The sequence below is a fragment of the Streptomyces mabaensis genome, assembly GCF_053763515.1.
Window position 1 is genome coordinate 1 of record NZ_JBSOPZ010000018.1, and the last position, 115,343, is coordinate 115,343.

Sequence of the window (115,343 nt, forward strand, 5' to 3'; positions counted from 1 at the left end):
CTTTCAGCGCCGATGGTACTGCAGGGGGGACCCTGTGGGAGAGTAGGACGCCGCCGAACAATCATTGTGGGAAAGCCTCGCACCGTCATGGTGCGGGGCTTTTCTCCGTTCCGGAGCGGTTGAAAAGAGAAGGGGGGCAGTTGCCGTGCGGCACTGCCTCCCTTCTCTTTTCAGAGGCGGCCGGCCGCCTTCAGGGCCAGATACGCGTCCGCCAGCGCCGGCGCGATGTCGTCCGGGGTGGCGTCCACGACCGTGACGCCGTGGCGGATGAGTTGCTGGGCCGTGCGGCCGCGCTGTTCCTGCGTTCGGGCGCCGGCTGCTGCTTCGTACACCGCGTCCACCGTTCCCCGCGCCTTGGTCATCTCCTCGATGTGCGGGTCACCCACCGAGGCCAGCAGCAGCGAATGCCGCTGCGACAGCTGAGGCAGGAGCGGCAGCAGGCCCTCCTCGATCGGCGCGGCGTCGAGGCTGGTCAGCAAGACCACCAGCGATCGGCGTGGGGCGCTGGTCAGGATTGTGGAGACCAGGCCGCGGGCGTCCGTTTCGACGAGTTCCGGTTCCAGCGGGGCCATGGCGTTGACCAGGGCCGGCAGGACGTCGCCGGCCGAGCGGCCCTGGACCAGGGCGCGGGTGCGGCGGTCGTACGCGAGGAGGTCGACGCGGTCTCCCGCGCGGGAGGCGAGGGCCGCCAGGAGGAGCGCCGCATCCATGGCCGCGTCCAGGCGCGGCGCGTCACCCACCCGTCCGGCCGAGGTCCGGCCGGTGTCGAGGCAGATGAGGATGTGGCGGTCGCGTTCCGGGCGCCAGGTGCGGACCGCGACCGTCGTCTGCCGGGCGGTCGCGCGCCAGTCGATGGAGCGGGTGTCGTCCCCGGGGACGTAGTCGCGCAGGCTGTCGAACTCAGTGCCCTCGCCGCGGGTGAGCACGCTCGTACGCCCGTCGAGCTCCCGCAGCCGGGCGAGCTTCGAGGGCAGGTGCTTGCGGCTGGTGAAGGGCGGCAGGACGCGGACCGCCCAGGGGACCTGGTGGCTGCCCTGGCGGGCCAGCAGGCCGAGGGGGCCGTACGAGCGGACGGTGACGCGCTCGGCCCGCCGGTCGCCGCGCCGGGTGGGCCGGAGCCGGGTGGTCAGGCGGCGGCGTTCGCCGGGCGGGACCGTCAGCCGGTGCCGCGACGCCTCGGTCTCGGTGCCGGGTGTCCAGCTGCTCGGCGGCCAGGCGTCGCGGAGCTGGGCGCGCAGCGTGCGGCGCGAGGTGTTGGTGACGGTGAGGTGGACGTCCGCGGGCTCGCCCAGGCGGACCGAGGTGTCCCCGGAGCGCGCCAGCTTCAGGCCGCGTACCGGCGCCGCGAGCGCGAAGTCGCAGGCGCAGGCGAGGGCCAGTGGGGCGTTGACCGCGAGGATGCCCGTCCAGCTCGGTTCGAGGAAGCCGACCGGGAGTGTGCCGAGGGCCGCCAGCAGTGCGGCGCGTCCGGTGAGGGCCATCAGCGCGGTACGGGGACGTGGGCGAGGATCGCGGTGATGACGGAGTCCGCGGTGACGCCCTCCATCTCGGCCTCGGGGCGGAGCTGGATGCGGTGGCGGAGCGTGGGCAGGGCGAGTGCCTTGACGTCGTCGGGGGTGACGTAGTCGCGGCCGGTCAGCCAGGCCCAGGCGCGGGCGGTGGAGAGCAGGGCGGTCGCACCGCGCGGGGAGACGCCCAGGGTGAGCGAGGGGGACTCGCGGGTGGCGCGGCAGATGTCGACGAGGTAACCGGTGATCTCGGGAGACACGGCGGTCTTGGCCACCGCGGCACGGGCGGCTTCGAGGTCGGCGGGGCCGGCGACCGGGCGTACTCCCGCCGCCTGGAGGTCGCGGGGGTTGAAGCCCTCGGCGTGCCGGTTCAGGACGTTGATCTCGTCCTCGCGGGAGGGGAGGGGGACCGTCAGTTTGAGGAGGAAGCGGTCGAGCTGGGCTTCGGGGAGCGGGTACGTGCCCTCGTACTCGACGGGGTTCTGGGTGGCCGCGACCAGGAAGGGGTCGGGGAGCAGGCGGGGTGTGCCGTCCACGGTGACCTGGCGCTCCTCCATCGCTTCGAGGAGGGAGGACTGCGTCTTCGGCGGCGTCCGGTTGATCTCGTCCGCGAGGAGGAGGTTGGTGAACACCGGGCCGGGCTGGAAGGAGAACTCCGCGCTGCGGGCGTCGTAGACGAGGGAGCCGGTGACGTCGCTCGGCATGAGGTCGGGGGTGAACTGCACGCGCTTGGTGTCGAGTTCCAGCGAGGCGGCGAGGGCTCGTACGAGCAGGGTCTTCGCCACACCGGGGACGCCTTCCAGGAGGACGTGTCCGCGACACAGGAGCGCGACGACGAGACCGGTGACGGCGGGGTCCTGGCCGACCACGGCCTTCCCGATCTCGGTGCGCAGAGCCTCCAGGGAGGAGCGGGCACTGCCCGCGTTGTCCGCAAGGTCACTGGTCGGGGCGCTCATGAAGTGCGTACCTCTCTTTCGAGGGCGTCGAGTTGGTCGGCGAGGGCGATGAGTGCGGTGTCGTCGGCGGGCGTGGGGCCGAACAGAAGGCCGTGGATGTCCCGGGTGCCGTCGGCGAGCTGCGCGGAGACGGCGGGGAGGAGTGTTTCGGGGGCGTGGGCCCGGGTGGGCGGTACGCCGAGGAGGAGTGCGAGGCGGTTGCGTGTGGCCGAGCGCAGGGCGTCTGCGGCGCGGTCGCGGGCGTTGGCCTTGCGGTAGAGCCGGGCGCGGCCTTCGGCGGACTCGGAGGCGCGGATGGCGACGGGGAGCCGCTCGGTGACCAGGGGGCCGAGCCGGCGGGCGCGCCACAGCGCGGCGAGGAGGGCGGCGAAGGTGAGCTGGAGCAGGCCCCAGAGCCAGCCGGAGGGGATCAGGTCGGTGAAGCCGCGGTCGCCGGCCCCGTCCTCGCCGCCGGGTTCGGTGGCCGAGGGGTCGGCGAGCGAGGGGATGTACCAGACGAGTTCGGCGCGGGATCCGAGGAGTTGGAGGGCGAGTGAGGCGTTGCCCTCGTCGTCGAGCCGGTCGTTGAGGAGGATGTCCAGCGAGCCGAGGACGACGGTGTCGCCGCCGTTCGCGGCCGGGAGCCGGAGCAGGGTGGGGCGGCCGTCGCTGGGGTAGCAGGTGTCCGCGGCGGGGTTGTCGGCCGCGTAGCGCAGGCCACCGGTTTCGGCCTTGCCGGCGCGGGTGGCGGCGGGCAGGTCGCAGGCGGGTGCGAGCACGGACTTGGTGGCGGGGGCGTCCTCGGCTCGTACGCCGGGTGCGAGGGCGCCGAGCGAGGGCTCGCCGGGTTCGACCAGGACGGTGCGGCCGCCGGAGGTTTCGGTGGCGCTGCGCAGCGCCTCCTGCTGGGGCGGGGTGAGCAGGTCGGGGACGGCCACGAGGAGTGTCGTGCCGGGGCCGGCTGCGGCGGCGGCCTCGTCGGTGGTGGTGACGACGCGGGTGGAGACGCCCCGGTCGGCGAGGAGTTCGGCGACGGCGCGGCTGCCGTAGCGGTCGGCGGACCGGGGGTCGAGGGCGCCGTGCTTGTTCCCGGAGACCAGGGCGGCGAGGACGATTCCGGCGAGGATCAGGACGGCCAGCCCGATGAGCAGGCCGCGGGAGCGGGTCCACACCTGGCGGGGGGTGCGGGACACCGACGTGGAGGTCGTTTTCGGGGCGGTGCCCGTCGTGGGGGCGGTGCCCGGGCTGGATGGTGCCTGGGTCATGCGACGGCTCCCCGGTCCGCTCCACTGAGTACGGGCTTGGTTCGCTCCAGGGCGAGGTCGAGGTCGCGCAGGCGGATGTACGCCCCCTCGTCCGCGGTCCGGCCGCCGTAGGTGACGTCGTCGAAGGCCCGGGCGGCGGCACGCAGACCGTCGGCGTGGCCGGGCAGCGGGCCAGCCGCTTCGGCGGCCGCCTCGTCGGCGGTGCGTCCGGGGCGGGGTTCGAGCAGGGTGCGTTCTTCCAGGGAACGGACGACGGCGCGCATGCGTTCCTGGACGGCCTCGGTCCACCGGTGGGCGGCGGCGTGCGCTTCGGCCGCCGTACGGTGCTCCGCCGCGCTGCGCGGCCGGTCGTCGAACAGCCCGCTGCCCGTGGCGGCCGTGCGCTGCGGGGTGCCCAGCCGCCACCACAGGGCGGTGACGAGGAGGACGGCGACCAGCACGATCACGACCAGGCCGAGCGTGCCGCCGGGGGTCGCCCCGGAGGCGGCGCTGAACAGCTCGTCGACCCACTCCAGGAAACGGGTGAGGGCGCGCTGGAAGAGCCCCGGATCGTTCTCGTGGTACATCGGCTTGGACAGTTCCCGCTCAGCCGCCTCGCGGGCGGGGATGCGCGGAATCGTCACCGGCGGTTCCTCTTCGCCGGGCAACAGTGCGGCCATGGCCCTCGTGACGCCCCCCGTCGCGCTCACCCCCGCATCAGCTCCCCGTGGGCGTGCTGGGCGGGGAAGCGGTGCCGTATCCGGGGAGGCCCGCGGCGCGGGCGAGTTCGATGTCGAGGGCCTCGCGGCGGATGCGCTGGTCCATGTAGAGCAGGGCGGTGACGCCGGCGCTGATCGGGAACGTGATGGTGAGGCCGACCACCGAGCCGATGCCGCTGATGATCAGGAACGTCCAGGTGAGCGTGCCGGTGCCGTCGGCGAAGGACTCCATTCCGCCGCCGCCGAAGACGAGTCCGAGGATGAAGAACGGGACCATGACGATCGCGGCCACGATGCCGGTCAGGATGCCGGCGAGCAGCCAGATGCCGAAGGTGCGCCACCAGGATCCGCGGACGAGCTTCGCGGAGCGCCTCAGGGAGGCGAACACGCCCTGCTTCTCCAGCATCAGCGCGGGGGAGGCGAGGAGGTAGCGGACCCACAGCCACACAGCGACCGGGACCGCGACAAGCAGGCCCAGCACGCCCAGCTCCCAGGAGCCGGCGAGGACGCCGGGCAGCACGCCGACGGCGAAGACGGCCAGGATCATCAGCACAAGCAGTACGGTCAGGCCGGCCAGACGCAGCAGCCGGGGCCGGGCCTCGCGCCAGGCCTCGCCGATGGTGGAGGTCCTGCCGAGCACGGCGCGGCTGATGACCATGGTGAGCATCGCGGTGGCGATCACCGTCCCGACCAGGGCGATCAGCTGGGCGATGACGTCACTGGCCGCGCTGTTGCCAAGGTCGTTGATCATTTGCTCGGCGTCGGACGAGCTGCCGGTGCCGGCGGCGTTCAGCTCCTCCAGTGCGAAGCCCTGGACGAGGACGACCGCGAGCTGGGTGATCAGCGCGACACCGAGGGAGATGCCGAGCACGGTGCGCCAGTGGGCGCGCATCAGGGAGACGGCTCCGTCGAGGATCTCGCCGACGCCGAGCGGGCGCAGGGGGATGATGCCCGGCTTGGCCGCGGGTGGCGGGCCGCCCCAGCCACCGCCCGGGTACTGGCTGCCCCAGCCGCTGTGGCCGGCCGGGTAGGGGCCGCCCTGGCCTGGGGCCGGCTGCTGCGGCGCGGGGCTCGTGCCGGGGGTACCGGGCGCGGACCACTGCCCGGCGGGGGGCTGCTGCTTCGACCACTTCGAGGGCGGGCCGGTCTGGTCGGCGGGCTCGCCCGGTCCGTGCGCGCCGGGCTCCTGGCCGTCCGAGGGGGCGGATCCGGGCGAGGCCCAGCCCGGAGAGTCATTCATCGTCGCTCCTTCACGGTGCCCGTCCGCGAGTGCGGCGGCAGTGGCAGCCATCGTGCCATGTGGCGCCCCGGCGTGGACCGGCCCCTGTATCTCCATCTCCTTGGCACCTTCAATTGTCGGTGCTTCTGCGTGCAGACTGGGCGAATGGCTGATCAGTACGCGCAATCCCCGGTGGGTGAAGCACCGTCCGCGCTTCCGGTACTGCGTTGGGAGGAGCCGCCGGAGGGACCGGTGCTGGTGCTCCTCGACCAGACGCGGCTGCCGGCCGAGGAAGTGGAGCTGGTGTGTACGGATGTGCCGGCGCTGGTCCAGGCGATCCGGTCGCTTGCCGTGCGCGGGGCGCCCCTGCTGGGGGTCGCCGGGGCGTACGGGGTGGCGCTCGCCGCGGCGCGCGGTTACGACGTGGAGGAGGCGGCCGGACTGCTGGCGCAGGCGTGCGGCACCGCGGCGAACCTCGCGAGCGGGGTGACGCGGGCGGCGGACGCGTACCGGTCGGCGGTCAAGGGCGGGGCGGGGCCGGAGCAGGCGGCGGGCAGCGCGCTCGCGGCGGCCCGGTCGCTGCACCGGGAGGACGCCGAGGACAGTGCGCGGATGGCCGGGCACGGGCTGGCGCTGCTGGACGAGCTGCTGCCGGGCGGCGGGCACCGGATACTGACGCACAGCAACACCGGGGCGCTGGTGTCGGGCGGTGAGGGCACGGCGTTCGCGGTGGCGCTCGCGGCGCACCGGGGCGGCCGGCTGCGGCGGCTGTGGGTGGACGAGACCCGCCCGACGCTGCAGGGGGCGCGCCTGACGGCGTACGAGGCGGCGCGGCACGAGATGGCGTACACCTTGCTCACCGACAGTGCGGCGGGCTCCCTGTTCGCCGCGGGGGAGGTGGACGCGGTACTGATAGGGGCGGACCGGATCGCGGCGGACGGTTCGGTCGCGAACGACGTCGGCAGCTATCCGCTCGCTGTGCTGGCGGGCTATCACCATGTGCCGTTCATCGTCGTGGCTCCCACCACGACGGTGGACCTGGACACCGGGGACGGGTCGTCCATCGAGGTCGAGCAGCGGCCGGGGCACGAAGTGACGGAGTTCACCGCTCCGCATGTGCCGGCGGCTGGGACGGAGGCAGGAAGCGGGGTGCCGGTGGCACCCCTGGGAACGCAGGTGTACAACCCTGCCTTTGATGTGACGCCTCCGGAACTGGTGACGGCGATCGTCACCGAGGAGGGTGTGCTTTCTCCTGTGACGGGTGCGGGGCTCGCCGAGCTGTGTGCCAGGTCACGTCAGGTAACGATTAGATAATGGGATGATGTCGAATATGAAGGGACGTGTCCTTGTCGTCGACGACGACACCGCGCTGGCCGAGATGCTCGGCATTGTGCTGCGGGGAGAAGGTTTCGAGCCGTCGTTCGTAGCGGATGGCGACAAGGCCCTGGCCGCATTCCGGGAGGCGAAACCCGACCTGGTGCTGCTGGATCTGATGCTGCCCGGACGGGACGGCATCGAGGTCTGCCGGCTGATCCGGGCGGAGTCCGGTGTGCCGATCGTGATGCTCACGGCCAAGAGCGACACCGTCGATGTGGTGGTCGGGCTGGAGTCCGGTGCCGACGACTACATCGTCAAGCCGTTCAAGCCGAAGGAGCTGGTCGCCCGTATCCGGGCGAGGCTGAGGAGGTCGGAGGAGCCGGCGCCCGAGCAGCTGGCGATCGGGGATCTGGTCATCGACGTGGCCGGTCACTCGGTGAAGCGGGACGGGCAGTCGATCGCGCTGACCCCCCTGGAGTTCGATCTGCTGGTCGCGCTCGCCCGTAAGCCGTGGCAGGTCTTCACCCGTGAGGTGCTGCTCGAACAGGTGTGGGGGTACCGGCACGCCGCGGACACGCGGCTGGTCAATGTGCACGTCCAGAGGCTGCGCTCGAAGGTCGAGAAGGATCCGGAGCGGCCCGAGATCGTGGTGACGGTGCGTGGTGTGGGTTACAAGGCAGGGCCGAGCTGATATGCCCTCCGGCAGTGCTGCTCCGATGCCCGGGGAGCCGGGAGTGAACGGGGGGCGGCCTGTCGGCCGGGCGGGCACCAGTGTGTGGTACCGGCGGGTGCTGCGGGGACGCCGGCTGCTTCGTGACAGCGCGACCGGCGGCCCTGTGCTGCGCCTTTTCGCGCGCTGGGTGCGCCGGCCGCTGCTGCCGGCCGCACGGCTGTGGCGGCGGAACATCCAGCTCCGGGTGGTCGCGGGCACGCTGCTGATGTCGCTCGGGGTGGTGCTGCTACTCGGGTTCGTCGTGATCGGGCAGGTCAGCAACGGCCTGCTGGACGCGAAGGAGGAGGCGGCGCAGAGCCAGGCCGCCGGCGGCTTCGCGGCCGCCCAGGAGAAGGCGAACACGCCGGGGCCCGGTGACGACCAGGAGGGCGGCGCCGGGGACGCCAAGGCGGCCCGCAGCGCCACCTGGATGTCCAACCTGGTGGTCGAGCTCGCCAGTGGTGGCCAGACCGCCTTCAGCGTCGTGGCCCTCGGCTCGGAGTCGGAGGACAGGACCTCGGGCGTCCAGGGCCTGCGTGCCTCCGGCAATGTGGACCCGGTCGCCAGCGTGCCCGAGGAGCTGCGGAGTGCCGTCGACCGCGGAACGGGCCCGTACCAGACCTTCACGAAGATCCAGTACGTCGTGCCGTCCGAGCCGGAGCCGGCGCTGATCGTCGGCAAGCGGCTCAGCGACAGCAACGGGCAGTCGTACCAGCTGTACTACCTCTTCCCGCTGACGCAGGAGGAGGAGTCGCTCACCCTGGTCAAGGGCACCCTCGCCACCGCGGGCCTCTTCGTCGTCGTGCTGCTCGGAGCCATCGCGTGGCTCGTGGTGCGGCAGGTCGTCACGCCCGTACGGATGGCCGCGGGGATCGCCGAGCGGCTGTCCGCCGGCCGCCTCCAGGAGCGGATGAAGGTCACCGGCGAGGACGACATCGCCCGGCTCGGCGAGGCCTTCAACAAGATGGCGCAGAACCTCCAGCACAAGATCCAGCAGCTGGAGGACCTGTCCCGGATGCAGCGCCGCTTCGTCTCGGACGTCTCGCACGAGCTGCGCACCCCGCTGACGACCGTACGGATGGCCGCCGACGTCATCCATGACGCCCGCGAGGACTTCGACCCCGTCACCGCGCGCTCGGCCGAGCTGCTGGGCGGCCAGCTGGACCGGTTCGAGTCGCTGCTGTCCGACCTGCTGGAGATCAGCCGGTTCGACGCGGGCGCCGCGGCCCTGGAGGCCGAACCGATCGACCTGCGCGAAGTCGTACGCCGCGTGATCGACGGCGCCGAGCCGCTCGCCGAGCACAAGGGCAGCCGGATCCGGGTGACCGGGGACAGGCAGCCGGTGATAGCCGAGGCCGACGCCCGGCGCGTGGAGCGGGTCCTGCGCAACCTGGTCGTCAACGCAGTGGAGCACGGCGAGGGCCGGGACGTGGTGGTGCGGCTGGCCGCGGCCGGCGGCGCCGTCGCGGTCGCGGTGCGCGACTACGGCGTGGGACTCAAGCCCGGCGAGGCGACCCGGGTGTTCAACCGCTTCTGGCGGGCCGATCCGGCGCGCGCCCGTACCACCGGTGGTACCGGCCTGGGCCTGTCGATCGCCGTCGAGGACGCGCGGCTGCACGGCGGCTGGCTCCAGGCCTGGGGCGAGCCGGGCGGCGGCTCGCAGTTCCGGCTGACCCTGCCGCGTACGGCGGACGAGCCGCTGCGGGGCTCACCCATCCCCCTGGAGCCCGAGGACTCGCGGCGCGGACGCGAGCGGGCCGAGGCCGAGGCGGCGGCTGCGGCGGCCCGCGCCGCCGGGCAGGCCGCCGGGGTGGCCGGGACGCGGCCGGGGCACGGCAGGCTCGGCACCGTACCGGTGCAGCCAGCCGGTGAGCGGCCGGCCGCACCGGTACGGGTGCCCATTCCGCCGCGTACCACGACACCCTCCGCGGACCCGACGGCCCTGCCGGGCAGCGGTGCCCGGGTGGTGGCCCGGGCCCCGGGCGAGCGGCGGGACGCCGATGCGGCCCCGGGCGCTCAGACGCACGTACCCGACGGGGAGGACATCGCTCGTGGACGCTGACCGGAGCCGGCTCTTCCGGAGGCGACCCTGGTGGACGCCCGCCCTGCTCGGCTGTGCCGGCCTGCTGCTGGCCGGCTGCGCCTCCATGCCGGACAGCGGGGAGGTGCGGCCCGTACAGGCCTCCCAAGGGGCCGATTCGCAGGTGCGGGTCTTCGGGGTGCCGCCCCGGGACGGCGCGCAGCCGGCGCAGATCGTCGACGGCTTCATGGAGGCCATGGCCAGTGACGACCCGCAGCTCGCCACCGCGCGCAAGTACCTGACGAAGCGGGCGTCGAGCGCGTGGAAGCCGGGCTCCGGCGTCACCGTGCTCGCCACCGCACCGGGCAGGCAGCCCGAGCGCAGCGTCGACAAGGAGGCCGTCGGGGCCCGCTTCAAGCTGACCGGCCGGAAGGTCGCCGGGGTGGACGAGCGGCGCGCGTACCAGCCACAGGCGCGGGAGAGCGTCTACGAGGAGCACCTGCAGCTCGTGAAGGACGGCAAGGAGTGGCGGATCGACGCGCTGCCCGACGGCCTGGTCCTGGCCGAGTCCGACTTCCAGCGCATCTTCCAGCCCGTCAACAAGTACTACTTCGCCGCCGGCCGACTCGTCGCCGATCCCGTGTATGTGCGTCAGCGTCAGGACCCCGAGTCGCGTATGGACCCGATGACGCAGACGGTCAAGGCGCTCCTCGACGGACCGACCAAGTGGCTGGCCCCGGTGGTCAGTTCCAGCTTCCCGACGGGCGCGGGACTGAAGGAGGACACGACGACCCTGACGTACGACGGTCAGAACGTGCTGCGGGTGCCGCTGAACGACAAGGCCTCGAACGTCGCCCAGACCCAGTGCACGAGGATGGGGACGCAACTGCTGTTCACGGTGGCTGATCTGACGTCCTCGCGGGTGAATCAGGTGGAGCTGCTGCGCTCCGACGGTTCGCCGATGTGCGACGTCAACAAGGCGCTCGCGGAGGTGACGGCACATCAGGGCTCGCGGCGCGCCGATCACCAGTACTTCGTCGACAGCCGGCACCGGCTGGTGCGGACGCAGGTGAGCCGCGACACCGAGGGGAAGCCCGATCCCGCCGAGCCGGTGGCGGGCCCGCTGACAAGCGCGGGACTTGAGGTGAGCACGGTCGCCGTGGCCCACGACGAGAAGCGTGCGGCGGCGGTCTCGATGGACCGGCGCTCGCTGTACGTCGCCTCGCTCACCACCGACGGGCCGCTGGGCAAGCCGGTGCTGGCCGGCGCCGCCAAGCAGCTGTCCGCGCCGAGCTGGGACGGGCGCGGCGATCTGTGGGTGGCGGACCTGGACCCGGCGAGGCCGACGCTGTGGCGGCTGCCGGGCGGGACGGGCAAGCCGCAGGCGGTCGACGTGGCCGGGCTCGCGGGCGGCCGGGTCGAGGCGGTCCGGGTGTCGGCGGACGGGGTGCGGATCGCGCTCCTGGTGTCGTCGAAGGACGGTCGCAGGACGCTGCAGACCGGCCGGATCGAGCGGCCGCCCGGCCAGGAGGCGGCGGCCGGGGCGGTGGCGGCGGCCGAGGCGGTGGCGGTGCGTGAGCTGCGGCCGGCGGCTCCCCGGATGGCCGAGGTGACCGCCATGTCCTGGGCGAGCCGGGGCCGGCTGCTGGTGGTCGGCCGCGAGTCCGGCGGACTGCTCCAGGTGCGTTACCTGTACGCCGACGGCTCGGCCACGCCTGCCGGGAACCTGCCCGGTGCCACGGGGGTGACGGCGATCGCCGCCTCGGAGGACGAGCAGCTGCCGGTCGTGGCGCACTCCCAGGAGGACGGAATCGTCTGGCTGCCGCCGGGGGCTCAGTGGAAGACCGTGGTGGAGGACGGGTCGGCGCCGGTCTATCCGGGGTAGCCGCGTGCAGTTGTCCACAGGGGTGGCTGGGCGGACCGCCCCGCGGCAGAGTGGATGCCATGCGGGGGTGGTGGCGCGAGATCGCGGGCCTGCTGCTGCCGGCCGACTGCGGCGGCTGCGGCCTGCCTCGTACGGTGCTGTGCGAGGACTGCCGGGGCGCGCTGTGCGACACACCGCCGCGACGGGTACGGCCGGTCCCCGAGCCGGTCGGCCTGCCCGCGGTGCACGCGGCGGCGCCGTACGAGGACGCGGTGCGGGCCGTGCTGCTCGCGCACAAGGAGCGCGGCGCCCTCGGGCTCGCCGGGGCCCTGGGAAAGGCCCTGGCCGGGGCGGTGCGGGCCGGGCTGCCGCCGTCAGGGGCCGGCGCGCTGGTCCTCGTACCGGTGCCGTCCTCGCGCAGGGCGCTCCGGGCGCGCGGGCATGATCCGGCCCGCCGGATCGCTCTCGCCGCCTCGGCCGAACTGCGGCGGACCGGAACCTCGGCGCGGGTGGCCGCGGTGCTGCGGCAGCGCCGGGCGGTGGCCGACCAGGCGGGGCTGAGCGCCCGGCAGCGGCTGGCGAATCTCGCCGGGGCCCTGGATATGCCGGAAGGGGCCGGGAGGCTGCTGGAGGGCGGCCGGGTGGTGCTGGTGGACGATCTGATGACGACGGGTGCCTCGCTGGCCGAGGCCGCACGGGTGATCGGGGCGAGGGGGGAGACGGGGGAGACCGGGGCGATCGGTACGGGATCTCCGCGGTTCGCACAGATGAGCGCGGCCGTGGTCGCGGCCCCTTCGCTCTCTTTCGGAATGAGCGTGGAAACTGACGGGAACCGACAAGGATCTTGAATCGTTCCCCGAGGTGAGAGGGAAAATTCGCCTGAATGGACGTACGGCCCGGTAGCGGGTGCCGACAGGCGTCCGAGCGAGCTATGTTCGGTTGTGAGGAATGGCGAACCCGAAGAACCGATGATCGGATCGCAGTGCTCCGGGTTTTTCGGGAACTCTGAAATCGGTGGGGGTGGAAGTGCTGCCGACGGGGGAGGAGGAGGTGAAAGTCGCCAAGTCCGAGACTCCGGTGAGCACCGGAGTCTGGTGCAAGTGGGAGACGCTCCGCGCTCTGGCGGAGCTATCCGGGAACGGAGTTCTGCGTGGACATCGTCGTCAAGGGCCGCAAGACCGAGGTGCCCGAGCGGTTCCGCAAGCACGTGGCCGAGAAGCTGAAGCTGGACAAGATCCAGAAGCTCGACGGCAAGGTGATCAGCCTCGACGTCGAGGTGTCCAAGGAGCACAACCCGCGGCAGGCAGACCGTTCCGACCGCGTGGAGATCACCCTCCACTCCCGAGGGCCGGTCATCCGGGCCGAGGCGTCGGCAGGCGATGCGTACGCGGCGCTGGACCTGGCCACCGGCAAGCTCGAGGCGCGGCTCCGCAAGCAGCACGACAAGCGCCACACCCGTCGTGGCAACGGCCGGATCTCCGCGGCTGAGGTCGCCGACCACGTGCCGAACGCGGCACACCTCAACGGAAGCGGCGCACTCGCCCCCGAAGAGGAGCAGGCGGGCATCCCCACGACGAGGATCGGCTCGCTGGAGGTTCAGGGCGAAGGCCCCCTGGTGGTCCGGGAGAAGACCCATGTGGCCGCCCCGATGTCGCTGGACCAGGCTCTCTACGAGATGGAGCTGGTCGGACACGACTTCTATCTTTTCGTCGACTCCGAGACCAAGGAACCGAGTGTCGTCTACCGGCGGCACGCATACGACTACGGCGTCATCCACCTGACGACCGACCCGCTCGCCGCGGAAGCACCCGGCGGCGCGGGTGGTGCGCTCGGCGGCTGACCGGCGGCTGACCGGCGATTGAACGGTCGCGGCAACCGCGACGTACAGCATGGTGGTGGTGCCCCTGGAGCGCCTGTGCGCCCCCAGGGGCACCACCATGCGACCACTGGAGCACCGCGGAGACGGCCCGGCATGGAATCATGACCTGGCAAGCCAACCGGCGCGCTGTTTCCTTCGGTTGGCGGAGCACAAAGAACCAGGGCCATGGCCTTCAGGGGGAGGAACGATGGCGGACGGCTTCGGGCCGGTGCAGGACCAGGGCGATGCGGTCGGTGCCGGCATCGGACCAGGCGGCGGCCTGAGCGGCGGCCCGGCGGCCGGGCCGGCCGGCGGTGACGCCCGCGACGAGCCGATCCGGGTCCTCGTCGTGGACGACCACGCCCTCTTCCGCCGCGGACTGGAGATCGTCCTCGCGCAGGAGGAGGACATCCAGGTCGTCGGTGAGGCCGGGGACGGCGCGGAGGCCGTGGACAAGGCGGCGGACCTGCTGCCCGACATCGTGCTGATGGATGTACGGATGCCCAAGCGCGGCGGCATCGAGGCCTGCACCTCCATCAAGGAGGTGGCCCCCAGCGCGAAGATCATCATGCTGACGATCAGCGACGAGGAGGCCGACCTCTACGACGCGATCAAGGCGGGTGCCACGGGCTATCTGCTGAAGGAGATCTCCACCGACGAGGTGTCCACCGCGATCCGGGCCGTCGCCGACGGGCAGTCGCAGATCAGCCCTTCGATGGCCTCCAAGCTGCTCACCGAGTTCAAGTCGATGATCCAGCGCACCGACGAGCGCCGGCTCCTGCCCGCTCCCCGGCTGACCGAGCGGGAACTCGAAGTGCTCAAACTCGTCGCGACCGGAATGAACAACCGGGACATCGCCAAGGAGTTGTTCATCTCCGAGAACACCGTCAAGAACCATGTGCGCAACATCCTGGAGAAGCTCCAGCTGCATTCCAGGATGGAAGCCGTGGTCTACGCGATGCGGGAGAAGATCCTCGAGATCAGGTGACGGCCTCGGCGAGCGCCTCCATGAGCGGTTCGCGCAGGCCGGCCGCCTCCACCCGCTCCAGACGGACGTCGGTGCAGCCAACCCAACCCGCCGCCTCGGCCAGGGCTTCGGCCATCGGCCGAACGGCCTTGCTGCTCGCCAGTGAGACCTGCCGAGCCACCAGTGTTGTCCCCTCACGCCCCGGGTCCACCCGCCCCAGCAGCTGCCCGCCCGCGAGCAGCGGCATCGCGAAGTAGCCGTGGACCCGCTTGGGCTTGGGCACGTACGCCTCCAGCCGGTGGGTGAAGCCGAAGATCCGCTCCGTGCGGGCGCGGTCCCAGATGAGTGAGTCGAACGGCGACAGCAGCGTCGTACGGTGCCGGCCGCGCGGCGCGGACGCGAGGGCCTCCGGGGCGGCCCAGGCCGGTTTGCCCCAGCCCTCGACCTCCACCGGCACCAGACCCGAGTCCGCGACCACCGCGTCCACCTGCTCGCCCTTCAGGCGGTGGTAGTCCGCGAGATCCGCGCGGGTACCGACGCCCAGCGACTGCCCGGCCAGCCGGACCAGGCGGCGCAGGCATTCCGTGTCGTCCAGGTCGTCGTGCAGCAGGGCGTCCGGGACGGCGCGCTCGGCCAGGTCGTACACCCGCTTCCAGCCGCGCCGCTCGGTGCAGACCACGTCGCCGGTGTCGAGGAGCCACTCCACCGCGATCTTCGTATCGGACCAGTCCCACCAGGGGCCGCCGTTCTTCGCGCCGCCCAACTCCGTGGAGGTGAGCGGGCCGTCGGCCTTCAGCCGGTCGAGCACCGCCGCGCAGGAGCGGTCGGCATCCGCCATCACGTGCCAGCGATGGCCGCGGGCCCGGCGGGCCCGCCGGCGGAAGGCGAAGTGCGGCCATTCCTCGACGGGGAGGATGCAGGCCGCGTGCGACCAGTACTCGAAAGCATGGTTGTCCGTCCAGTAGGCGGACTCGACCGCGGAGCGGCCCACCGCGCCCAGCCGCGCGTACGGAACGAGCTCGTGCGAGCGCGCCAGCACCGAGATCGTGTCCAGCTGCACGGCGCCGAGGTGGCGGAGTATGCCGCGCACCCCGGCCCGCCGGTCCGGTGCGCCGAGGAACCCCTGCGCGCGCAGCGCGATCCGGCGGGCGTCGGCGGCGGACAGGACAAGGGCGGGCGCAGGCAGACTCGTCATGGGCCGAACCCTAGAGCCCGCCACTGACAACGCCCCCTGAAGTGCGGGGATTCAGCCGCCGGTCCGGGCGGCGGGCAGGTACGGATGCTGCGTCGGCAGCCCGAGGTCGGACGGGAGCAGGGCTCCCACCCAGCTGTCACGCCGGACGCCGTCGCTGAGCATTCCGGAGCGCTGCACGCCCTCGATGAGGTAGCCGGCCTTCTCCGCGACGGCGCGCGAGGAGGCGTTGCCGACCTCGGCCCGCCACTCCAGCCGCTCCGCCCCCAGGTCGGTGAAGGCCCAGCGGGCGACCTCCCGGGCGGCCTCCGTCATATAGCCCCGGCCCCGGTACTCCTTCGCCGTCCAGTAGCCGATCTCCCACGTGCCGGGGGTCGGCTGCAGCGTCACCGAGACGGACGCGGCGAGCTCGCCCGAGTCCCGGACCAGTACCGCCCACGTACAGGCGGATCCGTCCCGCCAGCCGTCCGGGACCAGCTGCCCGGTGAAGCCCTCGGCGTGTTCCCGCGCGTACGGGGAGGGAACCAGTGTCCAGCGCTGGATGTCGGGATCCTGACACGCCAGGAAGACGGCCTCGGTGTCGGCGGGCTCGAACGGGCGCAGCAGCAGGCGCTCCGTGGTAAGGGTCACGGTCTCCATCACCTGATTCTGGGCGGCTGAGGGGGAGCGGCGCCACGAAGTTTCGGGTGCGTCCCGGGCACCTCCCGCGGCGCATCGTCGTTCTCATAGTGCGGACCTCCCGGCCCGGGCGGGTCCTCGCTTACGATGGCCGTTGCGGTGGGGCCTACCTGCCGTGCCCGCACCGTGTTGAACAAAACTCGACCGTGCCAGGCCCGACCGGCAAGGAGACCAGCCTCAGTGTCCGTCTTCAACAAGCTCATGCGTGCAGGCGAAGGCAAGATCCTGCGCAAACTGCACCGCATCGCGGACCAGGTCAACTCCATCGAAGAGGACTTCGTCAACCTCTCCGACGCCGAGTTGCGGGCCCTCACCGCGGAGTACAAGGAGCGGTACGCCGACGGTGAGAGCCTGGACGACCTGCTTCCCGAGGCGTTCGCGACCGTCCGAGAGGCCGCCAAGCGCGTCCTCGGACAGCGCCACTACGACGTACAGATGATGGGCGGCGCGGCGCTGCACCTCGGCTATGTCGCCGAGATGAAGACCGGCGAGGGCAAGACCCTGGTCGGTACGCTGCCCGCCTACCTCAACGCGCTGTCCGGCAAGGGCGTGCACCTGATCACGGTGAACGACTACCTGGCCGAGCGCGACTCCGAGATGATGGGCCGGGTGCACAAGTTCCTCGGTCTCGAGGTCGGCTGCATCCTCGCCAACATGACGCCCGCGCAGCGCCGCGAGCAGTACGCCTGTGACATCACGTACGGCACGAACAACGAGTTCGGCTTCGACTACCTGCGCGACAACATGGCGTGGTCGAAGGACGAGCTGGTCCAGCGCGGCCACAACTTCGCGATCGTCGACGAGGTCGACTCGATCCTGGTCGACGAGGCCCGCACCCCGCTGATCATCTCCGGCCCGGCCGACCAGGCCACGAAGTGGTACGGCGACTTCGCCAAGCTCGTCACCCGCCTGAAGAAGGGCGAGGCGGGCAACCAGCTCAAGGGCATCGAGGAGACCGGCGACTACGAGGTCGACGAGAAGAAGCGCACCGTCGCCATCCACGAGGCCGGTGTCGCCAAGGTCGAGGACTGGCTGGGCATCGACAACCTCTACGAGTCGGTGAACACCCCGCTCGTCGGTTACCTGAACAACGCCATCAAGGCCAAGGAACTGTTCAAGAACGACAAGGACTACGTCGTCATCGACGGCGAGGTCATGATCGTCGACGAGCACACCGGCCGTATCCTCGCCGGCCGCCGCTACAACGAGGGCATGCACCAGGCGATCGAGGCGAAGGAAGGGGTGGACATCAAGGACGAGAACCAGACGCTCGCCACGATCACCCTGCAGAACTTCTTCCGCCTCTACGGCAAGCTGTCGGGCATGACCGGTACGGCCATGACCGAGGCCGCCGAGTTCCACCAGATCTACAAGCTGGGCGTCGTGCCGATCCCGACGAACCGGCCGATGGTCCGGATGGACCAGGGCGACCTGATCTACCGCACCGAGGTCGCGAAGTTCGCCGCGGTCGTCGAGGACATCGCCGAGAAGCACGAGAAGGGCCAGCCGATCCTGGTTGGCACCACCTCGGTCGAGAAGTCCGAGTACCTCTCGCAGCAGCTTGCCAAGCGCGGTATCCCGCACGAGGTCCTCAACGCCAAGCAGCACGACCGGGAGGCGACGATCGTCGCCCAGGCGGGCCGCCGCGGCGCGGTCACGGTCGCCACGAACATGGCCGGCCGTGGTACGGACATCAAGCTGGGCGGCAACCCGGACGACCTCGCCGAGGCGGAGCTGCGCCAGCGCGGGATCGACCCGGAGGAGCACATCGAGGAGTGGGCGCACGCGCTGCCCTCGGCGCTGGCGAAGGCCGAGGAGGCCGTGAAGGCCGAGTTCGAGGAGGTCAAGGAACTCGGCGGGCTGTACGTGCTGGGCACGGAGCGGCACGAGTCGCGCCGTATCGACAACCAGCTGCGTGGCCGTTCCGGCCGTCAGGGCGACCCGGGCGAGTCCCGCTTCTACCTGTCGCTCGGCGACGACCTGATGCGTCTGTTCAAGGCCCAGATGGTCGAGCGTGTGATGTCGATGGCGAACGTGCCCGACGACGTGCCGATCGAGAACAAGATGGTGACCCGGGCGATCGCGTCCGCGCAGTCGCAGGTCGAGCAGCAGAACTTCGAGACGCGCAAGAACGTCCTGAAGTACGACGAGGTGCTCAACCGGCAGCGTGAGGTCATCTACGGCGAGCGCCGGCGCGTCCTGGAGGGTGAGGACCTGCAGGAGCAGGTGCGGCACTTCATGGACGACACCATCGACGCGTACATCCAGGCGGAGACCGTCGAGGGCTTCGCGGAGGAGTGGGACCTCGACCGGCTGTGGGGCGCGTTCAAGCAGCTCTACCCGGTGAAGGTGACCGTCGAGGAGCTCGAGGACGCGGCGGGCGACCGGGCCGGTATCACGGCCGAGTTCATCGCGGAGTCCGTCAAGGACGACATCACCGAGCAGTACGACGCGCGGGAGAAGCAGCTCGGCTCCGAGATCATGCGTGAGCTGGAGCGGCGCGTGGTGCTGTCGGTCCTGGACCGCAAGTGGCGCGAGCACCTGTACGAGATGGACTACCTCCAGGAGGGCATCGGCCTGCGGGCGATGGCCCAGAAGGACCCGCTGGTCGAGTACCAGCGGGAGGGCTTCGACATGTTCAACGCCATGATGGAGGGCATCAAGGAGGAGTCCGTCGGCTACCTGTTCAACCTGGAGGTCCAGGTCGAGCAGCAGGTCGAGGAGGTGCCGGTGCAGGACGCGGCGGTCCCCTCCCCGTCGCTGGCCAAGCAGGACGCGGTGCCGGCGGGCGCGTCGCGCCCGGAGATCCGGGCCAAGGGCCTGGACGCCCCGCAGCGGCCGGACCGGCTGCACTTCTCCGCGCCGAAGGTGGACGGTGACGGCGGGATCGTCGAGGGCGAGTTCGAGAACGGCGGCCCGGCCCGCTCGGAGACGGACGGCATGACGCGGGCGGAGCGCCGCAAGGCGCAGAAGGGCGGCGGCCGCCGCCGCAAGAAGTAGCCCGCACAACCCGACGGCCGGGGCCGGACACCACCTGGTGTCCGGCCCCGGCCGTCGGCTGTGCGGCGGCGCGGGGTTGCTGGGCCGTGTGGCCCAGAGCGGCTGGGCGTCGCGTTGCCTCGCCCAGCCGGAGCCGTGCCCATCCCGGGCCGGTTGCGCGCCACCCACCGGCCTGCGGCCGCTGCGCCGGGGCCGGGCTCCCGAGAGTCGATGGCGTGCCACCCACCAGCCGGTGGCCGCTGGGCCGGGGCCGTGCCCATCCCGGGTCGATTGCGCGCCACCCACCGGCCTGCGGCCGCTGAGCCGGGGCCGGGCTCATCCCGGAGTGACCGCGTCCCGTAACCGCCCACCGGCCTGCGGCCGGCAGCGGCCGGGGCCAACCGATCAGCAGTCCCGGGGCCCCGCTCCGGGGGCCGCCCCCTCAACAAGCAGGAGCGGTGGAGGGGCGGGGGTCAGGGGTGGCCGTAGGTCATCGCGCAGCGACGCGACCGCAGGGAGCGCCCTTGACGCTCGGCCCGGAGCCGCCATCATCACCGGCCGGGCGGCCCCCACCCGAACAGCTTGCTCCTGGGCCAGGATGCCCCTGGCCGCTTCGCCCGGCCGTGTCGGCCGTGTCACTGCGGCTGGCAGCAGAGACGACCCCGTGGGGCGTGGCGTGGGCCCGCCCGGCCGCCCGGCCGCCGGCTCCGGCCGGGCGCCGGGTCATGTGGGGACGCGTTCGCCGCCCAGTTCTACCGCCGCGCAGCGCCAGCGGTGGTCTGCGCCCTGTTCCAGGCGGAAGGCCATCGCCGTGACCCGTTCGCCCGCGCCGATCCGCGCGAACGCCTCGATCACGCCCGGCCCCGGGTGGAACTCCCCGCAGTGCCGTACCACCGGCATCACCCGCTCCGTGGGGCGCAAGGGCGCGCCCGGGGCGAGCTGGACCAGCTGTTCGTACGCCTCGCCGATGGTGTGCCCCAGCATCCAGTGCACCGGACGCTGCCCGCTGAGTACCGCGAGCAGGCGGTCCGCGAACCAGTAGTGCGGTTTCTGCTGCCGGCGTGCGCGGGCCATCGCCGCTGCGGTGCCGGGACGGCGCTGGTCGTGCCGTCCGGCGGGCCGGGTCCTGTCCATACCGATCGCCCCCGAGGTGCCGGGCCCGGTCGAGTACCGGGCGGTAACTTCGTTGGTGATCTTCTACGGGTCGGGGGGACCGGCTGCAACGCGCGTCCGCCGCCGCGAGCAAGGGCGGCCAACATCACCTATCAGGGTGATGAGCGCCCGTCCGGCGGCCGGTGACCACGGTTCCCGTGACGCCCGGGTGGACGCCCGGTGCGTACCGGACCAGCACCCCGAAGGGGGACCGCCGCACGTATCCTGAGTCCGTCTCCCGACTACGGAAAGCGGCCGTCATGCGCGTGTACGTCCCCCTGACCCTCCCCGGTCTCGCAGAGGCGCACAAGGCCGGCGAGCTCGGGCCAGGCCCGCTGACCGCCTATGCGGTGACGCCCGCGCTGCGCGAGTGGTACGTCTCCGACGACATCGAGGAGCTCGAGTACGCGGCGCTGAGCCGGGCCGCCGCCGCCTCGCTCCGGCTGCTGGCCGGCGACCGGTCGGCCGCGCGCCGCCGGGTCGTCGTCGCCGTCGACGTCCCGGACCAGCAGGCCGTACCCGACCCGGACCGGGGTCTGGACGCCTCCGCGCTGGGGGAGGTGCGGATCGCGTCGGCCGTACCGCTGGCGAAGGCCGCGGCCGTACACGTGGACGCGGACGACGCCGAGGCCGATGTGTCCGCCGCGGCGGAGGCGCTGGGCGCGGCGGACATGGGCGACGACGACGCGCAGTTCACGGTGGACGGCGCGGAGGACCACGAGCTGCTCTGGTACGGCGTGCAGGAGATCCCGAACCTCATCGACTGAGCGGCGAGCGGCGGAGCGGCTGCGCGGCTGAGAGGTTGAGCGGTCTCGCTGTCAGTGCTGCCGGGTACCGTCTTCGCATGGGGATGCACGGCAAGAACGGGACGCACATCGTCTGGGACTGGAACGGCACGCTCTTCCACGACACGGACGCGGTCATCGACGCGACGAACGCCTCGTTCGCGGAGATAGGCCTTCCCCCGATCACGCTCGAGCGCTACCGCGAGCTGTACTGCGTACCGGTTCCGCGCTTCTACGAGCGGCTGATGGGCCGGCTCCCCACCGATGCCGAGTGGCTGGTCATGGACGAGGCCTTCCACCGGCACTACTGGGCCTTCGCGCAGACGTCCGGGCTGGCTCAGGGGGCCAAGGAGCTGCTCGCGCAGTGGCAGTCGGCGGGGCTCACGCAGTCCCTGTGCTCGCTCGCCCCGCACGAGAACCTGATACCGATCGTGCGCACCCACGGCATCGAGGAGCGCTTCATCCGCGTGGACGGCCGGATCGGCCCCTCGCACACCGGCAAGGCCGAGCACATGGTCCGCCACCTCGCCGCGCTGGAGGGCGTGGCTCCGCACCGGATGGTCGTGATCGGCGACGCCGTGGACGACGCGGTGGCCGCGGCGCATGTGGGCGCGGGCGCGGTCCTGTACACCGGCGGCTCGCACAGCCGGATAAGCCTGGCGGCGGCCGGCGTACCGGTGGTGGACACCCTGGCCGAGGCGGTGGAGGCAGCGGCAGAACTGGGCGGCCAGTAGGCCGCGGCCGGCCCGTCGCGGTCGCCGGACGCCGGGCCGGGTGAGGCGCGCTCCCGGCCGGCCGGGGTCGCGGAGGGCAGGTCGGCCCAGGCGGTGGCGGCGGCGCAGTACCGTGCGCAACAGGCGGTCGCGGCGGCGCAGGACCGCGCGCCCCGGCCGACCGGGCCCGAAGGCCCGCGCGGTCGGGGGCCCGAAGGGCAGCGTGGCCGGGCCCCCGAGGGCAGGCAGGCCCGCCGGGCCACCCCAGGGGGCGGGTGGGGCGGCCCGGCGTTCCCCCTGGCGGGCCGCCCCCGCGCCCGGAACGGGCGCACGGTGCGTCAGGTCAGCGGTGCCTTGCTGCGCAGTACTGTCAGGAACTCCCGCATCCAGGCCGAGTGGTCCGGCCACGCGCGGGACGACACGAGCGTGCCGTCGACGACCGCCTCGGCGTCCTGGAAGGTGGCGCCGGCCGTCTGCATGTCCAGCTCCAGCGCCGGATAGGCCGTCACCCGGCGGCCGCTCAGGCCGCCAATGGCCGCCGTCAGCAGCGGGCCGTGGCAGATCTGCGCGATCGGTTTGTCGGCATCGAAGAAGGACTTGAGGATCTTGCGCAGCTCCGGGTCGTTGCGCAGGTACTCGGGGGCCCGGCCGCCGGGGATCACCAGCGCCGCGTAGTCTCCGGCGTCGACCTCCGAGAAGGCCAGGTCGGCGGGCCAGGTGTAGCCCGGCTTCTCGGTGTACGTGTCGAAGCCCGGCTCGAAGTCGTGCACCACGAACCGGAGCTTCTTGCGCGCGGGCGCCGCGATGTGCACCTCGTACCCCTCCTCGCGCAGCCGCTGGTACGGGTAGAGGACTTCCAGTGACTCCGCCGCGTCACCGGTCACGATGAGGATCTTCGTTGGCATGACTGTGCTCCTCGTCAGTGGACTGCCGCCAACGTGCCGTGGCGGCACGAGTTTGCCAAGAGGGCATGCGTCGCTGTCCAGAACGTCAAACTTCACCCCCTTCTTTTGTACACATACGGCTCATGACGGGCCCGGGGGGCGGGGCGATAGCCTGGACCCGTGATCAGCGCGATACGCCTCGGGGGCAGTGAAGCCCCCTGGGGGAACCTCCCAGCGGTAGCTGGGGGACTGCGCCCGGCGCACCACCGTGCCCGGGCCTTCGCTGATCCCTGTTACCGGGGCCGGTCGGCAGCGACATTGGCCGATTCCGCCCCGGTCATCTCTCATCGCGACATAGCGTCGACTCCGACCGGACACCCCGCGTCGCGGCGGTACGTCATTTTTTCCTTCACCTACGTCACGCAACGGCGCGCGACAGGAGCCAGAGGACATGCAGACCAAGCTGGACGAAGCCAAGGCCGAGCTGCTCGCCCGGGCGGCCCGGGTAGCTGAGCACAGCGGGGAGGGCCCCGACCAGGATGCTCTCCTCGCCTACCTCCAGCGCTACTACCTGCACACCGCCCCCGAGGACCTTTCCGACCGCGACCCGGTCGACGTGTTCGGCGCGGCGCTCTCGCACTACCGACTGGCCGAGAACCGTCCACAGGGAACCGCCAACGTCCGGGTGCACACCCCGACCGTCGAGGAGAACGGCTGGACCTGCAGCCACTCCGTCGTCGAGGTCGTCACCGACGACATGCCCTTCCTGGTCGACTCCGTCACCAATGAGCTCTCCCGCCAGGGCCGCGGCATCCATGTCGTGATCCACCCGCAGGTCGTCGTCCGCCGCGACCTCACCGGCAAGCTCATCGAGGTCCTCGGCTCCGACTGTGACGCGCACGGCACGGACAGCGCCCGTCCGCACGACGCCCTCGTCGAGTCCTGGATCCATGTCGAGATCGACCGCGAGACCGACCGCGCCGACCTCAAGCAGATCACCTCCGACCTGCTGCGCGTCCTGTCCGACGTGCGCGAGGCCGTCGAGGACTGGGAGAAGATGCGCGACGCCGCGGTGCGTATCTCCGACGAGCTGCCCGCCGAGCCGACCGCCGGCGATCTGCGCGACCAGGAGGTCGACGAGGCGCGCGAGCTGCTGCGCTGGCTCGCCGACGACCACTTCACCTTCCTCGGCTACCGCGAGTACGAGCTCACCACCGACGACTCGCTCGCCGCCGTCCCCGGCACCGGCCTCGGCATCCTGCGCTCCGACCCGCACCACAGCTCCGACGACGGCCACCCCGTCTCGCCGTCGTTCAACCGGCTGCCCGCCGACGCCCGCGCCAAGGCCCGCGAGCACAAGCTCCTCATCCTCACCAAGGCGAACAGCCGCTCCACGGTGCACCGCCCCAGCTACCTCGACTACGTGGGCGTGAAGAAGTTCGACGACCAGGGCAACGTCGTCGGCGAGCGGCGCTTCCTCGGCCTGTTCTCCTCCGCCGCGTACACCGAGTCCGTCCGCCGCGTGCCCGTCATCCGCCGCAAGGTCGCCGAGGTGCTGGACGGCGCCGGCTTCTCGCCGCACAGCCACGACGGCCGCGACCTGCTGCAGATCCTTGAGACGTACCCGCGCGACGAGCTCTTCCAGACGCCGGTCGACCAGCTCCGCTCGATCGTCACCAGCGTGCTCTACCTCCAGGAACGCCGCCGGCTGCGGCTGTACCTGCGCCAGGACGAGTACCGCCGCTACTACTCGGCTCTCGTCTACCTGCCGCGCGACCGCTTCACCACCGGTGTCCGGCTGCGCCTGATCGACATCCTCAAGGAGGAGCTCGGCGGCACCAGCGTCGACTTCACCGCCTGGAACACCGAGTCGATCCTCTCCCGGCTCCACTTCGTCGTCCGCGTCCCGCCGGGCACCGAACTGGCCGGACTCACCGACGCCGATGCCGAGCGCATCGAGGCCCGGCTCGTCGAGGCCGCCCGCTCCTGGGCCGACGGCTTCGCCGAGGCGCTCAACGCCGAAACCGGCGAGGAGCGCGCCGCCGAGCTGCTGCGGAAGTACGGATCCGCCTTCGCCGAGGGCTACAAGGCCGACCACTCGCCGCGCGCCGCCGTCGCCGACCTCCTGCAGCTGGAGAAGCTGTCGACGAGCGGGAAGGACTTCGCGCTCTCCCTGTACGAGCCGGTGGGCGCGGCCCCCGGTGAGCGCCGCTTCAAGATCTACCGCGCGGGCGACCTGGTCTCCCTCTCCGCGGTCCTGCCGGTCCTCAACCGGCTCGGTGTCGAGGTCGTCGACGAGCGGCCGTACGAGGTGCGCTGCGCGGACCGTACGCACGCCTGGATCTACGACTTCGGTCTGAGGATGCCCATCCCCGCGGCCAACGGCGACTACCTCGCCGACGACGCGCGCGAGCGGTTCCAGGAGGCCTTCGCCGCCGTCTGGACCGGCGCGGCCGAGAACGACAACTTCAACAGCCTGGTGCTGCGGGCCGGTCTCAACTGGCGGCAGGCCGTGGTGCTGCGCGCCTACGCCAAGTACCTGCGGCAGGCCGGTTCGACCTTCAGCCAGGACTACATGGAGGACACCCTCCGCAACAACGTCCACACCACCCGGCTGCTGGTCTCCCTCTTCGAGGCCCGGATGTCGCCGGACCGGCAGCGGGCGGGCACCGAGCTGACCGACGCGCTGCTGGAGGAGATGGACCTGGCGCTTGACCAGGTCGCCTCGCTCGACGAGGACCGCATCCTGCGCGCCTTCCTCACCCTCATCAAGGCCACCCTGCGCACGAACTTCTTCCAGGAGGCGGCGGGCGGCAAGCAGCACGAGTACGTCTCGATGAAGTTCGACCCGCAGGCCATCCCTGACCTGCCGGCACCCCGGCCGGCGTTCGAGATCTGGGTGTACTCGCCGCGCGTCGAGGGCGTCCACCTGCGCTTCGGCAAGGTCGCCCGCGGCGGTCTGCGCTGGTCCGACCGCCGGGAGGACTTCCGTACCGAGGTCCTCGGCCTGGTCAAGGCGCAGATGGTGAAGAACACCGTCATCGTGCCGGTCGGTGCCAAGGGCGGCTTCGTCGCCAAGAACCTGCCGGACCCGGCCGTGGACCGCGACGCCTGGCTGGCCGAGGGCATCGCCGCGTACCGCACCTTCATCTCCGCGCTGCTCGACATCACCGACAACCTGGTGGCCGGCGAGGTCGTGCCGCCCGCGGACGTCGTCCGGCACGACGAGGACGACACCTACCTCGTCGTCGCCGCGGACAAGGGCACCGCGACGTTCTCCGACATCGCCAACGAGGTCGCGCAGTCCTACAACTTCTGGCTCGGTGATGCCTTCGCGTCCGGCGGCTCGGCCGGATACGACCACAAGGGCATGGGTATCACCGCCCGCGGTGCCTGGGAGTCCGTCAAGCGGCACTTCCGCGAGCTCGGGCACGACACCCAGACCCAGGACTTCACGGCGGTCGGCGTCGGTGACATGTCCGGCGACGTCTTCGGCAACGGCATGCTGCTCAGCGAGCACATCCGCCTCGTCGCGGCCTTCGACCACCGGCACATCTTCATCGATCCGACCCCCGACTCGGCGGTCTCCTACGCCGAGCGCCGCCGGCTGTTCGAGCTGCCGCGCTCGTCCTGGGCCGACTACGACAAGGACCTGCTCTCCGCGGGCGGTGGCATCCACCCGCGTACGGCCAAGTCCATCCCGGTCAACTCGCACATGCGCGAGGCCCTCGGCATCGAGGACGGCGTCACCAAGCTGACCCCCGCCGAACTGATGAAGGCGATCCTCAAGTCGCCGGTGGACCTGCTGTGGAACGGCGGCATCGGTACGTACGTCAAGTCCGCCGCCGAATCGCAGGCCGACGTCGGCGACAAGGCCAACGACGCGATCCGCGTCAACGGCGAGGACGTACGGGCCAAGGTCGTCGGCGAGGGCGGCAACCTGGGTCTGACCCAGCTCGGCCGGATCGAGTTCGCCACCAAGGGCGGCCCCGACGGCACGGGCGGCAAGGTCAACACCGACGCCATCGACAACAGCGCGGGCGTGGACACCTCCGACCACGAGGTGAACATCAAGATCCTGCTCAACGCGGTCGTCGCGGACGGCGACATGACCGTCAAGCAGCGCAACAGGCTGCTCGCCGAGATGACCGACGAGGTCGGACAGCTGGTGCTGCGCAACAACTACGCGCAGAACACCGCGCTGGCCAACGCCGTCGCCCAGTCGCCCAGCCTGCTCCACGCCCACCAGCGCTTCATGCGCAGGCTGGGCCGCGACGGGCACCTCGACCGGGCGCTGGAGTTCCTGCCGAGCGACCGGCAGATCCGCGAACTGCTGAACAACAACCGCGGAATGAGCGAGCCCGAGCTGGCTGTCCTCCTCGCGTACACGAAGATCACGACCGCCGACGCGCTCATCGCCACCGAGCTGCCCGACGACCCGTACCTGCGCCGGCTGCTGCACGCGTACTTCCCGCAGGCGCTGCGCGAGAGGTTCCCCGAGCAGGTCGAGTCGCACGCCCTGCGCCGCGAGATCATCACCACGGTGCTGGTCAACGACACGGTGAACACGGGTGGTTCGACGTTCCTGCACCGGCTCCGTGAGGAGACCGGGGCCTCGCTCGAGGAGATCGTGCGGGCGCAGCTCGCGGCGCGCGAGATCTTCGACCTGGCCAAGATCTGGGACGAGGTCGAGGCGCTGGACAACAAGGTCGCCGCCCGTATCCAGACCCGGATCCGGCTGCACTCGCGGCGCCTGGTCGAGCGTGGCACCCGCTGGCTGCTCAACAACCGTCCGCAGCCGCTGGAGGTCGCCGAGACCATCGGCTTCTTCAGCGAGGGGGTGGCGCAGGTCTGGTCCGAGCTGCCCAAGCTGCTGCGGGGCCCGGACCTGGAGTGGTACCAGCGGATCCTGGACGAGTTGACCGATGCGGGCGTCCCCGGTGAACTGGCCGGACGGGTGGCCGGATTCTCCTCCGCCTTCCCGGCGCTGGACATCGTCGCGATCGCGGACCGCACCGGCAAGGACCCGATGGATGTCGCCGAGGTGTACTACGACCTCGCCGACCGGCTGCACATCACCAAGCTGATGGACCGGATCATCGAGCTGCCGCGGGCCGACCGCTGGCAGTCCATGGCCCGCGCCTCCATCCGCGAGGACCTGTTCGCGGCGCACGCCGGACTGACGGCCGAGGTGCTGTCGGTGGGCAACGGGAGCTCCACCCCCGAGCAGCGCTTCACGGCCTGGGAGGCGAAGAACGCGGCGATCCTCGGCCGGGCCCGCACGACGCTGGAGGAGATCCAGGGGTCGGACTTCTTCGACCTGGCGAACCTGTCGGTGGCGATGCGGACGATGCGGACGCTGCTGCGTACGCACAGCTGACGCACGGCTGCACAGCTGACGCGTAACGGCTGAAAGGGGCGCCCCGGACCTGGTCCGGGGCGCCCCTTCCTCCTCCGCGTCACTTCTGGCTGGTGAACTTCTCGTACGCGTCGCAGACGTCCTTGACCGGTCCGTCCATCCTCAGCGTGCCGGCCTCCAGCCAGATCGCCCGGTCGCACGTCTCCCGGATCGTTCCGAGGCTGTGGCTGACCAGGAAGACCGTGCCGGCCTCCCGGCGGAGTTCGGCGATGCGCTGCTGGCTGCGCCGGCGGAACTTGGCGTCGCCGGTCGCCAGCGCCTCGTCGATCATCAGGACGTCGTGGCTCTTGGCGGCGGCGATGGAGAAGCGCAGCCGGGCCCCCATGCCGGAGGAGTACGTACGCATGGGGAGCGAGATGAAGTCGCCCTTCTCGTTGATCCCGGAGAAGTCCACGATGTCCGCGTAGCGCTCCCGGATCTCCTGGCGCGTCATGCCCATGGCCAGGCCGCCGAGCATCACATTGCGCTCGCCGGTCAGGTCGCTCATCAGGGCGGCGTTCACGCCGAGCAGCGACGGCTGGCCCTGCGTGTAGACCTTGCCGCTCGCGGCGGGCAGCAGTCCGGCGATGGCCTTGAGCAGCGTCGACTTGCCCGATCCGTTGGAGCCGATCAGGCCGATGGCCTCGCCCTTGTAGGCGGTGAAGGTCACGCCCTTGACGGCGTGCACCTCCCGTGTTCCGGGAGCCTCCTTGCGGGAGAGGATCCTGCGCAGGGCTGCGACGGCACTGCCCTTGCCCGAGCCACCGCTGTTGACCTTGTAGACGACGTGGACGTCGTCGGCGATCACGGTCGGAACTCTGGTGTCACTGTCAGCTGTGTCAGCCACGGCCGTATTCCTCCTCTGCCTTCCAGAAGTAGATGAAGCCGCCGGATCCCGCAAGGACGGCCCAGCCGATAGCGAGCAACCACACATGGGGCGGCAGCTGGGAGGCGGTGAAGCTGTCGATGAGCGCGAAGCGCATCAGGTCGATGTAGACGGCGGCCGGATTGCACTCGAGCGCCAGCACCGCGAAGTCGGGCAGGTCGGCGCGGCCGCGTACGTGGTCGAGGCTCCACATCACACCGGACGCGTACATCCAGGTGCGCAGGAAGAACGGCGTGAGCTGGCTGATGTCCGGCATCCGGTGGGCCAGCCGGGCCACGATCAGTGCGCACCCGGTGTTGAAGGCCGCCTGGAGGAGCAGGGCGGGCACGGCCAGCAGCCAGGCCGGGCGCGGGTACTGCCCGAAGCAGACCAGCAGCACGGCGAGCGCGGCCAGGGAGAACAGCAGCTGCTGGAGCTGCTGGAGGGCGGCGGCGATCGGCAAGGAGGCGCGCGGGAAGTGCAGGGCGCGTACGAGGCCGATGCTGCCGGTGATCGCGCGGGTCCCGGCGGTGATCGTGGTGCTGGTGAAGTTCCAGATGAAGACGCCGGTGATCAGGAACGGCACGAAGTCGGGGACGCGGCGGCCGGTGCCGAGCAGGACGCCGAAGATGAAGTAGTAGACCGCCGCGTTCAGCAGCGGAGTCATGACCTGCCAGACCTGGCCGAGCTTCGCGGTGCTGTACTGCGCGGTCAGCCGGGCGGTGGCGAGCGTGCCGATGAAGTGGCGGCGCGCCCACAGCCGGCGGCTGTACTCCGCCACCGACGGGCGCTCGCCGCACACCGACAGGCCGTGCGCGGCGGCCAGCTCGGCGGGACTCGGCCCGGCGGGGCTCGGCCGCGGGGCGGGCATCCGCGCCGGGGCCGGGGCCGGGAGCTCGGTCGTCCGACTCACGCGCGCTCGCTTTCGCCAGAGGGGCATTCGCCAGTGGGGCATTCGCCAGAGGGACAAGGGGGGCCGCGAGCGAGGGGACGGACCCGTATCGTCGCTACGAGGGAGCGTAAGCCGCAGTACGTCGGGACGCAACCGTCTCGTCCTGTCGCTATGCTGGGTGCATGACCGACCCGGGAACCCCACGCCGCGCCCCCGCCGGAGCCGCAGTGCTCCGGGAGGACGTGACCGAAGCGATCCGAGCCGCCGTCTTCGAGGAGCTCGCCGCCGTCGGCTTCGCCCGTATGTCGATCGAGGGCATCGCCCGCCGCGCCGGCGTCGGCAAGACCGCCGTCTACCGCCGCTGGCGCTCCAAGCTGCACCTCGTCCTCGACCTGGTCTCCGCCTTCGCCGCGCAGGGCCTCCCGGTACCCGCCACCGGTTCGCTGTACGGCGACGTCCGGGCGCTGCTCGAAGTGATGTCCCATGTGCTGCGGCATCCCGTGGCCTCGCAGGTCATCCCCGATCTGCTGGTGGAATCGGTGCGCAATCCCGAGCTCGCCGACGCGATCCGCAGCGCGCTGGTGGACGGCCAGCAGGGCATCGCCGGCCAGATCGTGCGCGATGCCGTCGCCCGGGGCGAGCTGCCCGCGGGTACCGACCCGGAACGGGCGCTCGACCTCGTCATCGGGCCGCTGTACTGGCGGCTGGTCGTGGTCCGCAGTGAGCTGCCGCCGGGCTACCTGGACGAGCTGGCGGCGGCGGTCGTCGCGGGGCTGACCCCGTCGGGGCCGGGGGCCGCGTAGCGCCGGCCGTGAACCCGCCGGGCCGCCCCGGCGACCCGGCGGGTTCACGGCCGGTTGGCCCTGGATACGCGGAGGGTACGCGGAAACGCCGCCCGGGCCGTCGATGATCGGGCCATGCGGTCCACTCGTACTGCTGTACTGGTCCCGTTCGTGGTGATGCTCGCCCTCGGCCTGTGGGGTCTGGACCGCGGCACCATGTGGCGCGACGAGAGCGCCACCTTCCAGGTGGCCCGGCGCTCGCTCCCCGAGATCGCCGACCTCGTCACCTCGGTGGACGCCGTGCACGGCCTCTACTACGCACTGATGCACCTCGTCCTCGCCCCTTTCCCGGGCCTCGGCGAGGTCGCCCTCCGGCTGCCGTCCGTGCTGGGCGCCGCCAGTACCGCCGCGCTCGTCGCTGCCACCGGCGCCCGGCTCGCGCGGCCGCGGGTGGGGCTGTGGGCCGGGCTGGCGTACGCGGGCACGCCGTTCGCCGGCCAGTACGCCCAGGAGGGGCGCTCGTACGCGCTGGTCGCCTGCGCGGCGGCGCTCGCCACCCTGCTCCTGTCGTACGCCGCCGAGCGGGGCGGCGGCCGGCTGTGGTCCTGGTACGCGGCGGTCGCCGCCTGCGCAGCGCTGCTGCACATGTTCGCGCTGCTGCTGCTGGCGGCCCATGCGGCGACCCTGCTGCTGGCGCGGGTGGAGCGGCGGGTATGGCGGGGGTGGGTGGCGGCCGCGGGAGCGGTGTGCGTGGTGCTGCTGCCGCTGGTGGTGGTCTCGCGCGGTCAGAGCGGTCAGGTCGGCTGGCTGGGCAGGCCGGACGCGGTGGCGGCCGGGCGGCTCGTCGTCGCCTTCACCGGACCCCGGAGCGTGGTGGTCGCCGCCACCCTGGGCTTGATCGCCGTGGCCGTGCTGCGGCCCCTGCCCCGGAAGGCGCCCGGGCGGCTGCCGCTGACGGCGGTCGCGCTGCCGCTGCTCCTGCTCCCGCCGGCGCTGCTGCTGGCCGTGTCCCAGTGGGAGCCGCTCTACTTCGACCGCTACGTGCTGTTCTCCCTGGCCGGGGCCCCGCTCCTGGCGGCGGCAGGCGCGGAACGCCTGGCCGGCGCCGTCCCGGCGGGTGCCGGCGCGCTGGGGCGGGGCGGGGCGGCGCTGGCCGGGGTGGCCGTCGTCGCCGGGGCGTTCTGGTGGCAGCTGCCGGATCATCAGCGGATGCGTCTTCCGGTGTCCCGTGCGGACGACTTCGCCGCCGTCGCACGGACCGCCGACCGGGCGATGGACCCCGGCGACGCGGTTCTCTACCTGCCCGGCTTCAGCCGCCGGGTGGCGCTGGGCTATCCCGGCCGGTTCGAGGACGTGCGGGACGTGGCGCTGCGGGAGCCCGCCGCGCCCTCCGGCACGCTCTACGGCACCGAGGTCGGCGGCGCCGAACTGCGCCGGCGGCTCGCCGGCCTGGACCGCGTCTGGGTGCTGACGGCATCCCCGGCCACGCGCCACGACTGGCAGCCGGAGGACCCCGCCGACCGCGCGAAGCTGGCCGTGTTACGCGAGGAGTTCACCCGCCGTGACACCCACCGCTCGGGCAAGGCGCTGCTGGTCCTCTATGTACGCGACGACGTACGTGACGGCAGCGACCAGCCGGCCCGCTAGCGCTCAGCGCCGCTCGCCCGTGTCGCGCGCCGCGCCGAGCCCGGGGTTCTCCTGCCGTACGCAACCGATCCGCGGGTCCCGCTCGGCGAACTCCCGCGCGATGCACGGGCAGTTCTCCACCGCGACGCCCGTCCGCCCGGCGAACCGGGGTCGCCGACGCTGGGCCGAACGGGTGATCCGCCGTTTTCGCTCCCTGTGCCCGGGTGGCTACTGTCGGTCTCCGTGCCCCGTTTCAGTGTCGCCCTGCCCGTGTGCCGCATCCAGGAACTCGCCCAGTCCTGCGGTGACTTCGAGCTCATCGTGGTGGACGACCACGCGCGCGACGCCCGCGTACGGCCGTTGAGCACGCCCGCCCACTCCCTGGACGGCGACGACCTCCTGCTGTCGGGCAACGGCCGCCTCGCGCAGGGGCGTTCGGCGCTGGGTAAGCCCCCCACGGAAGGACCTTCATGCACAAGTCCGCTCACGACCAGATGGCGCTCTGCGTCCGGGAGTACCTGCCGGCCGGCCGGCGCCAGCGGGTGGTCGACCTCGGCTCCCGGATCTCCGACGGGCAGAGCCGCACCCACCGGGAGCTGCTGGCCGGCCACGACATCGAGTACGTCGGCGTCGACGTGCTCGACGGCCCCAACGTGGACGCGGTGATGACCCGGCCGTACCGCATCCCGGTGAAGACCCGCAGCGCCGACTGCGTGATCTCGGGCCAGGCCTTCGAACACATCCCGTTCTTCTGGGCGTCGATGCTGGAGATCGCCCGCATCCTCCGGCCCGGCGGCCTGGCCTTCATCACCGCCCCCTCCCGCGGCCATGTGCACGACGCACAGGACTGCTGGCGCTACTACCCCGACGGCTTCCGGGCGATGGCCGCGTACTCGGGACTGCGGCTGCGCGAGGCGTACACCGACTTCCCGCCGATGAAGGGCATCCGGCACGACTACGCGTCCATCGACGCCAAGAACGCGTACTGGGGCGACAGCGTCGGCGTCTTCCAGAAGCCCGCCCGGACCAGGGCCCGTTCGGCCGCCGCGGCCTTCGCGGTGCGCGAGCTGAACGTCTGGTGGGCCAACCGGGTCGGCGGGGTCGACCGGGTCCCGTTGCCCCGACCGTTGGAAGGCCGGGTACGGCAGGTTGACGAAAAGTGACATACCGAACAACCCGCGCGTACATTCCGTCGGCATGGCATGGCGAAACGCAGTGAACGGCGTACTCCAGCAACTGACCGGACATCAGCTCACGCGCGTCCCGGTGGTCCCCGTCCCCAGGCCGGTGGTGACGCCCCCGCCGGCGGCCCCCAAGCCCCGGCCCAAGAAGGAACTCACCTTCCCCAAGGACTACGACAGCGAGGCCCAGGACATCATCCGGGCCGTCAAGCCGCGGACGATGACCTCGCCCGAGAAGCTCAACGCCCTGATCTACGCGGTGCGTCACATCGTCCGGCACCAGATCCCCGGCGACATCGTGGAGTGCGGGGTCTGGCGCGGCGGCAGCATGCAGGCAGTCGCCAAGACGCTGCTTTCCCTCGGCGAGACCGAGCGGGACCTCCATCTCTTCGACACGTACGAGGGAATGACCCCGCCCACCGAGGAGGACATGCGGCGCGACGGCAAGTCCGCCGCGGAACTGCTCGCCGTCCAGGGCAAGGACCGGCCCATCTGGGCGGTGGCCACGCTGGACGACGTGCGGGAGGGGTTCGCGGACGTCCCGTACCCGGCGGACCGGATCCACTACGTGCGGGGCAAGGTCGAGGACACCGTCCCCGCGCAGGCGCCCGAGCGGATCTCGATCCTGCGCCTGGACACCGACTGGTACGCCTCCACCCGCCACGAGCTCGAACACCTCTACCCGCGCCTGGTCAGCGGCGGTGTGCTGCTCATCGACGACTACGGGTACTGGCAGGGGTCGCGGCAGGCCACCGACGAGTTCCTGGAGAAGACCGGCGAACGGCTGCTGCTCCTGCGCATGGACGAGGGCCGCATCGCCGTGAAGCCCTGACATCCCACGACACCCATCAACCCGGAAGGACTGTGCGCCGCGCATGACGCCCCGCCTCACCGTCGTCGTCCCCATCCACAACGTCGAGGACTACCTCGGCGACTGCCTGCGCTCGCTGGCCGACCAGACCATGCCGGACTTCGAGGTCGTCATGGTCGATGACGGCTCGACGGACGGCAGTGCGCGGATCGCCGCCCGGTTCGCGGCCGAGGACGAGCGGTTCAGGCTGGTCGGGCAGGCCAACGCCGGACTGGGCGCGGCACGCAACACCGGCGTCGGCCACGGCCGGGGCGACTTCCTGGCCTTCGTCGACAGTGACGACGTCGTACCGCCCGACGCGTACGCGCGCATGCTGGCCGCGCTCGACGCGTCGGGCTCCGACTTCGCCACCGGGAACGTCCTCAGGCTGCGCGCGGGCGGGGCACTGGAACAGTCACCGATGTTCCGCAAGGCCATGGCGAAGTCCCGGTCCGGTACCGCGGTGACGCGCGACTGGATCCTGCTCGGCGACCGGATCGCCTGCAACAAGGTGTTCCGCAAGTCGTTCTGGGACGCGCACGGCTTCGCCTTCCCCTCCGGCGTGCTCTACGAGGACATCGCGGTGGTCCTGCCCGCCTACTTCCTGGCCGGCGGCGTCGACGTCCTGGCGGAACCGGTCTACCACTGGCGGGACCGGGACGGCTCGATCACCACCCGGCGCTGCGTCCCCCGCGGAATCCGCGACCGGGTCACCGCGGTCTCCACGGTGAGCCGGTTCCTCGCCGAGCGGGCCGAACTCGGCGCCCCCGTATGGGCCGAGGCCAAGCGGCGTTACGACGCGCACGTACTCTCCGGCGACCTGTGGCTGTTCATCGAGGCCCTGCCCGACGGCGACACCGCCTACCACGACGCCTTCCTCCAGCACGCCAACTCCTTCGCCGGCACGGTGGATCCGCGCGTCTTCGACGGCCTTCCGCTGCACCTGCGGGTGAAATGGCACCTCATCCGGGAGCGCCGCATGCCGGACCTGCTCGCCCTGCTGGCCTTCGAGAAGGAGGACCCGGGGGCGTTCCGGGTGCGCTCGGGGACCCTGGGCGGACGCCTCGCCGAGTACCCGGTGATCGGCGGCCGGCTGCCCCGGGCCGTCGCCGCCCTGAGGCCCGCCGAGCTGCCGGTGGTCTCCCATCTGACCGAGGCCGTCTGGCGGGGCGGGAAGCTCCACCTCAAGGGCTACGCGTACGTACGCAACGTGCCGGCCGGCACCCGCCGCGGACCGGTCCGGCTGGCCTGGCTGCGCGCCGGGCGGCGGCATGTCGTCCCACTGCGGCTGCGCGGCGTCCGGACGCCCGCCGCGACGTACGAGTCCCGGCAGCGGCTGCACGACTACGACTGGGCCGGGTTCGAGACGGTCGTCGACCCGCGCCGGCTCGGCCGCCGGACACCACGCACCACCTGGAAGCTGGAGGTGGCGGTCGCCGGCGCCGGGCGGCTGCGGCGCGGCCCGATGCGGATGCCGGGATCACCGGCCGTGCCTGCGGTGCACTACCTGGACGACAGCACCCGCGTGGTGCCCGTGCTGTCGGGCAACAAGCTGCAGCTCCGGGTCGAACGGGTACGCGCCCTGCTCGCCGGCCACGCCGCGGCGGACGGCGACGGGCCCGGCGCCGTCCGCGTCGAGGGAACCCTGCTCGCCGGTTCCGGCGGTGCTCCCACCGCCCTGCGGATCGAGAACTGGTACACCAAGGCCGCCCACGAGTTCCCGGTCGAGCTGTCCGGGTCCGCCTTCACCGCCGAGGTACCGCTCGACGTGTTCCGGGCCGGCGCGCCAGACCGGCAGGCGTCCGTGCCCTGGGGCGTCCAGCTCGTCCGGGCCGACGGCGGCAGCCTGATGGTCGCGGCCCGCGACACCTGCCGTCCCGGCCGCTACGGCCTCGGCGACGGCCGGGAGCTGTGCGTCACGGCCAACGCCGCCGGCAACCTGGTGCTGTGCGACCAGACGGTGCAGCCGATCGCCGACTCCCTCACCTGGCTGCAGGACGGCCTGCTGGTGCTGGAAGGCTGCTTCCCCGGCGACGGGGCCGTGGAGCTGGTGCTGCGGCACAGCGCCCACCAGGAGGAGACGGCCTTCCCGGTCGCCCACACGGACGGCCGTTTCCGCACCGCCTTCCCGCCCGCCGCCGTCCCGACGACCGCCGCCGCGACAACCGGCGGGACGTCGCCGCTGGCCGAGGGGCGCTGGTATCCGTACTTCCGGACACCGGGGGAGTGCGACCCCGAGCAGTACGTCCCCATCCGGCTGCGCCCGGACCAGCTCCCCGCGCTGCCGCTCGTACGGAGCCTGAACGGGCGGGACTTCACCCTCACCCGGCGCTCCCACGACCGGCTGCTGCTGGAGTCCGGCTCCGCCCTCCCGGCCGACGCCCGCGGCGCCCACCGCCAGCAGCGCCTGCGCGAGCGGTACGCCGGGCTGCGCGCCGGTGGTGCGCCGCTCCGGGACACCGTCCTGTACTGCAGCTTCGACGGCAGGCAGTACTCGGACTCGCCCCGCGCGGTGCACGAGGAACTCGCCGGGCGGGGGCTGCCGCTGGAGCACCTGTGGACCGTACGTGACCAGCAGGTCGGCGTGCCGCCCAGCGCCCGGTCCGTCGCCCTGCACAGCGCGGAGTGGTACGAGGCGCTGGCCCGCTCGCGGTGGATCGTCACCAACACCCAGCTGCCGGAGTGGTTCGAGCGGGCGGCCGGCCAGTTCGTCGTACAGACCTGGCACGGCACCCCGCTCAAGCGCATCGGCCGGGACCTGGCCGGCAGCGCCTGCGCCGACGCCGAGTACATCGCCACGCTGGAGCGGCGGGCCGCCCAGTGGAGCGTCCTCGTCTCCCCGAACCGGTTCTCCACCCCGGTGCTGCGCCGCGCGTTCGGTTACACCGGTGACGTCCTGGAGTGCGGCTATCCCCGCAACGACCTGCTGCACGCCGCCGACCGGGACAAGGTCGCCGCGGCCGTACGGGAGCGCCTGGCGATCCCCGACGGCAAACGGATCGTGCTGTACGCGCCGACCTGGCGGGAGGACCGGCCCCGGCAGGCCGGCCGCTACCGGCCCGACCCCCGGCTGGACTTCCAGCTCGACCTCGCCGCCGTCGAGCGGGCCCTCGGCGACGACCATGTGCTGCTGGTCCGCCGGCACTACCTGGTCGGCGGGTCCGTACCCGGCAGCGGCCGGGGCTTCGTCCGGGACGTGTCCCGCTACCCCGACGCCGCGGACCTCCTGCTGATCAGCGACGTGCTGGTCACCGACTACTCCTCGCTGATGTTCGACTTCGCGCACACCGGCCGCCCGATGCTCTTCCACACGTACGACCTGGCGCACTACCGCGACACCCTGCGCGGCTTCTGCTTCGACTTCGAGGCGCAGGCGCCCGGCCCGCTCCTTGCCGACGCCGCCGCGCTGACCGAGGCGCTGCGCTCACCCGCCGCCGCGACCGCGGAGCACGGCGACGCCTACGCCCGCTTCCGGGAGACGTTCTGCGACTTCGACGCCGGGGACGCGTCCGCCCGGGTGGCCGATCTGATGCTCGGGGGAGGCCGGTCATGACCGACATCGAGATGAGCTGCCTGATCACCGGCGGCCCCGGCGGCCCGGCCGCCCTGCGGGCGTCCGTCGAGTCCGTCCTCGCCCAGACGCTGCGCGCCACCGAGGCGGTCGTCGCCGTCGACGCCACGGACGAGGCGGTACGGATCGAGGCCGCGGCCCTCGCCGCACGCGCCCCCGAACGGGTGCGCACGGTGATCGACGGGCCCCACGCCGGCGGTACCGGCACGGCCGCGCTGCGCAACCTCGCGCTCGACGCGGCGCGCGGCCGGTACGTCCTGGTCCTCGGCGACGGCGAGCGGCTGGAGGAAAACGCCTGCCGCAACCTGTGGGAAGCGGCGCACCGCACCGGGGCCGACCTCGTCGCCGGCCGCTGGTCGCAGCTCCAGTCCGGCTCGGGGAACTCTGGGAACTCTGGGAACTCGGGGAAGGAGAAGGTGCCCGGCCCGCTCGCGGAGCTGTACGCCCGCTCCCGGACGGTGCAGGACATCGTCGACGCCCCCGGACTCGTCGTCAGGGACGCCCTGGTGGCCGGCTTCTGCCTGAGCCGGGAGACCGTGGAGCGGCACGGACTGCGGTACGCCGAGGACCTCGGGTACAGCGAGATCCTCTTCGGCGCCAGAGCCGCCACCACCGCCCGCACCCTCACCCTGGTCCGCAACCTGATCACCCGGGGCCGCACGGCCCCCGGCCCCGGCCACGACCTCGCGGGCCTGGTCGAGGCGCACGGCCGGGTCGGCCAGCTGCTGGACCGGCAGGGACTGACCGCGCTGCGCGACGAGCGCGACCGGGCGTTCGTCACTGACCGCCTGCTGCCCCTCGCGATGACGTTCCCGGGGCTCGCCCGGGACGAGCGCGCCCGGGTCGCCGCCGAAGCCGCCGCGCGCCTCGCCGGCCGGCTCGACCCCTGGAGCTGGTCGGCGCTGCCGGCGTCCGAGCGGGTCTGCGTACAGCTGCTGGTGGCGGGCGACCCGGAGGGCGTACGGGACGCCGCGTACGGCCTCCTCCGGCCCGGGACGGTCGTCTCGCCGCTCACCGCGTCGGCGGCCGGGCAGGTGTTCTGGCGTCCCGGACCCGCCGGCGATCCCGCGTGGCGGGCCGCGTTCGACGTCACCGAACTCGGCTTCCAGCACCTGCCGCTGGCCCGGCTGCGGCTGATGAACCGGCTCATCCGCTGCCGCGCCGAGCGCGGCCGGCTGGTCCTGGAAGGAAGCCTGGTGGCGCCGCTGGGCGCGCTGCCCGCCCTGTCGCCGCTCGCCCTCCGGCTGGACTTCCGGGTGCGCGACGGAAGCGCCCGCAGCTTCCGAGCCCCGGTCGACGAGGTGCGCCACGAGGGCACGGCGCTCTGGTGGCGGGCCACCGTCGATCTCACCCGGGTGCTGCGGGCGCGCGGCTCGGACGATCTCGTGTGGGACACCCGGCTGACGCTCGAGGCCGAGGGCGCGCAGCTCGTCACGGATCTCTTCGCCGAGCCCGAAGTCGTCGACGCGGCCGGGACGTTCCCCGCCCGCCCCCGGCTCGGCAGGCTGTTGGGGGACACCTGGCAGCCGTACGTCACGGCGAAGCACCATCTGGCGCTGCGGCTCCTGGCGAGCGGACGGCCCGCCCGCGCCACACGTGCCCTGCTGCACTACGCGACCCACTTCCGGCCCGCCCGCACGCTCAGGCGCCTGCTGAGGACGGCCCGCGGGAAGTACGAACGCCTGGGCTCCCGGGCCGTCAAGGCCCGCGTCTACCGCGGCCTGTTCTGCCGGCTGCCGGTACGCCGCGGGACCGTCGTCTTCGAGAGCCACATGGGCGGCTGCTACGGCGACAGCCCGCGCGCGATCCACGAGGAGGTCCGCCGCCGCGGGCTGCGCCTGCGCTGCTACTGGTCGTACGCCGGCTCGCGCGCCGGTTTCCCCACCGACGCGCGCCTGGTCCGCCGCTGGTCGTGGCGGTATCTGTGGGCGCTGGCCCGCGCCGAGTTCTGGATCGACAACCAGGGCTTCCCGCCCGCCCTCGGCAAGCGGCCCGGCACGACGTACATCCAGACCTGGCACGGCACGGCGTACAAGCGGATGGGTTTCGACGAGCTGCGCGTACGGACGCAGAACGCCCCGCAGCGCCGCAGGCTGGCGGAGGCCGTCGGCCGCTTCGACCACTTCCTGGTGCGCTCCGAGCACGACGAGCGCACGCTCGTCCCCGGCTTCCGTATCCCCGCGGAGGCGGTGCTGCGCACCGGCTATCCGCGCAATGACGTGCTGCTCGCCGCCAGGGCCCGGGACGAGGTGACGGGCCGCTTCCCGCGGCCGCCGCTGGCCGCCGAACTCGGCATCGAGGACCACCGCAAGGTGGTGCTGTACGCGCCGACCTTCCGCGGCACGCCGGGGCGCGGCAGGCGCCGCGCCCGCCCGCTGCCGCTCGACGTCCGGCGGTTCGCGGAGCGCTTCGGCGACACGCACGTCCTGCTGGTGCGGGCGCACTACCTGGACGCCGCCGAGCTGCCGCCCTGCCCGCCGGGCTCGGTGGTGGACGTCTCGGCGCACCACGACGTGAGCGAACTGCTGTGCCTGGCCGATGTGCTGATCACCGACTATTCCTCGGTGATGTTCGACTACGCGCTGCTCGACCGGCCGATCGTGCTGTTCGCGCCGGACCTCGACGCGTACACGGCGGACCGCGGCGCCTACTTCGACCTGCGGGCCGGAGCCCCCGGCCCGGTCACCGAGACCGAGGACGAACTGCTGAAGGCGGTGGCCGAGCTGAAGAAGACCGACCTCGCCCACCAGGAGGCGCGGCGCCGCTTCGCGGAGCGGTACGGCGACTACGACCGGGGTGACGCCGCACGTACCGTCACGGACCTGCTCGTGACGAGGAGGAAGACCAAGTGACCGCGGAACGCGATGTGTTCATCCTCTCGAACACCACCGACGAACTGGGCGGCGTCACGGTCTGGACGCGCCAGATGGCACGGCTGTTCCAGAGCAACGGCCACCGGGTACACCTCATCGGCATCCACGAGGCCGACCCGCAGCGGGCGCTGCCCGAGGCCCCGGACTGCCCGGTGACCGCCCTCTACCCGGCCCATCCGCCCACCCCGTGGCGCCCCGGCGCCCTGCGCGGGCGCCTCGACCTCACCGCCCGGCGGCGCGAGGCGGCCCGGGTCGCGGCCAAGCGGCAGACGGTGGCCCGGCTGACCGAGCTCTTCCGCACGGCCCGGCCCGGTGCCGTGCTGATCGTCACCCAGGTGTGGGCGATGGAGTGGGTGCGGGAGGCGGACACCCGCGGGATGCCGGTCGTCGGGATGAGCCACGAGTCGTACGCCTACTCGCGCGCCTGCCACCGCTACCGCTGGATCCGGAACAACTACGCGTCGGTGGACCGCTGGCTGGTGCTGACCGAGGAGGACGCCGACACCTGGATCGGCGACGGCATGAACAACGTCGGCGTCATGCCCAACGCCCTGCCCCGGCTGCCCGAGGTGCCCTCCCCACGCGCCGAGAAGGTGGTCGCGAGCATCGGCCGGTTCGCCGACCAGAAGGGCATCGACCTCCTGCTGGACACCTGGGCGCTGGTGGCGCCGCAGCGGCCCGAGTGGCTGCTGCGGCTGTACGGCGCGGGCGAGGACGAGGCCGAGCTGCGTGCGCAGTGCACCCGGCTCGGACTGGACGCCTCGGTGGAGTGGATGGGCCGGACCGACGACGTGCCGGGGGCACTGGCCGGCAGCTCGGTGTTCGTCCAGTCCTCACGCGGCGAGGGGTTCCCGCTGGCGCTGATGGAGGCGATGGCGAGCGGGGTGCCGTGCGCGGCCTTCGACTGCGCGCCCGGCGTACGGGAGATCGTGCGGGACGGCGAGGACGGGCTGCTGGCCCCGGCGGGCGACACCGATGCCCTGGCCGACCGCCTGCTGCGGCTCACCGGAAACCCACGGCTGCGGGACGGCATGGGCGCGCGGGCACGGGTGAACGTCCAGCGCTTCGCCGAGCCGGAGGTACTCGGCCGCTGGGAGGAGCTGTTCGCACTGCTGGAGCGGTGAGACGCGTCGCGCCGGCGCTCGGTGGCAGGGGTCACATCACTCCTTCGGAGGGATCGGACCGGATCACATCCGAACTCTCGCGCCTGCGCGGTACCGTCACCCACCGCATCAATACGGAGTAGCGCTTTCATGGAACACAGCAGCTGGGAGACCGTCGGTCATCTCGTCGCATGGCTCGACGAGAACAGCCCCGTACCCCCGCAGACGGAGAAGCTGATGCGCGTGCTGAAGCTCTCCGAAGAAGTTGGCGAAGTCGCCGAGGCTGTCATGGGCGCAACCGCGTGCAATCCGCGCAAGGGCAACTCCCACACCTGGGAAGACGTGCAGAGCGAGCTGTGCGACGTCGTGCTCACCGCCATGGTCGCTCTGCGTACCCTGACGCCTGACGCGGAAAGGGTGTTCGCCGAACGACTTGATCACGTCGCCGGACGCTCCCTCAAGGGCTAAGCCACCAGCGAATGGCGGAATCGCGTAGGCCTCACCGAAACGGTGCGGCGATGATGTGCAGGTGTTCTACGAGGATCTCAGCGAGTACGACTCCCAGGACGAGGACGCGTTCACGGACAGGGAGTCGGGCGTCTACGCGCTCTGGTACCGCCCGGCGTATACCCGCCTGAACATCGGATGGCTGGAAGCCGGCAATCGATGCTGTTCTCGCCGTCGATCTGGACGTGTGGGCAGCCGCACGATGGCCCGAGGTGCCGTTTCCCTGGGTTCCGGATGACGTGGAACGCATGCTGGAGCCGCCAACTCGCCATGTCGCCACTAGACCCGGTTCGGTTCCAGACGGTCGAACTCTCCGTACCGGGGCTGCTGGTGGAGTGTCGCCGTCGTGGTGAGCGGGGCCGGGTGGCGGTCCGGGAGGGGGACGACCGGCGGCAGGTCGTCCGTCTGGCCCAGGAAGACCCGGCGGACCACCCGCTCCGCCGCGTGCCCGTCGTCGTACGGGCAGAAGCGCGCCCGGAAGGCCGCCCGCAACTGGGCCGAGCGGGAGCCCCGCCAGTGGCCGCTGGTGAAGATGTCGATCAGCTCGTCCTCGGTGCGGGCGACCGCGCCGGGCGGGCAGGCGCGCAGATCGAAGTAGGTGCCGCGGGCCGCTTCGTACGCCTCCCAGTCGTCGGCGTGGATGACGATCGGGCGGTCGAGGTTGGCGTAGTCGAACATCAGCGACGAGTAGTCGGTGACGAGCACGTCCGAGGCGAGACAGAGGGACTCCACCGACGGGTACTCCGAGACGTCGATCAGCCGGGGTGAGCCGCCGCGGCCGCCGTCGGAGAGCGGTGCGCCGTACGCGGGATGGGCGCGGGTGAGGACGACGAAGCGGGGGCCGAGGTCGCGCAGCACCCGTTCGAGGTCCAGGAAGCGGGGGCGGCTGCGCCGGTAGTCGCGGTGCGTCGGGGCGTACAGGACGGCCGTGCTGCCGGGCGGGATGCCCAGCGACTCGCGGAGCCGGACGACGTCGGAGGCGGTGGCCCGCTGGAAGACGTCGTTGCGCGGATGGCCGTACTCCAGCGTCGTGTAGCCGGCGGGGAGGGCCTTCTCCCAGACGAGGGTGGCGTGCCGGTTGGCGGACAGCAGGTAGTCCCAGCAATCGACGCCGCGCAGCAGGCCGGTGAAGTCGGGGACCGGCGCGGCCGCCGGACGGTCCTGGAGGTCGAGACCCACCCGCTTGAGGGGCGTGCCGTGCTGGGTCTGGAGGAGGATCTGGCCCGGCCGCTTGACCAGCGCGCCGCCGTAACCGGTGGGGTCCACGAGGTACTTGGCGCGGGCCAGGGCCGTCCAGTGCGCGGCCGAGCCGGGGCGCAGCCGTCCGGTCGCGGTGGGCACCGTGTGGGCGTACGCGGCGGGGGTGATCCAGGCGGTGCGCAGCTGCGGGGCCAGTTCGCGCACCCGCTCCTCGATCGCGGCCGGGCTGCCGGCGTAGCCGTGGTCCCCGTACGCGCCGGCCGCTCCGAACACCACGTAGTCCTCGCGCAGCGGCAGCCAAAGCTGGCTGCGGTAGTGCAGCCGCAGCAGGGCGGTGCGCAGTCCGCGCAGGGCGGCCCCCGAGCCGCGCAGCGCGCGGACCCCGAGGGTGCGCGCGGCGGCGAGCAGGCGGTACGTACGGTGGCTGCCGAGGCGCACCAGGCCGTGCCGCAGGCGGGCGGCGGAGGTGACGGCCGCGCCGGGGGTCCGGTAGCGGCGGTAGTGCGCGCGGGCCCGGCGGAAGAACTCGGGGCGCGTGCCGCGCGGCAGCCGGCCGCGCGCGGCGAACAGTTTGGTGAAGTGGTCGGTCATCCGGCGGAAGACGACCGGGCGCCAGAGCGCCAGCTCCGGGCGGGCGTCGAGGAAGGCGAAGACCCGGTCGTACTGGTCGAAGACGTCGAAGTGGCGGCGGCTGGTGGTGGACAGGATGCTGCCCGTACGGCGCTGGCGGTAGTGCACGCACACCTGGTCGAGGACGGCGATCGACTCCGCGGTCAGCAGCGCCGGGTAGGTCCAGGGTGTGTCCTCGTAGTAGCCGGCCGGGAAGGTGAGGCCCTCGCGCTCGACGAACTCCCGGCTGTACGCCTTGTTCCAGACGACCATGAGCACGCCCAGCAGGCCGGGGCGGTCGGCGAGCCGGAAGGTGGCCGGCCCGGCCTCGGTCAGCCGGTCCGCGAGCTGGTTGCGGACCACGTCGCCGGCCCAGTACGTACGGGCGTAGTCGTAGACCAGGACGTCCGGGGCGCCCGTCTCCTTGAGGCGGTCGGCGATCGCCCGGAGTGCGCCGGGGACGAGGGTGTCGTCACTGTCGAGGAAGATCAGGTAGTCGCCGGTGGCCCGCTCCAGACCGGCGTTCCGGGCGGGACCGAGGCCGACGTTCCGGGGCAGATGGACGGGCACGACCCGGCGGTCGCGGGCCGCGTACTCGTCGATGATCGAACCGCAGGCGTCCGGTGAGCAGTCGTCCACCGCGATCAGTTCCAGGTCCGCGAAGGACTGGGACAGCACGGAATCCAGGCTCTCCTGGAGGTACGCCTGGACCTTGTACGCGGGCACGATGACGCTGAACCGGGGCAAGGCACATCCATGGGTCGGCTGGGCATATGGCCCAGCAACTGCCGATGGCGTGATCCGGTTACGCCAGACGTGGCATCCGGGGGACGAACACCGGAGAACGGCCCGGTGAATGCACACACCTGCGCGCGGCGGGCCGTCCTCCTGGCCACCTCCCCGTGGCCGCCAGTTATTTGACCGCGCCCGCCATCACGCCGGAGACGAACTGCCTCTGGAACGCGAAGAAGACGACGAGCGGGATCACCATCGAGACGAAGGCGCCGGGCGCCAGCACGTCGATGTTGTTGCCGAACTGCCGGACCTGCTGCTGGAGAGCGACGGTGATGGGCGGGCTGTCGGCGTCGGCGAAGATCAACGCGACCAGCATGTCGTTCCAGACCCAAAGGAACTGGAAGATGCCGAGCGAGGCGATCGCCGGGCCGCCGAGCGGCATGACCACCCGGGTGAACAGCCTGATCTCACCGGCGCCGTCGAGCCGGGCCGCCTCCAGCAGCTCGCGCGGGATCTCCGCGAAGAAGTTACGCAGGAGGAAGATCGCGAAGGGCAGCCCGAAGGCGACGTGGAAGAGCACGACGCCGAGCGTGGTCCCGAAGATGCCGAGCTTGCCGAAGAGTTCGGCGACCGGGACCAGGGCGACCTGGACCGGCACCACCAGCAGTGCGACGACCAGCAGGAACCACCAGTCGCGGCCGGGGAACTCCATCCACGCGAAGGCGTAGCCGGCGAGTGAACCGATCACGACGACGAGGACGGTCGCCGGGACGGTGATCAGCACCGTACTCAGCAGGGAGTTCATGACGACTTCGTTGTCGAACAGGTTGGTGTAGTTCTCCGCGGTGAGCTGGGCGGGGGCGGTGAAGACCTGCCACCAGCCGCTGGCGCTGATGTCGGCCGGGCCGCGGAGGGAGGACAGGAGCAGGCCGATCGTCGGCATCAGCCAGAAGAGGCCGACGAGGATCAGGAACACCCGCATCACGCCACCGCCGGTGCGGGCCGCGATGCGCGTGGCGAGGGACTGCTCGGCCTTCACCGCCTGGGTGCCGCTCGTCGCCGGGGTCTTGGTGGCGCTCATCGCCGGGCCTCCCGTCGCATGCGGCGGATATTGAAGAGCATCACCGGGATCACCAGCAGCAGCAGGAGGACCGCGATGGCGCTGCCGATGCCCAGGTCGGCGTCCGTGCCGAACGACGAGCGGTAGAGCTGGAGGGCCAGCACATTGGCGTCGTCCTGGGAGGAGCCCGGCGCGATGATGTAGACCAGGTCGAAGATCTTGAGCACGTTGATCATCAGCGTGACCAGCACCACCGCCAGCACCGGTGCCAGCAGCGGCACGGTGACCCGGCGGAACACCTGCCACTCGTTCGCGCCGTCCACCCGGGCCGCCTCCAGCAGCTCGCGCGGCACGCTCGCCAGCCCCGCCGCGATGAGCACCATGGCGAAGCCGGCCCACATCCAGACGTACGAGCCGATGACGGCCGGGGTGATCAGGCTGGGGCCCAGCCAGTCGACCCCGTTGTACGGCTCGCGGAAGTTCGAGGCGGGGAACCGCAGTTGGGCTCCGTCGGCCTTCTCGGAGAGCGTGAAGGTGCCGTCGGGTCCGGCGCGGGTGGAGTCCACCACCTTGCCGTCCTTGACCGCCTCGATCCTGATGCCGGGGTAGCCGACCTCCTCGGGGTCGATCCGGTTGGTCTCGCCGCCGCCGCCCCTGGTGAAGTCCTGCCAGGCGGTGCCGGTGACCTTGCCGGCCTCCGCCTTCGCGGGCTTCGCGGGCTCCGCGTTGTCCGGCAGCTGGGCGGGCGGCACGCCGACCAGCGGAAGGACCACCGGCTCGCCCGCCCGTACCGGGGCCCGGGTGATGAACGAGCCGCCGCCGCCCGGCTCCAGGGCCGAGTCCCGGCCGGGCCGCGCCTTGGGGAAGGCGGACGCCTCGGCGAACGTGTCGTGCACGCCGACCCACACGGCGTTGGCGACCCCCCGGTCCGGGTCCTGTTCGTACACCAGCCGGAAGATGATGCCCGCGGCGAGCATGGAGATCGCCATGGGCATGAAGACGATCAGCTTGAACGCCGTGCCCCAGCGGACCCGTTCGGTGAGGACGGCGAAGATCAGACCGAGCGCGGTCGCCACGGCCGGCGCGACCACCACCCAGATGAGGTTGTTCTGCACCGCGGTCAGGATCGTGTCGTCGGTGAAGAGCGCGGTGTAGTTGTCGAAGGCGGCGAAGTTCTCTCCGGACTGGTCGAAGAAGCTCCGGTAGAGCGAGTACCCGATCGGGTAGACGACGAGCGCGCCCAGCAGCACGAGGGCGGGCAGCAGAAAACTCACTGCGACCGTCCTGCGCGTGCCGGTCACGCTCTTGCGCGGTCCTGCGGGGGGCACCGGCTTTGCGGTGCCCCCCGTGGTGACTGACGTCATCGCGTCAGCTCTGGTACGCCTTGGCCGCGTCGGACTCCAGGCGCGCCTGAGTCCCCGCGACATCCTTCGGGTTCTTCAGGAAGTCCTGCAGCGCCTTCCACTCGCCCTTGCCCGGCGTGCCGCCGAAGGACTGCGGCGCCTGGTCGGACATGTCGAAGCGGAAGTCGTCACCGGCGGCGATCAGCGCCTTGGCGATGTCGCGCTGGATGTCGTTCGGGTACACCGCCACGTCCAGCGACTTGTTGGGCGAGATGAACCCGCCCTGCTCCGCCCAGATCTTCGCGGCGTCGGTCGAGGCCAGGAAGGTCAGCAGGGCCTGCGCGCCCTTGGTCTCCTTCAGCGCGACCGCGACGTCACCGCCGGACACCACCGGGGACTCGGCGCCCACCGCCGGGAACGGGAACACCTTGGCGTCCGTACCGATCTTGGCCTCGGTCTGCGCGATGTTGACCGCGACGAAGTCGCCCTCGAAGACCATCGCGCCGTCGGGCTGGTCCCCGCCGGTGAAGGTCTGCGTGACGGACTTCGGGAACTCCGTCTGCAGCGCGCCGTCCTGGCCGCCGACGAGGTACTCCTTCTTGCCGAACAGCTCGCCGAGGGTGGTCAGCGCCGCCTTGACGCTCGGGTCCGTCCACTTGATCTCGTGCTTGGCCAGCTGGTCGTACTTCTCCGGGCCGGCCTGGGAGAGGTAGATGTTCTCGAACCAGTCGGTGAGGGTCCAGCCGTCCGCGCCCGCGACCGACACCGGCGTGACGCCGGAGGCGGAGATCGTCTCGGCCGTCTCCAGGAACTCCTTCCAGGTCTTCGGCTCCTCGGCGCCCGCGTTCTCGAAGGCCTGCGCGTTGTACCAGACCAGCGACTTGTTGGCCGCCTTGAAGTACACGCCGTACTGCTTGCCGTCCACCGCGCCCAGCGACTTCCAGCCGTTGCCGTAGTTCTTGTCCAGCTGTGCCTGCGCCTCGGCGCCGACCGGCTTGGCCCACTTCTTCTGCACCGCCTGCGTGAGCGCGCCGACCTGAGGGAGCATCGCCACGTCCGGCGGCTGGCCGCCCGCGATCTTCGTGCCGAGGAAGTTGACGATCGGGTCCTGCGCGGGGACGAAGGTGACGGAGGCGCCGGTGCGCTTCTCGAACTCCTTCAGCACTTTGGTGAAGTTCGCCTGCTCCGGGCCGGTCCAGACGGCCGCGACCTCGACCTTCTCCCCGTCGAGCTTGGGCAGCTGGACGGTGGCCGCGCCGTTGGTCTGCCCGCTGCCGCCCGGCGGGTCCTTCTCGGACGGGTCGTCGCCGCCTCCGCAGCCGCTGAGCGCGAGTGCGCCTGCGGCGACGACCGCCAGTACGGCCTTCCGTGTGCCTCTGCGTGGGTGAAGAGTTGTGCGCATCACTGCCCCGTCTCTCCCGTTGCGCGTACGAACGTTGCTCGTACGAACCGCCGCATGCGAGTCACGGCCGCGACCGTTCGTGGCTGTCCCGTGCGGACAGGTCTACGCCGGGTGTTCACGGCCCGCAATAGCGCCGCCGATGTCAAGAGGGCGATCGTGATCGCGTTGTGACCCCTTGCCGATCGCAAACGGCCGACCTCACGGGAACGTCAGGGGAAGGTCACGGGGGCCGCGTCCACCAGCCGGGCCGCCCGGTCCAGGGCGCTGGCCAGCAGCGCCAGGTCCGTCGGGCCGTTGCCCAGTTCCCGTACCGGCCGGCGCGTCGGCGGGTCGCCCATCCGCTCCCACTCCAGCGGTACGACGGTCGGCCGCAGCGTCGCCGTACGCGGAATACGCCCCGTCACCCGGCCGCCCTGGAACGGCGTCACCCGCCCGTCCGGATGGTGCAGCTGCCCGCGACCGGCGGCGGCGTCCTCCGTCCCGGCCAGCACCACGCGCAGCGCGGCGCTCCGCGCCACGTCCGTGCCCGCCGTACGGTCGGGCCGCGCCGAGGCCGCGACCAGGTGCACCCCGAGCCGCTCGCCCTCCCGGGCCACCGCTTCCAGTACCCGTACGACGGATCCGGCGGCGGGCCGGCCGGTGCTGCCGAGGGCCGGCGAGACCAGCGCGTCGAAGTCGTCGACGAGCACGACGAGCCGGGGCAGCGGGGTCGGCCCGGCCACGTCCCGGCGCGCGGCGGCCGCGGCGCGCAGCCGCAGGGTGCCGCTCGGCGGCGAGTCCAGTTCGCCGCGCTGCTCGGCCGCGCTCGGTGGGCGCTGCGCGACCATCCGGGCGGCGACCTCGCGCTGCGCGTGCCACTCCGCGAAGCCGAGGGTGCCCAGCAGTTCGGAGCGGCGCTTCAGCTCGGCGCCGAGGGTCTGGGCGAACTCCCGCATCCGTACCGGGTCGGAGGCGACGAGGTGGGCCGAGACGTGCGGCAGTTCGGTACAGGCCCGCAGCCCCTCGCCGCGGTCGCCCCCCGCGCCGTCGACCAGTACGAGCCCGAGCCGGTCGGGCCGCGCGGCGGCGCACAGGGAGGCGGCGACGGAGCGGAGCAGCTCGGTGCGGCCGCTGCCGGGCGGGCCCTCGACGAGCAGGTGCGGGCCCTCCGCGACCAGCTCGGCGCCGACCGCTCCGCGCTGCCCGGTGCCGAGGACGACGTCCGCGTGGCCGCCGACGCCCTGTCCTTCGTCGGTCGCCGCCGCCCAACGGGCCATCAGGGAGGCCGGGGTGGCGCGGGCCAGCCCCAGTTCGTCCAGCAGCCGGGCGGCGGCCGGCAGCGCGGTGGCGGACCGCGTGGGCCGGCCCGGCTCGGCGCCGTCCGCCGCCCGCAGGGGGGCCAGTGCCCGCGCGAACCGCTCCGCCCAGGCCACGGACACCGCGTCCACGGTGGCGACCGCGCCGTGCCCGGCGGGCTGCCCGTTCGCGGTGCGCAGCAGCCGCAGGGCGGTGGCGACATCGCCGCTCAGCAGAGCGACGGCGCCGCATTCGCGGAAGGCGAGGGAGGCCGAACAGGCGGTTTCGTACGTCGCGGCGACCGGTGAGACGGGCGAGGCGGCGGGTGTCTCGGCGAGGCAGAGCAGATGGATCCCGGCGGCGGCCCCTGCCGTGGCCAGCCGCGCGGTGGTCTCGCGCAGCACGGCCGAACCGGGGTCGCCGTCCACGATCACCACGGTGTACGGACCCGTGTACCGCCGCGCGGCGTCGGCGACGGCCGCGGGCTCGGCGGAGGCCCAGCCGGGACCGAGCGGACCGTCGTCCAGGCGGCGGGTCAGCTCGGCGGTGCGGGCGGTGGCCTGCTCCCGGTCGTACGCGAGGAGCAGCCGGCAGTCCTGGCCGTGCGCGGGCCGCAGGTGCGGCAGCCAGCCGAGCCAGGACCACTCGGCGGTGCGCTCTGCCGCGCTCCGGGTGCGGTCGGCGCTGATCAGCACGATCTCCAGATCGTGGGGCGCGTGCAGTGCGGCGAGCTGGGCCAGTACGGACCGGGCCAGCCCGGACAGCCGGGCCCGTGGTCCGGCGAGCCCCAGCGAACCGGCCTCGCGCAGCCCGACGGTGACCGGCACGGCGGGCAGCAGCCCGGCGCCGCCGGGCGCGGGCCGGTCGGCCGTACCGAGCCGGAGGACCAGTGCTTCGGGGTGCCCGGGGCCGCGCTCCCACAGCAGGGGGCCGGGCCCGAGGGCGGTCAGCAACAGGGACGCGGCGTCGGGCCACGCCTCGCCCACGGTCGCACCGGCGGCGACCTGCGGCGCGTGGGGCACGGCCTCGACCGCGGGCCCCTCGTCCCCCCGCCGCCCCCCGAACCGCCGCCCCCGCCCCCACCGCCGTCGGCCGGGCGGGGACGCCGTCTCGCCGGCGCCCGGCCCGCGCGCGTCGCTCTGGCCGTCGGCCTGCCCCCACGTGTCGCCTGCGGCCCCGGTGAACGTCCCGCCGCCGGCGGCGCCGGGCGCTCGGCCGGGGGGTGCCGTCTGGCTGCTGCCCGCGCCGCGTCCCCCGCCTGGGGCGCCCGGGGCCCGCCCGTCGCCGGAGCCGCCTCCACCCCCGGTCGCTGCCTCACCACTGCCGGCGGCCGCCCCCCAGGGGTCGCCTGCGGCCCCGGTGAACGTCCCGCCGCCGGCGGCGGCGCCGGGCGCTCGGCCGGGGGGTGTCGTCCCCCCGACGCCCGTGCCTCGGCGGCCGCTCTGGCCGTCGGCCTGCCCCCACGGGTCGCCGGCCGCGCCCGCCGCGCCCGCCGCGCCCGCCGCGCCCGCCGCGCGCGGTGGGACGCGGAGGTGGCCCTCGCCGTCCGGGGTCGGTCGGTGGGGCGGCGGCGTGCCCGTGTCAGGAGGGGACAGGCGCAGGGCCGACTCGCCCACCCGCAGCAGCGCCCCCGGCGTCAGCCGGACCGGGCGGTCGTGGACCTGCCTGCCGTCCAGGGACGTGCCGTTCGTCGAGCCCAGGTCCGCGACCGACACCCGGCCGTCCTCGGCCACCGTCACCACGCAGTGCAGCCGGGACACGTCCGGGTCGTCCAGCGGCACATCCGCGTCCGCCGACCGGCCGATCCGGATCTGGCCGCCGTGCAGCAGATGGACACCCCCCGCGTCGGGCCCGGCGACCACATGGAGCTGCGCCGATATGGCGTCCGCGGGAGCGTCGTCCTCGGCCGGCGCGTGCAGCGACAGCACCGCGCCGTCGACCAGCGGGGGCTCACCCAGCGTCCGCCGCTGCGCGTCGAGCCGCTCCTGGCCGGCGTACAGCACCACCGCACCCGAGACGTCGGGCCCCATGACCGTGCCGGCCAGCCCGGAGGCGACCGCGGCCAGCGCGGTCCCCGCCGGAGCGGTGACGAGTACGTCACAGACGCGCGGGGGCGCGGTCGCGGTCTGGCCGCTGCGCGGCCCGAGGACGGTCAGCCGGATCTGCATCGCGGTCAGCGGTCCCTTCTGCGCGGCGCGCCCGGCAGGGGAACGGCAGGCAAGCCGCCCGGTGAATCCCCCCACCCCGCACGGACGCGTCGTCCGGTACAGGTCAGCGCGAACCACAGGGCTCCCGACCCCGCAGTCCGTGCTGGGGGCATCCTCGCACCTGCCACTGACAACACGCCCGGCGACCACCAAGAAGTGATCTTGATTGGTCGGCTGTCGACCCAAAAGTGCCTGGTTGGGACTGTCCGCGCCTGCCCGACCGCTCCGGCGGCCGCCGCCGCGGCCCGTCATCGCCGCCGCCGCACGGCAACCATGCGCCCGGTTCGGACGTCTTCCCCACCAACGCGAACCGGCCGGTGCCCAGGGCCTAGAGTGGCCGGAAGGGCCAGTGCGCCCGGCAAGCAAGGACACACGATCAGCAGGGAGCACATGACGTGCGGCCGGTAGGCAGCAAGTACCTGCTCGAGGAGCCACTCGGGCGCGGCGCCACGGGCACCGTCTGGCGGGCCCGCCAGCGGGAGACCGCGGGCGCCGAGGCAGCGGTCGCCGGGCAGCCCGGCGAGACCGTCGCGATCAAGGTCCTCAAGGAGGAGCTGGCGAACGACGCGGACGTCGTGATGCGCTTCCTGCGCGAGCGCTCCGTCCTGCTCCGCCTCACGCACCCGAACATCGTGCGCACCCGCGACCTCGTCGTCGAGGGCGACCTCCTCGCCCTCGTCATGGACCTGGTCGACGGCCCGGACCTGCACCGCTACATCCGGGAGAACGGCCCGTTCACCCCGGTCGCGGCCGCCCTGCTCACCGCCCAGATCGCGGACGCGCTGGCCGCCAGCCACGCCGACGGCGTCGTCCACCGCGACCTCAAGCCCGCCAACGTCCTGCTGGCCGACGCGAACGGCCAGATGCACCCGATGCTCACGGACTTCGGCATCGCGCGCCTCGCCGACTCCCCGGGCCTGACCCGTACGCACGAGTTCGTCGGTACGCCGGCCTACGTCGCGCCGGAGTCCGCCGAGGGCCGCCCGCAGACCTCCGCGGTCGACATCTACGGCGCCGGCATCCTGCTGTACGAGCTGGTCACCGGCCGTCCGCCGTTCGCCGGCGGCACCGCGCTGGAGGTCCTGCACCGCCACCTCAGCGAGGAGCCCCGCCGCCCCACCACCGTCCCGGAGCCTCTGTGGACGGTCATAGAGCGCTGCCTGCGCAAGGAGCCGGGCGAGCGGCCCAGCGCCGAGAACCTCGCTCGCGGCCTGCGCACCGTCGCGGCCGGCATCGGCGTGCACTCCTCCTCCGCGCAGGTCGAGGCCGCTCTCGGGGTCGGCGCCCTGCTCGCCCCGGACCCGGCACCGGCCCCCGTCCCCGGCACCCCGGGCACCCCCGGCGCGGCCGACCCGACGCAGGTACTGCCGGGCGGCGCCGGTGCGTACGACCCGGCCGCCTACGACCCCAACGGCGCCACCAGCGTGATGCGGTCCGGCGGCGCGGGCGGCGGGGCCGGCTTCGCCGACCCGACGGCCGTCATGCCGCCGGTGCCCCCGCGGCCCGACGGCGCACCGCAGCCGTCGCCGGACGACCCACACCCCTGGCAGAGCCAGATGCGGGCGGCCCGCGACCGCAACGAGCAGACGCAGGTCCAGTACCTCGACCCGAGCCAGGACCCGCTGCGCCGCCGCCCGCAGCGCCGGCCCGCGCCGCAGCCCCAACAGCCCCAGCAGCCGCCTCAGCACTACGCCCCGCAGCGTCAGCAGCAGCCGCACCAGCCGCAGCAGCGGTACGCACCGCCGCAGCAGCCCCAGCAGCGGTACGCGCCGCCCCAGCAGCCGGCCCCCCGGGCCCCCCGCCCGCCGCGCGAGCCGCGCCGCAGCGCGAACCCGATGCGGATCCCGGGGCTGGGCTGCCTCAAGGGCTGCCTGTTCACGGTCGTCATCTTCGTCGTGGCGGCCTGGATGATCTGGGAACTCACCCCGCTCCAGGACTGGGTCGCGGACGGCAAGAGCTTCTGGAACCAGGTCTCGGACTGGGTCTCCGACGCATCCGCCTGGATCTCCGAGATCGGTAGCTCGACGGCGCCGGAGCCGCCCGCACCGGAGACGGTTCCGTAGATTTGTCGACTTCTGCGGGTGATTTCCCCCGCAGAAGTGCAAGGTTGGCACCATCCGGGGCCCTGAACACCCCGTCGGCCGCGTAGTTTTGTGCGCGAACGCCAGCCGCTGAGGGAGCAGTCTTGGCACGGAAAATCGGCAGCCGGTACACCGCCCACCAGATTCTCGGGCGGGGCAGCGCCGGCACGGTGTGGCTGGGCGACGGACCCGACGGGCCCGTCGCCATCAAGCTGCTGCGGGAGGACCTCGCGTCCGACCAGGAGCTCGTCGGACGCTTCGTGCAGGAGCGCAGCGCGCTGCTGAGCCTGGACCACCCCCGGGTGGTCGGCGTGCGCGACCTCGTCGTCGACGGCAACGACCTCGCCCTGGTCATGGAGCTCGTACGCGGCACCGACCTGCGCACCCGTCTCGACCGCGAGCGCCGGATGGCCCCCGAGGCGGCGGTCGCCGTCGTCGCGGACGTGGCGGACGCCCTTGCCGCCGCCCACGCGGCCGGGATCGTGCACCGTGACGTGAAGCCCGAGAACATCCTGCTGGACATGCAGGGCCCGATCGGACCGGGCCGGGCGCATCCCGCCCTGCTCACCGACTTCGGCGTCGCCAAGCTGATCGACTCGCCGCGCCGCACCAGGACCGCGACGAAGATCATCGGTACGCCCGACTACCTCGCGCCCGAGATCATCGAGGGCCTCCCGCCGCGCGCCTCTGTCGACATATACGCCCTGGCGACGGTCCTGTACGAGCTGCTCGCCGGGTTCACGCCGTTCGGCGGCGGCCACCCCGGGGCCGTACTGCGCCGCCATGTGACCGAGACCGTCGTACCGCTCCCCGGTATCCCCGACGAGCTGTGGCAGCTCATCGTCCAGTGTCTGGCCAAGGCCCCGGCGTCCCGGCTGCGCGCCTCCGAGCTCTCCGCGCGGCTGCGCGACCAGCTGCCGCTGCTCGCGGGCATGCCCCCGCTGGACGTGGACGAACCGGACGACGACGAAGACGGACGGCAGCCGTACGAAGCGCCGTACGCCGGCGAACCGGCCGGCCACCCCACCGGCCACCCCGCGCTCCCCGGTGAGCCGGGCCGCCGCCGCGGGGCGGTTCCGCTCGTCCCCGGCGCCGCGCCGGACTCGAACCGCGACACCCACACCAGCATGCGCGTCCCGGGCCCGGACGAGCTGGCCGGCGGCGCCCGCGGCACCGCCCGCGTCCCCCGGTCGCCGGCCGAACGCCGCCCCGGCTCGGCCCGGCACAGATCCGCCTCCGACGCGGTACGCCGGCGCCGGCTGAAGCTGGGCGTCGCCGCCGTGGCCCTGGCGGCGGCACTGGGCATCGGCGGCTGGCTCGCCGCCGACGGGGACGCCCCGGATCCCGCCCCCCAGGACACCGAGCGGTCCTCGCCCTCGGCCCCGTAAGGCACCGGGTCCTGTCCGGGCGGTCCGGCCGGGGGGGTCCGCCACCGGGCGTGGGGAAGGTCCGGGCGGCCAGCCGTTACGCTGGACCCGTGGCAGTCGTCGATGTATCCGAAGAGCTGAAGTCCCTCTCCTCGACCATGGGGTCGATCGAGGCCGTCCTGGACCTCGACAGGATGAGGGCAGACGTCGCCGTGCTCGAGGAGCAGGCCGCGGCCCCGTCCCTGTGGGACGACCCGGAGGCGGCACAGAAGATCACGAGCAAGCTTTCGCACCTCCAGGCCGAGCTGCGCAAGACCGAGGCGCTCCGCGGCCGGATCGACGACCTGGGCGTGCTCTTCGAGCTCGCCGAGGCCGAGGACGACGCGGACACGCTCGCCGAGGCCGAGTCCGAGCTCATCGCCGTCCGCAAGGCGCTGGACGAGATGGAGGTCCGTACCCTCCTGTCCGGCGAGTACGCCGAGCGCGAGGCACTGGTAAACATCCGTGCCGAGGCCGGCGGCGTGGACGCCTCCGACTTCGCCGAGCGCCTGCAGCGGATGTACCTGCGCTGGGCCGAGCGGCACGGCTACTCCACCGAGGTCTACGAGACCTCGTACGCGGAAGAAGCCGGCATCAAGTCGACCACCTTCGTGGTCAAGGCGCCGTACGCGTACGGCACGCTCTCGGTCGAGCAGGGCACCCACCGGCTGGTGCGCATCTCGCCGTTCGACAACCAGGGCCGCCGCCAGACGTCGTTCGCGGGCGTCGAGGTGCTGCCGGTCGTCGAGAAGACCGATCACGTCGAGATCGACGAGTCCGAACTGCGCGTCGACGTCTACCGCGCGTCCGGCCCTGGCGGCCAGGGCGTCAACACCACCGACTCCGCGGTGCGGTTGACGCACATCCCGACCGGCATCGTCGTCTCGTGCCAGAACGAGCGCTCGCAGATCCAGAACAAGGCGAGCGCGTTGAACGTCCTTCAGGCGAAGCTGCTCGAGCGGCGCCGCCAGGAGGAGCAGGCCAAGATGGACGCCCTCAAGGACGGCGGCAGCTCCTGGGGCAACCAGATGCGCTCGTACGTCCTGCACCCGTACCAGATGGTCAAGGACCTGCGGACGGAGTTCGAGGTCGGTAATCCGCAGGCGGTGCTCGACGGCGAGATCGACGGTTTCCTGGAGGCCGGAATTCGCTGGCGCAAGCAGCAGGAGAAGTAAATTCCCGCTTTGTCGACAAGGGAACTGCCGTCCAACGGGCGGCAGTTCCCTTTTTCCGTCACAGTTTCACGGCCCAACGGCAGGCAACTGCCCGCAAATTGGGCATTGCGCGCGCAACGACCTTGACGATGATCTGAAAAGTGGGAAGGCTGGCGCGCGGCATGCGTATTACTGGGGCGCGTGTGGCGGGGGCCAGTTGCGAACCCCCGAAGGCCGCGGCCCCGGACGGTGCTCCACTTACGAGACAGCTACTGGGGGTAGCAGGCAGATGACCAAGAAGACGCGGCTGCGCGTGGCGCGGATAGCGGCCGGTGCGGTGATTGCGGCCGGTGCCTCGCTGACCGCAGCCGGCGCCGCTCAGGCGGCCGGCATTGGCGTGAACATCGGTGGCCTGGAAGCGAAGGCCAACGTGGACGAGACGGGTGTGGGCGTCGGCATCGGCGTCGACGACGCCGACACCGTGGCCGGTGGCGGTGACACCCAGGGCCCGGGCGGTGGTGACACGGGCGGTGACGCTGCGGTCGGCGGCGGTGACGCGGCCGTCGGCGGTGGCGACGCTGCTGTCGGTGGCGGTGGCGGTGACGCGGCCGTGGGCGGCGGTGACGCTGCGGTCGGCGGCGGCGATGCGGCCGTGGGCGGCGGTGACGCTGCGGTCGGCGGCGGTGACGCGGCCGTGGGCGGCGGTGACGCTGCGGTTGGTGGCGGTGACGCTGCGGTTGGTGGCGGTGACGCTGCGGTTGGTGGCGGTGACGCGGCCGTCGGCGGTGGCGACGCTGCTGTCGGTGGCGGTGACGCGGCCGTGGGCGGCGGTGACGCTGCGGTCGGCGGTGGCGACCAGGGCGGTAACGGCAACGGCGGCAGCAACGGCAACGGGAACGCCGGCGGTAACGGCAACGGCGGCAGCAACGGCAACGGGAACGCCGGTAGCAACGGCAACGGCGGCAGCGACGCCGGCACCACCGGTGAGGCCTCGACCGGTGGCACCGGTGGGGACGACGGTGGGGCCGGGACCTGCACCGTGGACCTTGACGGGGCCGAGTGCCAGGACAACACCGAAACCGACAACGTCGGCTCCAAGCCGGTCGAGCAGGGTGCGGCCAAGGAGGAGCTCGCCGCGACGGGCGCCAACGAGACCACGTTCCTGCTGGTCGGCGCCGCGACGATGATCGCCGGCGGTATCGGCTTCCGGATGCTGCCCCGCCTGGTCGGCGGCGGCCGCACCGCGGCCTAGCAGCCGCGTACGGGCCGTACACGTCCGTACACGCACGCACCACACGCACAGGAGGGCCCGGGACGCACATCGCGTCCCGGGCCCTCCGGCAGTCACAGGCGCAGGCGCTACGCCGTCTGGTGCGCCAGCAGGGCCATCGCCGCCACCAGCACCACCAGCAGCGCGAGCAGCATGGCCGGGTTCAGTCCGGCGAAGGGGCCCTCCTGCTGGAGGCGGTCCCGGTTCGCCCGGCACACGTGGCAGCGGCCTTCGTTCACAGGCGCCGCGCAGTTGGCGCACACCAGTCGGTCATAGGTCATGCGCTCTCCTCTCCCGCGCGGCGGAGCCGCGATACGCGGCCTTCTTTCCGCACAACGCTCAGGGAAACGCAACCGTTCCCCCTCCCACTGTGCCAGCTCCCGCCGGATTCGGCGCGGCCCCCTGGATTTCGCGGGATAAATCACTCATCCTCGACCGCCGCCTGCACGCTCCAGCCCGCTTCGCGTATGGTCACGCACACCTACTCCCGGCGACCGTGGTGCACCCGTGATCCGATTCGACAACGTCTCCAAGTCCTACCCGAAGCAGAACCGTCCTGCACTGAGGGAGGTCTCCCTCGAGATCGAGCGGGGCGAGTTCGTCTTCCTGGTCGGTTCCTCCGGCTCCGGCAAGTCCACCTTCATGCGGCTGATCCTCCGCGAGGAGCGCGCGACGCACGGCCAGGTGCATGTGCTCGGCAAGGACCTGGCCCGGCTCTCCAACTGGAAGGTGCCGCACATGCGGCGCCAGCTGGGGACCGTCTTCCAGGACTTCCGCCTGCTGCCCAACAAGACCGTCGCGGAGAACGTCGCGTTCGCGCAGGAGGTCATCGGCAAGCCGCGCGGGGAGATCCGCAAGGCCGTACCGCAGGTCCTCGACCTGGTCGGCCTCGGCGGCAAGGAGGACCGGATGCCCGGCGAGCTCTCCGGTGGTGAGCAGCAGCGCGTGGCGATCGCGCGGGCCTTCGTGAACCGGCCCATGCTGCTGATCGCGGACGAGCCGACCGGCAACCTCGACCCGCAGACGTCCGTCGGCATCATGAAGCTGCTGGACCGGATCAACAGGACCGGGACCACCGTCATCATGGCGACGCACGATCAGCAGATCGTGGACCAGATGCGCAAGCGCGTCATCGAACTCGAGATGGGCCGTCTCGTGCGCGACCAGTCGCGCGGCGTCTACGGCTACCAGCACTGAAGCAGCACCGAAAGCAGCACTGAAAGACTGAGAGGACGCCATGCGCGCCCAGTTCGTCCTGTCGGAGATCGGCGTCGGCCTCCGGCGCAATCTCACGATGACCTTCGCCGTCATCATCTCCGTCGCCCTCTCGCTGGCCCTGTTCGGCGGCTCGCTGCTCATGCGCGACCAGGTGAGCTCGATGAAGGGCTACTGGTACGACAAGGTCAACGTCTCCATCTATCTGTGCAACAAGGCCGACGCCGAGGCGCTCGCCAAGTGCGCCAAGGGCGCGGTGACTTCGGAGCAGAAGAAGACGATCAAGGCCGACCTCGAGAAGATGGCCGCCGTGGACACCGTCCACTACGAGTCGGCCGACCAGGCGTACAAGCACTACAAGGAGCAGTTCGGCGACTCCCCGCTGGCCAGTTCGCTCACCCCGGACCAGATGCAGGAGTCGTTCCGGGTCAAGCTCGACAACCCGGAGAAGTACAAGGTCGTCGCCACCGCGTTCGCCGGCCGGGACGGCGTGCAGTCCGTACAGGACCAGCGCGGCACCCTCGACAACCTCTTCGATCTGCTCAGCGGAATGAACCTGGCCGCGCTGTTCGTGATGGGCCTGATGCTGGTCATCGCGCTGATGCTGATCGTCAACACCGTGCGCGTCTCGGCGTTCAGCCGCCGCCGGGAGACCGGCATCATGCGGCTGGTCGGCGCGTCCGGCTTCTACATCCAGATGCCGTTCATCATGGAGGCCGCGTTCGCCGGGCTGATCGGCGGTGTGGTGGCCTGCGTCTTCCTGCTCGTGGGCCGGTACTTCCTGATCGACCACGGCCTGGCGCTCTCCGAGAAGCTGGTTCTGATCGACTTCATCGGCTGGGACGCGGTTCTCGCCAAGCTCCCGCTGGTGCTGGCGATCGCCCTGCTGATGCCCGCGCTTGCCGCTTTCTTCGCGTTGCGCAAGTACCTCAAGGTGTGACAAGCGCCCCGGGCGCCGTACGGGCAACATGCCTTACAGCGCCCGGCCTTGTCCTAGAGTGGTCGCCATGCCGGGCTCTGGAATGCGCCTCCGGCCCCGCGGTATCCGCCGCGGGGCGGCCCTGACATTGGTGTTCACCTGCGCTCTCGCGGCGGGTGCGGCGACCGGTGTCTGGGGCGAAGAGGCCCGTACGGACGCACAGTTGGCGGGTGCCCGCAGTGCCGCTTCCGCCACCGAGCGTGACGATGTCGCGAGGGCGGCGGCCGAGGCGATGGCCGACGGGAAGTCCGCCAAGGACGCGGCCGAGGAGGTCGTCAGCCGCAGCGGCGACCGCTGGGCCATGGTGTACGACGAGGGCGAGTACGCGGAGTTCGAGCGGGCCCTGGACGGTACGTACACGGGCGTGGGCCTGTGGGCCGAGCGCGGCCGCGACGGGCGTATCGAGGTCTCCCGGGTGCAGCCCGGCGGACCCGCGGACCGGGCCGGTGTCCGGGCCGGCGACCACATCCGTACGGTCGACGGCCACCGCACGGCGGGGCGGCCCGTCACCGAGGTCGTCGCACTGCTGCGCGGGGACCGCGAGAGCGCCGTCGCCGGTACCTCGGTCGCCCTCGGCCTGGAGCGCGGCGGCCGCACCTGGACCGAGACCCTGCGCCGGGCCAGGCTCACCACCGAGGCCGTCACCGTCCGGCAGCTGGGGACGGGTGTGACGCTGATCAAGGTCGCGTCCTTCACCAAGGGCTCGGGCGAGCGGGTACGGGACGCCGTCCGCGCGGCCCCGGACGGCGCCGGCGTCCTGCTGGACCTGCGCGGCAACACCGGCGGCCTGGTCAACGAGGCGGTCACCGCCGCGTCCGCGTTCCTGGACGGCGGGCTGGTCGCCACCTATGACGTACGGGGAGCGCAGCGCGCGCTGTACGCGGACCGGGGCGGGGACACCGGCAGACCGCTGGTCGCCCTCGTGGACGGCGGCACGATGAGCGCCGCCGAGATAGTGACCGGCGCGCTGAAGGACCGCGGCCGGGCGGTCACGGTCGGCTCACGCACCTTCGGCAAGGGCTCGGTCCAGATGCCGACCGAGCTGCCGGACGGCTCGGTCGCCGAGCTGACCGTCGGCCACTACCGCACTCCGGCGGGCCACAGCGTCGACGGCCGGGGTATCACACCGGACCTGGCGGTGAGCGAGCGGGCCGAGGAGAAGGCGCGCACGGTATTGGGTGGCCTCGGCACCGGCTCTTAGTGCGAAAATGGCCGCACTATGGCTAAGGAAAAAGGGCGCAAGCTGATCGCGCAGAACAAGAAGGCGCGGCACGACTACACCGTCATCGACACCTACGAGTGCGGGCTGGTCCTGACCGGCACGGAGGTGAAGTCGCTGCGTCAGGGACGGGCGTCCCTGGTGGACGGCTTCGTCCAGATCGACGCACACGAGGCGTGGCTGCACAACGTCCATGTCCCGGAGTACAGCCAGGGCACCTGGACCAACCACAGCGCGCGGCGGAAGCGGAAGCTGCTGATGCACCGCGTCGAGATCGACAAGCTGGAGTCGAAGTCGCAGGAGACGGGACACACGATCGTGCCCCTGGCCCTGTACTTCAAGGACGGCCGGGCCAAGGTGGAGATCGCGCTGGCCAAGGGCAAGAAGGAGTACGACAAGCGTCAGACGCTCCGCGAGAAGCAGGACCGGCGAGAGACGGACCGGGCGATCTCGGCGGTCAGGCGGAAGCAGCGGGCCTGACCGGACCGGGCCGGGCCCGGCGGGCCGGCCGCGCGGGAATAAGCTGGCACCTTGGTGCGCTGTTCACGTACGATGGCATCAGCACCCCGGCGACGGGGTGGGAGTCACCTTGATAAAAAAACATGGGGATGATCGGTTTCGACAGCGGATGTCGAAGCAGGGGAAGCGAGCCGAGGAAGCGGCAATGATCTCGTTAACCATATGTCGCAAACAATAATCGCCAACACCAAGCGCGATTCCTCCGCCTTCGCCCTCGCTGCCTAATTAGCAGCTAAGCGAAGACTCTGCGGAGTGTCAGCCCGGGGCTGTTCCCGACCCGGATCCTGGCATCAGCTAGGGGACTAAACCACTGAGCCCGGTCACGGGGCCCGGTGGGAAATCAAACAGTGACTGAGCCCGTCGGAGACTTGTTCGCGTGATCTCCGGGGCCGAGAAAATCGCAGCGAACTGCGCTCGGAGAAGCCCTGGTTCCGCACCGTTGGACGCGGGTTCGATTCCCGCCATCTCCACAATTCCCATGTGAGGCGAAGGCCCCGCTGTCTCAGGACAGCGGGGCCTTCGTCGTTCCCGCAGCCGTTCCCGCGGCGGTTCGTGCCGCTGTTCCCGCTGCCGTGATCACCAGGGCCAGTGCGGCCGCAGCGAATGGCACCCCGTACCCCGCGGCCGCGCCGAACCGCTCCACCACCCAGCCGCCCGCCGCGGAGCCGGCGGCGATACCGCCGAGCAGGGCCGTCACGGCCAGTGTCATGCCCTCGTTGAGGCGGTCCACCGGTATGCGCCGCTGTACGAGCGTCATGCCGGTGACCATCGTCGGCGCCGTGGCCATCCCGGCCGGCAGCAGCGCCGCGGCGACCGCGAGCAGCGAGCCGGTGAGCGTGGCCGCCAGCAGCGGCAGGCTCATCAGGGCCGCCATCGCGGCGACGCAGACCAGCAGCCGTCGGGCCGGACTGTCCGCCGGGCGCACGGATCCGTACAGCAGCCCGGCCGCGCAGGATCCCGCGGCCTGGAGCGCCAGCACCGCGCCCGCCGCGGCCCGGTGGCTGCGCTCGTCGGCGAAGGCGAGGGTGACGACCTCCATGGACCCGAAGACCGCACCGGTGGCGAGAAACGCCGCCAGCAGCGGCGGCATCCCCGGTACCCGCAGCGGCGAGCGGGCGCGAGCGCGGGGCGCGACCGGTGGCTCGGTGGCGCGCTGGGCGGCGAAGAGCAGTACGCCGGTCAGGAGCAGGACCGCGCCGGTCAGGGTGCCCGCCTCCGGGAAGAGGGCGGTACACAGGAAAGCGGCCAGCACCGGGCCGAGCATGAAGCAGAGCTCGTCGGCGGCCTGTTCGAAGGAGTTGGCGGTGTGCAGGGCGGCGGGATCGTCCCGGTGCAGGTGGGCCCAGCGGGCCCGCGACATCCCACCGGTGTTCGGGGTGGTCGCGGTCGCGGCGTACGCGGCGAAGAGCGTCCAGTCCGGGGCGCCGAAGCGGACGCACAGCAGCAGCGCGAGCGAGCCGAGTGCCGCGACCGCGGTGGCGGGCACCGCGACCCGGGCCTGGCCGTGCCGGTCGACCAGGCGGGCGGTCCAGGGGGCGACCAGCGCGGTCGCGGCGAGTCCGGTCGCGGTGACCGCGCCCGCCAGGGCGTACGAGCCGCGTGACCCAGCGATCATCATGACGGCGCTCACGCTGAACATGCCCATGGGGAGGCGGGCGATCAGATTGCCCGCGGTGAAGGCGCGGGCGCCGGGCGTGGCGAACAGCCGGACGTACGGGTTGCGTACCGGGGCTCGGGAGGTGACGGTCAGTTGCGGGGCGTCGGTCGGATGCGGCATGGGGCAACCCTCGCGGTGCGGATCGGCGCCGGTCCAACACCTGCTCCGGCAGCACTGACGCGCCTGCGTTGTAAATTCGTGCGATGCCCCGAGACATCGAGCCGCGCCTGCTGCGCGCCTTCACCGCCGCCGCCGAGGAGCTGCACTTCACCCGGGCAGCCGCCCGGCTCTACATCGCCCAGCAGGCGCTCAGCCGGGACATCCGGCGGCTGGAGCGGGAGTTGGGCACCGAGCTGTTCGTCCGGACCACCCGGCAGGTCGCCCTCACGGCGGACGGTGAGCGGCTGCTGCCGTACGCACGCCGGGCGCTGGAGGCCCAGGACGACCTGGCGGCGGCCTTCGCGGGGACCGGGGACGCGGCCCGGCCGCTGCTCGTCGACCTCAACACCGAGGGCCTGACCTCCGGCCGGGTCCTGGCCCGCGCCCGTGAACTCGCCCCCGGCTGCGAGCTGATGGCCCGCTTCGAGAGCGGCCTCACCGGCGCCGCCGCCGAGATCCTCGCCGGGCGGCTCGACGTGTCCTTCGGGAGGTTCGCCGGGCTGGAGCCGGCCGTCCGGGCGCGCCTGGACCATCAGCCGGTCCGGTTCGAGCCGCTGGCGGTCCTGCTGCCGTACGGTCATCCGCTGGCGGAACGCCCCACGGTGCCGCTCGACGCGCTCGCGGGGGAGTCGGTGTACGCGGGGGCGGGCAATCCCCGGACCCTGGAGTGGACGGACTTCGCCCGGCGGCTGTTCGCCGGCCGGGGGATCGCGGTCGCGCCGCCGGCGCCGGTGGCCGTCGGCCACGAGGAGTTCCGCCGGGTGATGGCGAAGTCCCGGACCCCGGTGCTGGTGGTGGTGGACTTTCCCGAAATGCCGGGGGCCGTGCTGCGGCCGCTGGTCGATCCCGTACCGCTGTCGCCGGTGTCCCTGGTGTGGCGGAAAGGCCTGCGGCATCCCGGAGTTGATGCGCTTCGCGCGGCGGTCACGGAACTCGCCCGGCGGGAGGGCTGGCTCGCTCCCGTGTCCGGCGGCTGGACGCCCGATGTCGATTTGTCTTTGATGGCGGACAAAAACTGACTCGTGCGGATGAAGGCCCCTCGGGTGCGCTACATTCACTCACCCGGGCGCGGTGATATGGGGGGCGCTCGGACCGGGATGGGGCCCGGTCCGACGACGAGTGCCCGATGGTCGTGCGCGCACCCGAAATTGTTCAGTGGGGATGGGCGTACAGCGGTGGAAAAAAAGCACGAGGATGCCTCTTTGGGGCATGCGCACGATCAGGACGAAATCACCGTTCAACTCGATGGACTCGCCAGGCAGTTGGGGGATCCACCGGTGGACCCGTGGGGCCAGGAGGCCCCCGAGGCGCCGGCAGCGGCGGCCGGGCGCTCCGCAACGGGCGCGGCAGGGCCGGTCTTCGTCGACGAGAGCGGCCGCCGGAGCCGGAAACTGCGCCGCATCGGCTGGGTACTCGGCGCGGCCTGCGCCTGTTACGCCGTACTCCTCGTCGGCACTCTCCTCGGCGGCAACTCCAGCGCACCCTGGCTGGGCATACCCGGCCCCGCCGCGGAGGAGAAGCCCGGCACGGTCAGCGACTCGCCCGCCCCGGAGGCGCTGCCGTCCGCGCCGGACGTCCCCGGCGCCGCGCACCGGCCCGCCCCCGCGGCCTCGCCCGGGGCCGTCGCTCCGAACCCGACCGGCACCGCCGCGGGCCGCCCGCCGGCCGGCGTCGCGCCGCGGCCCGCCGGGCCCACGCCCAGGCCGGGCGTCTCGGTCAGCGGCACCCCGGCCCCGCCGGCCAGCCCGGTACCCACCGGGACCACCGGCGGCACGGACCCCGAGCCGGTGCCCGAGCCGGGGCCCGTTGATCCCGCGCCCGTGGTGACCGAAACGCCGCCGGCCGAACCGACGGACCCGGTGGTTCCGCCCGCGGCCGAGGGCGGTGCCGTATGACCGCCCGGGGCAAGGCGGGCCTCAGGCGCCCCAGGGTGCCCATGCGCTATCTGCTGCCCCTGCTGTTCCTGGTCGCGCTCTTCGCCATGCTCATGCTGCGCGGCTATGTGCACAGCGAGATCCTCGCGGATCACCGGGTGCGCCAGCCGGTCGGCAACGACCAGGTGCCCCGGCACATCCTGGAGGGCGGCCCGGTCATCGACGCGCGCGGGAAGAGCGACCCCAAGGCGCTCGACGTGCCCGACAACAAGCTCGTCCTGACCTTCGACGACGGACCCGACCCGGTGTGGACGCCGAAGGTCCTCGACACGCTCCGCGAGCACGACGCGCACGCCGTCTTCTTCGTCACCGGCACCATGGCCTCCCGCCACCCCGACCTGGTACGGCGGATGGTCGACGAGGGCCACGAGATCGGCCTGCACACCTTCAACCACCCGGACCTCTCCTACCAGTCCCAGGCGCGCATCGACTGGGAGCTGTCGCAGAACCAGCTGGCCCTCGCGGGCGCGGCCGGGATCCGCACCTCCCTGTTCCGCCCGCCGTACTCGTCGTTCTCGTACGTCCTGGACAACGAGAGCTGGCCCGTCACTCAGTACATCGGCAGCCGCGGCTACATCACGGCGTTCAACACCGTCGACAGCGAGGACTGGAAGCGCCCCGGCGTCGAGGCGATCGTCGAGAACGCCACCCCGAAGAAGCCCGGGGAAGGCGCGATCGTGCTGATGCACGACTCCGGCGGCGACCACCGCGCGCAGACCCTGGCGGCCCTCGACCGGCTGCTGCCCCAACTGCAGAAGCAGGGTTACGAGTTCACCGGCCTGACCGGAGCCCTCGGCGCCCCCAGCGCGCACACCCCGGTGACCGGCTTCGAGCTGTGGAAGGGCAAGGCGTTCGTCGGCGCGGTCAGCGTCTCGGAGCACATCACCGACGCGCTGGTCGTCGGCCTCGCCGTCGTCGGTGTCCTGGTCCTGGCCCGCTTCGGCCTGATGCTGCTGCTCTCCGCCCTGCACGCCCGCAAGGTGCGGCGCAAGGACTTCAGCTGGGGGCCCGAGGTCACCCGGCCGGTGACCGTCCTCGTCCCCGCGTACAACGAGAAGGAGTGCATCGCCAACACGGTCACCTCGCTGATGGCCGGCGACCACCCCGTCGAAGTGATCGTCATCGACGACGGTTCGACCGACGGCACCGCGGACATCGTCGAGGCGATGCGGCTGCCCGACGTCCGCGTCGTCCGGCAGGCCAACTCCGGAAAGCCGGCCGCGCTCAACAACGGCATCGCCCACGCCTCCCACGACATCATCGTGATGATGGACGGCGACACGGTCTTCGAGCCCTCGACCGTGCGCGAGCTGGTGCAGCCCTTCGGCGACCCCCGGGTCGGCGCGGTCGCGGGCAACGCCAAGGTGGGCAACCGCGGTCGGCTCATCGGCGGCTGGCAGCACATCGAGTACGTCATGGGCTTCAACCTCGACCGCCGGATGTACGACCTGCTGGGCTGCATGCCCACCATCCCGGGCGCGGTCGGCGCCTTCCGGCGCGAGGCCCTGGACCGGGTCGGCGGGATGAGCGAGGACACCCTCGCCGAGGACACCGACATCACGATGGCCCTGCACCGCGACGGCTGGCGAGTGGTCTACGCGGAGAACGCCCGCGCCTGGACCGAGGCCCCGGAGTCCGTGCAGCAGCTGTGGTCCCAGCGCTACCGCTGGAGCTACGGCACCATGCAGGCCATCTGGAAGCACCGCCGGGCGCTGATCGAAAGCGGTCCCTCGGGCCGCTTCGGCCGGGTCGGCCTGCCCCTGGTCTCGCTGTTCATGGTGCTGGCGCCGCTGCTCGCGCCGCTGATCGATGTCTTCCTGCTGTACGGGCTGGTCTTCGGCCCCACCGGGAAGACCGTCGCCGCCTGGTTCGCCGTCCTCGCCGTCCAGGCGATCTGCGCCGCGTACGCCTTCCGGCTCGACCGGGAGCGCATGACGTACCTGATCTCGCTGCCCCTCCAGCAGATCCTCTACCGGCAGCTCATGTACGTGGTGCTGCTCCAGTCGTGGATCACCGCTCTCACCGGCGGCCGGCTGCGCTGGCAGAAACTCCGCCGTACCGGAGCGGTCGAAGCGCCGGGTACCCTGCCCAGTCCGGAGCCCGCGGTCTCACACACGCGCTGACGGCCTGGTGAGAGCAAGGTTTCTCGGCAGTCATCCGGCGGCACGGGGCTGAAACGAGCCAACCCTACGGTCAGCATCACGGACCCGATATCTGTGGAGGCGTGATGACAGCCCCGACCACCTCTGTGCGCAAGGGGGGCCGCTGGATCGAGCAGTGGGACCCTGAGGACGAGACCTTCTGGGAGGAGAAGGGGAAGCGGATTGCCGGGCGCAACCTGATCTTCTCCGTACTGTCCGAGCACATCGGGTTCTCCATCTGGAGCCTGTGGTCGGTGATGGTCCTGTTCATGGGACCGCAGTACGGGATCGACCCGGCCGGGAAGTTCTTCCTGATCGCCACGGCCACCCTGGTCGGCGCGGTCGTGCGCATCCCTTACACCTTCGCGGTCGCCCGCTTCGGCGGCCGGAACTGGACGGTCTTCAGCGCGCTGATGCTGCTGCTGCCGACGGTGGCCGCGCTGTTCGTGATGAAGCCCGGCACCTCGTACACCACCTTCATGGTGGTCGCCGCGCTCACCGGCGTCGGCGGCGGCAACTTCGCCTCCTCCATGACCAACATCAACTCCTTCTTCCCGCTGCGGAAGAAGGGCTGGGCGCTCGGCCTGAACGCCGGCGGCGGCAACATCGGCGTACCCGTGGTGCAGCTGGTCGGACTGCTGGTCATCGGTACCGCCGGGGCCACCCACCCGCGGATCGTGCTCGCCGCGTACATCCCGCTGATCCTGGTCGCCGCGGCCTGCGCGCTGCTGCGGATGGACAACCTCGCGCCCGTGAAGAACGACACCGGCGCGGCCAAGGAGGCCGTCCGGGACGGCCACACCTGGATCATGGCCTTCCTGTACATCGGGACCTTCGGGTCGTTCATCGGCTACAGCTTCGCCTTCGGCCTGGTGCTCCAGACCCAGTTCGGCCGTACGCCGCTCCAGGCCGCCTCGCTGACCTTCATCGGCCCGCTGCTCGGCTCCCTGATCCGGCCGGTCGGCGGCTCGCTCGCCGACCGCTTCGGCGGGGCGAGGATCACGCTGTGGAACTTCGCCGCGATGGCCGCCGCGACCTCGGTCGTGGTCTACGCCTCGTTCACGAAGTCGCTGACGGTGTTCCTGATCGGCTTCATCGCCCTGTTCATCCTGACCGGCCTGGGCAACGGCTCCACGTACAAGATGATCCCCGGCATCTTCCAGGCCAAGGCGCTCGCCAAGGGGATGACGGGAGAAGCCGCCGCGGCCTACGGGCGCCGGCTGTCCGGCGCCTCCATGGGGCTCATCGGCGCGGTGGGCGCGGTCGGCGGACTCGGGATCAACCTGGTCTTCCGGCAGGCGTTTCTCACCTCGGGCTCCGGCACCGGGGCCTTTGTCACCTTCCTCGCCTTCTACGCGCTGTGCTTCGCGGTGACGTGGGCGGTATACCTTCGCCGGCCGGCCGCCGCTCCCGTACGGACAGAGATCACCGAAGCGAAGCCGCAGCTCAGTTACGCCGAGGTGTAATCCGTAACGTCCGTTAACCACGGCGAAATACCGGCGAACCGAGCCTGTCACGCCCCGTTGGCAGGCTCGGTCCTCCGTACCACGATGTAACACCCCTTGCACAGAGCGGGGCACCAGCCATGAACGAACCACAGCACGGCCCTCTCGCGGGCTTCACGGTCGGAGTCACGGCGGCCCGGCGCGCCGACGAGCTCGGGGCGCTGCTCCAGCGCCGCGGCGCGGCCGTCCTGCACGCCCCGGCCCTGCGGATCGTGCCGGTCGCGGACGACAGCGAACTCCTCGCCGCGACCAAGGAACTGATCGCGAACGCCCCGGACGTGGTGGTCGCGACCACCGCGATCGGCTTCCGCGGCTGGGTGGAGGCCGCCGACGGCTGGGGCATCGGCGAGGACCTGATCGCCCGGCTGCGCGGGGTCGAACTCCTCGCTCGCGGCCCCAAGGTGAAGGGCGCGGTCCGGGCCGCCGGCCTCACCGAGGAGTGGTCGCCCGCCTCCGAGTCCATGGCGGAGGTACTGGACCGGCTGCTGGCCGAGGGTGTCGACGGCCGCCGCGTCGCCATCCAGCTGCACGGCGACCCGCTGCCCGGCTTCGTCGAGGCGCTGCGGGCCGGCGGCGCGGAAGTGGTCGGCGTACCCGTCTACCGTTGGATGCCGCCCGAGGACATCGCCCCGCTGGACCGCCTCCTCGACGCCACCGTCTCGCGCGCCCTGGATGCCGTCAGCTTCACCAGCGCCCCGGCCGCCGCCTCGCTGCTCTCCCGCGCCGAGCACCGCGGGCTGCTCCCCGAGCTGCTGGACGCTCTGCGGCACGACGTACTGGCCGTCTGCGTCGGCCCGGTCACCGCCCTGCCCCTCCAGGACCACGGCATCGACACCGTGCAGCCGGAGCGCTTTCGGCTGGGCCCGCTGGTGCAGCTGCTCTGCCAGGAACTGCCCTCCCGGGCCCGCACCCTGCCCGTCGCCGGCCACCGCGTCGAGATCCGCGGCCACGCGGTCCTGGTCGACGACGTCCTGCGCCCCGTCCCGCCGGCCGGCATGTCCCTGCTGCGCACGCTGGCCCGCCGCCCCGGCTGGGTCGTCGCCCGCGCGGAGCTGCTGCGCGCGCTGCCGGGCGCGGGCCGCGACGAGCACGCGGTGGAGACGGCGATGGCCCGCCTGCGCACGGCCCTGGGCGCGCCGAAGCTGATCCAGACGGTGGTCAAACGCGGCTACCGGCTGGCCCTGGACACGGCGGCGGACACCAAGTACGCCGACGAGTACGCCGACGCCTGAGGTACGCGGCTCCCGGCCGGTAGCAGGGGTTCCGGCCCGGCGTCGGGGAGGGCACTCTTGGGGGCGGGACTCACCCCGTGGAACCCGAGGCGGTGACAGGCGCATGGCGGCCGGCATGGGCGCGTACGAGCTGCGGTTCGACTCCGGGCGGATCTGCCTGGATCTGGTGGCCACCGGAGCCGCTCCGGCGGAGCGGCTCGACGGGCGGGACCGGCTGCGGGCCTGGCTGACCGGCGTCGGTCTGGTGCCGGCGGGCACCCCGCTCACCGCCGTCGACGCGGGCTGGCTGGTGCGGTTCCGGGAGCTGCGCGGCGATGTGGGCGAGCTGGTGCGGGCGGAGATCGAGGGCAGGCCCGCCGAGCAGGCGCTGGGGCGGGTCAACGCGCTGGCGGTCGGGCCGCCGCCCCCGCTGTGCGCGGTACGCGCGGCGAGCGGGGAGCTGGTACGGACCCTCGGCGGCCACCCGGACTGCGGGGCGCTGCTCGCGGCGGTGGCCCGGGACGCGGTCGAGCTGCTGACCGATCCGGTGGCGCGGGCCCGGCTGCGGGAGTGCGAGGGCGACGGCTGCTCGCTCGTGTACCTGGACACCTCCCGGGGGCGCCGGCGGCGCTGGTGCTCCAGCGAGGTGTGCGGGAACCGCGAGCGGGTGGCCCGGCACCGGCGGCGGACGGTCGCCGCGCAGTCGTAGCCACGCAGTCGTAGCCACGCGGCCGAGTCGCCGCGCGGCGCCCGGGTAAAAGATCTTGAAAGAATCTTCCTGCCGCGTTGAGCACAACCGCCCGCCCCTTCCGTAGTGATGGAGGAAGAGTCCGGCTGTCTCGACCTGGAGGTTACTGGTGCGCAAGGATGCGGCCGTGGCCGGTGACCGCCCCCAACGGGCTCGACATCGCATGGAAGTGCCGCGCTCCCAGTCCTCCGTCCCCGACGAGGAGTTGATGCGGGCGCTCTACCGCGAGCACGCGGGTCCCCTTCTCGCGTACGTACTCCGCCTCGTCGCGGGCGATCGTCAGCGCGCCGAGGACGTCGTCCAGGAGACCCTCATCCGGGCCTGGAAGAACGCAGGTCAGCTGAACAACGCCACTGGATCGGTCCGGCCCTGGCTGGTGACCGTCGCCCGGCGTATCGTCATCGACGGTCATCGCAGTAGGCAGGCCCGGCCACAAGAGGTCGAGCCGTCGCCGCTCGAGGTCATGCCCGCGGAGGACGAGATTGACAAGGCGTTGTGGCTGATGACGCTCTCTGATGCGCTCGACGACCTGACACCCGCTCACCGCGAGGTGCTGGTCGAGACGTACTTCAAAGGACGTACGGTCAATGAGGCTGCCGAAATACTCGGCATACCCAGTGGGACGGTGCGGTCCAGGGTGTTCTACGCGCTGCGCTCCATGAAGCTCGCGCTCGAAGAACGAGGAGTGACGGCATGACCGCGCAGGGGTGGTACCCCGGCAACGACCCGTACGACGGCAACGGCTCGCACGATGCGGCCGGTGCCTACGTGCTCGGCATCCTCGACGACGCCGAAGCCAGCGCCTTCGAGGCGCATCTGGCCGTCTGTCAGCTCTGCGCCTCCCACCTGGACGAGTTCGCCGGCATGGAACCCATGCTCGCCATGCTCGCGGAAGCCCCGGGTCCGCCCGCGGTGGTGACCCCGCCCAGCAGCAAGCTGCTCGACAACCTCGTCGACGAGGTCGCCGAGAAGCGCGCCCAGCGCAAGCGGCGCAGCTTCTACCTGGTGGCGGCCGCGGCGGTGCTGGTCATCGGCGGTCCGGCGGTGGCGGTGGTGGCGACGTCCGGGGACGACGGCCGCAACGACGTGGCGGGGGTCCATCCGACCAGCCCGGCCGAGGACGCCTTCTTCAACCACATGGAGGAGAAGGTCGAGGCGACGGACGCGTCGACCAAGGTCAGCGCCACCGTGGGGATGGAGAAGAAGGGCTGGGGCACGCACACGGTCCTGGAGCTCAAGAACGTCAAGGGCCCGCTGAAGTGCTCCCTGGTCGCGGTCTCCAAGACGGGCGAGGAGGAGACGGTCACCTCCTGGGCCGTCCCGAAGTGGGGGTACGGCATCCCGGACAGCACGCACGAGTCCGCCAAGAACCCGCTCTACGTCCACGGCGGCTCGGCGATGGACCGGAACGAGATCGACCACTTCGAGGTCCGGACGTTCGACGGCAAGCGGCTGGTCGAGGTGGACGCCTGACATACGTGCATACCGGGGTCCCCTTCGCGTACGGTTGACGGCTGCCCGCAGCACGTCAGAAGGGGGCCTCGGTGGCCGCGCAGGATGCCGCTGTCGATTCCGTACGAGACCGTGAGATCGGTGTCGAACAGAATCATCTGGACCAGGTGTACCGCCGCCTCGAGGAGAAGATCCACGAGGCGGAATTCTTGATGAACGACGCCGCCAAGCGCGGCCAGGTCGGCACGCCCGGCGCGCTCGCAGAGCGCGACGCGCAGGTCTTCCGTGCCGGTATCCACCTCAACCGGCTCAACAACGAGTTCGAGGACTTCCTCTTCGGACGCATCGACCTCCTGCTCGGCAAGGACGGCGAGAAGGGACCGGACGGCGCCTACACGTCGGTCGATCCGGCCGACGACGCGGTGCGGCCGGACAACACGGCCGACATCGCCGAGACCTTGCACATCGGCCGGATCGGCGTCCTCGACTCCGACTACGCCCCGCTGGTCATCGACTGGCGCGCGCCGGCCGCCGCGCCGTTCTACCGCTCGACGCCGAAGGACCCGGGCCGGGTGGTACGCCGCCGGGTCATCCGCTCCAAGGGCCGCAAGGTCCTCGGGGTCGAGGACGACCTGATGCGGCCGGAGGTCGCCGCCACGCTCGGCGGCGCCGAGCTGCCGGTGATCGGCGACGGCGCGCTGATGGCGGCGCTCGGCCGGGCGCGCAGCCACACCATGCGGGACATCGTCTCCTCCATCCAGGCCGAACAGGACCTGGTCATCCGCGCGCCCGCCGCGTCCGTGACGGAGGTGTCCGGCGGCCCCGGCACCGGCAAGACCGCGGTCGCCCTGCACCGCGCGGCGTACTTGCTCTACCAGGACCGCAGGCGGTACGCGGGCGGCATCCTGGTCGTCTCGCCGACCCCGCTGCTCGTCGCGTACACCGAGGGCGTGCTGCCCTCGCTGGGCGAGGAGGGGCAGGTCGCCATCCGCGCGGTCGGCTCGCTGGTCGAGGGCGCGGAAGCAGCGGAATACGACGATCCGGCGGTGGCCCGCGTCAAGGGCTCGTCCCGGATGCTGAAGGTACTGCGCCACGCGGCCCGGGGGGCGCTGGAGACCTCCCCGTCCGGGAGCAGCGGCGCTTCCGCCGAGGGACAGCTCGCGTTCGGCGAGGAGACGCCGCCCGCCGGTACCCCTACCCGGCTCCGGGTGGTCGCCTTTGGGGGCCGGATCGAGCTGGCGGCCGAGGAGCTGCGGCGCATCCGGCAGTCCGTGCTCGGCGGGACCGCGCCGGTCAACCTGCTGCGGCCGCGGGCCCGGCGGCTGGTGCTCGACGCCCTGTGGGCGAAGTCCAGCGGCCGGGGCAGATACACCGATCCCGAGCTGGTCGCCGAGCTGCGTTCGAGCTTCGACGAGGACGTCTCGACCGAGCCCGAGTTCCTGGCGTTCATGGACGCCTGGTGGCCCGAGCTCACTCCGCGTCAGGTGCTCTCGGCGATGGCCGACGAGCGCCGGCTCGGCCGCTGGGCGCGGCGGGTGCTGGCTCCGCGCGAGACCCGGCTGCTGGCCCGCTCGCTGCGCCGGGTGGGCCCGGACGGGCAGGGTCCGCTGTCCGTACACGACGTGGCGCTGCTCGACGAGCTGCACATGCTGCTCGGCGCGCCGGCCCGGCCGCGCAAGAAGCGTGAGTACGACCCACTCGATCAGCTCACCGGCCTCGAAGAGCTGATGCCGCAGCGCGAGGAGACCCAGTGGGAGCGGGCCGAGCGGCTCGCGGCCGAGCGGACGGAGTACGCGCACGTCATCGTCGACGAGGCGCAGGACCTGACGCCCATGCAGTGGCGGATGGTCGGCCGGCGCGGCCGGCACGCCACCTGGACGATCGTCGGCGACCCGGCCCAGTCCTCCTGGTCGGACCCGGACGAGGCGGCCGAGGCGCGGGACGAGGCGCTGGGCACCCGCCCGCGCCGCCGGTTCACCCTGACGGTGAACTACCGCAACCCGGCCGAGATCGCCGCGCTCGCTGCGAAGGTCCTCGCGCTCGCCATGCCCGGGATGGAGTCCCCGGCGGCGGTCCGCTCGACGGGCGTGGAGCCGCGCTTCGTGGCGGCGGCCGGCGATCTGGCCGGCACCGTCCGGGAGGAGGCGCGGCGGCTGCTGGAGCGCGTGGACGGCACGGTCGGCGTCGTCGTCGCGATGAGCCGGCGCGAACAGGCCGCCCGGTGGCTGGCCGGGCTCGGCGAGCGGGTGGTGGCGCTGGGCAGCCTGGAGGCGAAGGGGCTGGAGTACGACGCGACGATCGTCGTGGCGCCGGCGGAAGTGGCCGACGAGTCGCCCGCGGGCCTGCGGGTGCTGTACGTGGCGCTGACCCGCGCCACGCAGCAGCTCACGGTGGTCTCGGGTGAGCGCGACGACCCGGACGCGTACGGGGTCCCTGACCTGCTCCGCGACTGATCCGGGACTGCTCCGGGGCTGATCCGGGGCTGATCCGGAACCGGCCGGGGAACGAACTGGCCGCACGGGAATCAGTTCCGGGGAAACCTTTGTTAGCCTGGGTACGGCACCGGCTCGATCCAAGCCCCCGGGCCCAACCTTCGTCGCTTAGAGCGACCACTTGCCGCGAGGCGAGCATGGCGGGTCGGTGCCACTTGTACGTATCTACAGAAGAGGCCCGTGCCACCGCATCGGTGGCATGGGCCTCTTCTGTTTGATCACGACTTCTCGTATGGTGGAAACTACTTTCCGAAAACTCAATGACCGCATTACCTGCTACCGGCAGGTAGGTGTCACCATCGGAAGGCGTTGCCGGGCAACAGCCGCGGCCGCGCAGCCACGAAGCTAGGGAAAGCAGAGGAAACCGGCCATGGCAACGGCGCCCAGCGTCTCGTACTCGATGACGGTCCGGCTGGAGGTCCCCGCGAGCGGAACCGCGGTCAGCCAGCTCACCACGGCCGTGGAGTCCTCCGGCGGCTCGGTCACCGGCCTCGATGTGACCGCTTCCGGCCACGAGAAGCTGCGGATCGACGTCACCATCGCCGCCACCTCCACCTCGCACGCCGACGAGATCGTCGAGCAGCTGCGCGGCATCGAGGGCATCGTGCTGGGCAAGGTCTCCGACCGTACGTTCCTGATGCACCTCGGTGGCAAGATCGAGATGGCGTCCAAGCACCCCATCCGCAACCGTGACGACCTCTCGATGATCTACACCCCGGGTGTGGCCCGGGTGTGCATGGCGATCGCCGAGAACCCCGAGGACGCCCGCCGCCTGACCATCAAGCGCAACGCCGTCGCGGTCGTGACGGACGGCTCCGCCGTCCTCGGCCTCGGCAACATCGGCCCCAAGGCGGCCCTCCCGGTCATGGAGGGCAAGGCAGCCCTCTTCAAGCGGTTCGCCGGCATCGACGCGTGGCCGCTGTGCCTGGACACCCAGGACACCGACGAGATCGTCGCGATCGTCAAGGCGATCGCCCCCGGCTTCGCCGGAATCAACCTCGAGGACATCTCCGCGCCGCGCTGCTTCGAGATCGAGGCGAGGCTGCGCGAGGCCCTGGACATTCCCGTCTTCCACGACGACCAGCACGGCACGGCGATCGTCGTGCTCGCCTCGCTGACCAACGCACTTCGCGTGGTGGGCAAGGCAGTTGGCGATGTCCGGGTCGTCATGTCCGGTGCCGGCGCGGCCGGTACGGCCATCCTCAAACTGCTGATCGCCGCAGGTGTGAAGCACGCGGTCGTCGCCGACATCCACGGTGTCGTGCACGCCGGCCGCGAGGACCTGGTCTCGGCCGACGCGGACTCGCCGCTGCGCTGGATCGCCGACAACACCAACCCCGAGGGTGTCACCGGCACTCTGAAGGAAGCCGTCGTCGGCGCCGACGTGTTCATCGGCGTCTCGGCCCCCAATGTGCTCGGCGGGGACGACGTCGCGGCGATGGCGGAGGACGCGATCGTCTTCGCGCTCGCGAACCCGGACCCCGAGGTGGACCCCGCGATCGCCCGCCAGACGGCGGCTGTTGTGGCCACCGGGCGCTCGGACTTCCCGAACCAGATCAACAACGTGCTGGTCTTCCCGGGTGTCTTCCGCGGTCTGCTGGACGCGCAGTCCCGTACGGTCAACACGGAGATGATGCTCGCGGCCGCGGCCGCACTCGCCGACGTCGTCACCGAGGACGAGCTCAACCCGAACTACATCATCCCGTCGGTCTTCAACGAGAAGGTCGCGGGTGCGGTCGCCGGAGCGGTCCGTACGGCCGCCAGGGCCGCCGGGCAGGGCACCAACGGGCTGTGACGGGCCCCACGGTCCCGTCGGGCCCCACGGCCCCCTGACGGCGCGTCGCGGAATGCGGGGCCTCGGCCGCACCTCTAGGGTTGCGGGGATGCCCGCACAGAGGCCTGCGGCCGCTGCCGTCCGCGTCAGCGAGTCGACGGAGCGTCACCACGACGAGGCAGTGGCGCTTTTCGTGTGACTCTGGCGGGTGCCGGATTGGCTTTCCCGCCGCTGGTGGGGGCAGGATGATTGACCGGGCGCGAGGGTCTGACGTCAGACCCGGGTCCGGGGACTGTCCGAGGGCCCTGGCAGCATCGGCTTCGATCTCACGCCTCATAGGCAAGTTGAACACGGGAGTACAACATGAACCGCAGTGAGCTGGTGGCCGCTCTGTCCGAGCGCGCCGAGGTGACCCGCAAGGACGCCGACGCCGTTCTGGCCGCTCTCGCCGAGACGATCGGCGAGGTTGTCGCCAAGGGCGACGAGAAGGTCACCATCCCCGGCTTCCTGACCTTCGAGCGCACCCACCGTGCCGCTCGCACCGCTCGTAACCCGCAGACCGGCGACCCGATCCAGATCCCGGCCGGTTACAGCGTGAAGGTCTCCGCGGGCTCCAAGCTCAAGGAAGCCGCCAAGGGCAAGTAAGACCCGAAGGCAACACGAAGGGCGGCCACCCGGATCGGGTGGCCGCCCTTCGTGTGTACAGACGTCCCTCAGACGAGTGCGCCGCCGGGGAGTTCGACCTTCGCTCCCAGCTCCACCAGCTTCTCCATGCTGTGCTGTCCCGGGGGGTGACCCCCGGACCCCCAGCCGGGGGCGCGCCGGTGTGGCCGGTGGGTGGTTGTGCCGCAGACGACAATGGCCCCCGCCGTGGGGGCCATCGTCAGGGTGGTCGAGGCGTCAGACGAGTGCGCCGCCGGGGAGTTCGACCTTCGCTCCCAGCTCCACGAGTTTCTCCATGAAGTTCTCGTAGCCGCGGTTGATCAGGTCGATGCCGTGGACCCTGGACGTGCCCTGGGCGGCCAGGGCCGCGATCAGGTACGAGAAGCCGCCCCGGAGGTCCGGGATGACCAGGTCGGCGCCCTGGAGCTTCGTGGGGCCGGAAACCACCGCGGAGTGCAGGAAGTTGCGCTGGCCGAAGCGGCAGGCCGAACCGCCCAGGCACTCGCGGTAGAGCTGGATGTGCGCGCCCATCTGGTTGAGCGCGGAGGTGAAGCCCAGCCGGGACTCGTACACCGTCTCGTGGACGATGGAGAGTCCGGACGCCTGCGTCAGAGCGACGACCAGCGGCTGCTGCCAGTCCGTCTGGAAACCGGGATGGACGTCCGTCTCCAGGGCGATCGCCTTCAGCGGGCCGCCCGGGTGCCAGAAGCGGATGCCCTCGTCATCGATCTCGAACGCGCCACCCACCTTCCGGTAGGTGTTGAGGAAGGTCATCATCGAGCGCTGCTGCGCGCCGCGCACATAGATGTTGCCCTCGGTGGCCAGCGCCGCCGACGCCCAGGAGGCCGCCTCCAGGCGGTCCGGGAGCGCGCGGTGGTTGTAGCCGCCGAGCTTGTCGACACCGGTGATCCGGATGGTCCGGTCGGTGTCCATGGAGATGATCGCGCCCATCTTCTGCAGCACGCAGATGAGGTCCTCGATCTCCGGCTCCACAGCGGCGTTGGAGAGCTCGGTGACGCCCTCGGCCAGCACGGCCGTCAGCAGCACCTGCTCGGTCGAGCCGACCGAGGGGTACGGCAGCCGGATCTTCGTGCCGCGCAGCCGCTGCGGGGCCTCCAGGTACTGGCCGTCCGCCCGCTTCTCGATCGTCGCGCCGAACTGGCGCAGCACCTCGAAGTGGAAGTCGATCGGCCGGCCGCCGATGTCACAGCCGCCGAGACCCGGGATGAAGGCGTGGCCGAGCCGGTGCAGCAGCGGGCCGCAGAACAGGATCGGGATGCGCGAGGAGCCCGCGTGGGCGTCGATGTCCGCCACGTTGGCGCTCTCGACGTGCGACGGGTCCAGGACCAGTTCGCCGGGCTCGTCGCCGGGGCGGACCGTCACCCCGTGCAGCTGCAGCAGCCCGCGCACGACCCGCACATCGCGGATGTCGGGCACGTTGCGCAGCCGGCTCGGCCCGCTGCCGAGCAGCGCGGCGACCATGGCCTTCGGCACGAGGTTCTTGGCGCCGCGGACACGGATCTCGCCCTCGAGCGGGGTTCCGCCGTGGACAAGCAGTACATCGTCTGTGCCGGTCATGAATCTCGCGTTCCGGAGAGGGTGGGCAGGGGGCCAGGGAAAAGGGTAAGGGGCGACCACCCCCGGTCCGTAAGGCTGAGGGCAGTACGAGAACGTCATGAATTTGCCACAACACGCTCCGTATGCCCGAAACTGCGGAGGGTTGCCGTGCGGTGGACGCGCTCCCGCTGCTGCCGTGCGCCTGAGCTGCACAGCCTCACAGACCGCCGTTGACTCCCCCCAGAGGGCAAAGATGCGGGATCATGTCGGCATGACCGAGGTGTCCTCGCTCACAGGGCGGCTGCTCGTCGCCACTCCCGCCCTCGCGGATCCGAACTTCGACCGCGCGGTGGTGCTTCTCCTCGACCACGACGAGGAGGGCTCGCTCGGCGTGGTCCTCAACCGGCCGACCCCGGTCGGTGTCGGCGACATCCTGGAACCCTGGGCCGCCCTCGCGGGCGAGCCGGGGGTCGTCTTCCAGGGCGGGCCCGTCTCCCTCGACTCGGCGCTCGGCGTGGCCGTCATCCCCGGCGAGGAGGGCCCGCTCGGCTGGCGCCGGGTGTACGGCGCGATCGGGCTGGTCGACCTGGAGGCGCCGCCGGAGCTGCTGGCCAGCGCCCTGGGGTCCTTGCGGATCTTCGCCGGGTACGCCGGCTGGGGGCCCGGCCAGTTGGAGGACGAACTGATCGAGGGCGCCTGGTACGTCGTGGAGTCCGAACCGGGGGATGTCTCCGCCCCCGACCCCGAGCGGCTCTGGCGGGCCGTACTGCGGCGGCAGCGGAGCGAGCTCGCGATGGTGGCCACGTACCCGGACGACCCGTCCTTGAACTGATGCCGGCGCGTTTCAGTACCCTTGGCAGCTATGAGCACTCTTGAGCCCGAGCGCGGGGCAGGTACGGGGACCCTCGTAGAGCCGACACCGCAGGTGTCGCGCGGCGACGGAGACCACGAGCGCTTCGCCCATTACGTCCAGAAGGACAAGATCATGGCAAGCGCGCTCGACGGCACGCCCGTCGTCGCGCTCTGCGGCAAGGTCTGGGTCCCGGGCCGTGACCCGAAGAAGTACCCGGTCTGCCCGATGTGCAAGGAGATCTACGAGTCGATGGGCGCCGGCGGATCCGGCGGCGACCAGGGCAAGGGCGGCAAGGACAAGTAAGCCCCCTCCCGGCGGGAGCTCGCCAGGGCTCGACCGGGGTCCGGTCGGCTTTCGGCCGGGGCTCCCCAGAGGTGCGGCAAGGCCCTCGCGGTGCGCTGATGCGTGCGGGCGGGGGCCTTTCGCGTGCGCGCCCCGGCCGCCATAATCACCCGCGTGTTGTGCTGTGCGAAACCTTCATTGCGTATGTTGCAACATCGATGCGTACATCACGACGGTCTCCTCCTGGCGCGGGTACGCGGGCGGGATCGCGGCCGCCGAGGCCGGCCACGACGTCGTCATGTGCCCAGAGCAGTACGTGTACTTGGACCACCGGCAGGCGGCCGGCGAGGACGAGCCGATGCCCATCGGGAAGGTGCGCACGCTGGAGGACGTCTACCGCTTCGAGCCGGTACCTGACGGGCTGCCGGCCGAGGCGGCCGCTCACATTCTCGGTACGCAGGCCAATGTCTGGACCGAGGTGATGGAGAACCGGAGCCGCGTCGACTACCAGACGTTCCCGCGGCTGGCCGCCTTCGCCGAGGTCGCATGGTCGGTGCTGCCGGCGCCCGCGGAGCGGGACTTCGCGGGGTTCGAGGCGCGAATGGCCGTGCACTACGCCCGGCTTGACGCGCTCGGCGTGGACTACCGGCCGCCCGGCGGCCCGTTGCCGTGGCAGCGGCGGCCGGCGCTTGGGGGAGCCGCTGGTGCCGGGCGCGGCGGTGCCGGTCCCGGAAGCGGCGCCGGCACCGGAAGCGGCGGTGCCGGTTCGCCGGTTCTCGGACGCCCGATCGAGGGGGCGCCCCCGATCGTGTGAGCCCGACCGGAACCCCGGTACCCGGGGGCCGCGTCCCTGGGACCGTGGAGGCCGTACCCAATAAGTAGTACAAGGGACCCCGAAGGTGGCATTTCGCACTCTGCGGCGAAGGTGTGAGAAACCGGACTATCGCCCAGGTCGGGCGCGGATGCACCCTTCGCGGACCCTCTCTCCGGTCGCCCCGGAAGATGTGCCAGAGTTGCCACGTCCGGGCTGCGAGCACGTACCGTACGGCGGAACAGGCTGAAGTGGCGGAACACGCGGAACAGGCGGGACGGCCGGGACACCGGGACACCGGGAAGGGGCAGCTGGGTTGACCACGCACGCACCGCAGGCGGCGCAGTCCGTGACGCTGCCTGCCTCGCTCGACGAGGCTGTGGCGGCACTCGCCGCCATGCCCGCCGCCGTGCCTGTCGCCGGTGGCACCGACCTGATGGCCGCGGTCAACTCCGGACTGCTGCGCCCCGCGGCGCTGGTCGGCCTCGGCCGGATCAGCGAGATCCGCGGCTGGCAGTACCAGGACGGCCACGCCCTGCTGGGCGCGGGCCTCACCCACGCACGGATGGGACGCCCGGACTTCGCGGCGCTCATCCCGGCGCTGGCCGCCGCCGCGCGGGCCGCGGGGCCGCCCCAGATCCGTAACGCCGGAACGCTCGGCGGCAACATCGTCACCGGCGCCCACACCGGTGACGCGCTGCCGGTCCTGGCCGCGCTGGAAGCGACGTTGGTGATCGCGGGACCCGGCGGGGCCCGCCGCGAGATCCCCGTCTCCCATCTGCTGGCCGGCCGGGAGATGCTCAGCCCCGGCGAGCTGATCGGTTTCGTCCGCGTGCCGCTGCTGCACGCGCCCCAGGTCTTCCTCAAGGCGACCGGCCGGACCGGCCCCGGCCGCGCCACCGCCTCGGTCGCGCTCGTGCTCGACCCGGCCCGGCGGGGCGTGCGTTGCGGGGTGGGCGCGGTGGCGCCGATGCCGCTGCGGCCGCTGGAGGCCGAACGCTGGGTCGCCTCGCTCATCGACTGGGACGGCGAGCGGGCGCTGGCGCCCGAGGCGCTGGCCGCGTTCGGTGAGTACGTCGCGGCCGCCTGCATCCCGGACCCGGCGCCGCCGGCGGACGGCTCGGAAGTGGCCCCCCTGTCGCCGGCCGTGCTGCATCTGCGGCGTACGGTGGCCACGCTGGCCCGACGAGCACTGGGGAGGGCGCTGACGTCATGAGCGACAACGAGACCCCGCAGCAACCGCAGCAGCAGGGCAGCTGGCAGCCGGTCCCGCAGGGCGGCGAGTACGACGCCGAGGCGACCGCCTTCGTCAGGCTGCCCGAGGACATGACGGGCCTCGGCGAGCCGCTGGCCGCCCCGGGACACGGCTACGTGCCGCCGGCGATCATCACCCCGCTCACGCCGGCCGCGGGTCTCGACCCGTCGGCCACCGGTACCTGGGCGACGCCGGAGACCGTGCGGTGGCCGGAGCCGGAGGCGGCGCACGACGCCCGGGCCACCGGGCAGTGGAACTTCACGGAGGCGCACGGGGACGCGGGACCGGGCGGGGCGGGCCCCGCGACCCCGACCGGGTCCGACCTCACCGGGCAGTGGACCATCCCGGTCGCGGAGGGCGATCTCCCGGAGGAGTCGGGCGAGTTCACGACCTCGGCACTGGCCCAGTGGGGCGCGTCGGCGCCCGCCACGCTGCCCGGCGGCGCGACCGCGCCGTGGGCGACGGGCGCGGCGGAGCCGTCGCCCTGGTCCCGCCCCGACCCCAACTGGCCCGAGGCCCCGCAGCCCGCCCCGGCCCCGACGGACCACTGGCCGCGCCCGGAGGAACGGGCCGGCAACGAGCAGGGCGGTCCGGAGCGAAGCGACTGGGAGCACGGCAGCGAGCGCGACGGCTACGCGCGGGGAGCCCTGGATCCGACCGGCAGCAGCGCCGAACAGGACGGCGGGGAGCAGGGCGGCTGGGAGCTGAACGGCCGCGAACTGAGCGGCGGCCCCCGGCCCGGCCACGGCGAGCTCGGCAGCGGTGGAGAGCGCGGCCGTCGGCCCGGTGACCGCGAGCAAGACCAGGACAGCCCGGAACATTCCAGCCCGGGGCAGGCCGCCCAGGGCCAGAGCGGTCAGGGCAAGGGCAGCCCGGTCCAGCCCGGGTTGGAGCCTGCCGCCCACCAGCAAGGCGCCCCCGGGCTCCCCACGTACGAGCACACGGGCCCGCAGCACCCGGGCGCGGAGCACGCGGGCCCCGGGCAGGCCGGGCACGAGCAGCCCGCCCCGAACCGTGCCCACCCTGGCCAGGCCGGCCACGAGCAGTCCGACCCAGGCCAGGTCGGCCTGGGGCACGTTGGCTACGAGCAGTCCGCCCCGGACCGGGCCCGTCAGGGCCAGGCCGGCCACGAGCAAGTCGACCCGGACCAGGTCGGTCTGGGGCATGCCGTCCGCGAGCAGGCCGACCCAAACCGGATCGGCCTGGGCCAAGGCGGTCACGAACGCGTAGACGCGGGCCAGATCCGTCAGGGCCAGGCCCGCCCCGAGCAAGCCGACCCGGGCCAGGTCGGCCTGGCTCATGCCGGCCGGGAGCAAGTGGACGCGAACCAGGTCCGCCTGGGCCGAAGCGGCAGCCAGTCAGGCGGCCCGGACCAGCTCGGTCTGGGTCGGGGAGGCCACGGGCCAGTCGGCGGCGAGGAAGTCGGCCCTGGCCAGATCCGCCCGGGCCGAGCCGGGCGCGAGCAGGCCGACCCCGACGAGGGCGGCGTGGGCGAAGCGGGCCGCGAGCAGGGCGACCCACATCAGGTCCGTCCGGGGCAAGCCGGCGGCGGGCCGGTCGGCCCGGACGAGGGCGTTCGCAGGAAATCCGGTGCGGGGCAAGTCGACCCGGACCAGGTCCTTTCGGACCACGCCGCACGAGACCGGGCCGGCTCACACCAGCACGGCCCCGGCGTCGACCGCTCGGTCTCGGACGGCCCTGGCGTAGACCGTCCGGATGAGGCCGGCCCCGGCGTAGACCGTCCGGATGAGGCCGGCCCCGGCGTAGACCGCCCGGACCCGGCCGGGCCCCGCGCGGGCCGCCCGGATGAGACCGACGGCGACGGCGACGGCGGCCCGGACCTCCGGGACGCCGACCGGGAGCCGCAGCACAGCGAGCATCCGCATGCCTCCTACGTCCTGCGCGTCAACGGCGCCGACCGGCCCGTCAGCGATGCCTGGATCGGCGAGTCCCTCCTCTACGTCCTGCGCGAGCGCCTCGGTCTCGCCGGTGCCAAGGACGGCTGCTCGCAAGGCGAGTGCGGCGCCTGCGCCGTCCAGGTCGACGGCCGGCTCGTCGCCTCCTGCCTCGTGCCCGCGGCCACCGCCGCCGGGTCCGAGGTCCGTACGGTCGAAGGACTCGCCACCGACGGCGAGCCGTCCGACGTCCAGCGGGCGCTGGCCAACTGCGGCGCGGTGCAGTGCGGGTTCTGCGTACCGGGCATGGCCATGACCGTCCACGACCTGCTCGAAGGCAACCACGCGCCCACCGAGCTCGAAACCCGCCAGGCGCTCTGCGGCAACCTCTGCCGCTGCTCGGGCTACCGAGGCGTACTCGACGCGGTACGGGAAGTGATCGCCGAGCGCGCCGCGAACTCCGCCCACGCGGAGGCCGAGGCAGAGGCCGCGCCCGGCACCCCGGCGGGCACCGGCCCGGGCACCGGCACCGACGAGGCCCGTATCCCGCACCAGGCGCCCCCCGGGGCCGGCGGCGTACAGCCCCCGCACACCCACCCCACGTACGACGGAGGCATGGCGTGAGCAACGACGCTGCCACCGCGACCCCGAAGGTCGAAGGCAACCGGCAAGACCGGCCGGGCCGCGACCGCGATCGGGCCGGCCGGGACCACGACCGGGACCACGACGGCCCTCCCGGCGGGGCCCAGGACCACCCGGACGCGGCCCCGCACGGCCTCGGCGCCTCCCTGCCCCCCGCCGACACCCGCGCCAAGACCGAGGGCACCTTCCCCTACGCCGCCGACCTGTGGGCCGAGGGTCTGCTGTGGGCCGCGGTCCTGCGTTCCCCGCACGCCCATGCCCGTATCGTCTCGATCGACACGACGGGCGCCGCCGAAATGCCCGGCGTACGGGCGGTCGTCACCCACGCCGACGTACCCGGCAACGCCGCACACGGCCGGCGCATCGCCGACCGGCCCGTCTTCGCCGCCGAACTCGTCCGGCACCACGGCGAGCCGATCGCCGCCGTCGCCGCCGACCACCCCGACACGGCCCGGCTCGCCGCCGCCGCGATCACCGTCGAGTACGAGATCCTCGAACCGGTCACCGACCCGGAGAAGGCCTTCGCCGCCGAACCCCTGCACCCCGACGGCAACCTGATCCGTCACATCCCGCTGCGCTTCGGCGACCCCGACATCGCCGGCGAGGTCGTCGTCGAGGGCCTGTACCGGATCGGCCGCCAGGACCCCGCCCCCATCGGCGCCGAGGCCGGCCTCGCCGTACCGCGCCCGGACGGCGGCGTCGAGATCTACACCGCCTCCACCGACCCGCACACCGACCGCGACCTCGCCGCCGCCTGCTTCGGCCTCGAACCGGACCGGGTGAAGATCGTCGTCACCGGCGTCCCCGGCGCGACGGGCGACCGCGAGGACCCCGGTTTCCAGCTCCCCCTCGGCCTCCTCGCCCTCAAGACCGGCTGTCCGGTGAAGCTGGCCGCGACCCGCGAGGAGTCCTTCCTCGGCCACGCCCACCGCCACCCCACCCTGCTGCGCTACCGCCACCACGCGGACGCGGAAGGCCGCCTGGTGAAGGTGGAGGCGCAGATCCTCCTCGACTCCGGCGCCTACGCGGACGCCTCCGCCGAATCCCTGGCCGCCGCGGTCGCGTTCGCCTGTGGCCCGTACGTCGTCCCGCACGCCTTCATCGAGGGCTGGGCGGTCCGTACGAACAACCCGCCGTCCGGGCATGTCCGCGGCGAGGGCGCGATGCAGGTGTGCGCGGCGTACGAGGGCCAGATGGACAAACTGGCCGCCAAGCTGGGCATCGAGCCCGCCGAACTGCGCCTGCGCAACGTACTCGCCACCGGCGACCTGCTCCCCACCGGCCAGACGGTCACCTGCCCGGCGCCGGTCGCCGAACTGCTCCGCTCGGTACGGGACTTCCCGCTGCCCACCCTCCCCAAGGACTCCCCGGAGGAGGGCTGGCTGCTGCCGGGCGGTCCGGAGGGCGCGGGCGAGCCGGGCGCGATCCGCCGCGGCGTCGGCTACGCGCTGGGCATGGTCCACATGCTCGGAGCCGAAGGCGCGGACGAGGTCTCGACGGCGACGGTCAAAGTCCAGAACGGCGTGGCGACCGTCATCTGTGCAGCCGTCGAAACGGGCCAGGGCTTCTCCACCCTCGCCCGCCAGATCGTCCAGGAGACCCTGGGCATCGAAGAGGTACACGTCGCGTCCGTCGACACGGACCAGCCGCCGGCCGGCCCGGCGACGCACGGCCGGCACACCTGGGTCTCGGGCGGAGCCGTCGAACGCGCCGCGAAGATGGTCCGTACCCAGCTTCTGCAGCCCCTGGCCCACAAGTTCGGCATGTCCACCGAACTCCTCCAGATTGCTGACGGGAAGATCACCTCGTACGACGGTGTCCTCTCCACGACGGTCACAGAAGCGATGAACGGCAAGGAACTCTGGGCCACGGCCCAGTGCCGCCCGCACCCGACCGAGCCCCTGGACGAGGCGGGCCAGGGCGACGCCTTCGTGGGCCTCGCCTTCTGCGCGATCCGCGCGGTGGTCGACGTGGACATCGAGCTGGGGTCGGTGCGGGTGGTCGAAATGGCGGTGGCCCAGGACGTCGGCCGCGTACTCAACCCGCGCCAGCTCGCGGCCCGTATCGAGGCGGGCGTCACCCAGGGCGTGGGTACGGCGCTGACGGAGAACCTCCGCACGATGCGGGGCATCGTCCGCCACCCGGACCTGACGGGCTACGCACTCCCGACCTCCCTGGACGCCCCGGACATCCGCATCGTGAACCTCGTCGAGGAACGCGACGTGGTGGCCCCGTTCGGCGCCAAGGCGGCGAGCGCGGTCCCGGTGGTCACCTCCCCGGCGGCGGTCGCCTCGGCAGTCCGCGCAGCCACGGGCCGCCCGGTGAACCGCCTCCCGATAAGACCGCAGGCGGCGGTCTCGGTACCCAACTCCTGACCGTGTGACCCCCATTGCACCTGCAACCCAGATGTGCGAAGTCTCACCGCCGATGGCTAGAGTGATCCCCGAAGCTTTGCGCAAACGGGGAGGATGCTGTGGCGGAGGACGACGGAACGGGCAGGCCGGTGTACGGAACGGCGACGCCGTCCGCGCCGAGCTCGATGGACAGTCTGTGGGCGGTCAACCCCCAGCAGGCGATGTTGGTCGAGGCTGACACCCTGAAGACCTTTCAGAAGAGGGTCGATGGCGTACTCGCCAAGCTGATCGGCTCCGAGGCCTCCCCGGGGAAGCTGGCCGACGAGCAGATGATGCGCACCCAGCTGGGCGGCGGGGAAAGAGTGTTCGCCGAGGCTGACGCCCTGTTCGACGCATACGGAAACGTTGTGGAGCAGCTCAAGAAGCTGTCCAAGATGCTGTCGGACTCGATCGAGGGCCTGAGTATCGCGGTGCACGCGTCCCAGGCCGGTTACGAGAACATCGACGAGGACATCCGCAGGCGAATGCTCTCCCTCAACGAGAACACGAGGGATTGGGCAGAGGAGCACGCCAAGGACCAGGACAAGACGGGCGAGACTTCCGACCGCGCTCAGCTGTGAGGGTGACGGGCCGGGAACACGGGGATAGGCAGGGCATCAGTGGCTGACAAATCGAGTGGCGGCGGCAAGGTCACAACCCCCTTCGAGGGTATGTCCCATCATCAGTTGTGGGAGTTGCTGGCTCCCGCGAGCAGTGAGACGGTCATGGGCATTGCCGAGCGCCTGGCTGCGGCTGGTGGCACCATCCATGAGATCGCGGAAGACCTCAGAACCCATATGAAGGGTGTCGGTTGGCAGGGCGAGGCGGGCGACGCGTTCCGCAACTGGGGTGCGGACACAGCCAACGCCACCAATCGGCTGGGGTACTACAGCCAGTTCTCGTCGACCTGGCTGGCCATTGCCTCCGCGACGATCGCCGACGTCAAGAGCGCCATGCCGCAGGACGCGACGACCGCCAAGGGGAATCTCGATGCTGCGAGGGAGTACCGCAACGACCCTGATTCGGCCGGTGTGGCCCGCGATGCGCAGGCCACCCTGGGGCAGGACGACGCGGCGCAGAGAGCCGCCCACCAGGACGCGATCCAGCAGATGAAGAAGCTGGCGGAGACCTACTCATGGTCGGCGAGTGGGATGTCCAACCTGGAGGTCCCGACGTTTCCGCCGCCGCCCGGGCGGTTCATGCCTTCGGACGACATCAGATACGGCGGTGAGGATCTGGCATATCCGGGGGGCGCGTACGCGAGTGGCAGCAGTGGGGGGGTGGCCGCGGCGAGTGGCGGTCAGCCTCCTTCTCCGCAATTCGGATCGGTAGTGCCAGGGGTGAGAGACCTGGGGCCCGCTCCCGCCACGACTCGACCGGAACATGCCGTGGGCATGGAGATCGACAGCATTGCCACTCTGCCTCCTGTTTCGACAGCACCCTCATCCCCGCCTGTTGGGCTGCCGGGAGGCGCGACTCGGCCCGAGGGGGGATTGCTTCCGCCAGGGATGATTCCTCCTGCAGTCGGCGGCGGCACGACCATGCCTGCAGGCCCCGCCGGGGCAGGTCGGTCGTCCGTCGGCTCGCGTCTCCCCGCGCTGCCTGGCCAAGGTGGGCTGGGCACCGGTCCAGTCGGTCGCCTCCCACGGGACGGCGGGATCGTTGGCGGTCGCCCCGTACCGCCCAACTCCGGTAGGCCCACGGGTGCCATTCCGCGCGGCACGGTGATCGGCGCGGAGGGTACGCATGGTCGGCTGCCGATGGCCCACGGCGCGGGTGGTGCAAGTATGGGCGGGCTGGGCGGCGGTCAGAGTGGTGTTGCGGGTGGCCGTCGGCTCGCATCGGAAGCGGGCGGGGTCGTGGGCGGTCGGCCCCAACAGCCCGGCAGTACGGGTGCACGTCCCTTCACGCCCGGGGGTAGTGGCCTTGTGCGTGGTGTCGCCTCGGCCGACTCTCCGCATGCTGGGCCGGTGGGGCGGGCCGGCGCGGTTTCGCAGACTGCGCACGGTGCTGCACCGAGACGCGACGAAGCGGGCGATCGCCCAGATTATCTCTCTGAAGACGAAGAGACCTGGCAGCAGGGCCGTCGACGCGTCGTCCCCCCAGTCATCGACTGATCATCTGAAGAGTTTCGGCATATTAGGGAAGCGCATGCACACCAGCAGACTCCGAATCAACCGACATCGGCCTGTGGTTTCGGCCGGGCTAGGTCTGCTGCTGGCAGGCGTTGTCGTTACACCAGCGCACGCTGAGAGTGTCCGCTCCCAACAGTGGCACCTGGACGCGATGCATGCGGAAGAGATGTGGAAGGTCAGCACCGGCAAGGGTGTGACTGTTGCTGTGATCGACAGCGGAGTTGACGCCACCCACCCTGATCTTCAGGGCCAAGTTCTCAACGGTAAGGATCTGGCCCCGAAGGAGGACGGCGACGAACATACGGACTACGACGGTCATGGCACCGGCATGGCAGGACTGATTGCCGGTACGGGACGGAGGGGTGGAGGCAATGGCGCGTTCGGCCTCGCTCCCGGAGTCAAGATTCTTCCCATTCGGACGCCGGATATAGGGCTAGACGCAAATCAGATCCAGGCCGGTGCAGAGTTCAATCAGGCCGTGAGTGATGGCATCCGGTACGCCGCAGATTCCGGTGCGAAAGTCATCAACGTCTCGATGGGGGTGCTGGACGGATCGGAGGAGTTGGCCGAGGCGGTGAAGTACGCCCTCGGCAAAGGATCCCTGATCTTCGCGGCGGTGGGTAACAACGGCGAGCAGGACAATGAGGCTGGCTACCCTGCCGGCACCCCCGGAGTGGTCGGCGTGGGGGCCGTCGGAAAGGACCTGAAGAAGACCAACGAGTCTAGTTTTGGTCCACTGGTCGACTTTTCCGCACCAGGCGAAGACATAGTCACCGCCTGCGGAGGCAAGACGGGCCTATGCAAGACCCACGGAACCAGCGACGCAACAGCCCTCACGTCTGCGTCCGCAGCGCTGATCTGGTCCAAGTACCCCAAGCTCACCAACAATCAAGTACTGCGCGTCATGCTCAACACAGTGGGCGGTCCGCAGAGCGGGAACAAGCGCACTGATGAGCTGGGTTACGGCGCCCCTCGCCCGCGCATCGCCCTCAAGAACCCAGGTGACGTGGGCCCCGCCGACGAGTACCCCCTGCCCGACCTCGCCGCTACCGCGCCCAGCTCGCCCTCTACGGAAGCGTCGGAGAGTGAGGGTAGCCCGGCCAAGGACGGGAAGCCCGGGGCTGCAGTCCCTGTGGCCAGTGAGGATGACACCAGTACCGGACTCTGGATCGGCCTGGGCGTCGGCGCTGCCGCGCTTGTCGGCACTGCGGTCGCCGTTCCGTTGGTCCGCTCCCGACGATCCGTGTGATTCAACGTCGATCGGACCACAGGAGTCACGAGTACACGGGATAATCGCCGCATCCTGTGCGTCGTCCTCGCAGTCGCCGCCGAGCCGTCGTCTCTCGGCGGCGCCGGGACTGCTGCTGACGGGTCCCACCACCACGCCGGTGGGCACCGCTTGTGGAAGTCCAGCACTGGCACAGGCGTTACGGTCCGCATCGGCGCGCACGGCGAAGCCCCATGGCCGGCCGGGTGTGGAGGAAGAGCAACGCTTCGGTTCGGGAAGTGTGAGCGGGTGATTCCGTTCTCTGCCCTGGAGTCCAGTACGATCGCGGACCCGACGCGACACAAGCGCGGAGTTCATCCGGTCCGCGCTGCGCGTCACGGTCGGCGTCGAGCCGGCGGCGGGCCGGAAACTCAGCAGCGGGGGAGCAGTGTCGTTCGACGAAGAGTGGTCGTCAGCCCGAACCAGTGCGACGGCGAATACCAGCATGCGGCTCAACCGCGCGGACGACGGGCCCAGCGGCAGTGCTGGCAATGCCGACCTCAGTGTGAACCAGGACGACCTGGGGGCGATCGGCAGTGAGGCATACCAGCTCTACCAGCGGCTGACACGCGATGGCGATCACGCCCGTCCCGCGACTTTCGATGCGTCGATCGCGTTGACGAACATGAGTTTCCAGAGTGGCTCTGCGCTGCTGAAGGTGCACGACAGGTGGAATACGCAGCTGCGCACACTGCTCGACGCGTGCGCCAATATCTCGAACCACCTCGACTACTCGAAGGCCTCACACGCCAAGGAAGAGAACGACATCGTCGCTGCCATGTCCGCTTCCAAGATCGATGAGCACTTCAAGTAGGACGGGAGACATCGATGCTGACGTTCGATGACGTGTACAACGCTCCGGTCGACAAGCTGAAGACAGCGGCCGACGACTGGTCCGAGATGGTCACCAAGCTGGAGACGCTTGCCGACGACGCCCGTACCGGGATGCAGGCGAAGGCAAGCAAGGCCGACTGGCGAGGTGTAAATGCCGACGTCACCAAGCCGTTCATCCAGAAGACGGCGAAGGAGTTCGACGACGCCGCCAAGGAAGCCAAGGGCATTCAAGTGATCCTGGTGGACGGGCACACGGAGTTCAAGAAGGCGAAGGACGATCTGAAGAAGCTGGTTGACGAAGAGGCTCCTGCCCAGGGACTCAAGATCGACGGCCATGGCAAGGTCTCGGCGGGCTATCCGCTGGAGAACGATGTCACTGCCAAACGCGACCCGGATTACCCGCAGGCGCTGGAGAAGCAGAAGAACGACATCGCCGCCATGCAGCGCAGGGTGGACCGTATCGTCGAGGACTGCGGCGACGCGGACGATTCCCTGGCCCGCGCGCTCAGGGCCAATGTCACAGATGACCACAACTTCAGTGGTCCCAAGTACAACAGCCTGGACGACGAGCAGGTCGACCGGGCAGCCGGGCTGGTGAAGAAGGTCACCGGCGAGGGCGGTACCGCGCGCAACGTGGAGGCCCTGAAGGAGCTCGAAGAGCTCATGGACGACAACAGGAACGACCCCGAGTTCGCCACCGCCTTCTACCGGAAGCTCGGTGCGGAGGGAGCGCTCGAGGCGTACACGAAAATGTCGCTGGACTCGACCGGCCTCGGCCCGGCCGGGCAGGACCGCGCCGCCATGGTGCACAACATCCAGAACGACATGGGCTCCATGCTGGGTATCGCCACCAGCAAGGACACCAAGGGGCATCTGGACGCCGGCTGGACCAACGAACTACTGAAGGCCGGCCGCAAGCAGATCGACGTTTCCGGCTTTGCAGGGCTCAGCACGAGGGTGTACGGCTACCAGGCGCTCGGGTCGCTCCTCCGGGAGGGGAAGTACGACACGGACTTCCTCACCGCGGTCGGCCGGGACATGGTCGCCATGGAGCGCAAGAATCCGCAGATCTGGGAGGAAGGCCTCCCGTACAACCAGACGATGGCCTTCAACCAGGACAAGGAAGGCGGCAAGGGTTTCTATCCGCTCACCGGCCTGATGGAGGCGATGAGCAACAACCCTGAAGCGTCGACGGCATTCTTCAACGAGCCGGTCCGCGAGGACAGCAACGGCGACGGCATTGTCACGAAGGACGACAAGGCGGTCGGCGGGCAGCACGGCAAGGCTCAGGGCATGGTCGACTACATGCTCGACAAGAAGCCGACCGCGGACTGGCATGACACCACGAAGACCGGTGAACCCCATCCGGCTCAGACGGCGGTGGGACACGCGCTGGAGGCAGCGGTGTCCGGCCAGACTCGTCCGTACGAGAACGGCTACGCGCACCCGCAGCCACATACCGATGCCATGGCCAATGTGATGGAGCGCGTCGTCGCCAAGGTGGGCGACAAGCCCGAGCTGATGGATTCCGGGCTCAGCGGAAGCATGGGCCGGATGAGTGCCGAGTACATCGGTGACATCAATGCGGCATACGGTAATGACACCGACGCGTTCGAGAACGACAGGAAGCAGAAGCATGCGACGTTCGAGCATGGTTCGTTGACGCCCTTCATGGACGCCCTCGGGCGCCATGACGACAGTTACGCCACGGTGTCCGCGGCTCAGCACGAACACACTCAGGGGTCCATGCAGTATGCCGTCGAGCACGTCCAGACAAAGGACGGCGACATGAAAGACGTCATTCGTCACATCGGTCAGACCGATGGCACCATCAACGGTGTGCTCGCGGGTGGGCGGATCGATGGTGCGCTCAAGGAGCAGTTCGACGCGAACGACGAATACAACAAAGACCTCGAATTCGGCGGCAGCGCAGCGAGCTTCACCGTCGGCGCCATTTTTGAGGCTGCGGCGACTCGAGTTCCCATTGCCGGTGAGTTGGCAGGCTGGGCCATGGACGAGACCCTCAACGCAGAAATCGAGGAAGCGAAGAAGGATCCGTACGAAGGTTCGGCCGCTGAGGTCCGTGAACGCTATCTGCAAGGACTGAGCTCGTCTACGACCCACATCGAGGAGCAGGTCAAGCATCTGACTCTGCCCCCAGGCGTCGATCGGGACATCATTCATGATGTAGCGCTCGACGCCAGCAAGAATGGCTACTCGAACGGACTCATCGACCAGAGGAACGCAGGAACAAATCATGACCGTTGACAGTGAGACGAGCCCCGCTTCGCGCCGCAAGCGCATCATCGGTGCTTGCGTCGCCGCCGCGGTGCTCCTGGGGGCTGGGGCGGCCGCTTGGGCCGTCATTGGAGGGGACGAGGAACCGGGCCCGACCGCTTTCGCAGTTGATCCCTGCTGGGGGCTTCTGGAGAAGGCTGACCTCATGCCCATTCTTGCGGCGGGCAAGGAGGTCAAGGGCGACAGCACCGACTTGGACAAGTCCGTGAAGGAACGCCGAGCCTCGTTCTGTTCGGTGTATCAACGGTCAGGGGGAAGCCTTCGCGGCACTGTGCAGTGGCGGCCTCAGAATCCTCATAACAACCCGAATTCCGTTTACGCCTGGGAACCGCTCGTCGACGGATCCACCCCTGTGGCCAAGGACTGGGGCGCGGGGGCGGAGAGCTGGGCCTGGGGCACCCGGGTTGCGGTGGAGTGCAGAACAACGCCGCCGCCTGGAGCGACCGAGGACTTCACACGGGAGAAGTACCTGGACATCCGACTGAGCGGTAAGCCGGCTGAGGGAGTCGGCGACGAGGCGTCCGAGAAGGTGTTCGCCGACATGACGCTGGACCTTGCCCGCGGGATCGCCGACAAGGCTGGCTGCACCAACGACGTCAACCTTCCATAATCTGCGGCCGCTCCCTGCTGATCGTTCGCGTGAGGTTTTCGTGAAGGTCTCAAACCTGGGCCGTCGGCTCGGGGCCGGCATCGGTCCCATGGGCGCCCAGGGAGATTCCGTGCCGTCCTCGCCGCTTTCGGGAGGACGTTTCCCGCGCCGGGCGTTGCTTGGAGGCCGTGACCGGAATCGAACCGGCGTTCCTCGCTTTGCAGGCGAGTCCCTCAACCACTCGGGCACACGGCCGTGTGTCTCGAATACGTCGACCGTAGGGGCGGCCCCCCGCCGGGCTCAAGGGGCTCGCTGCCGCTGCAATATGACTGCCATACGCCGTTCACAGACGGCCCTCCGCCCCCGGTCGTAGGACCAAGGGACCAGCCCGTACCCCGTCTCGCGACAGGGGCCAATCTGATCCATGCCCCTTACCCTGGAGCGCATGACCGCCCTGGAACCGCGCGACGCCGAGGTCGCGCCCGCGTCCGTGCCCGCGTCGACATCCGTGTCGTCGCTGGGCGGCATTCTGGCCGCCTCCCATCGCGCGCTCAGCATCGGCATCGTCTCCGTCGTCCTGCTGATCGCCTTCGAGGCGACCGCCGTCGGTACCGCCATGCCCGTCGCCGCCCGTGAGCTGCACGGTGTCTCGCTGTACGCCTTCGCCTTCTCCGGGTACTTCACCACCAGCCTCTTCGGCATGGTCCTCGCCGGGCAGTGGGCCGACCGGCGGGGCCCCCTCGGCCCGCTGGCCGCCGGCATCAGCGGCTTCGCCGCCGGTCTGCTGCTGTCCGGTACGGCCGGCACCATGTGGCTCTTCGTGCTCGGCCGGGCCGTCCAGGGGCTCGGCGGCGGGCTCGTCATCGTCTCGCTGTACGTCGTGGTCAGCCGGGCCTATCCGGAGCGGCTGCGGCCCTCGATCATGGCGGCGTTCGCCGCGAGCTGGGTGGTCCCGTCCGTGGTCGGACCGCTCGCCTCCGGCACGATCACCGAACACCTCGGCTGGCGCTGGGTGTTCGTCGGCATCCCGGTCCTGGTCGTCCTGCCGCTGGCGCTCGCGCTGCCCGCGATCCGGCGTACGGCCTCCGGCCCCGCCGACCCCTCGGCGCCCGTACCGCCCGTCGACCGGCGGCGGATCCGGCTGGCGCTCAGCGTCTCGCTGGGCGCGGGCCTGCTCCAGTACGCCGCGCAGGACCTGCGATGGCTTGCCCTCGTGCCCGCCGTCGCGGGCGCCGCCCTGCTCGTGCCGGCGGTCGCCGGCCGGGACGGCCTGCTGCCGCGCGGTACGTACCGGGCGGCCCGCGGGCTGCCGTCCGTCGTGCTGCTGCGCGGTATCGCGGCCGGGTCGTTCATCGCGGCCGAGAGTTTCGTCCCGCTGATGCTCGTCACCCAGCGCGGCCTGTCCCCGACCCTGGCCGGTCTGTCCCTGGCGGTCGGCGGTGCGACCTGGGCGTTCGGCTCGTACGTGCAGTCGCGCCCCCGGGTGGAGCCGTACCGCGAGCGGCTGATGTCCGTGGGCATGGTGCTGGTCGCGGCGGCCATCGCGGCGGCGCCGAGCGTGCTGATCCCGTCGGTGCCGGTGTGGGTGGTCGGGGTCGCGTGGGGCGTCGGCTGCTTCGGGATGGGTACGGTCATCGCGTCCAGCAGCGTGCTGCTGCTGAAGCTGTCGGCCCCGGGCGAGGCGGGCGTGAACTCGGCCGCCCTGCAGATCTCGGACGGCCTGTCGAATGTGATGCTGCTGGCCGCCGGCGGTGCGGCGTTCGCTGCGCTCGGCGGCGGGGCGGTGGGCGGCCATGGCGCCGCGGGTGCGGTCGCCGCGGCCGGCTCCCACCCGGTCGCCTTCGCCGCGGTGTTCCTCCCCATGGCGGCCGTTGCCCTGGTGGGGGCCTGGGTGGCGACGCGGCTGCGGGTAGCGTAGCGATCGACTGTGTGGTACCGAAGTGACCCCATCGGTGGTACCGTGACGGTATGGCTATGAACCTGAGATTGCGTGATGATCAGCAGGAGGCGCTCAAGCTCCGGGCCGATGAGGAGGGCCGCAGCATGCACGCCATAGTGCTTCAGGCGATCGACCGGTATCTGGAGCAGGAGGCTGACCGTGAGTCGGTCCGCAGGCTCGGTGCCAAGTACGCGGTCCGCCATGCGGACCTGCTTCGACGGCTGGGGGAGTAGTTGAAGTACCTGACGGTCCAGGAGGCCCTGGACCTGGCGGAGCTCGCCTGTCCCGGCCAGCAGGTGGCGGTTCGCGATCTAGGCCTGCTCAGCTCGGCGGTGCACCGCCCCCAGTCTCAGATGTTCGGCATCGAGGCGTATACCGATCTCTTCGAGAAGGCTGCCGCGCTCCTCCAGTCGCTTGCCGTGAACCATCCGCTGGTAGACGGCAACAAGCGCATGGCGTGGATGTGCACGGTGGTCTTCCTCGACTTCAACGGCACGGAAATGGTCGACGTCGACCAGGACGCGTCGTACAAGCTCGTCATCGACGTGGCTACGGGCGACCTCGAAGACGTTGTGCTCATCGCGAGCCGGCTGCGTGGTCTTCACGAGGCAACGTGAGCTGAGTCGCACCCGTCAGACTCCGGCTCGTTCCCACGGGATCACAACCGGGCCACCGGTAGGGTGGCCCGGTTGTCCTACGTACGCCCAAGCCCGTGCGTGCCCAAGCCCGTGCGTGACCAAGCCCCTGCCCGCGTCAGCCCGTCCCGTACACCCGAGAGCCCCGAACCGGAGACCGTGACTACTACCGCCTCCCACCACCTCTCACCCGCCTTCCCCGGCCGTGCCCCCTGGGGTACGGCCGGCAAGCTGCGCGCCTGGCAGCAGGCCGCCATGGACCGGTACATCCAAGAGCAGCCGCGCGACTTCCTCGCGGTCGCGACGCCCGGCGCCGGCAAGACCACCTTCGCGCTGACGCTCGCGTCCTGGCTGCTGCACCACCACGTCGTGCAGCAGGTGACGGTCGTCGCGCCCACCGAGCACCTGAAGAAGCAGTGGGCGGAGGCGGCGGCCCGGATAGGCATCAAGCTCGATCCGGACTACTCGGCCGGCCCGCTGAGCAAGGAGTACCACGGGGTCGCCGTCACCTACGCCGGTGTCGGGGTACGGCCGATGCTGCACCGTAACCGCAGTGAGCAGCGCAAGACGCTGGTGATCCTGGACGAGATCCACCACGCCGGTGACTCGAAGTCCTGGGGCGAGGCCTGCCTGGAGGCGTTCGATCCGGCGACCCGGCGGCTCGCGCTCACCGGTACGCCCTTCCGGTCCGACACCAACCCCATCCCCTTCGTCAGCTACGAAGAGGGGAACGACGGGATCCGCCGGTCGTCCGCCGACTACACCTACGGGTACGGCAACGCCCTCGGCGACGGTGTCGTCCGGCCGGTCATCTTCCTCTCCTACAGCGGCAACATGCGCTGGCGCACCAAGGCCGGCGACGAGATCGCCGCGCGCCTCGGCGAGCCGATGACCAAGGACGCGATCTCGCAGGCCTGGCGCACCGCGCTCGACCCGCGCGGCGACTGGATGCCGAACGTCCTCAAGGCCGCCGACCAGCGGCTGACCGAGGTCAGGAAGAGCATCCCGGACGCGGGCGGGCTGGTCATCGCGAGCGACCAGGACTCGGCGCGCGCGTACGCGAAGCTGATCCGCGAGATCACCGGGACGGGCGCGACGGTGGTGCTGTCCGACGACACCGGGGCGTCCCAGCGCATCGACGACTTCGCGGCCTCGGAGGACCGCTGGATGGTCGCGGTGCGGATGGTGTCGGAAGGCGTCGACGTACCGCGCCTCGCGGTCGGCGTGTACGCGACGACGATCTCGACCCCGCTGTTCTTCGCGCAGGCGGTGGGCCGTTTCGTACGGTCGCGTCGGCGCGGCGAGACGGCCTCGGTCTTCCTGCCGACCATCCCGATGCTCCTCGGCTTCGCCAACGAGATGGAGGTCGAGCGCGACCACGTCCTGGACAAGCCGAAGAAGAACGGCGAGGAGGACCCGTACGCCGAGTCCGAGCGCGAGATGGACGAGGCGAACAAGGAACAGGACGAGGACACCGGCGAGCAGGACATGCTGCCCTTCGAGGCGCTGGAGTCCGACGCCGTCTTCGACCGGGTGCTGTACGACGGCGCCGAGTTCGGCATGCAGGCGCATCCGGGCAGCGAGGAGGAGCAGGACTATCTCGGGATCCCCGGGCTGCTGGAACCCGACCAGGTGCAGATGCTGCTCCAGAAGCGGCAGGCCCGGCAGATCGCGCACAGCCGCCGCAAGCCGGACGCCGAGGCGGACCTGCTCGAACTTCCCGCCGAGCGCAGGCCGGTGGTGTCCCACAAGGAGCTGCTGGAGCTGCGCAAGCAGCTGAACACGATGGTCGGCGCGTACGTACACCAGAGCGGCAAGCCGCACGGAGTGATCCACACCGAGCTGCGCCGGGTGTGCGGCGGCCCGCCGAGCGCGGAGGCCACGGCGGGGCAGATCCGGGAGCGGATCAAGAAGGTCCAGGAGTGGGCCACCCGCATGAAGTGAGCCGCGACGAAGTGAGCCGCTGTGAAGTGAGCCGCCGTGAAGTGAGCGGCGGAGACGCGGCGGTGGCCGGGGCCCGTACGGAGGAACGTACGGGCCCCGGCCTTTTGTACTCACCAGAGCTCCGAACTTTGGCCGCAAACCCGGGTAAATCACCCTGTCGCGACCGGATTCTGGACGAGGCCTTCCGCTCAGCGGACCGCTCTCGCTAATGTCCCCGCAACGCACACGCCCCGTGGCAGCGCCGCCGCGGAGCGCAGCCGGTGCCATGGCCTTTGCCGGCGGCCTCTCCGCGCGTCGCCGATGGGACCGGTGCCGCATCCCCGTGAGAGATCCCGCCGCACTCACCAAAGAGGGAGAGGGCGTCGTGACCGCGGAGACCTCCCAGACGCTCGACCGAGGACTGCGTGTCCTCAAACTGCTCGCCGACACCGACCACGGCCTGACCGTCACCGAGTTGTCCAACAAACTCGGTGTCAACCGCACGGTCGTCTACCGGCTGCTCGCCACCCTGGAGCAGCACGCCCTCGTCCGCCGCGACCTGGGCGGCCGCGCCCGCGTCGGACTCGGCGTGCTGCGCCTGGGCCGGCAGGTCCATCCGCTGGTACGGGAGGCCGCGCTGCCCGCGCTGCGCTCCCTCGCCGAAGACATAGGCGCGACCGCGCATCTGACGCTCGTGGACGGTACGGAGGCCCTCGCGGTCGCCGTCGTCGAGCCGACCTGGACCGACTACCACGTCGCCTACCGGGCGGGCTTCCGCCACCCGTTGGACCGCGGTGCCGCGGGCCGGGCCATCCTCGCTGCCCGCCAGGGCGGGCCGGCCGACCCCGGATACACCCTCACCCACGGCGAACTGGAGGCCGGCGCCAGTGGAGCGGCCGCCCCGCTGCTGGGCATCACGGGCCTGGAGGGCAGCGTCGGCGTGGTGATGCTCGCCGACTCCGTCCCGGAACGGGTCGGCCCCCGGGTGGTGGACGCGGCCCGCGAGGTCACGGACGCGCTGAGCTGAGCGGACCCGCTGCGTGGGGCGGCGGAGCGTGGGGGAGGGCAGCGTGAGGCAGGAGAGCGTGGCAGGCCGCCCGGCCCACTACATTGGCCGGGTGCTCACACGTCTCTCCCGTCCCCGCGCCCTCGCCCTCAGTACCGTTCCGGTGCTCGCGCTCTTCGCGGTCGCGGCCTTCGCCCCGCTGCCCTTCTCCCTGGCGCAGCCCGGCCTGACCGCGAACGTACTCGGCGAGCACGACGGCGAGCCCGTCATCACCATCACCGGTGCGCCCACCCGCAAGACCACCGGGCAGCTGCGGATGACGACGATCGTGGCGACCGGGCCGTCCGCCGAGGTGGATCTCGGGGACCTGGTCGACAGCTGGTTCCGGACCGACCGGGCCGTGATGCCGCGTGAGGCCGTCTATCCGTCGGGCGGCAGCGACGCGGAGATCGAGAAGCGCAACATCGAGGCGATGGAGAAGTCGCAGAACATCGCGGCCTCCGCCGCCCTCCGGTATCTGGGCAAGGACCCGGACGAGGTGAAAGTGACCCTCGAACTGGCCGACGTCGGCGGACCGAGCGCCGGTCTGCTCTTCTCCCTCGGCATCATCGACAAGCTCAACGGCGCCGGCGACGGCACCGGCGCCGATCTCACCGGCGGCCGGAACATCGCCGGTACGGGGACCATCACCCCCGACGGCAAGGTCGGCGCGGTCGGCGGCGTGGCCCTGAAGACACAGGCCGCCAAGCGTGACGGCGCGACCGTGTTCCTGGTCCCGGAGGCCGAGTGCGCGGACGCGAAGTCCGAGCTGCCCGCCGGGCTCCGGCTGATCCCGGTCACGACGCTCAAGGGCACGGTGTCGGCTCTGCGGGCGCTCCGGACGGGCGGCTCGGTCCCGAGCTGCTGAGACCGGAGCGTGGGCCGGGGTCCGCAGGCGTACGGTCCATCTGCCGCCAGGACGGGAACACCGCCGGGCCGAGCGTGGCCAGGAAGTACAGCCCGCCGAGCGCGAGCAGCGCCGTGCCGAGGCCCGCCTGCTCGATCAGGAAGCCGGCCGCGAGCCCGCCGAGCGGGGTGGTCAGCAGTACCCCGGCCGTGGACACGCCCATGTAACGGCTGCGCAGTTCGTCCGGGACGCGCTCGTACACGACCGTGGTGAGAATCGGGTTGAGCATCCCGGCGGCCAGCCCGCCCGCCGCCATGGTCACCGCGAGCGGCACCGTACCGTCCACCAACGCCGCAACCACGTACCGCGGCAGGCCGCAGATCAGGAACGCGACGGTGAACAGGGCCCGCCGGGGGAAGCGGTGCCCGACCGTGCCGTAGAGCAGCGCACCGAGCAGCGCGCAGCCGCCGAACACCGCCGCCAGCAGGCCGAGATCCTGCGCTCCGCCGAGGTTGTCCATGGCGTGCACGGGCAGCAGCACCGCACTCCAGCCCTGGTCGAGGCCGTTGGTGACCATCACCAGCAGGACGATGGCCAGCAGCAGCCGGGACCGCACCAGGAAGACGTACCCCTCGCGCAGGTCGCGGCGGTAGGCCTTGAGGGAGACGGGTGCCGCGTCCCGCAGCGGCTCCGCCGCACGAACTCCGCGTACCCCGCCCGCGATCAGCAGCGCGGAGAGCCCGAACGTCACGGCGTCCAGCAGCAGGACCGCCTCCGCGCCGATCAGCGCGATCAGTACGCCGGCCAGCGCGGCCCCGGCCATCCGGGCCCCGCGTGAGACCGCGTCGAACAGGCTCGCGGCCCGGGCGAGGGTGGTGCCCGCCCGGCCCGCGAGGTCCGGGACGAGGACGTACCGGGCGGTCTCGCCAGGTGCGTGGAAGAGGCCGGTGACGGCCATCAGGGCGCAGAGCATCCAGAACTGGAGCGCCCCGGCGTAGTGCAGCAGCGGGACCGAGCCGATGGCGAGCGCGCAGACCAGGTCGGAGGCGACGCTGACCCGGCGGCGGCCGATGCGGTCGATGACCGGGCCTCCGAAGACGGCGGAGACGACCACCGGCAGGGTCGCGCAGAAGGCGACCAGTCCCGCCTTGCCGGCGCTGCCCGTGGTCTCCAGCGCGAACCACGGGACGCCGATCAGGGTGAGTGAATTACCGGTGATCGAGACGGCGTTGGCGGCGAGGACGGTGGTCAGCGGCCGCCGGTCGGGTATGCCTTCCGGCTTCTCCGTTCCCCCCGGGGCGGTCATGCGTGCGCGGGGCGGGACGGCAGTTGTACGAGTCGCAGGCCGAGCTCGATCATCGTCCAGCCCACTTGGGTGCGCAGAGCGCGGCGACGCGTCGCGGGCCGGTGGTACCGGGCCGCCTCGCGGCGCAGTTCCTCGGCGCGCAGGGCGTGCAGGCGCAGGTGTGTGTCGGGGTGCATTGAGTGTCCGTCCTCTCAGCCGTTGGAGCGGGGGAAGGCATGCAGGTGGACGCGGACCTGGGCGGCGTCCTGCGCGTCCGGCCCGGGCGCCAGGGCCCGGTAGCTTTCGATGACCTCGTGGACCCGGTCGCGCATCTCCTCGGCGAGCTCGGGCGTCAGGCGCAGCGTGAAGTCGCTCATGTCCGAGCCGCGGCGCCAGGCCTCGGGCCAGTCGCGCGCGGTGCCGAGCCAGGTGCTGAGCTCCTGGGTGTGGATGGTCGCGAGCTCGTGCATGAAGAGGTCCGCCGCCCCGCGCACGGCGGGGTCGGGGTCGCTGTGCAGGGTCTCGTCGAGCACGGTCCCGTCGTGGGCGGACTTCCACCACCGCTCACGCCCCTTGCCGCGCTCCGGGTCGTCCTCGACGAAGCCGTACGCGGCGAGCTGGCGCAGGTGGTAACTGGTGGCGCCGCTCGACTCGCCAAGCCGCTCGGCCAGTTGGGAGGCGGTGGCGGGCCCGTTCTGACGCAGCGCGGCCAGCAGGCGCATCCGGAGGGGGTGGGCGAGGCCGCGCAGCGAGTGGGGGTCGAGCTTGCGGACGGAGTGTTCCTCGGGGTCGGGCATGCCTCAACCGTAGACATGCAAAGGACTCGTTGCAAGGGTTTCTTTGCAACGAGTCCTTTGCATGGTGGACGGGGTCAATCCTCCAGCGGATGGCTCCACTTGAGGCCCGGGAAGCGCGCGAATCCCCGGTCGGCGCTGTAGAAGGTCGCCCCCGCCTCGATGGCCAGCGCGGCGAAGTAGGCGTCGGGGATGAGATTCCCCCGGGCGCCGACCTTGCGGCAGAGCCGCTCGAAGATCTCCCAGTGCCGAGGGCCCTCGCCGAGCGGAACTGCTGCCGGTGACCTGCGGACAGTGTCGAGAAAGTCCAGGGCGATCGAGGTGGGGGCGGGGTCGGGGTAGATCCGGGGGTGAGTGACGATGCGGAGGAAGCCGTTCGCCACCAAGGAGCTGACTGCCACCGGCTCGTCGCCGTTGAGCCGGTCCGTCAGCCAGGTGCGATACGCCTCGTGCTGATCCACGTCCTTGCGGAAGGCGTAGACGAGGACGTTCACGTCGCAGAGGATCACGCGCGGTCCTCCATGACGTCCAGCAGGGCCGCGTTGTCGTCCAGATGGACTCCGGGATGCAGGCCGCCCTCCCCGTAGGTGGGGAGAACGACGGGGATGGCTGCGGCTGCCGCGGCATCACGTGCGAACGATGCCCGGATGGCGTCCTCTATCACTGCACTCACCGTGACGCGCTTGCGTGCCGCGCGGAGCTTGGCTTCCTGGAGAAGGTCCTCGGAGAGGTCTACCGTGGTTCTCATGCATCCAAGTGTGGGCCGCCTGCATCATGATGCGCAACTCGGTCAACCGCGATCAACTCCGGTCCTCCGCCGCCTGTTCCACCAGCGGAATGATCCGCAATGGCACCGGGTTCTCCATCACGATCGCCGTGGAGGCCCGCACGATCCCCTCGAAGCCCACGACCCGGTCGATCACCCGCTGGAGGTCGGCGTTCGAGCGGGCCACGAGCCGGCAGAGCATGTCGCCGTGGCCGGTCGTGGTGTGCAGCTCCAGCACCTCCGGGACGGTCGTCAAATGGGCCCGCACATCCGCCCCCTGGCCCTGCTTGATCTCCAGCGTCGCGAACGCCGTGACGGGGTAGCCGAGGGCCGCCGGATCGACCTGGGGGCCGAAGCCGCGGATCACGCCCTGTGACTGAAGCCGGTCCAGCCGCGCCTGTACGGTGCCGCGGGCCACGCCCAGACGGCGGGACGCCTCCAGTACGCCGATCCGGGGCTCCCGGGCCAGCAGAACGATGAGCCTGCCATCCAGTTCGTCGATCCCCATGGCCCGCCTCCCGGTGGTCATCCTGTACACAAAGTCCGGCGATCCCGCGCTCTCATTGAGCAGCATGTCCAGCAGAACAACAAACTATTGCGCACCTTGCGGATCGGAGAGAGTCTGCCGCCATGACTGAGACCATGGATCACACCCCGGGTACCGCGCGCAAGGCAGACCCCTTCCCGGTCAAGGGAATGGACGCGGTCGTCTTCGCCGTCGGCAACGCCAAGCAGGCCGCGCACTTCTACTCGACCGCCTTCGGTATGAAGCTCGTCGCCTACTCCGGACCGGAGAACGGCAGCCGCGAGACCGCCAGTTACGTCCTGACGAACGGCGCCGCCCGCTTCGTGTTCACCTCCGTCATCAAGGCCTCCACCGACCACGGCCGCTTCCTGGCCGACCATGTCGCCGAGCACGGTGACGGGGTCGTGGACCTGGCCATCGAGGTGCCGGACGCGCGGGCCGCGTACGAGTACGCCACCGCCCACGGGGCGCGGGGCCTGGAGGAGCCGTACGAGGTCAAGGACGACCACGGGGTTGTCGTCCTCGCCGCCATCGCGACGTACGGCAAGACCAGGCACACCCTCGTCGACCGGTCCCGCTACGACGGGCCGTACCTGCCCGGCTTCGTCGCCGTCGACCCGATGGTCGAGCCGCCGGCCAAGCGCACCTTCCAGGCCATCGACCACTGCGTGGGCAATGTCGAGCTCGGGAAGATGAACGAGTGGGTGGCGTTCTACAACAACGTCATGGGCTTCACCAACATGAAGGAGTTCGTGGGCGACGACATCGCCACCGAGTACTCCGCGCTCATGTCGAAGGTCGTCGCCGACGGCACGCTCAAGGTCAAGTTCCCGATCAACGAGCCGGCGATCGCCAAGAAGAAGTCGCAGATCGACGAGTACCTGGAGTTCTACGGCGGCGCGGGCGTTCAGCACATCGCGCTCGCCACGAACGACATCGTCGCGACCGTCCGCTCCATGCGCGCCGCGGGCGTGCAGTTCCTGGACACCCCCGACTCGTACTACGACACGCTCGGCGAGTGGGCCGGTGAGACCCGCGTACCGGTCGAGACGCTGCGCGAGCTGAAGATCCTCGTCGACCGCGACGAGGACGGCTATCTGCTGCAGATCTTCACCAAGCCGGTCCAGGACCGTCCGACCGTGTTCTTCGAGATGATCGAGCGGCACGGTTCGATGGGCTTCGGCAAGGGCAACTTCAAGGCGCTGTTCGAGGCCATTGAGCGCGAGCAGGAGAAGCGCGGCAACCTCTGACCGGCGCGTCGCCACACCGGCCGGAACGGACCGCGGCCCCACGGAACCGACCCGTGGGGCCGCGGTCCGTTCCGGCCGCAGCCGTGTCCCCGTCCCCGTGCCCGCTCAGGTGCCGGGGGACGTCCAGGCCGGCGGCTGCTGCGGGGCCGGCTCCACCGGCGCGCCCGGTGCGCCCGGCGCGCCCTGCCGCGGGGCCGCCGGGCTCGACTGACCCGCGGCACCGCCCGAGGGTGGCTGAGCCGGCGGGGGCGTCTGCGGTTGCCGGGGCTGCTGGGGCTGGGGCGGCGGCTGGGGCGGCGCTTGCGGAGACTGAGGCGGGGACTGCGGCTGCTGCTGCGGTGGGGGCGGCTGCTGCGGCGGGGACTGCGGCTGCTCGGGCCGCCCGCCCGCGCCCGGCTGCGGCGCCGCCGGTTTGGGCGTGGCCCCGTCGGCCCCCTCCCCCTCCAGCTCCACCGGGCCGCCCGGCGGCGGTTCGCCCAGCGCGGCCAGCGCCGCCCGGGCCAGCGGTGCCCGCAGCGGCGAGAAGTGCGGGTTCGTCCGCAGCGCCTCGTCCAGCCGCCGGCGGGCCGCCCCCGGGAGGCCCAGCGCCCGCTCGATCTCGCCGCGGTGGTACGAGAAGTCCGCGCTCCGCAGCCCCGGATCCGCCGCCTTCTTGGCGAAGACGAGCGCCTGCTCGTCGTCGCCCTTGCGGTGCAGCGCCCACCCCAGCGCGTCCGCCACCCGCATGTTCTTGTGCCGCTTCCACTCCTCCGACAGGCGCCGCACGGCCGCCGTCGCGTCACCGTGGTCGGATTCGAACAGACCGAGCGTCAGCTCGTCGCTCACCCCGTGACTGCCGGCCCGGGCGATCTGGGCCCGCAGCAGATCGTACGGCCCCTGGGCCTGTGCCACGCGGCCCATCGACTCCAGCAGCTCGCCCAGCTCCAGCGCGTACCGCGGCACCGGCGCATGCCCCAGCGCGGCCCGGTAGTCGTGCACCGCCTCCCCCGAACGGCCGAGCCCGGCCAGCGCCCTGGCCCGGCCGCCGAGCGCCTGATGGTGCTCGGGGTCGATGCGCAGCGCGCTCTCGAAGTGGTGCAGCGCCTCCGCCGCCTCGCCGCGCTCCCAGGCCATCTCGCCGAGCCGGTACATGCAGTCCGCCCGCTCCGCGGGCGTGCGGGCGGCCCCGGTGGCCTTCGTCAGTGCCGCACCGGCGTCCTCCCGCCAGCCGCGGTCCCAGTACACCTGCGCCACCCTGATGTACGCGACCGTGCCCGGCCGCAGCGCGACCAGCTTCTCCATGGCCTTCTCGGAGTCCTTGGGCCGGCCGAGGCCGGAGTACGCGTCGATGAGCACCGGGTACGCCGCCCAGTGCCGCGGTGACTGGGCCCGCGCGAGCTCGCCCCACCGCTGCGCCGTCCGGTAGTCGTGCCGGGCGTTGGCGAGCGCCCCCATGCCCACCGTCGCCTCGACGTTGCCCTTCTCCATGGGCTTGGCCTGGAGGGAGCGCTGCAGCGCCCGCTCGGCCCGCGGGTAGTTCGCGGAGTCGGCCGTCCGGCGGGCCTGCTCCAGATACGCCGAGCCGAGGACCGCCCATGACCTGCTGTCCTTCGGGTTCTTGCGCAGCCACCGCTCCCGGTCGCCGATCAGCGCCGTCAGGTCCTCGATGGCCGCGGGGGCGCCCGCGCCGACGGCGGCGAGGGCCCGCTCCTCGGGCTTCACGGTCCAGGGCGCGTCCGGTTCCGCCGGTCTGATCACCAGCGCGCCCGCGATGAGGACGGCCGCGACCGCCGTGCCGATCAGCGTCCTGCGTGAGAGCACACCGGACCGGTGGGAGGGGCTGGGGGATGTCTGCGGGTCATGTTCCACGTCCACGACGGAACTCCTCGGGAGGAAACGCACGGATGCCTCACTGTGCGTCAATATGAAGAGCACATGGGTGCAGGCGAACCGGATCGCAGACGGGTTCACACCGATGGCTCTCCGGTGCCAGGCTGCAAACATGGACGATGGCAGCATGGACGATCTTCAGTCGCGCCTGCGCGCGGGCCTGCCGGACGAGGCCCTCATCACCGACCCGGACGTGATGGCCTCGTACGCGAACGACATGGCGAGCTTCTGCGCGTCCGGGACCCCGGCCGTGGTCGTCCTGCCGCGCACGGTCGAGCAGGTCCAGCACGTCATGCGGACCGCGACCGAGCTGCGCGTCCCCGTCGTCCCGCAGGGCGCCCGGACCGGCCTGTCGGGCGCGGCCAACGCCTCCGACGGGTGCATCGTGCTCTCCCTGGTCGCGATGGACCGGATCCTGGAGATCAGCCCGGTCGACCGGATCGCGGTCGTCGAACCGGGCGTGATCAACGCCGTGCTCTCCCGTGCGGTGGCCGAGCACGGCCTGTACTACCCGCCCGACCCGTCCAGTTGGGAAATGTGCACGATCGGCGGGAACATCGGCACCGCCTCGGGAGGGTTGTGCTGCGTGAAGTACGGCGTCACCGCCGAGTACGTCCTCGGGCTCGACGTCGTCCTCGCCGACGGCCGTCTGCTGACCACCGGCCGCCGCACCGCCAAGGGCGTCGCCGGCTACGACCTCACCCGGCTGTTCGTCGGCTCCGAGGGCAGCCTCGGCATCGTCGTCCGCGCCGTCCTCGCCCTCAGGCCCACCCCTCCGCGGCAGCTCGCGCTCGCCGCCGAGTTCCCCTCCGCTGCCGCCGCCTGCGAGGCCGTCTGCGAGATCATGCGGCTCGGCCATGTGCCGTCGCTGCTCGAACTGATGGACCGTACGACCATCCAGGCCGTCAACAGGATGGCCCGGATGGGACTGCCCGAGTCCACCGAGGCACTGCTGCTCGCCGCCTTCGACACCCCCGACCCCGCCGACGACCTGGCCGCGGTCGGCGAGCTCTGTACGGCCGCCGGCGCCACGCAGGTCGTCCCGGCCGAGGACGCCGCCGAGTCCGAACTGCTCCTCCAGGCGCGGCGGATGTCCCTCACGGCACTGGAGACCGTCAAGTCCGCCACGATGATCGACGACGTGTGTGTGCCCCGCTCCCGGCTCGGCGCGATGCTGGAGGGCACCTCGGCCATCGCCGAGAAGTACGGGCTCACCATCGGCGTGTGCGCCCACGCGGGCGACGGCAACACCCACCCCGTCGTCTGCTTCGACGCCGCGGACCCCGACGAGTCGCGGCGCGCCCGCGAGTCCTTCGACGAGATCATGGCGCTGGGCCTGAGCCTGGGCGGCACGATCACCGGCGAGCACGGCGTGGGGGTACTGAAGAAGGACTGGCTGGCCCGCGAACTCGGGCCGGTGGGCGTCGAATTGCAGCGGGGCATCAAGCAGACCTTCGACCCGCTCGGACTGCTCAACCCCGGCAAGCTCTTCTGAGCCGGGATCCGCCGGACAGGCCTGGGGACACCAGTGCGAGCGGGCGCGCCGGGGCGCCGCCTCACCCGTCCCCGTCGGTGGACTCGTCGGACGGCCACGGGTCGCTCAGCCACAGTTCGTCGCGGACCCCGGGGGCCGGCGCGAGCAGCTCCGCCAGGCCGTCGTCGATACCGAGGCGCCCGGCCTCGGTGCCCGGCGGGACCACCCGGAGCGTCCGCTCCAGCCAGGCCGACACGGCGGCCGCCGACGCCTCCAGCAGCGCGTCGCCCTCGGGCGAGCTCAGCGCCATGCAGACGATGCTGCGCGCGTCGGCCTTCGTCGGCCAGATCCGGACGTCGCCGTGCCCGCACGGCCGGAACACCCCCTCGACCAGCAGCTCGCGGGCGAAGGTCCAGTGGACGGGGAAGTCGGAGCCGATGTGGAAGATGATGTGCACGGCGTACGGGTCGTCGGTGCGATAGGCCAGCCGGGCCGGGACGGCGATGCTGCGCTCGGGCGACAGCACCAGGTCGATCTCCAGCTCGCGTTCCACCACGGTGTGCATGAGGGGCGTTCCTCTCCTGGTACGGGCTTGCACAAGGAGAGACCGGTCCGGCCGCCGGTTATGACGCGACTTCCGCGACGATTTTCCCGGGGCGGGCTCACAGGGCCTGTCCGGCGGATCTTGGCCGGGGCCACGGCGTCTGGCACGGCACCTCGCCGCGTTGCCGAAATTCCCGAATAGCTCCGCTATTAGGGCACTCCGGCGCCTTGCGATGCACCGCACCAGACGCCGCGTCCTATCCGGCCCTGATCCGCCGGACAGGCCCTACCAGCCGGACGGCGGGATTTTCGGACTGTCGCCCGAACGCGGGCATTCTCCCGGTCTCTTTCCAACCGGCCGCGGGTTCTTCGTTAATGTCCTCCCTGGATTGTGTTGGTGATGATCGGAGTTGGGGACCTTGGTGGCTTCTCCTGGTGACGGCGAGAGCGCAGCCCGTGAGGGCTACTACCCCGATCCGTCGATTCCTGGATATGTCCGGTACTGGAACGGGGCCGCCTGGGTGCCCGGGACGAGTCGCCCCGCGCCCGCCGCGCCCGCGCACGACGAGACCGGGCCGGTCTTCCTCGACGAGGACCCGGGCCCGGAGCAGGAGCCGCTGCCGCGGTCGCAGCAGGGGTCCGTGCCCGACGACCTGCACGGCAGCCGTCCGGAACCGGCTTCCGCGTGGCAGGCCGACACCTCGCGGCAGACCGGCTTCGGCGGCGACCTGGACAACCGCGTCGCCTGGGGTACGCCCGCGCAGGACCCCCGTTCGCCGGCCGCCCCGGCCGCAGCAGCGCCGTCGCCCCCGGCCCCGACTCCGGCCTCGTCCGGGGAGGAGGACCCCAGCGGGGGCGCGCTGCCGGGCATGCGGGCGCCGGGCGGCGTCTCCGCCCGTACGAGCCGTACGGACGGCACGATGTCCATCCGCGCCACCGCCCCGGCCGCCGGCACCACACCGCGGCCCTCGGTACCCGCCCAGGCGCAGCCGGCCCAGCCGCAGGCCCCCGCCGAGCCGCAGCCGGTGGCGCCGCCGCCCCAGCAGCCCGTCCCGCCCCAGCGACCCGTACAGCCGCAGCACCCGCAGCAGCCGCAGCCGCCGCAGTCCGTGCAGCCCCGGCCCCAGCAGGCCGCCGCGACGCCCGAGCCGGCTCCCGCGACCCCGCTCGCGTCCGGGGCCGGTGGCGGCGCCGCGTCCTGGCCGCAGCAGGTGCACCAGCTCGCCCGTTCGGCCGAGGCGGAGCAGCAGCCGGTGACGCCGTGGAAGCCGCCGGTCAGTGACCCGTTCCAGCGGATGGCCGAGGCCCAGGCGTCGGCCCGGCCCGCCGGCCTCGGCAGGCGGCTGGCGGCGCGGCTCATCGACTCGGTGATGCTCGGCGCGGTCGTGGGTGCGGTCGCCGTACCGCTGTTCACCAAGGCGGTCGACCACATCGACGACAAGGTCGACGCGGCCAAGCTGTCCGGGGAGACGGTGACCGTCTGGCTGATCGACGGGACCACCGCCGGCTACCTCGGGATCGTGCTCGGCGCCCTGCTCGTCTTCGGTGTCCTCTACGAGGCGCTGCCGACCGCGAAGTGGGGCCGCACCCTCGGCAAGAAGGTCTGCGGTGTCCAGGTGAGGGACATCGAGTCGCACGAACCCCCGTCGTTCGGCGCGGCCTTGCGCCGCTGGCTGGTGTACGCGCTGCTCGGCGCGCTCGCCGTCGGGATCGTCAATGTGCTGTGGTGCCTGGTGGACCGGCCGTGGCGGCAGTGCTGGCACGACAAGGCGGCCCGGACGTTCGTGGCCGGCTAGGGGCTGTCCGGCCGATCAGGCCGATCAGCGACCGTTCCCCCGAACGGCACGCATCCGTTGCGGCGGGCCCCCGCTCGCGGTCGACTACGGCCATGAGCACCGACCCGCCGCCGCCCGGCCAGCCGCCCGAGGACGACCCGTTCCTCAAGAAGCCGCCGCCCGAACAGCCGCCCCCGGCCGGTGGTTCTCCGTACGACACTCCGCCCGGTACTCCACCCGGTCCGGGGTCTCCCTACGGCGGCGGGGGCGGGGTGCCGCCTCCGCCGTACGACCCCTACGGCGGCGGGGGAGGATACGGCCCGCCCGATCCGCTCTCCGGGATGCCGCCGCTCGCCGACTTCGGCAAGCGGCTCGTGGCGCGCATCATCGACGCGCTCATCATCGCCATCCCGCTGGCCCTCATCCAGATCCCGTTCACCAGCCGCTTCAACCTGGATGGGGACGACGACGCCTCCGAGGTGTTCGTCCAGTCGTACAGCGGCACCGGACTGCTCTTCACGCTGATCGGGATCGTGGCCTTCATCGGCTACGACACCCTGATGGTGAAGAAGTCGGGCCAGACCGTCGGCAAGAAGCTGCTGAACCTGCGTGTGGCCATGCTCAACGACGGCAGCACCCCGGACACCAACGCGTCGCTGATGCGCGCCACCGTGCTGTGGCTGCCGGCGCTGCTGTGCTGCCCCTGCATCTGGGAGATCGTGCTGGCCATCACGATCCTGACCGACAAGCCGTACAAACAGGGCCTGCACGACAAGGCGGGCAAGACGGTGGTGGTCACCAGCAACTAGGGCCTTTACGGGGGCCCGCTCGGCTCAGCGGTGCAGTGAGTGCACCCGCGCGGCGGGTTCCGGCTCGCTCGCGGACACGGACGCACGGTTCGAACGAACCGTGCGTGCCGTCGTGTTCGGCGCGGGCACGATCAGGGCGACGAGGACGCCGAGTACGAGAGCCGCCGCCGAGATGACCGCGACCCCCGGGCCCGTGCTGGTCTGCGAGAGCAGGAGCATGGCGATGGTGGAGGCGATGACGGTGGCCGAACCGTAAGCGAGTTGTGCGGCAGTCGGACGCGGCATGGCGTGATCCGTCCTCGAAGACAACGAACAGCGGATGGGCGGTCTGCTCAACTCGGTCGCACTCTCCAGCGACTCTACGACGGTGGATGCCCGAGTGGAACGGCCGGTAAGCGTGACCTAACCCACGGTGCTGAAGCATCGGGGGCGCACGGGGTCATTCGCCGTCCCAACAGGTGGGACGAACGCGCCTGTTGGCGGTGCGCCGACGCGCGCGGCCAGGGGGCCCGGCCGTGCCTGCGGGAAGCCGCACCGGCGTCGGGCGACCGGATAACGGAAGCGGAACCCCGCACATAGTGCACTTGGCCTGTGCAAGTCAAGGTCTGTCTTTTCTCCGTCAACTCCGGTCGAATGTCGTCACTTGAGACGCGTGCCGCGCCGGAACCCCCACCCTTCGGTCCGTGCCCTTGCGGCCGCGGGAGGGGAACACATCAAGTGACCAGTAAGAGGAGAGCGGTCAAGGCTGCCGCCGTGGCCGTCACCATGGCCGCGTGCGCGGCGACGGCGTCCACGTACGCCACGGCCCAGGCAGACGACAAGGCACCGGGAGCCGTGGCGGTCGACCGCCACGACCCGGCGGCCATGGAGAAGGGGCACGTCGAGCACGATCTCGAGGGCCCGTTCAGCAAGCAGCAGGAGCAGCAGCGCGAAGCCGCCCTGGAGCAGGTCCTCGCGGGCGACCTGAAGGTGGAGAAGCGCGGCGCGTCGAAGGTCGTCAAGCTCGACGACCGCAAGTACGTCGAGCTCGGCCGCGAGAAGACCGACAAGATCTTCACGATCCTGGTGGAGTTCGGCGACAAGGTCGACGACACCACGATGTTCGACCCGGACGGCCCCGACGGCCCCAAGTCGCCGGTGAAGAAGTACGGCGGCGAGCCCGGCCCGCTGCACAACCGGATAGCCGAGCCGGACCGTGCCAAGGACAACAGCACGGCCTGGCAGAAGGACTACGACCGCAAGCACTTCCAGGAGCTCTACTTCGGTACGGGCAAGGGCAAGCACTCGCTCAAGACGTACTTCGAGAAGACCTCCTCGGGCCGTTACTCGGTCGAGGGCGATGTCTCCGACTGGGTCAAGGTCGACTACAACGAGGCCCGTTACGGCTCCAACTACTGCGGCCAGTCCAACTGCGCCAACGTCTGGGACACCGTCCGCGACGGTGTGACCGCCTGGGCCGCGGCGCAGAAGGCGGCCGGCAAGACCGACGCCCAGATCAAGGCGCAGCTCGCCGCGTACGACCAGTGGGACCGCTACGACTTCGACGCCGACGGCAACTTCAACGAGGCCGACGGTTACATCGACCACTTCCAGATCGTGCACGCCGGCGAGGACGAGTCCGCGGGCGGCGGCGCGCAGGCCACCAACGCCCTGTGGGCGCACCGCTGGTACGCCTACGGCACGAGCGCGGGCAAGACCGGCCCCGCGCACAACAAGGCCGGCGGCACCGAGATCGGCAGCACCGGCATCTGGGTCGGCGACTACACCATGCAGCCCGAGAACGGCGGCCTCGGTGTCTTCGCGCACGAGTACGGCCACGACCTCGGCCTGCCGGACCTGTACGACACCACCGGCGGCGCCGAGAACTCGGTCGGCTTCTGGTCCCTGATGTCGGCGGGCTCCTGGCTCGGTACCGGCAAGGACGCGATCGGCGACCTGCCCGGCGACATGACCGCCTGGGACAAGCTCCAGCTGGGCTGGCTCGACTACGACAAGGCCAAGGCCGCGACGAAGTCGACCCACAAGCTGGGCGTGTCGGCGTACAACACCAAGAACAAGCAGGCGCTCGTCGTCGAGCTGCCGAAGAAGCCGGTCACCACGACTGTCGTCAAGCCCGCCGAGGGCTCGAAGCAGTGGTGGAGCGACATGGGTGACGACCTCAAGAACACCCTCACCCGGTCGGTCGACCTCACCGGCAAGTCCAAGGCCTCCCTGGAGCTTCAGGGCTGGTACGACATCGAGGCCGAGTACGACTACCTGTACACCGAGGTCTCCACCGACGGCGGCGCCAACTGGACGGCCGTCGACGGTACGGCCGACGGCAAGGCGCTCCCGCGCGACGCCGCCAACAACCCGGCGCTGACCGATGTCTCGGGCGCCTGGAAGAAGCTCGTCTACCCGCTGGACGCCTACGCGGGCAAGAAGATCGACGTCCGCTTCCGCTACCAGACGGACGGCGGCGCGGGCGGCAAGGGCTTCACCGCCGACGCCATCACCGTCACCGCCGACGGCTCGCCGCTCTTCACGGACGGCGCCGAGGGCGACGACAACGGCTGGACCGCGAAGGGCTTCTCGCGCATCGGCGAGTCCTTCACGCAGGAGTACCCGCAGTACTACCTGGCCGAGAACCGCCAGTACGTGTCGTACGACCAGACGCTGAAGGTCGGCCCGTACAACTTCGGCTTCCTCGGTACCCGTCCCGACTGGGTCGAGCACTACCCGTACCAGACCGGCCTGCTGGTCTGGCTGTGGGACACCTCCCAGAAGGACAACAACGTCAGCGTCCACCCGGGCAAGGGCCTGATCCTGCCGGTCGACGCCCACGCCAAGCCGCTGAAGTGGGCGGACGGCACCCTGATGCGCAACAAGATCCAGCCCTTCGACGCGCCGTTCAGCCGGTACGCCACGGACGGCTTCACGCTGCACAACGCCGGCCAGCCGGTGCGGGTGAAGGCGCAGAAGGGCAACCCGGTCTTCGACGACCGCAAGGGGACGTACTGGTACGCGGAGAACCCGACCGGAAGCGTTCAGGTTCCTGACACCAACACCCGGATCTCGATCGTCAAGGAGCCGAAGAGCGGCCAGACGATCACGGTAAAGGTCGGTCCGTCGACCAAGTAATTCGTAAAATCGCAGGTCAGCGCATGATCGGCCGTCGCCCTCTAGCGGGCGGCGGCCGTTCGCGTTTAGATGCGTCCTACGAGCTGCTTATTGACAGCAGGTCGAACACGGTGACAGACACGCGATGA

Annotated in this window: 87 protein-coding genes, 1 tRNA gene, 1 other RNA gene and 1 pseudogene; 61 read left to right on the top strand and 29 right to left on the bottom strand. The window is 71.5% G+C overall.

Annotated features, from left to right (window positions below; genetic code table 11):
- Positions 1 to 170 precede the first annotated feature (170 nt).
- The 5 genes from ACWV17_RS17680 to ACWV17_RS17700 are packed head-to-tail and all read right to left on the bottom strand — an operon-like array spanning position 171 to position 5,646.
- Positions 171 to 1,481, bottom strand: coding sequence for a DUF58 domain-containing protein (locus ACWV17_RS17680; protein ID WP_455353403.1), 1,311 nt, complete (start codon positions 1,479 to 1,481; stop codon positions 171 to 173).
- On the bottom strand, positions 1,481 to 2,464 hold the full coding sequence (locus ACWV17_RS17685; RefSeq protein ID WP_455360506.1) for an AAA family ATPase: 984 nt from the start codon (positions 2,462 to 2,464) through the stop codon (positions 1,481 to 1,483). The genes ACWV17_RS17680 and ACWV17_RS17685 overlap by 1 nt, the downstream gene beginning before the upstream one ends.
- Complete coding sequence (locus ACWV17_RS17690; RefSeq protein WP_455360507.1) at positions 2,461 to 3,708, bottom strand: DUF4350 domain-containing protein; 1,248 nt, start codon at positions 3,706 to 3,708, stop codon at positions 2,461 to 2,463. The genes ACWV17_RS17685 and ACWV17_RS17690 overlap by 4 nt, the downstream gene beginning before the upstream one ends.
- The gene (locus ACWV17_RS17695) at positions 3,705 to 4,397 is read right to left on the bottom strand and encodes a DUF4129 domain-containing protein (protein WP_455360508.1); all 693 of its coding nucleotides are present in this window, start codon (positions 4,395 to 4,397) and stop codon (positions 3,705 to 3,707) included. Before ACWV17_RS17695 ends, ACWV17_RS17690 begins: the two co-directional genes overlap by 4 nt.
- Positions 4,398 to 4,404: 7 nt before the next feature.
- Complete coding sequence (locus tag ACWV17_RS17700) at positions 4,405 to 5,646, bottom strand: DUF7544 domain-containing protein (protein WP_455353407.1); 1,242 nt, start codon at positions 5,644 to 5,646, stop codon at positions 4,405 to 4,407.
- A 144-nt stretch (positions 5,647 to 5,790) separates the two neighbouring features.
- Here ACWV17_RS17700 and mtnA point away from each other — a divergent pair, with 144 nt between their 5' ends.
- The 7 genes from mtnA to ACWV17_RS17735 all read left to right on the top strand — a co-directional run bounded on the left by mtnA (position 5,791) and on the right by ACWV17_RS17735 (position 14,384).
- Positions 5,791 to 6,939, top strand: a complete 1,149-nt coding sequence (gene mtnA, locus ACWV17_RS17705; RefSeq protein WP_455360509.1) for an S-methyl-5-thioribose-1-phosphate isomerase — start codon at positions 5,791 to 5,793, stop codon at positions 6,937 to 6,939.
- A gap of 4 nt (positions 6,940 to 6,943) precedes the next feature.
- Positions 6,944 to 7,633 carry a two-component system response regulator MtrA gene (mtrA, locus tag ACWV17_RS17710; protein ID WP_351232597.1) on the top strand — a complete coding sequence of 230 codons (690 nt, stop codon included), beginning with the start codon at positions 6,944 to 6,946 and terminating at the stop codon, positions 7,631 to 7,633.
- Between the two features lies 1 nt (position 7,634).
- Entirely contained in the window at positions 7,635 to 9,716 is a 2,082-nt protein-coding gene (mtrB, locus tag ACWV17_RS17715) for an MtrAB system histidine kinase MtrB (protein ID WP_455360510.1), read from the top strand.
- On the top strand, positions 9,706 to 11,559 hold the full coding sequence (locus ACWV17_RS17720) for an LpqB family beta-propeller domain-containing protein (RefSeq protein ID WP_455360511.1): 1,854 nt from the start codon (positions 9,706 to 9,708) through the stop codon (positions 11,557 to 11,559). The genes mtrB and ACWV17_RS17720 overlap by 11 nt, the downstream gene beginning before the upstream one ends.
- Positions 11,560 to 11,618: 59 nt before the next feature.
- Positions 11,619 to 12,386 (top strand): ComF family protein, encoded by a 768-nt coding sequence (locus ACWV17_RS17725; protein ID WP_455360512.1) that lies wholly within the window; start codon positions 11,619 to 11,621, stop codon positions 12,384 to 12,386.
- Positions 12,387 to 12,688: 302 nt separating this feature from the next.
- Positions 12,689 to 13,378, top strand: a complete 690-nt coding sequence (hpf, locus tag ACWV17_RS17730) for a ribosome hibernation-promoting factor, HPF/YfiA family (RefSeq protein ID WP_455353412.1) — start codon at positions 12,689 to 12,691, stop codon at positions 13,376 to 13,378.
- A 226-nt stretch (positions 13,379 to 13,604) separates the two neighbouring features.
- Positions 13,605 to 14,384 (top strand): response regulator, encoded by a 780-nt coding sequence (locus ACWV17_RS17735; protein WP_455353413.1) that lies wholly within the window; start codon positions 13,605 to 13,607, stop codon positions 14,382 to 14,384.
- Here the strand turns inward: ACWV17_RS17735 and ACWV17_RS17740 are convergent.
- Positions 14,377 to 15,558 (bottom strand): winged helix-turn-helix domain-containing protein, encoded by a 1,182-nt coding sequence (locus tag ACWV17_RS17740; protein ID WP_455360513.1) that lies wholly within the window; start codon positions 15,556 to 15,558, stop codon positions 14,377 to 14,379. The two genes, ACWV17_RS17735 and ACWV17_RS17740, sit on opposite strands and share 8 nt — an antisense overlap.
- Before the next feature lie 51 nt (positions 15,559 to 15,609).
- Positions 15,610 to 16,194, bottom strand: a complete 585-nt coding sequence (locus ACWV17_RS17745; RefSeq protein WP_455360514.1) for a GNAT family N-acetyltransferase — start codon at positions 16,192 to 16,194, stop codon at positions 15,610 to 15,612.
- A 219-nt stretch (positions 16,195 to 16,413) separates the two neighbouring features.
- Between ACWV17_RS17745 and secA the strand changes: the two genes are divergently transcribed.
- Positions 16,414 to 19,233, top strand: a complete 2,820-nt coding sequence (gene secA, locus ACWV17_RS17750) for a preprotein translocase subunit SecA (RefSeq protein ID WP_455353416.1) — start codon at positions 16,414 to 16,416, stop codon at positions 19,231 to 19,233.
- Between the two features lie 702 nt (positions 19,234 to 19,935).
- Here secA and ACWV17_RS17755 read toward each other — a convergent pair.
- Positions 19,936 to 20,346, bottom strand: a complete 411-nt coding sequence (locus ACWV17_RS17755; RefSeq protein ID WP_455353417.1) for an Rv3235 family protein — start codon at positions 20,344 to 20,346, stop codon at positions 19,936 to 19,938.
- A 278-nt stretch (positions 20,347 to 20,624) separates the two neighbouring features.
- Between ACWV17_RS17755 and ACWV17_RS17760 the strand changes: the two genes are divergently transcribed.
- Positions 20,625 to 21,131, top strand: coding sequence for a DUF6912 family protein (locus ACWV17_RS17760; RefSeq protein ID WP_455360515.1), 507 nt, complete (start codon positions 20,625 to 20,627; stop codon positions 21,129 to 21,131).
- A 77-nt stretch (positions 21,132 to 21,208) separates the two neighbouring features.
- Positions 21,209 to 21,883 carry an HAD family hydrolase gene (locus ACWV17_RS17765; protein ID WP_455360516.1) on the top strand — a complete coding sequence of 225 codons (675 nt, stop codon included), beginning with the start codon at positions 21,209 to 21,211 and terminating at the stop codon, positions 21,881 to 21,883.
- Positions 21,884 to 22,200: 317 nt separating this feature from the next.
- Here ACWV17_RS17765 and ACWV17_RS17770 read toward each other — a convergent pair whose 3' ends face one another.
- Complete coding sequence (locus ACWV17_RS17770; RefSeq protein ID WP_455353420.1) at positions 22,201 to 22,767, bottom strand: DJ-1/PfpI family protein; 567 nt, start codon at positions 22,765 to 22,767, stop codon at positions 22,201 to 22,203.
- Positions 22,768 to 23,197: 430 nt separating this feature from the next.
- Here ACWV17_RS17770 and ACWV17_RS17775 point away from each other — a divergent pair, with 430 nt between their 5' ends.
- Entirely contained in the window at positions 23,198 to 28,126 is a 4,929-nt protein-coding gene (locus ACWV17_RS17775; RefSeq protein WP_455353421.1) for an NAD-glutamate dehydrogenase, read from the top strand.
- Positions 28,127 to 28,205: 79 nt separating this feature from the next.
- Here ACWV17_RS17775 and ACWV17_RS17780 read toward each other — a convergent pair whose 3' ends face one another.
- Positions 28,206 to 28,991 (bottom strand): ABC transporter ATP-binding protein, encoded by a 786-nt coding sequence (locus tag ACWV17_RS17780; RefSeq protein WP_455360517.1) that lies wholly within the window; start codon positions 28,989 to 28,991, stop codon positions 28,206 to 28,208.
- Positions 28,984 to 29,880 carry an ABC transporter permease gene (locus ACWV17_RS17785; protein WP_455360584.1) on the bottom strand — a complete coding sequence of 299 codons (897 nt, stop codon included), beginning with the start codon at positions 29,878 to 29,880 and terminating at the stop codon, positions 28,984 to 28,986. Before ACWV17_RS17785 ends, ACWV17_RS17780 begins: the two co-directional genes overlap by 8 nt.
- Positions 29,881 to 30,083: 203 nt before the next feature.
- Between ACWV17_RS17785 and ACWV17_RS17790 the strand changes: the two genes are divergently transcribed.
- The 8 genes from ACWV17_RS17790 to ACWV17_RS17825 all read left to right on the top strand — a co-directional run bounded on the left by ACWV17_RS17790 (position 30,084) and on the right by ACWV17_RS17825 (position 42,355).
- Positions 30,084 to 30,704: a TetR/AcrR family transcriptional regulator gene (locus tag ACWV17_RS17790; RefSeq protein WP_455360518.1), complete on the top strand. Its 621-nt coding sequence runs from the start codon at positions 30,084 to 30,086 to the stop codon at positions 30,702 to 30,704.
- Between the two features lie 114 nt (positions 30,705 to 30,818).
- Positions 30,819 to 32,330, top strand: a complete 1,512-nt coding sequence (locus ACWV17_RS17795; protein ID WP_455360519.1) for a glycosyltransferase family 39 protein — start codon at positions 30,819 to 30,821, stop codon at positions 32,328 to 32,330.
- A gap of 449 nt (positions 32,331 to 32,779) precedes the next feature.
- Positions 32,780 to 33,472, top strand: coding sequence for a methyltransferase domain-containing protein (locus tag ACWV17_RS17800; RefSeq protein ID WP_455353425.1), 693 nt, complete (start codon positions 32,780 to 32,782; stop codon positions 33,470 to 33,472).
- Positions 33,473 to 33,506: 34 nt separating this feature from the next.
- Positions 33,507 to 34,322, top strand: a complete 816-nt coding sequence (locus tag ACWV17_RS17805; RefSeq protein WP_455360520.1) for a TylF/MycF/NovP-related O-methyltransferase — start codon at positions 33,507 to 33,509, stop codon at positions 34,320 to 34,322.
- Between the two features lie 43 nt (positions 34,323 to 34,365).
- Positions 34,366 to 37,893 carry a CDP-glycerol glycerophosphotransferase family protein gene (locus ACWV17_RS17810; protein WP_455360521.1) on the top strand — a complete coding sequence of 1,176 codons (3,528 nt, stop codon included), beginning with the start codon at positions 34,366 to 34,368 and terminating at the stop codon, positions 37,891 to 37,893.
- Positions 37,890 to 40,763 (top strand): CDP-glycerol:glycerophosphate glycerophosphotransferase, encoded by a 2,874-nt coding sequence (locus tag ACWV17_RS17815; RefSeq protein WP_455360522.1) that lies wholly within the window; start codon positions 37,890 to 37,892, stop codon positions 40,761 to 40,763. Before ACWV17_RS17810 ends, ACWV17_RS17815 begins: the two co-directional genes overlap by 4 nt.
- Positions 40,760 to 41,908 (top strand): glycosyltransferase, encoded by a 1,149-nt coding sequence (locus tag ACWV17_RS17820; protein WP_455360523.1) that lies wholly within the window; start codon positions 40,760 to 40,762, stop codon positions 41,906 to 41,908. The genes ACWV17_RS17815 and ACWV17_RS17820 overlap by 4 nt, the downstream gene beginning before the upstream one ends.
- A 129-nt stretch (positions 41,909 to 42,037) precedes the next feature.
- A complete protein-coding gene (locus ACWV17_RS17825; protein ID WP_455360524.1) occupies positions 42,038 to 42,355 on the top strand; it encodes a MazG-like family protein in 318 nt (105 codons plus the stop codon).
- Between the two features lie 318 nt (positions 42,356 to 42,673).
- On the opposite strand, the gene ACWV17_RS17830 is transcribed toward ACWV17_RS17825, so the two are convergent.
- From ACWV17_RS17830 to ACWV17_RS17850, 5 genes are all read right to left on the bottom strand, one after another.
- A complete protein-coding gene (locus ACWV17_RS17830) occupies positions 42,674 to 44,950 on the bottom strand; it encodes a bifunctional glycosyltransferase/CDP-glycerol:glycerophosphate glycerophosphotransferase (RefSeq protein WP_455360525.1) in 2,277 nt (758 codons plus the stop codon).
- Between the two features lie 166 nt (positions 44,951 to 45,116).
- Positions 45,117 to 46,019, bottom strand: a complete 903-nt coding sequence (locus ACWV17_RS17835; protein WP_455353440.1) for a carbohydrate ABC transporter permease — start codon at positions 46,017 to 46,019, stop codon at positions 45,117 to 45,119.
- A complete protein-coding gene (locus tag ACWV17_RS17840) occupies positions 46,016 to 47,362 on the bottom strand; it encodes a carbohydrate ABC transporter permease (protein ID WP_455360526.1) in 1,347 nt (448 codons plus the stop codon). Before ACWV17_RS17840 ends, ACWV17_RS17835 begins: the two co-directional genes overlap by 4 nt.
- Before the next feature lie 4 nt (positions 47,363 to 47,366).
- On the bottom strand, positions 47,367 to 48,743 hold the full coding sequence (locus ACWV17_RS17845; RefSeq protein ID WP_455353442.1) for an ABC transporter substrate-binding protein: 1,377 nt from the start codon (positions 48,741 to 48,743) through the stop codon (positions 47,367 to 47,369).
- 209 nt (positions 48,744 to 48,952) lie between these two features.
- Positions 48,953 to 52,186 carry an FtsK/SpoIIIE domain-containing protein gene (locus tag ACWV17_RS17850; protein WP_455360527.1) on the bottom strand — a complete coding sequence of 1,078 codons (3,234 nt, stop codon included), beginning with the start codon at positions 52,184 to 52,186 and terminating at the stop codon, positions 48,953 to 48,955.
- A 434-nt stretch (positions 52,187 to 52,620) separates the two neighbouring features.
- Between ACWV17_RS17850 and ACWV17_RS17855 the strand changes: the two genes are divergently transcribed.
- The 4 genes from ACWV17_RS17855 to ACWV17_RS17870 all read left to right on the top strand — a co-directional run bounded on the left by ACWV17_RS17855 (position 52,621) and on the right by ACWV17_RS17870 (position 58,118).
- On the top strand, positions 52,621 to 54,288 hold the full coding sequence (locus ACWV17_RS17855; RefSeq protein ID WP_455360528.1) for a serine/threonine-protein kinase: 1,668 nt from the start codon (positions 52,621 to 52,623) through the stop codon (positions 54,286 to 54,288).
- A 122-nt stretch (positions 54,289 to 54,410) separates the two neighbouring features.
- Positions 54,411 to 55,694 carry a serine/threonine-protein kinase gene (locus tag ACWV17_RS17860; RefSeq protein WP_455360529.1) on the top strand — a complete coding sequence of 428 codons (1,284 nt, stop codon included), beginning with the start codon at positions 54,411 to 54,413 and terminating at the stop codon, positions 55,692 to 55,694.
- Between the two features lie 89 nt (positions 55,695 to 55,783).
- Entirely contained in the window at positions 55,784 to 56,887 is a 1,104-nt protein-coding gene (prfB, locus tag ACWV17_RS17865) for a peptide chain release factor 2 (RefSeq protein ID WP_455353446.1), read from the top strand.
- Between the two features lie 268 nt (positions 56,888 to 57,155).
- Positions 57,156 to 58,118, top strand: a complete 963-nt coding sequence (locus ACWV17_RS17870; RefSeq protein ID WP_455360530.1) for a hypothetical protein — start codon at positions 57,156 to 57,158, stop codon at positions 58,116 to 58,118.
- A gap of 107 nt (positions 58,119 to 58,225) precedes the next feature.
- Here the strand turns inward: ACWV17_RS17870 and ACWV17_RS17875 are convergent, their stop codons facing one another.
- The gene (locus tag ACWV17_RS17875) at positions 58,226 to 58,417 is read right to left on the bottom strand and encodes a hypothetical protein (protein WP_455353448.1); all 192 of its coding nucleotides are present in this window, start codon (positions 58,415 to 58,417) and stop codon (positions 58,226 to 58,228) included.
- A gap of 226 nt (positions 58,418 to 58,643) precedes the next feature.
- Here ACWV17_RS17875 and ftsE point away from each other — a divergent pair, with 226 nt between their 5' ends.
- From ftsE to ssrA, 5 genes are all read left to right on the top strand, one after another.
- Positions 58,644 to 59,333, top strand: a complete 690-nt coding sequence (ftsE, locus tag ACWV17_RS17880) for a cell division ATP-binding protein FtsE (protein ID WP_455353449.1) — start codon at positions 58,644 to 58,646, stop codon at positions 59,331 to 59,333.
- Between the two features lie 40 nt (positions 59,334 to 59,373).
- Positions 59,374 to 60,291 (top strand): permease-like cell division protein FtsX, encoded by a 918-nt coding sequence (ftsX, locus tag ACWV17_RS17885; RefSeq protein ID WP_455360531.1) that lies wholly within the window; start codon positions 59,374 to 59,376, stop codon positions 60,289 to 60,291.
- Between the two features lie 67 nt (positions 60,292 to 60,358).
- Positions 60,359 to 61,531: a S41 family peptidase gene (locus ACWV17_RS17890; protein ID WP_455360532.1), complete on the top strand. Its 1,173-nt coding sequence runs from the start codon at positions 60,359 to 60,361 to the stop codon at positions 61,529 to 61,531.
- A gap of 18 nt (positions 61,532 to 61,549) precedes the next feature.
- Positions 61,550 to 62,029 (top strand): SsrA-binding protein SmpB, encoded by a 480-nt coding sequence (gene smpB, locus ACWV17_RS17895; protein ID WP_455353452.1) that lies wholly within the window; start codon positions 61,550 to 61,552, stop codon positions 62,027 to 62,029.
- A gap of 124 nt (positions 62,030 to 62,153) precedes the next feature.
- Positions 62,154 to 62,541: a transfer-messenger RNA gene (gene ssrA / locus ACWV17_RS17900) on the top strand.
- Positions 62,542 to 62,570: 29 nt separating this feature from the next.
- Here ssrA and ACWV17_RS17905 read toward each other — a convergent pair.
- Entirely contained in the window at positions 62,571 to 63,845 is a 1,275-nt protein-coding gene (locus tag ACWV17_RS17905) for an MFS transporter (protein WP_455360533.1), read from the bottom strand.
- Between the two features lie 83 nt (positions 63,846 to 63,928).
- Between ACWV17_RS17905 and ACWV17_RS17910 the strand changes: the two genes are divergently transcribed.
- From ACWV17_RS17910 to ACWV17_RS17960, 11 genes are all read left to right on the top strand, one after another.
- On the top strand, positions 63,929 to 64,903 hold the full coding sequence (locus ACWV17_RS17910; protein ID WP_455360534.1) for a LysR family transcriptional regulator: 975 nt from the start codon (positions 63,929 to 63,931) through the stop codon (positions 64,901 to 64,903).
- A gap of 258 nt (positions 64,904 to 65,161) precedes the next feature.
- A complete protein-coding gene (locus ACWV17_RS17915) occupies positions 65,162 to 65,779 on the top strand; it encodes a hypothetical protein (RefSeq protein WP_455360535.1) in 618 nt (205 codons plus the stop codon).
- Positions 65,780 to 65,820: 41 nt separating this feature from the next.
- A complete protein-coding gene (locus ACWV17_RS17920) occupies positions 65,821 to 67,941 on the top strand; it encodes a bifunctional polysaccharide deacetylase/glycosyltransferase family 2 protein (RefSeq protein WP_455360585.1) in 2,121 nt (706 codons plus the stop codon).
- A 104-nt stretch (positions 67,942 to 68,045) separates the two neighbouring features.
- Positions 68,046 to 69,425 carry a nitrate/nitrite transporter gene (locus ACWV17_RS17925; protein ID WP_455360536.1) on the top strand — a complete coding sequence of 460 codons (1,380 nt, stop codon included), beginning with the start codon at positions 68,046 to 68,048 and terminating at the stop codon, positions 69,423 to 69,425.
- A gap of 119 nt (positions 69,426 to 69,544) precedes the next feature.
- On the top strand, positions 69,545 to 70,696 hold the full coding sequence (locus ACWV17_RS17930) for a uroporphyrinogen-III synthase (protein ID WP_455353458.1): 1,152 nt from the start codon (positions 69,545 to 69,547) through the stop codon (positions 70,694 to 70,696).
- A 103-nt stretch (positions 70,697 to 70,799) separates the two neighbouring features.
- Positions 70,800 to 71,384, top strand: coding sequence for a CGNR zinc finger domain-containing protein (locus ACWV17_RS17935; protein WP_455353459.1), 585 nt, complete (start codon positions 70,800 to 70,802; stop codon positions 71,382 to 71,384).
- A gap of 202 nt (positions 71,385 to 71,586) precedes the next feature.
- Complete coding sequence (locus ACWV17_RS17940) at positions 71,587 to 72,120, top strand: sigma-70 family RNA polymerase sigma factor (protein ID WP_455353460.1); 534 nt, start codon at positions 71,587 to 71,589, stop codon at positions 72,118 to 72,120.
- The gene (locus ACWV17_RS17945; protein WP_455353461.1) at positions 72,117 to 72,896 is read left to right on the top strand and encodes an anti-sigma factor family protein; all 780 of its coding nucleotides are present in this window, start codon (positions 72,117 to 72,119) and stop codon (positions 72,894 to 72,896) included. The genes ACWV17_RS17940 and ACWV17_RS17945 overlap by 4 nt, the downstream gene beginning before the upstream one ends.
- A 71-nt stretch (positions 72,897 to 72,967) precedes the next feature.
- Complete coding sequence (locus tag ACWV17_RS17950) at positions 72,968 to 75,328, top strand: HelD family protein (RefSeq protein ID WP_455360537.1); 2,361 nt, start codon at positions 72,968 to 72,970, stop codon at positions 75,326 to 75,328.
- Positions 75,329 to 75,737: 409 nt separating this feature from the next.
- Positions 75,738 to 77,162 carry a malic enzyme-like NAD(P)-binding protein gene (locus tag ACWV17_RS17955; RefSeq protein WP_455353463.1) on the top strand — a complete coding sequence of 475 codons (1,425 nt, stop codon included), beginning with the start codon at positions 75,738 to 75,740 and terminating at the stop codon, positions 77,160 to 77,162.
- Positions 77,163 to 77,504: 342 nt separating this feature from the next.
- Positions 77,505 to 77,786 (top strand): HU family DNA-binding protein, encoded by a 282-nt coding sequence (locus tag ACWV17_RS17960; protein ID WP_030875040.1) that lies wholly within the window; start codon positions 77,505 to 77,507, stop codon positions 77,784 to 77,786.
- A 255-nt stretch (positions 77,787 to 78,041) separates the two neighbouring features.
- Here the strand turns inward: ACWV17_RS17960 and murA are convergent, their stop codons facing one another.
- On the bottom strand, positions 78,042 to 79,382 hold the full coding sequence (gene murA / locus ACWV17_RS17965) for a UDP-N-acetylglucosamine 1-carboxyvinyltransferase (protein ID WP_455353464.1): 1,341 nt from the start codon (positions 79,380 to 79,382) through the stop codon (positions 78,042 to 78,044).
- Positions 79,383 to 79,632: 250 nt separating this feature from the next.
- Here murA and ACWV17_RS17970 point away from each other — a divergent pair, with 250 nt between their 5' ends.
- The 11 genes and pseudogenes from ACWV17_RS17970 to ACWV17_RS18020 all read left to right on the top strand — a co-directional run bounded on the left by ACWV17_RS17970 (position 79,633) and on the right by ACWV17_RS18020 (position 94,636).
- Positions 79,633 to 80,193, top strand: a complete 561-nt coding sequence (locus ACWV17_RS17970) for a YqgE/AlgH family protein (protein WP_455353465.1) — start codon at positions 79,633 to 79,635, stop codon at positions 80,191 to 80,193.
- 30 nt (positions 80,194 to 80,223) lie between these two features.
- Positions 80,224 to 80,517, top strand: a complete 294-nt coding sequence (locus tag ACWV17_RS17975) for a DUF3039 domain-containing protein (protein WP_455353466.1) — start codon at positions 80,224 to 80,226, stop codon at positions 80,515 to 80,517.
- A gap of 214 nt (positions 80,518 to 80,731) precedes the next feature.
- Positions 80,732 to 81,310 (top strand): annotated as a pseudogene (locus ACWV17_RS17980) (family 20 glycosylhydrolase); the annotation flags it as partial.
- Between the two features lie 313 nt (positions 81,311 to 81,623).
- A complete protein-coding gene (locus ACWV17_RS17985) occupies positions 81,624 to 82,523 on the top strand; it encodes an FAD binding domain-containing protein (protein ID WP_455353468.1) in 900 nt (299 codons plus the stop codon).
- Positions 82,520 to 85,081: a 2Fe-2S iron-sulfur cluster-binding protein gene (locus ACWV17_RS17990; protein WP_455360538.1), complete on the top strand. Its 2,562-nt coding sequence runs from the start codon at positions 82,520 to 82,522 to the stop codon at positions 85,079 to 85,081. Before ACWV17_RS17985 ends, ACWV17_RS17990 begins: the two co-directional genes overlap by 4 nt.
- Entirely contained in the window at positions 85,078 to 87,474 is a 2,397-nt protein-coding gene (locus ACWV17_RS17995; RefSeq protein ID WP_455360539.1) for a xanthine dehydrogenase family protein molybdopterin-binding subunit, read from the top strand. Before ACWV17_RS17990 ends, ACWV17_RS17995 begins: the two co-directional genes overlap by 4 nt.
- A gap of 98 nt (positions 87,475 to 87,572) precedes the next feature.
- Positions 87,573 to 88,073: a hypothetical protein gene (locus ACWV17_RS18000; RefSeq protein WP_455360540.1), complete on the top strand. Its 501-nt coding sequence runs from the start codon at positions 87,573 to 87,575 to the stop codon at positions 88,071 to 88,073.
- Positions 88,074 to 89,643: 1,570 nt separating this feature from the next.
- Complete coding sequence (gene mycP / locus ACWV17_RS18005) at positions 89,644 to 90,876, top strand: type VII secretion-associated serine protease mycosin (RefSeq protein WP_455360586.1); 1,233 nt, start codon at positions 89,644 to 89,646, stop codon at positions 90,874 to 90,876.
- Positions 90,877 to 91,282: 406 nt separating this feature from the next.
- Positions 91,283 to 91,708: a hypothetical protein gene (locus ACWV17_RS18010; RefSeq protein WP_455360541.1), complete on the top strand. Its 426-nt coding sequence runs from the start codon at positions 91,283 to 91,285 to the stop codon at positions 91,706 to 91,708.
- A gap of 14 nt (positions 91,709 to 91,722) precedes the next feature.
- Complete coding sequence (locus ACWV17_RS18015; RefSeq protein ID WP_455360542.1) at positions 91,723 to 93,996, top strand: DUF6571 family protein; 2,274 nt, start codon at positions 91,723 to 91,725, stop codon at positions 93,994 to 93,996.
- On the top strand, positions 93,986 to 94,636 hold the full coding sequence (locus tag ACWV17_RS18020; RefSeq protein WP_455360543.1) for a hypothetical protein: 651 nt from the start codon (positions 93,986 to 93,988) through the stop codon (positions 94,634 to 94,636). The genes ACWV17_RS18015 and ACWV17_RS18020 overlap by 11 nt, the downstream gene beginning before the upstream one ends.
- Positions 94,637 to 94,795: 159 nt before the next feature.
- On the opposite strand, the gene ACWV17_RS18025 is transcribed toward ACWV17_RS18020, so the two are convergent.
- Positions 94,796 to 94,870 (bottom strand) — tRNA-Cys (locus tag ACWV17_RS18025).
- Between the two features lie 190 nt (positions 94,871 to 95,060).
- Here ACWV17_RS18025 and ACWV17_RS18030 point away from each other — a divergent pair.
- From ACWV17_RS18030 to ACWV17_RS18055, 6 genes are all read left to right on the top strand, one after another.
- Positions 95,061 to 96,533, top strand: coding sequence for an MFS transporter (locus ACWV17_RS18030; protein WP_455360544.1), 1,473 nt, complete (start codon positions 95,061 to 95,063; stop codon positions 96,531 to 96,533).
- Between the two features lie 56 nt (positions 96,534 to 96,589).
- Positions 96,590 to 96,787 (top strand): CopG family transcriptional regulator, encoded by a 198-nt coding sequence (locus ACWV17_RS18035; protein ID WP_455360587.1) that lies wholly within the window; start codon positions 96,590 to 96,592, stop codon positions 96,785 to 96,787.
- Positions 96,788 to 97,171 (top strand): type II toxin-antitoxin system death-on-curing family toxin, encoded by a 384-nt coding sequence (locus tag ACWV17_RS18040; RefSeq protein ID WP_455353478.1) that lies wholly within the window; start codon positions 96,788 to 96,790, stop codon positions 97,169 to 97,171. It abuts the gene before it with no gap.
- A gap of 177 nt (positions 97,172 to 97,348) precedes the next feature.
- Positions 97,349 to 99,133, top strand: coding sequence for a DEAD/DEAH box helicase (locus ACWV17_RS18045; protein WP_455360545.1), 1,785 nt, complete (start codon positions 97,349 to 97,351; stop codon positions 99,131 to 99,133).
- A 364-nt stretch (positions 99,134 to 99,497) separates the two neighbouring features.
- On the top strand, positions 99,498 to 100,139 hold the full coding sequence (locus ACWV17_RS18050; protein WP_455353480.1) for an IclR family transcriptional regulator: 642 nt from the start codon (positions 99,498 to 99,500) through the stop codon (positions 100,137 to 100,139).
- 91 nt (positions 100,140 to 100,230) lie between these two features.
- Positions 100,231 to 101,025, top strand: a complete 795-nt coding sequence (locus tag ACWV17_RS18055) for a S16 family serine protease (RefSeq protein ID WP_455360546.1) — start codon at positions 100,231 to 100,233, stop codon at positions 101,023 to 101,025.
- Here ACWV17_RS18055 and ACWV17_RS18060 read toward each other — a convergent pair.
- The 6 genes from ACWV17_RS18060 to ACWV17_RS18085 form a co-directional block, all read right to left on the bottom strand.
- Positions 100,964 to 102,310: an MFS transporter gene (locus ACWV17_RS18060; RefSeq protein ID WP_455360547.1), complete on the bottom strand. Its 1,347-nt coding sequence runs from the start codon at positions 102,308 to 102,310 to the stop codon at positions 100,964 to 100,966. The two genes, ACWV17_RS18055 and ACWV17_RS18060, sit on opposite strands and share 62 nt — an antisense overlap.
- A complete protein-coding gene (locus tag ACWV17_RS18065; RefSeq protein WP_455353482.1) occupies positions 102,307 to 102,486 on the bottom strand; it encodes a hypothetical protein in 180 nt (59 codons plus the stop codon). Before ACWV17_RS18065 ends, ACWV17_RS18060 begins: the two co-directional genes overlap by 4 nt.
- 15 nt (positions 102,487 to 102,501) lie before the next feature.
- Positions 102,502 to 103,086 (bottom strand): ArsR/SmtB family transcription factor, encoded by a 585-nt coding sequence (locus ACWV17_RS18070; protein WP_455360548.1) that lies wholly within the window; start codon positions 103,084 to 103,086, stop codon positions 102,502 to 102,504.
- A gap of 74 nt (positions 103,087 to 103,160) precedes the next feature.
- Positions 103,161 to 103,592: a TA system VapC family ribonuclease toxin gene (locus ACWV17_RS18075; protein WP_455360549.1), complete on the bottom strand. Its 432-nt coding sequence runs from the start codon at positions 103,590 to 103,592 to the stop codon at positions 103,161 to 103,163.
- On the bottom strand, positions 103,589 to 103,831 hold the full coding sequence (locus tag ACWV17_RS18080) for a hypothetical protein (RefSeq protein ID WP_455360550.1): 243 nt from the start codon (positions 103,829 to 103,831) through the stop codon (positions 103,589 to 103,591). Before ACWV17_RS18080 ends, ACWV17_RS18075 begins: the two co-directional genes overlap by 4 nt.
- A gap of 52 nt (positions 103,832 to 103,883) precedes the next feature.
- A complete protein-coding gene (locus ACWV17_RS18085) occupies positions 103,884 to 104,357 on the bottom strand; it encodes an Lrp/AsnC family transcriptional regulator (RefSeq protein ID WP_455360551.1) in 474 nt (157 codons plus the stop codon).
- A 122-nt stretch (positions 104,358 to 104,479) separates the two neighbouring features.
- On the opposite strand from ACWV17_RS18085, the gene hppD reads away from it, so the two are divergent.
- Positions 104,480 to 105,625, top strand: a complete 1,146-nt coding sequence (hppD, locus tag ACWV17_RS18090) for a 4-hydroxyphenylpyruvate dioxygenase (RefSeq protein ID WP_455360552.1) — start codon at positions 104,480 to 104,482, stop codon at positions 105,623 to 105,625.
- A gap of 105 nt (positions 105,626 to 105,730) precedes the next feature.
- On the opposite strand, the gene ACWV17_RS18095 is transcribed toward hppD, so the two are convergent.
- The gene (locus ACWV17_RS18095) at positions 105,731 to 107,479 is read right to left on the bottom strand and encodes a tetratricopeptide repeat protein (protein WP_455360553.1); all 1,749 of its coding nucleotides are present in this window, start codon (positions 107,477 to 107,479) and stop codon (positions 105,731 to 105,733) included.
- Between the two features lie 142 nt (positions 107,480 to 107,621).
- On the opposite strand from ACWV17_RS18095, the gene ACWV17_RS18100 reads away from it, so the two are divergent.
- Positions 107,622 to 108,989, top strand: a complete 1,368-nt coding sequence (locus tag ACWV17_RS18100) for an FAD-binding oxidoreductase (protein ID WP_455360588.1) — start codon at positions 107,622 to 107,624, stop codon at positions 108,987 to 108,989.
- A gap of 61 nt (positions 108,990 to 109,050) precedes the next feature.
- On the opposite strand, the gene ACWV17_RS18105 is transcribed toward ACWV17_RS18100, so the two are convergent.
- On the bottom strand, positions 109,051 to 109,533 hold the full coding sequence (locus tag ACWV17_RS18105) for an SsgA family sporulation/cell division regulator (protein WP_455360554.1): 483 nt from the start codon (positions 109,531 to 109,533) through the stop codon (positions 109,051 to 109,053).
- 400 nt (positions 109,534 to 109,933) lie between these two features.
- Here ACWV17_RS18105 and ACWV17_RS18110 point away from each other — a divergent pair, with 400 nt between their 5' ends.
- Together ACWV17_RS18110 and ACWV17_RS18115 are read left to right on the top strand one after the other, a co-directional pair.
- Entirely contained in the window at positions 109,934 to 111,307 is a 1,374-nt protein-coding gene (locus ACWV17_RS18110) for an RDD family protein (RefSeq protein WP_455360555.1), read from the top strand.
- A 92-nt stretch (positions 111,308 to 111,399) separates the two neighbouring features.
- Positions 111,400 to 112,095 (top strand): RDD family protein, encoded by a 696-nt coding sequence (locus ACWV17_RS18115; protein ID WP_455353491.1) that lies wholly within the window; start codon positions 111,400 to 111,402, stop codon positions 112,093 to 112,095.
- Positions 112,096 to 112,119: 24 nt separating this feature from the next.
- On the opposite strand, the gene ACWV17_RS18120 is transcribed toward ACWV17_RS18115, so the two are convergent.
- Positions 112,120 to 112,380: a hypothetical protein gene (locus tag ACWV17_RS18120; protein WP_455353492.1), complete on the bottom strand. Its 261-nt coding sequence runs from the start codon at positions 112,378 to 112,380 to the stop codon at positions 112,120 to 112,122.
- 432 nt (positions 112,381 to 112,812) lie between these two features.
- Between ACWV17_RS18120 and ACWV17_RS18125 the strand changes: the two genes are divergently transcribed.
- Positions 112,813 to 115,215, top strand: coding sequence for an immune inhibitor A domain-containing protein (locus ACWV17_RS18125; RefSeq protein ID WP_455360556.1), 2,403 nt, complete (start codon positions 112,813 to 112,815; stop codon positions 115,213 to 115,215).
- The last annotated feature ends 128 nt before the right edge of the window (positions 115,216 to 115,343 follow it).

Excerpts from the sequence above, each read along its gene's own strand:
- ACWV17_RS17680 (WP_455353403.1), bottom strand. The coding sequence starts at position 1,481 with ATGGCCCTCACCGGACGCGCCGCACTGCTGGCGGCCCTCGGCACACTC.
- ACWV17_RS17685 (WP_455360506.1), bottom strand. The coding sequence starts at position 2,464 with ATGAGCGCCCCGACCAGTGACCTTGCGGACAACGCGGGCAGTGCCCGC.
- ACWV17_RS17690 (WP_455360507.1), bottom strand. The coding sequence starts at position 3,708 with ATGACCCAGGCACCATCCAGCCCGGGCACCGCCCCCACGACGGGCACC.
- ACWV17_RS17700 (WP_455353407.1), bottom strand. The coding sequence starts at position 5,646 with ATGAATGACTCTCCGGGCTGGGCCTCGCCCGGATCCGCCCCCTCGGAC.
- mtnA (WP_455360509.1), top strand. The coding sequence starts at position 5,791 with ATGGCTGATCAGTACGCGCAATCCCCGGTGGGTGAAGCACCGTCCGCG.
- mtrA (WP_351232597.1), top strand. The coding sequence starts at position 6,944 with ATGATGTCGAATATGAAGGGACGTGTCCTTGTCGTCGACGACGACACC.
- mtrB (WP_455360510.1), top strand. The coding sequence starts at position 7,635 with ATGCCCTCCGGCAGTGCTGCTCCGATGCCCGGGGAGCCGGGAGTGAAC.
- ACWV17_RS17725 (WP_455360512.1), top strand. The coding sequence starts at position 11,619 with ATGCGGGGGTGGTGGCGCGAGATCGCGGGCCTGCTGCTGCCGGCCGAC.
- ACWV17_RS17735 (WP_455353413.1), top strand. The coding sequence starts at position 13,605 with ATGGCGGACGGCTTCGGGCCGGTGCAGGACCAGGGCGATGCGGTCGGT.
- ACWV17_RS17740 (WP_455360513.1), bottom strand. The coding sequence starts at position 15,558 with ATGACGAGTCTGCCTGCGCCCGCCCTTGTCCTGTCCGCCGCCGACGCC.
- ACWV17_RS17745 (WP_455360514.1), bottom strand. The coding sequence starts at position 16,194 with ATGGAGACCGTGACCCTTACCACGGAGCGCCTGCTGCTGCGCCCGTTC.
- ACWV17_RS17755 (WP_455353417.1), bottom strand. The coding sequence starts at position 20,346 with ATGGACAGGACCCGGCCCGCCGGACGGCACGACCAGCGCCGTCCCGGC.
- ACWV17_RS17760 (WP_455360515.1), top strand. The coding sequence starts at position 20,625 with ATGCGCGTGTACGTCCCCCTGACCCTCCCCGGTCTCGCAGAGGCGCAC.
- ACWV17_RS17765 (WP_455360516.1), top strand. The coding sequence starts at position 21,209 with ATGGGGATGCACGGCAAGAACGGGACGCACATCGTCTGGGACTGGAAC.
- ACWV17_RS17770 (WP_455353420.1), bottom strand. The coding sequence starts at position 22,767 with ATGCCAACGAAGATCCTCATCGTGACCGGTGACGCGGCGGAGTCACTG.
- ACWV17_RS17775 (WP_455353421.1), top strand. The coding sequence starts at position 23,198 with ATGCAGACCAAGCTGGACGAAGCCAAGGCCGAGCTGCTCGCCCGGGCG.
- ACWV17_RS17785 (WP_455360584.1), bottom strand. The coding sequence starts at position 29,880 with ATGCCCGCCCCGCGGCCGAGCCCCGCCGGGCCGAGTCCCGCCGAGCTG.
- ACWV17_RS17790 (WP_455360518.1), top strand. The coding sequence starts at position 30,084 with ATGACCGACCCGGGAACCCCACGCCGCGCCCCCGCCGGAGCCGCAGTG.
- ACWV17_RS17795 (WP_455360519.1), top strand. The coding sequence starts at position 30,819 with ATGCGGTCCACTCGTACTGCTGTACTGGTCCCGTTCGTGGTGATGCTC.
- ACWV17_RS17800 (WP_455353425.1), top strand. The coding sequence starts at position 32,780 with ATGCACAAGTCCGCTCACGACCAGATGGCGCTCTGCGTCCGGGAGTAC.
- ACWV17_RS17805 (WP_455360520.1), top strand. The coding sequence starts at position 33,507 with ATGGCATGGCGAAACGCAGTGAACGGCGTACTCCAGCAACTGACCGGA.
- ACWV17_RS17810 (WP_455360521.1), top strand. The coding sequence starts at position 34,366 with ATGACGCCCCGCCTCACCGTCGTCGTCCCCATCCACAACGTCGAGGAC.
- ACWV17_RS17815 (WP_455360522.1), top strand. The coding sequence starts at position 37,890 with ATGACCGACATCGAGATGAGCTGCCTGATCACCGGCGGCCCCGGCGGC.
- ACWV17_RS17825 (WP_455360524.1), top strand. The coding sequence starts at position 42,038 with ATGGAACACAGCAGCTGGGAGACCGTCGGTCATCTCGTCGCATGGCTC.
- ACWV17_RS17835 (WP_455353440.1), bottom strand. The coding sequence starts at position 46,019 with ATGAGCGCCACCAAGACCCCGGCGACGAGCGGCACCCAGGCGGTGAAG.
- ACWV17_RS17840 (WP_455360526.1), bottom strand. The coding sequence starts at position 47,362 with ATGACGTCAGTCACCACGGGGGGCACCGCAAAGCCGGTGCCCCCCGCA.
- ACWV17_RS17845 (WP_455353442.1), bottom strand. The coding sequence starts at position 48,743 with ATGCGCACAACTCTTCACCCACGCAGAGGCACACGGAAGGCCGTACTG.
- ACWV17_RS17850 (WP_455360527.1), bottom strand. The coding sequence starts at position 52,186 with ATGCAGATCCGGCTGACCGTCCTCGGGCCGCGCAGCGGCCAGACCGCG.
- ACWV17_RS17870 (WP_455360530.1), top strand. The coding sequence starts at position 57,156 with ATGACCAAGAAGACGCGGCTGCGCGTGGCGCGGATAGCGGCCGGTGCG.
- ACWV17_RS17875 (WP_455353448.1), bottom strand. The coding sequence starts at position 58,417 with ATGACCTATGACCGACTGGTGTGCGCCAACTGCGCGGCGCCTGTGAAC.
- ftsX (WP_455360531.1), top strand. The coding sequence starts at position 59,374 with ATGCGCGCCCAGTTCGTCCTGTCGGAGATCGGCGTCGGCCTCCGGCGC.
- ACWV17_RS17890 (WP_455360532.1), top strand. The coding sequence starts at position 60,359 with ATGCCGGGCTCTGGAATGCGCCTCCGGCCCCGCGGTATCCGCCGCGGG.
- smpB (WP_455353452.1), top strand. The coding sequence starts at position 61,550 with ATGGCTAAGGAAAAAGGGCGCAAGCTGATCGCGCAGAACAAGAAGGCG.
- ACWV17_RS17905 (WP_455360533.1), bottom strand. The coding sequence starts at position 63,845 with ATGCCGCATCCGACCGACGCCCCGCAACTGACCGTCACCTCCCGAGCC.
- ACWV17_RS17910 (WP_455360534.1), top strand. The coding sequence starts at position 63,929 with ATGCCCCGAGACATCGAGCCGCGCCTGCTGCGCGCCTTCACCGCCGCC.
- ACWV17_RS17920 (WP_455360585.1), top strand. The coding sequence starts at position 65,821 with ATGCGCTATCTGCTGCCCCTGCTGTTCCTGGTCGCGCTCTTCGCCATG.
- ACWV17_RS17925 (WP_455360536.1), top strand. The coding sequence starts at position 68,046 with ATGACAGCCCCGACCACCTCTGTGCGCAAGGGGGGCCGCTGGATCGAG.
- ACWV17_RS17930 (WP_455353458.1), top strand. The coding sequence starts at position 69,545 with ATGAACGAACCACAGCACGGCCCTCTCGCGGGCTTCACGGTCGGAGTC.
- ACWV17_RS17935 (WP_455353459.1), top strand. The coding sequence starts at position 70,800 with ATGGCGGCCGGCATGGGCGCGTACGAGCTGCGGTTCGACTCCGGGCGG.
- ACWV17_RS17940 (WP_455353460.1), top strand. The coding sequence starts at position 71,587 with ATGGAAGTGCCGCGCTCCCAGTCCTCCGTCCCCGACGAGGAGTTGATG.
- ACWV17_RS17945 (WP_455353461.1), top strand. The coding sequence starts at position 72,117 with ATGACCGCGCAGGGGTGGTACCCCGGCAACGACCCGTACGACGGCAAC.
- ACWV17_RS17955 (WP_455353463.1), top strand. The coding sequence starts at position 75,738 with ATGGCAACGGCGCCCAGCGTCTCGTACTCGATGACGGTCCGGCTGGAG.
- ACWV17_RS17960 (WP_030875040.1), top strand. The coding sequence starts at position 77,505 with ATGAACCGCAGTGAGCTGGTGGCCGCTCTGTCCGAGCGCGCCGAGGTG.
- murA (WP_455353464.1), bottom strand. The coding sequence starts at position 79,382 with ATGACCGGCACAGACGATGTACTGCTTGTCCACGGCGGAACCCCGCTC.
- ACWV17_RS17970 (WP_455353465.1), top strand. The coding sequence starts at position 79,633 with ATGACCGAGGTGTCCTCGCTCACAGGGCGGCTGCTCGTCGCCACTCCC.
- ACWV17_RS17975 (WP_455353466.1), top strand. The coding sequence starts at position 80,224 with ATGAGCACTCTTGAGCCCGAGCGCGGGGCAGGTACGGGGACCCTCGTA.
- ACWV17_RS17990 (WP_455360538.1), top strand. The coding sequence starts at position 82,520 with ATGAGCGACAACGAGACCCCGCAGCAACCGCAGCAGCAGGGCAGCTGG.
- mycP (WP_455360586.1), top strand. The coding sequence starts at position 89,644 with ATGCACACCAGCAGACTCCGAATCAACCGACATCGGCCTGTGGTTTCG.
- ACWV17_RS18015 (WP_455360542.1), top strand. The coding sequence starts at position 91,723 with ATGCTGACGTTCGATGACGTGTACAACGCTCCGGTCGACAAGCTGAAG.
- ACWV17_RS18020 (WP_455360543.1), top strand. The coding sequence starts at position 93,986 with ATGACCGTTGACAGTGAGACGAGCCCCGCTTCGCGCCGCAAGCGCATC.
- ACWV17_RS18030 (WP_455360544.1), top strand. The coding sequence starts at position 95,061 with ATGACCGCCCTGGAACCGCGCGACGCCGAGGTCGCGCCCGCGTCCGTG.
- ACWV17_RS18035 (WP_455360587.1), top strand. The coding sequence starts at position 96,590 with ATGAACCTGAGATTGCGTGATGATCAGCAGGAGGCGCTCAAGCTCCGG.
- ACWV17_RS18060 (WP_455360547.1), bottom strand. The coding sequence starts at position 102,310 with ATGACCGCCCCGGGGGGAACGGAGAAGCCGGAAGGCATACCCGACCGG.
- ACWV17_RS18065 (WP_455353482.1), bottom strand. The coding sequence starts at position 102,486 with ATGCACCCCGACACACACCTGCGCCTGCACGCCCTGCGCGCCGAGGAA.
- ACWV17_RS18070 (WP_455360548.1), bottom strand. The coding sequence starts at position 103,086 with ATGCCCGACCCCGAGGAACACTCCGTCCGCAAGCTCGACCCCCACTCG.
- ACWV17_RS18080 (WP_455360550.1), bottom strand. The coding sequence starts at position 103,831 with ATGAGAACCACGGTAGACCTCTCCGAGGACCTTCTCCAGGAAGCCAAG.
- ACWV17_RS18085 (WP_455360551.1), bottom strand. The coding sequence starts at position 104,357 with ATGGGGATCGACGAACTGGATGGCAGGCTCATCGTTCTGCTGGCCCGG.
- hppD (WP_455360552.1), top strand. The coding sequence starts at position 104,480 with ATGACTGAGACCATGGATCACACCCCGGGTACCGCGCGCAAGGCAGAC.
- ACWV17_RS18100 (WP_455360588.1), top strand. The coding sequence starts at position 107,622 with ATGGACGATCTTCAGTCGCGCCTGCGCGCGGGCCTGCCGGACGAGGCC.
- ACWV17_RS18105 (WP_455360554.1), bottom strand. The coding sequence starts at position 109,533 with ATGCACACCGTGGTGGAACGCGAGCTGGAGATCGACCTGGTGCTGTCG.
- ACWV17_RS18115 (WP_455353491.1), top strand. The coding sequence starts at position 111,400 with ATGAGCACCGACCCGCCGCCGCCCGGCCAGCCGCCCGAGGACGACCCG.
- ACWV17_RS18120 (WP_455353492.1), bottom strand. The coding sequence starts at position 112,380 with ATGCCGCGTCCGACTGCCGCACAACTCGCTTACGGTTCGGCCACCGTC.